Source organism: Bartonella sp. W8167, from assembly GCF_016100335.1.
GTDB classification, from domain to species: domain Bacteria; phylum Pseudomonadota; class Alphaproteobacteria; order Rhizobiales; family Rhizobiaceae; genus Bartonella; species Bartonella apis.
The window spans coordinates 346,030-460,657 of record NZ_JACFSQ010000002.1 but is presented as its reverse complement, the minus strand read 5'-3'; the positions used below and the strand labels follow the sequence as shown (position 1 = coordinate 460,657).

104 protein-coding genes and 2 pseudogenes (1 of these 106 cut by a window edge) are annotated in these 114,628 nt (G+C 45.7%); 51 read left to right on the top strand and 55 right to left on the bottom strand.

What is annotated here, in order from left to right; genetic code table 11:
* The 4 genes and pseudogenes from H3V12_RS08675 to repC all read right to left on the bottom strand — a co-directional run.
* Positions 1-209, bottom strand: a 209-nt coding sequence (locus H3V12_RS08675; protein WP_215541160.1) for an aminoglycoside phosphotransferase family protein, incomplete at its 3' end; no start/stop codon positions are given.
* The gene (aph(3'')-Ib, locus tag H3V12_RS08670) at positions 209-1,012 is read right to left on the bottom strand and encodes an aminoglycoside O-phosphotransferase APH(3'')-Ib (protein WP_001082319.1); all 804 of its coding nucleotides are present in this window, start codon (positions 1,010-1,012) and stop codon (positions 209-211) included. The genes aph(3'')-Ib and H3V12_RS08675, both read right to left, overlap by 1 nt.
* A 60-nt stretch (positions 1,013-1,072) precedes the next feature.
* A complete protein-coding gene (gene sul2, locus H3V12_RS08665; RefSeq protein ID WP_001043260.1) occupies positions 1,073-1,888 on the bottom strand; it encodes a sulfonamide-resistant dihydropteroate synthase Sul2 in 816 nt (271 codons plus the stop codon).
* Between the two features lie 306 nt (positions 1,889-2,194).
* Positions 2,195-2,368 (bottom strand): annotated as a pseudogene (gene repC, locus H3V12_RS08660) (replication protein C, IncQ-type); the annotation flags it as partial.
* Between repC and H3V12_RS08655 the strand changes: the two are divergent.
* Positions 2,360-2,920 (top strand): annotated as a pseudogene (locus H3V12_RS08655) (2-hydroxyacid dehydrogenase); the annotation flags it as partial. The pseudogenes repC and H3V12_RS08655 overlap by 9 nt on opposite strands.
* A 479-nt stretch (positions 2,921-3,399) precedes the next feature.
* Here the strand turns inward: H3V12_RS08655 and H3V12_RS08650 are convergent.
* Both H3V12_RS08650 and H3V12_RS08645 read right to left on the bottom strand, forming a co-directional pair.
* A complete protein-coding gene (locus H3V12_RS08650) occupies positions 3,400-4,272 on the bottom strand; it encodes a 3-hydroxybutyryl-CoA dehydrogenase (RefSeq protein ID WP_198214344.1) in 873 nt (290 codons plus the stop codon).
* Positions 4,273-4,287: 15 nt separating this feature from the next.
* Positions 4,288-4,848 carry a cob(I)yrinic acid a,c-diamide adenosyltransferase gene (locus H3V12_RS08645; protein WP_198214343.1) on the bottom strand — a complete coding sequence of 187 codons (561 nt, stop codon included), beginning with the start codon at positions 4,846-4,848 and terminating at the stop codon, positions 4,288-4,290.
* 222 nt (positions 4,849-5,070) lie between these two features.
* Here H3V12_RS08645 and H3V12_RS08640 point away from each other — a divergent pair, with 222 nt between their 5' ends.
* Together H3V12_RS08640 and H3V12_RS08635 are read left to right on the top strand one after the other, a co-directional pair.
* Positions 5,071-6,018, top strand: a complete 948-nt coding sequence (locus H3V12_RS08640; RefSeq protein ID WP_198214342.1) for a YihY/virulence factor BrkB family protein — start codon at positions 5,071-5,073, stop codon at positions 6,016-6,018.
* Positions 5,984-6,481 carry a YaiI/YqxD family protein gene (locus tag H3V12_RS08635; RefSeq protein WP_198214341.1) on the top strand — a complete coding sequence of 166 codons (498 nt, stop codon included), beginning with the start codon at positions 5,984-5,986 and terminating at the stop codon, positions 6,479-6,481. The genes H3V12_RS08640 and H3V12_RS08635 overlap by 35 nt, the downstream gene beginning before the upstream one ends.
* 70 nt (positions 6,482-6,551) lie before the next feature.
* Here H3V12_RS08635 and H3V12_RS08630 read toward each other — a convergent pair whose 3' ends face one another.
* A complete protein-coding gene (locus tag H3V12_RS08630) occupies positions 6,552-7,256 on the bottom strand; it encodes a TlpA disulfide reductase family protein (RefSeq protein WP_198214340.1) in 705 nt (234 codons plus the stop codon).
* A 31-nt stretch (positions 7,257-7,287) separates the two neighbouring features.
* On the opposite strand from H3V12_RS08630, the gene argH reads away from it, so the two are divergent.
* From argH to H3V12_RS08605, 5 genes are all read left to right on the top strand, one after another.
* On the top strand, positions 7,288-8,688 hold the full coding sequence (gene argH / locus H3V12_RS08625) for an argininosuccinate lyase (protein WP_075869512.1): 1,401 nt from the start codon (positions 7,288-7,290) through the stop codon (positions 8,686-8,688).
* Between the two features lie 114 nt (positions 8,689-8,802).
* Positions 8,803-8,991, top strand: a complete 189-nt coding sequence (locus H3V12_RS08620) for a lipoprotein (RefSeq protein WP_075869513.1) — start codon at positions 8,803-8,805, stop codon at positions 8,989-8,991.
* The gene (gene lysA / locus H3V12_RS08615; RefSeq protein WP_198214339.1) at positions 8,992-10,266 is read left to right on the top strand and encodes a diaminopimelate decarboxylase; all 1,275 of its coding nucleotides are present in this window, start codon (positions 8,992-8,994) and stop codon (positions 10,264-10,266) included.
* Between the two features lie 116 nt (positions 10,267-10,382).
* The gene (locus H3V12_RS08610) at positions 10,383-12,824 is read left to right on the top strand and encodes a TIGR02302 family protein (RefSeq protein ID WP_246787530.1); all 2,442 of its coding nucleotides are present in this window, start codon (positions 10,383-10,385) and stop codon (positions 12,822-12,824) included.
* Positions 12,825-13,402: 578 nt separating this feature from the next.
* Complete coding sequence (locus tag H3V12_RS08605; RefSeq protein WP_198214338.1) at positions 13,403-13,786, top strand: DUF305 domain-containing protein; 384 nt, start codon at positions 13,403-13,405, stop codon at positions 13,784-13,786.
* A 329-nt stretch (positions 13,787-14,115) separates the two neighbouring features.
* On the opposite strand, the gene cysK is transcribed toward H3V12_RS08605, so the two are convergent.
* Positions 14,116-15,087 (bottom strand): cysteine synthase A, encoded by a 972-nt coding sequence (cysK, locus tag H3V12_RS08600; RefSeq protein ID WP_198214337.1) that lies wholly within the window; start codon positions 15,085-15,087, stop codon positions 14,116-14,118.
* Positions 15,088-15,338: 251 nt separating this feature from the next.
* The gene (locus H3V12_RS08595; protein ID WP_198214336.1) at positions 15,339-16,295 is read right to left on the bottom strand and encodes an aldo/keto reductase; all 957 of its coding nucleotides are present in this window, start codon (positions 16,293-16,295) and stop codon (positions 15,339-15,341) included.
* Positions 16,296-16,537: 242 nt separating this feature from the next.
* Between H3V12_RS08595 and H3V12_RS08590 the strand changes: the two genes are divergently transcribed.
* Complete coding sequence (locus H3V12_RS08590; RefSeq protein WP_246713075.1) at positions 16,538-16,894, top strand: hypothetical protein; 357 nt, start codon at positions 16,538-16,540, stop codon at positions 16,892-16,894.
* 34 nt (positions 16,895-16,928) lie between these two features.
* Complete coding sequence (locus H3V12_RS08585; protein WP_198214335.1) at positions 16,929-17,693, top strand: methyltransferase domain-containing protein; 765 nt, start codon at positions 16,929-16,931, stop codon at positions 17,691-17,693.
* A 305-nt stretch (positions 17,694-17,998) separates the two neighbouring features.
* Here H3V12_RS08585 and H3V12_RS08580 read toward each other — a convergent pair whose 3' ends face one another.
* Entirely contained in the window at positions 17,999-18,451 is a 453-nt protein-coding gene (locus H3V12_RS08580; RefSeq protein WP_198214334.1) for a cyclic nucleotide-binding domain-containing protein, read from the bottom strand.
* 111 nt (positions 18,452-18,562) lie between these two features.
* Entirely contained in the window at positions 18,563-19,246 is a 684-nt protein-coding gene (locus H3V12_RS08575; RefSeq protein WP_075869521.1) for a response regulator transcription factor, read from the bottom strand.
* Positions 19,247-19,319: 73 nt separating this feature from the next.
* Between H3V12_RS08575 and H3V12_RS08570 the strand changes: the two genes are divergently transcribed.
* Positions 19,320-19,919 (top strand): L,D-transpeptidase family protein, encoded by a 600-nt coding sequence (locus H3V12_RS08570; RefSeq protein WP_198214333.1) that lies wholly within the window; start codon positions 19,320-19,322, stop codon positions 19,917-19,919.
* 644 nt (positions 19,920-20,563) lie between these two features.
* Here H3V12_RS08570 and H3V12_RS08565 read toward each other — a convergent pair.
* The 3 genes from H3V12_RS08565 to H3V12_RS08555 all read right to left on the bottom strand — a co-directional run bounded on the left by H3V12_RS08565 (position 20,564) and on the right by H3V12_RS08555 (position 22,986).
* The gene (locus H3V12_RS08565) at positions 20,564-21,526 is read right to left on the bottom strand and encodes an acetyl-CoA carboxylase carboxyltransferase subunit alpha (RefSeq protein ID WP_198214332.1); all 963 of its coding nucleotides are present in this window, start codon (positions 21,524-21,526) and stop codon (positions 20,564-20,566) included.
* 99 nt (positions 21,527-21,625) lie between these two features.
* Entirely contained in the window at positions 21,626-22,564 is a 939-nt protein-coding gene (locus tag H3V12_RS08560) for a site-specific tyrosine recombinase XerD (protein ID WP_198214331.1), read from the bottom strand.
* Positions 22,561-22,986, bottom strand: a complete 426-nt coding sequence (locus H3V12_RS08555; RefSeq protein ID WP_198214330.1) for a hypothetical protein — start codon at positions 22,984-22,986, stop codon at positions 22,561-22,563. The genes H3V12_RS08560 and H3V12_RS08555 overlap by 4 nt, the downstream gene beginning before the upstream one ends.
* A gap of 134 nt (positions 22,987-23,120) precedes the next feature.
* Here H3V12_RS08555 and H3V12_RS08550 point away from each other — a divergent pair, with 134 nt between their 5' ends.
* The 3 genes from H3V12_RS08550 to H3V12_RS08540 all read left to right on the top strand — a co-directional run bounded on the left by H3V12_RS08550 (position 23,121) and on the right by H3V12_RS08540 (position 27,370).
* Positions 23,121-23,690, top strand: coding sequence for a shikimate kinase (locus tag H3V12_RS08550; RefSeq protein WP_225868510.1), 570 nt, complete (start codon positions 23,121-23,123; stop codon positions 23,688-23,690).
* 14 nt (positions 23,691-23,704) lie between these two features.
* Positions 23,705-24,820 carry a 3-dehydroquinate synthase gene (gene aroB, locus H3V12_RS08545; RefSeq protein ID WP_198214329.1) on the top strand — a complete coding sequence of 372 codons (1,116 nt, stop codon included), beginning with the start codon at positions 23,705-23,707 and terminating at the stop codon, positions 24,818-24,820.
* Between the two features lie 1,182 nt (positions 24,821-26,002).
* Positions 26,003-27,370 carry a serine hydrolase gene (locus tag H3V12_RS08540; RefSeq protein WP_198214328.1) on the top strand — a complete coding sequence of 456 codons (1,368 nt, stop codon included), beginning with the start codon at positions 26,003-26,005 and terminating at the stop codon, positions 27,368-27,370.
* Between the two features lie 539 nt (positions 27,371-27,909).
* On the opposite strand, the gene grpE is transcribed toward H3V12_RS08540, so the two are convergent.
* The 6 genes from grpE to hrcA form a co-directional block, all read right to left on the bottom strand.
* The gene (grpE, locus tag H3V12_RS08535) at positions 27,910-28,605 is read right to left on the bottom strand and encodes a nucleotide exchange factor GrpE (protein ID WP_198214327.1); all 696 of its coding nucleotides are present in this window, start codon (positions 28,603-28,605) and stop codon (positions 27,910-27,912) included.
* A 152-nt stretch (positions 28,606-28,757) separates the two neighbouring features.
* Complete coding sequence (gene hemC, locus H3V12_RS08530) at positions 28,758-29,711, bottom strand: hydroxymethylbilane synthase (RefSeq protein WP_198214326.1); 954 nt, start codon at positions 29,709-29,711, stop codon at positions 28,758-28,760.
* A gap of 255 nt (positions 29,712-29,966) precedes the next feature.
* Positions 29,967-30,734, bottom strand: a complete 768-nt coding sequence (locus H3V12_RS08525; RefSeq protein ID WP_198214325.1) for an ABC transporter permease — start codon at positions 30,732-30,734, stop codon at positions 29,967-29,969.
* A 65-nt stretch (positions 30,735-30,799) separates the two neighbouring features.
* The gene (locus H3V12_RS08520; protein ID WP_210326718.1) at positions 30,800-31,585 is read right to left on the bottom strand and encodes an ABC transporter ATP-binding protein; all 786 of its coding nucleotides are present in this window, start codon (positions 31,583-31,585) and stop codon (positions 30,800-30,802) included.
* A 47-nt stretch (positions 31,586-31,632) separates the two neighbouring features.
* On the bottom strand, positions 31,633-32,703 hold the full coding sequence (locus H3V12_RS08515; RefSeq protein WP_198214324.1) for an ABC transporter substrate-binding protein: 1,071 nt from the start codon (positions 32,701-32,703) through the stop codon (positions 31,633-31,635).
* A gap of 171 nt (positions 32,704-32,874) precedes the next feature.
* The gene (gene hrcA, locus H3V12_RS08510) at positions 32,875-33,945 is read right to left on the bottom strand and encodes a heat-inducible transcriptional repressor HrcA (RefSeq protein WP_078040279.1); all 1,071 of its coding nucleotides are present in this window, start codon (positions 33,943-33,945) and stop codon (positions 32,875-32,877) included.
* Between the two features lie 107 nt (positions 33,946-34,052).
* Here hrcA and rph point away from each other — a divergent pair, with 107 nt between their 5' ends.
* From rph to hemW, 3 genes are read left to right on the top strand one after another with little or no spacing between them, the layout of a single operon-like run.
* Positions 34,053-34,772 carry a ribonuclease PH gene (rph, locus tag H3V12_RS08505; protein ID WP_198214323.1) on the top strand — a complete coding sequence of 240 codons (720 nt, stop codon included), beginning with the start codon at positions 34,053-34,055 and terminating at the stop codon, positions 34,770-34,772.
* Positions 34,773-34,785: 13 nt separating this feature from the next.
* Positions 34,786-35,430: an RdgB/HAM1 family non-canonical purine NTP pyrophosphatase gene (rdgB, locus tag H3V12_RS08500; RefSeq protein WP_198214322.1), complete on the top strand. Its 645-nt coding sequence runs from the start codon at positions 34,786-34,788 to the stop codon at positions 35,428-35,430.
* A complete protein-coding gene (gene hemW, locus H3V12_RS08495) occupies positions 35,430-36,587 on the top strand; it encodes a radical SAM family heme chaperone HemW (RefSeq protein WP_198214321.1) in 1,158 nt (385 codons plus the stop codon). Before rdgB ends, hemW begins: the two co-directional genes overlap by 1 nt.
* Before the next feature lie 604 nt (positions 36,588-37,191).
* On the opposite strand, the gene mce is transcribed toward hemW, so the two are convergent.
* Genes mce through H3V12_RS08475 form a run of 4 tightly spaced genes read right to left on the bottom strand, consistent with a single transcriptional unit; the run spans position 37,192 to position 43,331 of the window.
* Positions 37,192-37,599 (bottom strand): methylmalonyl-CoA epimerase, encoded by a 408-nt coding sequence (gene mce / locus H3V12_RS08490; RefSeq protein WP_198214320.1) that lies wholly within the window; start codon positions 37,597-37,599, stop codon positions 37,192-37,194.
* Positions 37,600-37,642: 43 nt separating this feature from the next.
* Positions 37,643-39,781, bottom strand: a complete 2,139-nt coding sequence (gene scpA, locus H3V12_RS08485; protein WP_198214319.1) for a methylmalonyl-CoA mutase — start codon at positions 39,779-39,781, stop codon at positions 37,643-37,645.
* A gap of 2 nt (positions 39,782-39,783) precedes the next feature.
* Positions 39,784-41,790: an acetyl/propionyl/methylcrotonyl-CoA carboxylase subunit alpha gene (locus H3V12_RS08480; protein WP_198214318.1), complete on the bottom strand. Its 2,007-nt coding sequence runs from the start codon at positions 41,788-41,790 to the stop codon at positions 39,784-39,786.
* A gap of 8 nt (positions 41,791-41,798) precedes the next feature.
* Complete coding sequence (locus tag H3V12_RS08475; RefSeq protein ID WP_198214317.1) at positions 41,799-43,331, bottom strand: acyl-CoA carboxylase subunit beta; 1,533 nt, start codon at positions 43,329-43,331, stop codon at positions 41,799-41,801.
* A 282-nt stretch (positions 43,332-43,613) separates the two neighbouring features.
* On the opposite strand from H3V12_RS08475, the gene H3V12_RS08470 reads away from it, so the two are divergent.
* The gene (locus H3V12_RS08470; RefSeq protein WP_198214316.1) at positions 43,614-45,032 is read left to right on the top strand and encodes a helix-turn-helix transcriptional regulator; all 1,419 of its coding nucleotides are present in this window, start codon (positions 43,614-43,616) and stop codon (positions 45,030-45,032) included.
* Between the two features lie 547 nt (positions 45,033-45,579).
* Here the strand turns inward: H3V12_RS08470 and H3V12_RS08465 are convergent.
* Positions 45,580-46,569, bottom strand: a complete 990-nt coding sequence (locus H3V12_RS08465; RefSeq protein WP_198214315.1) for an aldo/keto reductase — start codon at positions 46,567-46,569, stop codon at positions 45,580-45,582.
* Positions 46,570-46,699: 130 nt separating this feature from the next.
* Here H3V12_RS08465 and H3V12_RS08460 point away from each other — a divergent pair, with 130 nt between their 5' ends.
* A complete protein-coding gene (locus H3V12_RS08460; RefSeq protein ID WP_198214314.1) occupies positions 46,700-47,590 on the top strand; it encodes a LysR family transcriptional regulator in 891 nt (296 codons plus the stop codon).
* Positions 47,591-48,012: 422 nt separating this feature from the next.
* Here H3V12_RS08460 and H3V12_RS08455 read toward each other — a convergent pair whose 3' ends face one another.
* Positions 48,013-49,923, bottom strand: a complete 1,911-nt coding sequence (locus tag H3V12_RS08455) for an AMP-binding protein (RefSeq protein WP_198214313.1) — start codon at positions 49,921-49,923, stop codon at positions 48,013-48,015.
* 203 nt (positions 49,924-50,126) lie between these two features.
* On the opposite strand from H3V12_RS08455, the gene argB reads away from it, so the two are divergent.
* The 4 genes from argB to lepA all read left to right on the top strand — a co-directional run bounded on the left by argB (position 50,127) and on the right by lepA (position 54,719).
* Positions 50,127-51,032, top strand: a complete 906-nt coding sequence (gene argB / locus H3V12_RS08450) for an acetylglutamate kinase (RefSeq protein WP_075869546.1) — start codon at positions 50,127-50,129, stop codon at positions 51,030-51,032.
* Positions 51,029-51,715, top strand: coding sequence for a pyrimidine 5'-nucleotidase (locus tag H3V12_RS08445; RefSeq protein ID WP_198214312.1), 687 nt, complete (start codon positions 51,029-51,031; stop codon positions 51,713-51,715). Before argB ends, H3V12_RS08445 begins: the two co-directional genes overlap by 4 nt.
* A complete protein-coding gene (locus H3V12_RS08440) occupies positions 51,716-52,612 on the top strand; it encodes a DMT family transporter (protein ID WP_198214311.1) in 897 nt (298 codons plus the stop codon).
* 301 nt (positions 52,613-52,913) lie between these two features.
* Positions 52,914-54,719, top strand: a complete 1,806-nt coding sequence (gene lepA, locus H3V12_RS08435) for a translation elongation factor 4 (RefSeq protein ID WP_198214310.1) — start codon at positions 52,914-52,916, stop codon at positions 54,717-54,719.
* A 925-nt stretch (positions 54,720-55,644) separates the two neighbouring features.
* On the opposite strand, the gene dapD is transcribed toward lepA, so the two are convergent.
* Positions 55,645-56,493, bottom strand: coding sequence for a 2,3,4,5-tetrahydropyridine-2,6-dicarboxylate N-succinyltransferase (gene dapD, locus H3V12_RS08430; RefSeq protein ID WP_198214309.1), 849 nt, complete (start codon positions 56,491-56,493; stop codon positions 55,645-55,647).
* 98 nt (positions 56,494-56,591) lie between these two features.
* Here dapD and H3V12_RS08425 point away from each other — a divergent pair, with 98 nt between their 5' ends.
* The gene (locus tag H3V12_RS08425) at positions 56,592-57,440 is read left to right on the top strand and encodes an LOG family protein (protein ID WP_198214308.1); all 849 of its coding nucleotides are present in this window, start codon (positions 56,592-56,594) and stop codon (positions 57,438-57,440) included.
* Between the two features lie 486 nt (positions 57,441-57,926).
* Here the strand turns inward: H3V12_RS08425 and H3V12_RS08420 are convergent, their stop codons facing one another.
* Positions 57,927-58,232, bottom strand: coding sequence for a hypothetical protein (locus tag H3V12_RS08420; RefSeq protein WP_198214307.1), 306 nt, complete (start codon positions 58,230-58,232; stop codon positions 57,927-57,929).
* 548 nt (positions 58,233-58,780) lie between these two features.
* Between H3V12_RS08420 and dnaK the strand changes: the two genes are divergently transcribed.
* Both dnaK and dnaJ read left to right on the top strand, forming a co-directional pair.
* Positions 58,781-60,703, top strand: a complete 1,923-nt coding sequence (gene dnaK / locus H3V12_RS08415) for a molecular chaperone DnaK (protein ID WP_075869551.1) — start codon at positions 58,781-58,783, stop codon at positions 60,701-60,703.
* A 202-nt stretch (positions 60,704-60,905) separates the two neighbouring features.
* Positions 60,906-62,066, top strand: a complete 1,161-nt coding sequence (gene dnaJ / locus H3V12_RS08410; protein WP_198214306.1) for a molecular chaperone DnaJ — start codon at positions 60,906-60,908, stop codon at positions 62,064-62,066.
* A gap of 233 nt (positions 62,067-62,299) precedes the next feature.
* On the opposite strand, the gene dapE is transcribed toward dnaJ, so the two are convergent.
* Positions 62,300-63,475, bottom strand: coding sequence for a succinyl-diaminopimelate desuccinylase (gene dapE, locus H3V12_RS08405; RefSeq protein ID WP_198214305.1), 1,176 nt, complete (start codon positions 63,473-63,475; stop codon positions 62,300-62,302).
* A 172-nt stretch (positions 63,476-63,647) separates the two neighbouring features.
* Here dapE and H3V12_RS08400 point away from each other — a divergent pair, with 172 nt between their 5' ends.
* From H3V12_RS08400 to tenA, 7 genes are all read left to right on the top strand, one after another.
* Entirely contained in the window at positions 63,648-64,952 is a 1,305-nt protein-coding gene (locus tag H3V12_RS08400; RefSeq protein WP_198214304.1) for an MFS transporter, read from the top strand.
* 20 nt (positions 64,953-64,972) lie between these two features.
* Positions 64,973-66,157, top strand: a complete 1,185-nt coding sequence (locus H3V12_RS08395) for a M20 aminoacylase family protein (protein WP_198214303.1) — start codon at positions 64,973-64,975, stop codon at positions 66,155-66,157.
* Positions 66,158-66,226: 69 nt separating this feature from the next.
* Positions 66,227-67,390 carry a M20 aminoacylase family protein gene (locus tag H3V12_RS08390; protein ID WP_198214302.1) on the top strand — a complete coding sequence of 388 codons (1,164 nt, stop codon included), beginning with the start codon at positions 66,227-66,229 and terminating at the stop codon, positions 67,388-67,390.
* A 342-nt stretch (positions 67,391-67,732) separates the two neighbouring features.
* Positions 67,733-68,902: a M20 aminoacylase family protein gene (locus H3V12_RS08385; protein ID WP_198214301.1), complete on the top strand. Its 1,170-nt coding sequence runs from the start codon at positions 67,733-67,735 to the stop codon at positions 68,900-68,902.
* Between the two features lie 116 nt (positions 68,903-69,018).
* Complete coding sequence (locus H3V12_RS08380; RefSeq protein WP_198214300.1) at positions 69,019-69,729, top strand: L,D-transpeptidase; 711 nt, start codon at positions 69,019-69,021, stop codon at positions 69,727-69,729.
* A gap of 171 nt (positions 69,730-69,900) precedes the next feature.
* Complete coding sequence (locus H3V12_RS08375) at positions 69,901-70,296, top strand: MliC family protein (RefSeq protein WP_075913720.1); 396 nt, start codon at positions 69,901-69,903, stop codon at positions 70,294-70,296.
* Entirely contained in the window at positions 70,296-70,973 is a 678-nt protein-coding gene (gene tenA, locus H3V12_RS08370) for a thiaminase II (protein WP_198214299.1), read from the top strand. Before H3V12_RS08375 ends, tenA begins: the two co-directional genes overlap by 1 nt.
* A gap of 173 nt (positions 70,974-71,146) precedes the next feature.
* On the opposite strand, the gene H3V12_RS08365 is transcribed toward tenA, so the two are convergent.
* Both H3V12_RS08365 and H3V12_RS08360 read right to left on the bottom strand, forming a co-directional pair.
* Positions 71,147-71,833: a SprT family zinc-dependent metalloprotease gene (locus tag H3V12_RS08365; protein WP_246787529.1), complete on the bottom strand. Its 687-nt coding sequence runs from the start codon at positions 71,831-71,833 to the stop codon at positions 71,147-71,149.
* A 317-nt stretch (positions 71,834-72,150) separates the two neighbouring features.
* Positions 72,151-72,924 (bottom strand): alpha/beta hydrolase, encoded by a 774-nt coding sequence (locus tag H3V12_RS08360; RefSeq protein ID WP_198214297.1) that lies wholly within the window; start codon positions 72,922-72,924, stop codon positions 72,151-72,153.
* Between the two features lie 294 nt (positions 72,925-73,218).
* Between H3V12_RS08360 and infC the strand changes: the two genes are divergently transcribed.
* The 3 genes from infC to H3V12_RS08345 all read left to right on the top strand — a co-directional run bounded on the left by infC (position 73,219) and on the right by H3V12_RS08345 (position 76,502).
* A complete protein-coding gene (gene infC, locus H3V12_RS08355) occupies positions 73,219-73,755 on the top strand; it encodes a translation initiation factor IF-3 (RefSeq protein WP_075869563.1) in 537 nt (178 codons plus the stop codon).
* A 218-nt stretch (positions 73,756-73,973) separates the two neighbouring features.
* Positions 73,974-75,425 (top strand): amino acid permease, encoded by a 1,452-nt coding sequence (locus H3V12_RS08350; RefSeq protein ID WP_075915326.1) that lies wholly within the window; start codon positions 73,974-73,976, stop codon positions 75,423-75,425.
* A gap of 111 nt (positions 75,426-75,536) precedes the next feature.
* Positions 75,537-76,502: a hypothetical protein gene (locus tag H3V12_RS08345; RefSeq protein WP_198214296.1), complete on the top strand. Its 966-nt coding sequence runs from the start codon at positions 75,537-75,539 to the stop codon at positions 76,500-76,502.
* 105 nt (positions 76,503-76,607) lie between these two features.
* On the opposite strand, the gene H3V12_RS11280 is transcribed toward H3V12_RS08345, so the two are convergent.
* The gene (locus tag H3V12_RS11280) at positions 76,608-78,296 is read right to left on the bottom strand and encodes a rhamnan synthesis F family protein (RefSeq protein ID WP_198214295.1); all 1,689 of its coding nucleotides are present in this window, start codon (positions 78,294-78,296) and stop codon (positions 76,608-76,610) included.
* 308 nt (positions 78,297-78,604) lie between these two features.
* Between H3V12_RS11280 and H3V12_RS08335 the strand changes: the two genes are divergently transcribed.
* Complete coding sequence (locus H3V12_RS08335) at positions 78,605-80,428, top strand: ABC transporter ATP-binding protein (RefSeq protein ID WP_198214294.1); 1,824 nt, start codon at positions 78,605-78,607, stop codon at positions 80,426-80,428.
* Positions 80,429-80,624: 196 nt separating this feature from the next.
* Positions 80,625-81,638 (top strand): zinc-binding alcohol dehydrogenase family protein, encoded by a 1,014-nt coding sequence (locus H3V12_RS08330; protein ID WP_198214293.1) that lies wholly within the window; start codon positions 80,625-80,627, stop codon positions 81,636-81,638.
* 57 nt (positions 81,639-81,695) lie between these two features.
* On the opposite strand, the gene H3V12_RS08325 is transcribed toward H3V12_RS08330, so the two are convergent.
* The 12 genes from H3V12_RS08325 to H3V12_RS08270 form a co-directional block, all read right to left on the bottom strand.
* Positions 81,696-82,655, bottom strand: coding sequence for a succinylglutamate desuccinylase/aspartoacylase family protein (locus H3V12_RS08325; protein ID WP_198214292.1), 960 nt, complete (start codon positions 82,653-82,655; stop codon positions 81,696-81,698).
* A 3-nt stretch (positions 82,656-82,658) separates the two neighbouring features.
* Positions 82,659-84,110 (bottom strand): MFS transporter, encoded by a 1,452-nt coding sequence (locus H3V12_RS08320; RefSeq protein WP_198215821.1) that lies wholly within the window; start codon positions 84,108-84,110, stop codon positions 82,659-82,661.
* Between the two features lie 90 nt (positions 84,111-84,200).
* Positions 84,201-85,100 (bottom strand): LysR family transcriptional regulator, encoded by a 900-nt coding sequence (locus tag H3V12_RS08315; RefSeq protein WP_075869570.1) that lies wholly within the window; start codon positions 85,098-85,100, stop codon positions 84,201-84,203.
* Between the two features lie 14 nt (positions 85,101-85,114).
* Entirely contained in the window at positions 85,115-85,969 is an 855-nt protein-coding gene (locus H3V12_RS08310; RefSeq protein ID WP_198214291.1) for a C40 family peptidase, read from the bottom strand.
* On the bottom strand, positions 85,969-87,360 hold the full coding sequence (locus H3V12_RS08305; RefSeq protein ID WP_198214290.1) for a leucyl aminopeptidase family protein: 1,392 nt from the start codon (positions 87,358-87,360) through the stop codon (positions 85,969-85,971). Before H3V12_RS08305 ends, H3V12_RS08310 begins: the two co-directional genes overlap by 1 nt.
* Positions 87,361-87,367: 7 nt before the next feature.
* On the bottom strand, positions 87,368-88,363 hold the full coding sequence (gene coaA / locus H3V12_RS08300) for a type I pantothenate kinase (protein WP_075913707.1): 996 nt from the start codon (positions 88,361-88,363) through the stop codon (positions 87,368-87,370).
* On the bottom strand, positions 88,356-88,679 hold the full coding sequence (locus tag H3V12_RS08295) for a phosphoribosyl-ATP diphosphatase (protein WP_198214289.1): 324 nt from the start codon (positions 88,677-88,679) through the stop codon (positions 88,356-88,358). Before H3V12_RS08295 ends, coaA begins: the two co-directional genes overlap by 8 nt.
* Positions 88,676-89,470, bottom strand: coding sequence for an imidazole glycerol phosphate synthase subunit HisF (gene hisF / locus H3V12_RS08290; protein ID WP_198214288.1), 795 nt, complete (start codon positions 89,468-89,470; stop codon positions 88,676-88,678). Before hisF ends, H3V12_RS08295 begins: the two co-directional genes overlap by 4 nt.
* The gene (gene hisA, locus H3V12_RS08285; protein ID WP_198214287.1) at positions 89,467-90,225 is read right to left on the bottom strand and encodes a 1-(5-phosphoribosyl)-5-[(5-phosphoribosylamino)methylideneamino]imidazole-4-carboxamide isomerase; all 759 of its coding nucleotides are present in this window, start codon (positions 90,223-90,225) and stop codon (positions 89,467-89,469) included. Before hisA ends, hisF begins: the two co-directional genes overlap by 4 nt.
* Positions 90,222-90,872 carry an imidazole glycerol phosphate synthase subunit HisH gene (gene hisH, locus H3V12_RS08280; protein ID WP_198214286.1) on the bottom strand — a complete coding sequence of 217 codons (651 nt, stop codon included), beginning with the start codon at positions 90,870-90,872 and terminating at the stop codon, positions 90,222-90,224. Before hisH ends, hisA begins: the two co-directional genes overlap by 4 nt.
* A gap of 4 nt (positions 90,873-90,876) precedes the next feature.
* The gene (gene hisB / locus H3V12_RS08275; protein ID WP_198214285.1) at positions 90,877-91,473 is read right to left on the bottom strand and encodes an imidazoleglycerol-phosphate dehydratase HisB; all 597 of its coding nucleotides are present in this window, start codon (positions 91,471-91,473) and stop codon (positions 90,877-90,879) included.
* 199 nt (positions 91,474-91,672) lie between these two features.
* Positions 91,673-92,680, bottom strand: coding sequence for an asparaginase (locus H3V12_RS08270; protein ID WP_198214361.1), 1,008 nt, complete (start codon positions 92,678-92,680; stop codon positions 91,673-91,675).
* 286 nt (positions 92,681-92,966) lie between these two features.
* Here H3V12_RS08270 and hslV point away from each other — a divergent pair, with 286 nt between their 5' ends.
* Complete coding sequence (gene hslV, locus H3V12_RS08265) at positions 92,967-93,524, top strand: ATP-dependent protease subunit HslV (RefSeq protein ID WP_343211730.1); 558 nt, start codon at positions 92,967-92,969, stop codon at positions 93,522-93,524.
* A 79-nt stretch (positions 93,525-93,603) separates the two neighbouring features.
* Positions 93,604-94,914, top strand: a complete 1,311-nt coding sequence (gene hslU / locus H3V12_RS08260) for an ATP-dependent protease ATPase subunit HslU (protein WP_198214284.1) — start codon at positions 93,604-93,606, stop codon at positions 94,912-94,914.
* Between the two features lie 94 nt (positions 94,915-95,008).
* On the opposite strand, the gene H3V12_RS08255 is transcribed toward hslU, so the two are convergent.
* Positions 95,009-96,025, bottom strand: a complete 1,017-nt coding sequence (locus H3V12_RS08255) for a putative sulfate exporter family transporter (protein ID WP_198214283.1) — start codon at positions 96,023-96,025, stop codon at positions 95,009-95,011.
* 103 nt (positions 96,026-96,128) lie between these two features.
* On the opposite strand from H3V12_RS08255, the gene H3V12_RS08250 reads away from it, so the two are divergent.
* Positions 96,129-97,010 carry a LysR family transcriptional regulator gene (locus tag H3V12_RS08250; protein WP_198214282.1) on the top strand — a complete coding sequence of 294 codons (882 nt, stop codon included), beginning with the start codon at positions 96,129-96,131 and terminating at the stop codon, positions 97,008-97,010.
* A gap of 84 nt (positions 97,011-97,094) precedes the next feature.
* Positions 97,095-97,919, top strand: coding sequence for a transporter substrate-binding domain-containing protein (locus tag H3V12_RS08245; RefSeq protein WP_246787528.1), 825 nt, complete (start codon positions 97,095-97,097; stop codon positions 97,917-97,919).
* Positions 97,920-98,174: 255 nt separating this feature from the next.
* On the opposite strand, the gene H3V12_RS08240 is transcribed toward H3V12_RS08245, so the two are convergent.
* The 6 genes from H3V12_RS08240 to H3V12_RS08215 all read right to left on the bottom strand — a co-directional run bounded on the left by H3V12_RS08240 (position 98,175) and on the right by H3V12_RS08215 (position 103,138).
* Positions 98,175-98,918 (bottom strand): hypothetical protein, encoded by a 744-nt coding sequence (locus H3V12_RS08240; protein WP_198214281.1) that lies wholly within the window; start codon positions 98,916-98,918, stop codon positions 98,175-98,177.
* A gap of 679 nt (positions 98,919-99,597) precedes the next feature.
* Complete coding sequence (lspA, locus tag H3V12_RS08235; RefSeq protein WP_198214280.1) at positions 99,598-100,086, bottom strand: signal peptidase II; 489 nt, start codon at positions 100,084-100,086, stop codon at positions 99,598-99,600.
* A complete protein-coding gene (locus tag H3V12_RS08230; protein ID WP_198214279.1) occupies positions 100,083-100,934 on the bottom strand; it encodes an RNA methyltransferase in 852 nt (283 codons plus the stop codon). The genes lspA and H3V12_RS08230 overlap by 4 nt, the downstream gene beginning before the upstream one ends.
* Position 100,935: 1 nt before the next feature.
* Positions 100,936-101,865: an RsmD family RNA methyltransferase gene (locus H3V12_RS08225; protein ID WP_198214358.1), complete on the bottom strand. Its 930-nt coding sequence runs from the start codon at positions 101,863-101,865 to the stop codon at positions 100,936-100,938.
* Positions 101,866-102,516: 651 nt separating this feature from the next.
* Positions 102,517-102,828, bottom strand: a complete 312-nt coding sequence (locus H3V12_RS08220; protein ID WP_225867775.1) for a lipopolysaccharide assembly protein LapA domain-containing protein — start codon at positions 102,826-102,828, stop codon at positions 102,517-102,519.
* A 28-nt stretch (positions 102,829-102,856) separates the two neighbouring features.
* Complete coding sequence (locus H3V12_RS08215) at positions 102,857-103,138, bottom strand: integration host factor subunit beta (protein ID WP_075869929.1); 282 nt, start codon at positions 103,136-103,138, stop codon at positions 102,857-102,859.
* A gap of 426 nt (positions 103,139-103,564) precedes the next feature.
* Here H3V12_RS08215 and lptC point away from each other — a divergent pair, with 426 nt between their 5' ends.
* The 7 genes from lptC (at position 103,565) to H3V12_RS08180 (ending at position 110,130) form a co-directional block, all read left to right on the top strand.
* Entirely contained in the window at positions 103,565-104,212 is a 648-nt protein-coding gene (gene lptC, locus H3V12_RS08210) for an LPS export ABC transporter periplasmic protein LptC (protein WP_198214277.1), read from the top strand.
* 123 nt (positions 104,213-104,335) lie between these two features.
* On the top strand, positions 104,336-104,926 hold the full coding sequence (locus H3V12_RS08205) for an LptA/OstA family protein (protein WP_246787539.1): 591 nt from the start codon (positions 104,336-104,338) through the stop codon (positions 104,924-104,926).
* A gap of 28 nt (positions 104,927-104,954) precedes the next feature.
* The gene (lptB, locus tag H3V12_RS08200; protein ID WP_143238510.1) at positions 104,955-105,737 is read left to right on the top strand and encodes an LPS export ABC transporter ATP-binding protein; all 783 of its coding nucleotides are present in this window, start codon (positions 104,955-104,957) and stop codon (positions 105,735-105,737) included.
* Positions 105,738-106,563: 826 nt separating this feature from the next.
* Complete coding sequence (gene rpoN / locus H3V12_RS08195) at positions 106,564-108,126, top strand: RNA polymerase factor sigma-54 (protein ID WP_198214275.1); 1,563 nt, start codon at positions 106,564-106,566, stop codon at positions 108,124-108,126.
* A 153-nt stretch (positions 108,127-108,279) separates the two neighbouring features.
* Positions 108,280-108,864 (top strand): ribosome-associated translation inhibitor RaiA, encoded by a 585-nt coding sequence (gene raiA / locus H3V12_RS08190; RefSeq protein WP_075915310.1) that lies wholly within the window; start codon positions 108,280-108,282, stop codon positions 108,862-108,864.
* Between the two features lie 127 nt (positions 108,865-108,991).
* Positions 108,992-109,459: a PTS IIA-like nitrogen regulatory protein PtsN gene (gene ptsN / locus H3V12_RS08185; protein ID WP_198214274.1), complete on the top strand. Its 468-nt coding sequence runs from the start codon at positions 108,992-108,994 to the stop codon at positions 109,457-109,459.
* 170 nt (positions 109,460-109,629) lie between these two features.
* A complete protein-coding gene (locus H3V12_RS08180) occupies positions 109,630-110,130 on the top strand; it encodes a hypothetical protein (RefSeq protein ID WP_198214273.1) in 501 nt (166 codons plus the stop codon).
* 366 nt (positions 110,131-110,496) lie between these two features.
* Here H3V12_RS08180 and H3V12_RS08175 read toward each other — a convergent pair whose 3' ends face one another.
* The 4 genes from H3V12_RS08175 to H3V12_RS08160 form a co-directional block, all read right to left on the bottom strand.
* The gene (locus H3V12_RS08175; RefSeq protein ID WP_075869592.1) at positions 110,497-110,928 is read right to left on the bottom strand and encodes a hypothetical protein; all 432 of its coding nucleotides are present in this window, start codon (positions 110,926-110,928) and stop codon (positions 110,497-110,499) included.
* A gap of 26 nt (positions 110,929-110,954) precedes the next feature.
* Positions 110,955-112,184: a 23S rRNA (adenine(2503)-C(2))-methyltransferase RlmN gene (gene rlmN / locus H3V12_RS08170; protein WP_198214272.1), complete on the bottom strand. Its 1,230-nt coding sequence runs from the start codon at positions 112,182-112,184 to the stop codon at positions 110,955-110,957.
* Between the two features lie 151 nt (positions 112,185-112,335).
* On the bottom strand, positions 112,336-112,833 hold the full coding sequence (locus H3V12_RS08165; protein WP_198214271.1) for an invasion associated locus B family protein: 498 nt from the start codon (positions 112,831-112,833) through the stop codon (positions 112,336-112,338).
* A 182-nt stretch (positions 112,834-113,015) separates the two neighbouring features.
* Entirely contained in the window at positions 113,016-113,405 is a 390-nt protein-coding gene (locus H3V12_RS08160) for a YkvA family protein (RefSeq protein WP_198214270.1), read from the bottom strand.
* Positions 113,406-113,652: 247 nt separating this feature from the next.
* Between H3V12_RS08160 and H3V12_RS08155 the strand changes: the two genes are divergently transcribed.
* Both H3V12_RS08155 and H3V12_RS08150 read left to right on the top strand, forming a co-directional pair.
* Positions 113,653-114,474, top strand: a complete 822-nt coding sequence (locus H3V12_RS08155) for a hypothetical protein (RefSeq protein WP_075869596.1) — start codon at positions 113,653-113,655, stop codon at positions 114,472-114,474.
* On the top strand, positions 114,362-114,628 hold the 5' end (the start) of the coding sequence (locus H3V12_RS08150; protein WP_198214269.1) for a DNA polymerase Y family protein. The gene runs 1,332 nt beyond the window's last position; the window shows 267 of its 1,599 coding nt (coding positions 1-267); it begins with the start codon at positions 114,362-114,364; its stop codon lies beyond the right edge, outside the window. Before H3V12_RS08155 ends, H3V12_RS08150 begins: the two co-directional genes overlap by 113 nt.

Here is a 114,628-nt window from a genome sequence, read left to right as displayed (position 1 = left end):
AACCGGACTGCTCCCCTCCCATTGCGCCATACCAGATAGTCGGCCCCGCGCAGTTCATCAGCAATGTCTTCTATAGGTTTCAATCCCTTGACGATTGCAGGAGTCCCGTCTGGCAATGAAACTTTCCAAACGAGGCTGGAAAAGGTGTCCGCAATGAGAACAGGTTGCGAAACGTGCCAATGAGCAGGAAAAACAGGCGGCATGAACATCAACCCCAAGTCAGAGGGTCCAATCGCAGATAGAAGGCAAGGCGTTCGCGGTCGGGGGCTTCGATCCCCAATACATTGAATAGGACAGCGAAGGCGCGCTCTGCTTCATCTGGCGCTGCCCAGTTCTCTTCGGCGTTAGCAATCATGAGTGCCAAATCGGCATAGCGATCTGCTGTTCCGAGCCGCCCAAGGTCGATCAGACCCGTGCATTGAAGAGTTTTAGGGTCCACCATGAAGTTCGGCATGCAGGGATCACCATGGCAAACAACCATATCGGTGCGCTCTTGGTCGAGCCGCACCGGTAGCTCTCGTTCGACACGAGCCAAAAGATCGAGCTGCGGCGTACTCTTGTCCTCGTCCGGTAAGAAGTCGGGATTGACGGCATTGCGGGACACCACATCAACGGCGCGTCCGAACATTCGCGACAGCCTGCGCTCAAACGGACATTGATCAACCGATAGGCTGTGAACAGCGCCAAGTTGCTGCCCCATTGACGGCCACGCTTTGAGCAAATCCGCTCCAGACAGATCAGCCGCCGGTACTCCCGGAATTGCCGTTATCACCAAGCATGCACCCTCCTGTTCCTCCTGCCAGTTGATGACCTCGGGGCAAGCCACACCTCGACCTTTGAGCCAAATGAGGCGGTCACGCTCTCCAGCGAGCTCACCGCGGCGGGAAGCAGGTGCGATTTTCGCGAAGGCATGCCCGTCACCACGTCGAAAAACAAAATCACCAGATTCTCCGCCTCTGACAGGCAACCAGTCAGAATGCGATTCACCAAAAAAAATATTAGTTCGATTCAATGGAGGTTCCTTCAGTTTTCTGATGAAGCGCGAATATAGAGAAATATCCCTAATGTGCAGTTAACGAATTCTTGCGGTTTCTTTCAGCGCCGCCAATACCGCCAGCCCGTCGCGCAAGGGGCGCGGCTCGTGTGTGCGGATGAAGTCAGCTCCACCTGCGGCGGCGGCAAGCTCTGCAGCGAGTGTCGCGGCCCCGACATCCCCCGGACCACGGCCTGTGAGCGCGCGCAGAAAGGATTTGCGCGAAACAGACAGAAGCACCGGCAAATCGAAGCGCAGCCGCAATTCATCGAACCGCGCCAGCACCGAGAGCGAGGTTTCGGGAGCAGCCCCCAGAAAAAACCCCATGCCGGGATCAAGGACAAGGCGGTTGCGTTTGATACCGGCACCCGTCAGCGCCGCGATGCGCGCGTCAAAGAACGCCGCAATGTGATCCATGATGTCGCCAGCGGGTGCCTCGCGCCGATCTGCCTGCCCGTCTTGCACCGAATGCATAACGACGAGTTTGGCAGATGATTTCGCCAATTGCGGATAGAACGCAGCGTCTGGAAAACCGCGAATATCATTGAGATAGGCCACACCACGCGACAAGGCATAGGCTTGCGTCGCGGGTTGATAACTGTCGAGCGAGACGGGAATGCCATCTGCCTTGAGCGCGTCCAGCACCGGCGCGATACGCGCGATTTCTGTGTCGGACGAAACAGGCGCGGCGTCGGGATTGCTGGATGCCGGACCGAGGTCGATCACATCTGCCCCCTCGGCCATCAGCTTACGCGCCTGCGCAATGGCTGCGTCTGGCGCCAGATACCGGCCTCCATCGGAGAAACTGTCCGAGGTTATGTTGACGATGCCGAAAATGATGAGCGATTTATTCATGGGGGCTTCTATAATAATAATAATCGAGCATGAGTATCATACGGATGCTCGGGTCGAAAGGGAATCCCCAGGCGAGTAACCTGTTTGCGGTGATCCATTAGCTGCAGGAGCAGAAGAGCATACATCTGGAAGCAAAGCCAGGAAAGCGGCCTATGGAGCTGTGCGGCAGCGCTCAGTAGGCAATTTTTCAAAATATTGTTAAGCCTTTTCTGAGCATGGTATTTTTCATGGTATTACCAATTAGCAGGAAAATAAGCCATTGAATATAAAAGATAAAAATGTCTTGTTTACAATAGAGTGGGGGGGTCAGCCTGCCGCCTTGGGCCGGGTGATGTCGTACTTGCCCGCCGCGAACTCGGTTACCGTCCAGCCCAGCGCGACCAGCTCCGGCAACGCCTCGCGCACCCGCTGGCGGCGCTTGCGCATGGTCGAACCACTGGCCTCTGACGGCCAGACATAGCCGCACAAGGTATCTATGGAAGGAAACTCGGTATTATCGGTCTCGGTCGCATTGGAACAGCGGTTGCGCGCCGCGCCAAAGCATTTGGTCTTTCGATCCACTATCATAATCGCGCCCGCGTTAGCGAAAAAATTGAAGAACAGCTGGACGCGACCTATTGGGCCGATCTTGATGATATGTTGAAGACGATTGACATTCTTTCAATCAATTGCCCGCTCACCGAGAACACCTACCATCTCCTTTCAGCTGAACGTCTTGCTTTGATGCAGGAAACAGCCTACGTCGTTAACACGGCTCGGGGTGAAATTATTGAGGAAAATGCCCTCGCCCGACAGATAGAAAATGGCAAACTTGCCGGCGCAGGCCTTGATGTCTTCGAAAAAGAACCGAATTTCAGTCCGTCGCTCGCCAAATTGGCAAAGCAAGGCAAAGTAGTGCTTTTGCCGCATATGGCGTCTGCAACAGTCGAAAGCCGGATTAATATGGGGGAAAAAGTCATCATCAATATCAGAGCTTTTATCGACCACCATCGTCCACCCGATCGTATTATCCCTGAAAAATTGCGTAGCTGATTCGTTTTTTAGTGAAACTTTGACTTTTTTAAAAAGCGGTTTTGTTAAGAATTTACGGCACTCGATTTGACGCGTCTTATAAGCGGTATAGCTTGAAAACACTTGAGTTCAGTGACCTATGTTTTGTTGCTTACCGGTTTTAAAACTGATTATGTTTTGTTTTTTTCCGTTAAGCCAACTTCACAAAAGCCATCAGCTTTACATGTCATCAAATTCCCGAAGTGGACTATCTTCGATTTTCAAAAAAATGGAGGATTGAAAGACCCTTTGGAAAAGGCTTTTTCGACAAGTTTTGTTGTTTTTCACGAACGGGTCATTGAAGAATTTTGTCCGGAAGCCGGAAAAGAGTGGTTTTAACTCTTTTCCGAGGTGCAATGTTTTTTTCATTATGAGTCGTGAAATTTTTGAAGTTCAAAGCCGTTATTTTATCGTTTTTGTTTTTTGATAACGCTTTATACCTTCTCGCTTTTTAAGTAGCCTCAACGTGTGGGGACTGGTGTTTCACCGCTATAGTCGTAAAAACCGCGGCCACTTTTGCGCCCCAACCAGCCGGCTTCGACATATTTTATCAATAACGGGCAAGGACGATATTTCGAGTCTGATAAGCCTTGATGCAAAACATGCATAATAGCAAGGCAGACATCAAGCCCGATAAAATCGGCAAGTTCCAATGGACCCATCGGATGATTGGCCCCGAGTTTCAAAGCTGTATCAATTGCATTGACATCTCCCACACCCTCATAAAGAGCGTAGATCGCCTCGTTAATCATCGGCACCAAGACACGATTGACGATAAAGGCCGGAAAATCTTCTGTAACCGTAAAAGTTTTGCCGATTGAAGTGACAAAATCGCAGATTGTCGAATAGGTCTCTTCGCTGGTCGCGATGCCGCGCACCACTTCAACAAGCTTCATTTGTGGTACCGGATTCATAAAATGCGTGCCAATGAATTTTTCCGGCCGGTTTGTGGTTGCAGCAAGACGGGTAATCGAAATGGTCGAGGTGTTGGTGGCCAGAATGGTTGCAGGCGCAAGATTTTCGCATAGACTGATAAAAATATCCCTTTTGATATTTTCATCTTCGCTTGCAGCTTCAATGATAAGATCGGCATTTTTCAACTCGTCGATAGTCAATCGGGTTGAAAGCTTTTCAATTGTTTGAAGCCGGTGTTGTTCACTCATTTTTCCGGCTTTAACGAGATGGGCAAGATTTGATTTGATCGTCGAGATGGCATGTTCAACCTGTTCGGCCGAAATATCGTAAAGAAGAACCTTAAAACCGGCAGTCGCAACAGTTTGGGCAATTCCTCCACCCATTTGCCCTGCTCCGACGATAGCGACCGTCTTTATCATGCGCTGGTTCCTCCTCTAGCGATTCTTTCCCGGCACCCATAATACATCATTTTTACCACAATCATTAGCATAACGGGCAGCAACAAACAGAAAATCCGAAAGCCGGTTAATATAGCCCAGAACATCTTTGCTGACATTTTCCTGTTCGCTTAATGCAACAATAGCCCGTTCGGTACGTCTTGCGACGGTGCGGGCCAGATGTAGATAGGCGGATGCTTTGGACCCGCCTGGTAAAACGAAGGATTTCAAGGGCGAGAGTTTTTCATTCAGCCTGTCGATTTCATCCTCAAGCCGTTTCGTCTGGGTGGAAAGAACACGCAAATCTGTTTTATTTTCGCTTTCTTGCGGGGTTGCAAGATCGGCTCCGAGATCGAACAGATCATTTTGTATTTCTTCAAGCATTTTGTCGAGATCGCTTACGGTTTCGAGACGGGCAAGTCCGATTGTTGCATTGGTTTCATCAATCGAGCCATAAGCATCAACGCGCAAATCGGCTTTCGAGCGCCGCGGGCCATTAACAAGACCTGTTGTTCCATCATCACCAGTACGCGTGTAGATTTTATTGATTTTGACCATTTTGGACTCCTCGAGAAATCGTCTGTCTCATTTAAAAATATAGATAGATTGGCTTGTGGCAAAGTCCATTAAAGTTGAGTAACATTATCAAATGACGGGAAAACACTGAAATAGCTGTTGTAGCGCTTGTATAGATTGCGTTCTCAATTAAAATAATTTTATACAGATAATCTGTGCGATCAGCCTAATATATTGAGGTTGATTAACGGGAAAGACATTGATTTGAAGCCGAGACCCTTACGCTTTTGTTGGCGCATTTTATATAACGCTGTCAGCCACTATTTCCGTGATTCTGGCAGCGCTTTTGCCAGTCATATAGCTTTGTCCGGTTTGATGGCGCTGTTTCCTTTCCTGATTTTTGCAACATCACTTGCGAGTTTTATCGGGGCACGTGCCTATACCCAGCAAAGCGTCAATGCGCTTTTGAAAATGTTGCCTGATGCAATTGCCGGACCAATTGTCAAGGAAGTTGTCAATGTCATGACCATTCAGCGCGGTGGTTTGTTGACCATTTCGGTTATCGGAACTGCCTATTTTGCTTCAAACGGCGTGGAAGCATTGCGAACCGCGCTTAATCGTGCCTATCGCGTGGTCGATAGGCGCAGCCTGTTTTTTTGCCGGTTTCAAAGTTTGTTTTTTGTCATCGTCGGCACGATAGGATTGATGGTTATCAGTGTTCTTCTGGTGCTGGCACCACTTGTTATCAATATTCTTCAACATGATTATCCGGTTATCGGCCAATATGTCGGCACAATCCGCTTCTGGCGTTATGCCATTGCAGTTGTTGTCCTGTTAATCAGTCTGTTGATTGCCCATAAATGGCTTCCTGCGGGAAAGCGGAAATTGGCCGATATTTTGCCGGGAATTGGTGTAACTATGGTGGTTTGGGTCTTGGCCTCGATGTTATTTGCACAATATCTGGCAACATTTGCCAATTATGTTTCCACTTATGCAGGGCTCGCCTCGATTATGGTGGCAATCATTTTCCTCTATATGTTAAGTGCCATTTTTATTCTCGGTGGAGAAATCAACGCAGCCATTATGTTTTATCGTAACCGCCAGCAACAGCCTGGCCAATTGGTGCGCTCTATAGAACAGAACAAGGAAAAAGAAGAAGGGCTGAAACAGCAAAACGATGACAGACAAACCGATTATAAAGTTGTTTCTTGATGGCGATGCCTGTCCTGTCAAAGCTGAAGCCTATCGGGTAGCCGAACGCTATCATATCAAAACGTTTATTGTCTCGAACAGCTTCATGAGAATACCGAACGAGGATTTTCTTGAGGCTGTTATTGTCGATCAAGGGCTCAACAAGGCAGACGACTGGATTGCAGAAAAAGCCGATGAGGCCAGTATTGTTGTCACCAATGATGTGCCGCTTGCCGATCGTGTGGTCAAAAAGGGGGCAGTTGCTATTTCGCCTACCGGCCGGCTCTTTGATGCAGCCTCAATCGGTGCGGCATTGGCTACCCGCAATTTGTTTGAAAATTTGCGGGAAAGCGGTGTCGTAACAGGCGGTCCACGCCCGTTTTCCGGACGTGACCGTTCGGCATTTCTGGGGGCAATCGATCTCGCCGTGCAACGAAAAAAACGTCAAGGTTTTGAGCCTGATTTTAGCAAAAAACGGCTTTGACCGGTTTGCAACCGGTCAATTTCATATCGTGATTATTTTTTAAGTATTGTCGACAATAGAAAGCGGATGATTAGTCTTTTTTATCGACTTCTATTGCAGCTTTCATCAGTTTTTCCGAATCGGCATTGCTCCATGGTGCCGAACCGTTATAGGAAGCGAGCAAACATCCGTTTTTATCAATCAACATGGTGATCGGAAGTCCCATAGCGAGCCCCTGTTTGCGTACTTCGTTAAAAACATCCATGGATTGGTCGCGATAGAAAACAATATTGTCGGCTTTGATGGTTTTCAAAAAGTCTTTCACTTTTTCGTCGGTAGCTGTTTTATCAATGTTGATAGCCATGACATCGAATGCGTCATTGCCGAGGGAGCGTTTAAGATTGGCAAGTTCCGGCATTTCACTGCGGCAGGGTACACACCAGCTTGCCCACAGGTTGACAAGCAGGGTTTTGCCGGAAAATTCTGCCAATGTATGATCTTTGCCCGCTTCATCCTTGAAGTTGAGTTTGGCTGCATCATAAGGTTCGTCTGCAAAACGCATATTCTTGAAAAAACCATTTGCCGCTTGTTTGAGCTTGTCAATTTTTTCAGGTTTGACGGTGCAGGAAGATGCCGCGTCGGCATGGGCAACAGAAATCAGCGAAGGAAAAGAGTAAACTTGGTTGTCAGACCCCATCATTATCGCGTATATGCTCAGTGCACCAAGTGTAGTTGTGGCAATTATTTTCCGGATTTTACCGGAAAATTTTGCTTTTTCGAGAATTCTTGCAACCATTTTTTCGTCCTTTCGATGGGGGCTAACATATATGAAGAACAATGGATCAAGCAACCAGATGTGGGGCGGCCGTTTTGCCTCGGGTCCGGCAGCCATCATGGAAGAGATCAACGCTTCGATCGGCTTTGATAAAAAACTTTATAAAGAAGATATTAAAGGTTCGTCGGCACACGCCGCTATGTTGGCTGCGCAAGGCATTATATCGGCGGCCGATTATGACGAGATCGAAAAAGGCTTGAAAACCATTCTTGCCGAAATCGAGAGCGGCAAATTTGTCTTTTCGCGCAAGCTTGAAGATATTCATATGAATATTGAAGCCCGCCTTGCCGAACTGATTGGTCCGGCCGCAGGAAGACTCCACACTGCCCGCTCGAGAAACGACCAGGTCGCTTTGGATTTTCGGCTCTGGGTCAGGGAAGAAACCGACAAGACAATACAGTCAATCAGACATCTGATTGAAACATTGCTCGATCGCGCCGATCAGGAAGTTGAAACACTTATGCCGGGCTTTACGCATTTGCAGGTTGCCCAGCCGATTACTCTTGGTCACCATTTAATGGCCTATGTCGAAATGTTCGGTCGCGATTTGTCGCGTATGCATGATGCACGTGAAAGGATGAACGAATCGCCTTTGGGGGCAGCCGCCCTTGCCGGTACAAGCTTTCCTACTGATCGTTTCATGACAGCAAAGGCTTTGGGTTTCAGGGAGCCAACAAGAAATTCGATCGACAGTGTGTCCGATCGTGATTTCGCGCTGGAATTTTTAAGTGCAACAGCTATTTGCGCAATCCATCTTTCGCGCCTTGCCGAAGAGATTGTTATCTGGTCAACGGCACAATTCAACTTTATCCATTTGCCTGATTCTTTTTCGACCGGTTCATCCATTATGCCGCAAAAGAAAAATCCGGATGCGGCAGAACTTGTTCGTGCAAAGACCGGACGGATTAACGGATCACTGATTGCTTTATTGACCATTATGAAAGGTTTGCCGCTTGCCTATTCAAAAGATATGCAGGAAGACAAAGAGCAGGTTTTTGATGCTGCCCAGTCGCTCGAATTATCGCTCGCCGCAATGGCAGGTATGATTGGCGATCTTGAGGTCAATCGCGACGTTATGAAAAAAGCTGCCGGTTCCGGTTATTCGACTGCAACCGATCTTGCTGACTGGCTTGTTAGAAAATTGGGTCTGCCATTTCGTGAAGCCCACCATATCACCGGTCACGCAGTGGCTTTGGCTGAAAAGAAAAAATGTAATCTTTCCGATTTGACTTTGGAAGATTTGAAGACTGTTTATCCGGATATCACGGAAGACGTTTTTGATGTCCTAAGCGTTGAAAAGTCTGTTCAAAGTCGCAAAAGTTATGGTGGTACCGCTCCGCAAGAAGTGCGTCGCCAAATCGACTATTGGAAAAAACGCCTTGCCAAAGCCTGAATTTGAACGCTACACAAAGAATAGATTGAATGGGAATAGATTTAAAATAGTTCGGAAAGAGCGTAACGCTTGCTATTTTTAAATGGGACAAGCTTTTTGGAAAGAGACGCGATCATGAAAAAAACTCTGGCCGGTTTGATGATTGTCACAATCTGTGGCGTGGCCTTGGCCGGTTGCGGACGCAAAGGTCCGCTTGAACCGCCGCCATCCACAATGGTTGAAGATGCAAACGGTAACATGGTTCAAAAACCCAAGGTCGATAAGCCGTTTATCCTCGATCGCTTGATTAAACAGAGGCATTAATTGCAGCCATTCCAATATCGTAACGGCTTTCTACATGCAGAAGATGTAGCGATTGCCGATATAGCAAAAAAATTAGCAACGCCTTTTTATTGCTATTCGGCTACAGCCATTCAGCAACAGTTTGAACAGTATCACCATGCGTTTGCCGACACCAATGCGCTTGTTGCCTTTGCGCTGAAAGCCAATTCCAATCAGGCGGTTTTGAGCTTGCTTGCAAAAAAAGGAGCAGGTGGTGACGTCGTGTCGGGCGGGGAACTGCGTCGCGCACTCAAGGCGGGTATTCCTGCCGACAAGATAGTCTATTCCGGTGTCGGGAAAACCGTTGAAGAAATCGATTTTGCTCTTGGTCATGATATCCACTGTTTCAATGCCGAATCGGAACCCGAATTACAGCAGTTATCCGCACGCGCTGTTGCAATGGGGAAAAAAGCACGTGTTTCCTTGCGCATCAATCCCAATGTCGACGCCAAGACACATCAGAAAATTGCCACCGGAAAGTCGGAAAACAAGTTCGGTATTCCTATTGCGGTTGCACGTGAGGTTTATGAACGGGCAGCAAAACTCCCGGGTCTCGATGTCCATGGAGTTGACGTCCATATCGGTAGCCAGATTTGCGAGTTGCAGCCGTTTGACGATGCTTTTTCACTTGTTGCCGATTTTGTCCACGTTCTGCGGGATGAGGGGCATGATATCCGTCATGTCGATGTCGGTGGTGGACTTGGTATCGTCTATCGCAAGGATAATATGCCCCCGCCTTCGCCGGCCGAATATGCAGATATTGTCAAAAAACATTTTGCTTCACTCAATGTCCAGATCATTATGGAGCCAGGGCGTAATATCGTCGGCAATGCCGGTATTCTGGTAACCTCTGTCATCTATATAAAACATGGGGCAGGAAGAAATTTCGTTATTGTCGATGCGGCAATGAACGATCTGATCCGCCCGACTTTATACGATGCCTGGCACGACATTGTACCGGTAAAAGAGCCAAGGCAGAATGATGTGCCAATGAAGGCCGATATTGTTGGTCCGGTTTGCGAAACGGGCGATTACATGGGGTTGGGTCGCTTTCTTCCCTCGCCAAAAGCCGGTGATTTATTGGCTGTCTGCAGTGCAGGAGCTTATGGTGCAGTTATGGCAAGCACCTATAATACACGTCTTTTGGTTCCCGAAGTTTTGGTGTGTGACAAGCGTTTTGATATCGTTCGCCCGCGTATTTCGTATGAGGAAATGATCGGGCTTGATCGGGTGCCCGAATGGGTAGAAAATTCTTGATATCAGGCTCGCTGGTTTTCAGCTAAAATCGGCGAGACATTTTTGGCAAAGGGTTTTGTCTTTGCTGTTTTATTGCAATGATAAATCGAATCGATGCGAAGGGAAGAACTTAAACCTTGCTGAACGATGAGCGCACTTTCCGGTTTCGACTGGCGGCACTTGCCAAAGCAAGAGCTGTTGCTTGGTGTGTTCTGACATTTGAACGCGTGTGGCCACGTATCATTACATGCGTTCTTGTATTGTTGGTTTTGTTGTCGCTCACATGGTTTGGTGTTTTCAATTACCTTTCCTATTGGCCGCATGTGATTGTGCTTTGGGTACTGCTTTTTATAGCAATCGGTTCGCTGTTTTTTATTTCCGGTTTTCATTTTCCTTCCCGAAAGGACATCGACCACCGGATTGAACAGGCAAGTGGCCTGAAAAACCAGCCTCTCGAAACGCTTTATGATGCGCCGGTCAATGATGACAACAATGCTTTTGTCAAAGCTCTTTGGGCCGAACATCAGCGCCGTATGGCAAGTGCCCTTAAAAACCTGAAAACAGGCGCACCGGAAACAGGGATTACGCGATTTGATCCGCTGGCATTGCGGGCGCTGGTGGTGCTTTTTACGGTAACAGCGTTTGCCTATTCTTCAGGCACGTCAGGCGGAAGGATTGCTGATCTTTTTGATTTTTCCCAACCTGTCAATTTGTCGAAAATGCGAATGGATGCATGGGTAACACCGCCGCCTTATACCGGCGAAGCGCCTATCTATCTGACAGAAGGCAATCTTTCGAACGCCAAAGTTCCGGAAGGAAGCAAGGTAACTATCCGTTTGGTTGATGGCGGAGATGCAACACTGAAATTGCGCGATAATCAAACCCGAAAAATGGTAAATATCGGTGCTCTCGACGAAGGAACACACAGAAGCAATAGCAAGACGTTCGAGACCACTCTTTCTTCATCGGGAGATATGACATTAAGAACCCGCCACTATGAAAAGAACTGGCATTTTGATGTTGTTGCCGATCATGCGCCTACTATCAGGCTTACCAAGGAACCGGGACGTATTCTCAATGGTTCGCTGGAACTCGATTATGCGCTTGATGATGATTACGGGGTAGAGAAAGCTTACGTGGAAATATCGCCTACATCCGCTATCAAGGAAACCGGTCACCCGCTTTATGATGCACCGGAAATCAAATTGATGATTCCGCGCGGCGGCAAAGGTGATGCGCGCACCGTGCAGGATGTCAGCACCCATCCGTGGGCAGGTTCGGAAGTGCGGTTAACACTCGTTGCAGAAGACGGCGCTGGTCATCAGGGAAGAAGCGAAACGCGTACGATGACATTGCCGCAAAGAAATTTCGGCAATCCGCTTGCCCGTGCAGTGGTTGAACAACGCCGGATATTGGCACTTAATACGCTTTCTCGCGATCATGTACTTGATATGTTGTCGGCTCTCACTTTGCGGCCAGAAGATACGATTAACAATTTTTCCCATTATCTGGCATTGCGTAGCATCTGGACCCGACTTCATCTGGCAGAAACCGATGAAGATTTGAAGAATGTTGCCGATTTTATGTGGCAAACAGCAATCGGTATCGAGGGAGACAACGTCAATCAGGCAGAAAAGAACTTGAAGGCAGCCGCGGCAGCCTTGCGGGATGCTTTAAGAAATGGCGCTTCTCCTGAGGAAATCGAACGTCTGACTGACGCCTTGCGTCAGGCAATGAATGATTATATTGCCGCACTTGCCGAACAGCAACAAAACGATGGCCTTGGCCAAAAGCCTTCTCAACAGGCACAAAATCTCTCACCGGATGAACTTGCCCGAAAACTCGAACAGCTTGAGGATATGGCCAAGTTGGGAAACCACAGTGCAGCTGAACAGCTTTTAAACGAACTTGAACAGCTCATGGATAATCTTCAGGTCAATCGCGGGAACGGCGGTTCGGGAGAAGCCGGAAACCAGATGGAGGAGATGCAAAAGCAGCTTGATAAGCTTGGCGACTTGATGCGCAGGCAACAAGAGACTTTAAATGATACCCATAAACTTGAAGATGAGCGTGAGCGCGGGGAAAAAACACCCGAAGAATACCGCAAAGACCTTGATGGATTAAAAAAACGGCAAGATGATCTTGAGCAGGAATTGAAAAAATTCGGCAAAGACTTATCCGATAAAGGCTTGAAATCCGGTGACGGATTGAAAGATGCCGAAAATAAAATGAATAAATCGGGCCAGTCGCTTCAGCAGGGGGATGCGGGTGGCTCTGCCGATCAACAGTCGCAAGCTTTGGATGCGATGCGCAATGGGGCGGGGGAACTGATGCAGGAAATGCAGCAGGCCATGAAGAAAAATGGCGAAAAAGACGAAAATGGCGATGCAGCTGCAAAAGATCCTCTCGGGCGTAAACTGGGATCGGCAGGACATCAGTCGGAAAAGAACGGAATTCCTCAAGAAAGCGATATGCAGCGTGCCCGTCGCATTCTTGATGAAATCCGGAAAAAATTGGGGCAATCCGCATTGCCTGAAAATGAAAAAGATTATCTTGAACGCTTGTTGAAGTTTGATTGACGAACCTCTTGATGCCGGCTCCGCTGACAGATAGAGGCCATGCGATCAGGCGTTTTGCAATTGTTTCAATTATCGCTAATTCAGGCGGTTTCTTGGGGGCAGAATTTCTTTGAGAGCAAAGTATTTTCGCCTGTGATGCGGAACGCAGACGATCTAACGCTTTGCGTATATTCAAAATAATTTTTAAACCGGGAAACTATATATCGCAAAAACCGGAAAGTTGGCGAAAATGTTAGCCAACAAATTAAGCGGAAATATTTTATTTTTAAAACTCGAAAAACATTTTCGGGCATCGAATCCAATAAAAATTCAGCCTTATTCATAAACGTCGGAATTTTGTTCAAGACGTTATAAGACCGATCAATTCACTGAATTTTAAAAATCCTTGTTTCTTCATGATTAAAATGTTTATTCCGCAAAATTCAATGGTTCCATTACATTTCCAGTCTTTATCTGCTTTTTGTGATGAAGGTCGTTCAGAACGTTGTTTTATATTTTCATCGGCAATCCAGCTTGCCCATCTGTTAAACTAAACTATGTTTAAAGACAGAATTTAAATAACCAAGAGGATTTTTAATATGAAGAAATTGGTAGTGGCCTTATGTATTTCTTGTGCTTCAATTTGCTATGCAGCAGCTCAAAGTGAAAACAGTCGCGTGACAGATATGGCAAAAACCGCAGCCTCGACTGCCTCGCAAGCTTTATCAGCATCTTCATCAGCTTTGGATAAAGTCAATGAATCCATGATGAAAAACATGTCTATCAAAATGAGCGGCAATGCAGACGTCGATTTTATTAAAATGATGCTTGCCCATCATCAGGGTGCCGTCGATATGGCAGAAGTTGAATTGAAATACGGAAAAGATCCGGAGGCACGCAAGCTTGCTGAAACGATTATTGCGGCCCAACAGAAAGAAATAAGCCAAATGCAGGATTGGCTTAAGGTCAATGATAAGCAATAAATTACCCGAACGTGGTTATAGCTGGAGAAGAATATTGTTTGACGCATTTAATACGTCGCTTCTCCAGTAATAACCGGTTTCGGTAACGATTTCGGAAAAAGTTCGACTTGTTCAGGCTAACTGCGATTTGGATAGTCATTGTTCATTATTTTGTCGGCTCATTTACCGAACCGGTGGTGCACGTCGCCTTTGACGCGGGAAAAGAGCAGACTATTAATCCCAGCTTTTCATTCTGTTGTAACGTCCTGCCCGTTTCCTTTGTTATTCGAATGATTATTACCGATAAGCGTAAGGTTGAATGCTGCACTTGAGGCTTGATCGGGGCGAAATCAATCAAGGCCTTCAAAGAGCTGGGTAGACAAATATCTTTCAGCAAAATCCGGAATGATAATGACGATGTTTTTCCCTTTGTTTTCCGGACGCTTGCCAACCTCGACAGCGGCTGTCAATGCAGCGCCGGCAGAAATGCCAACCGGAATTCCTTCCAGATGGGCTAGATCCCGCGAATTCTTGAATGCATCGTCATTTGAAACAGTTACAATCTCGTCGATGATTTTTGTATTGAGTATCTTTGGTATGAAACCCGCTCCGATACCTTGAATTTTGTGTGGACCAGGTTGTCCACCCGATAAAACCGGCGAATCTTTCGGCTCTACCGCAACGATTTTAAAATCGGGTTTACGTCTTTTTATCACTTCACCAATTCCGGTAATAGTGCCGCCTGTACCAAAACCGGCAACCAGAAAGTCGACATTACCATCAGTATCATTCCAGATTTCTTCAGCTGTTGTCTGGCGGTGGATTTCCGGATTCGCCGGATTTTCAAACTGTTGGGGAATAATAGCGTCCGGATTTTCGGCGGCTAACTCTTCGGCTTTGGCAATAGCACCTTTCATTCCCTTAGCGCCTTCCGTCAATACCAGTTCGGCACCAAGAAACTTCAACAATTTGCGTCGCTCGATTGACATGGTTTCCGGCATTGTCAAAATCAGCTTGTAACCTTTAGCAGCTGCAACAAAAGCAAGTGCAATACCGGTATTGCCGGATGTCGGTTCGATTAGAACAGTTTTACCGGGATGGGCTTTTCCCTGTTTTTCAAGTGCCTCGATCATAGCAAGTCCGATGCGATCTTTGACACTTGCCAATGGATTGAAGAATTCAAGTTTTGCCAAAAGGTTGGCTTTTACACCTTTATTTTTGGCAAAATGGTCGATGCGGACAAGTGGCGTGTTTCCGATCGTCTCCAATACAGAATTATAAACGATGCCACGTCCTTTTTTCCCTGAATGTTTATCCGCCATGACCGGTCTCCCTGAATAATTGTCGTGAAATTTTTCAAGCAGAACGGTTTTTTCGCGCTCCCGCTTGCTTATTATCAGGATAGAGCCAAATCATAGAATGATATAGCTAAAATATGTCATTCATCCGTATGGATTAAAATAATATTCTAATAATAATAATGATTATGGAATAATTTATAAAACCGGAAAGAAGGGCGCTGTCCATTTTTTAATGAACATTCCTCTTCTCTCCAGCTGTTGAAGTGATAATTCTAATAACTGCTTGCCTGATCGAGCGTATCGATATCGTTCTTGCTCAGATTAATCATGGTCGCTTTGACGAGGCTATAAAGTTGGTCAATCTTTGTCGCACTGGCAATAGGGGCAGTAACAGCCGGTTTAGCTATAAGCCATGCAAGGGCAATTTCAGCCTGTGTTACGTTATGCTTTTCACTAATTGTATCAAGGGCTTCCAAAATCCGCATTCCGCGAGGGGTCAGATATTTTTCTACACGCGAACCACGCTTATGCCCCGCAAGGTCTTCTTTCGAGCGATATTTTCCTGAAAGAAAACCGGATGCCAGACTGTAATAGGTTATAACGCCCATACCGTATTTCTGCGCTGTATCGGCAAGTGGTCCTTCAAAGGATTGCCGGTCATAAAGGTTATATTCGGGTTGCAAAGTCTGATAGCTTGGAAGATTGTTATTCTTTGCCGCTGTCATTGCTTGTTCGAGCTGTTCTGCCGTTATATTGGAACAACCGATGGCGCGGATTTTTCCCGCTTTCAACAATTTGCTATAGGCTTCCAGTGTTTCTTCAAAAGGGGTTTCGGGGTCAAACCAGTGCGATTGATAAAGATCTATAAAATCGACGTGTAAACGGCGAAGAGAATCTTCAACCGCCTGTTCAATCCAGCGGGCAGAAAGACCTTTGTGCCCTGCTTCCCCCATATCCGAACCAACTTTGGTAAAAATATAGAATTTATCCCGCTTTGACGGATTTTGTTTCAACCAGTTGCCGATAATGGTTTCGGACTCACCCCCCTTATTTCCTTCAACCCATGTCGAATAGGCGTCGGCTGTATCAATGGCATTGAGTCCGCTTTCGGCAATTGCATCAAGCATGGTAAAAGACTGTTTCTCATTGAGTGTCCAACCGAAGACGTTGCCGCCAAAGACGAGTGGCACGATGTTGAAACCTGTATTTCCTAAAGCGCGATGTTTCATGAGACGTCCTTTCAATGGTTGTCTGTTATATCGAAACGTAGACGGTACGTTTGCGAAAACTCGTTTCTTAAGAGTAGTCACGTTTGTGAGTTGCTGAAAAGCGTTTCACGGGGTTTTGATGTTTTCATGCTTTTGTCAGATTTTAACCTTAAATTAACGATTTGTTTTTGTTATCGGGGCAGAGTTTGTTATTGTCATTTTCCGGAGAATGACGTGAACATCGAATGATCGGATGAAAATTCATGGGCAGTTTGAATCGTTTTATATCAGCCAAAACATTATTTCTGCCATGTTTCCTGATGCTTACGGGATGTGCAACCCAGGCGACAGCATGGACGGAAAAAATTACCACACAAAAAGTCGAGTTACCGACAGAATGTGCCGGTTGGCAAAAAATCAATGTGAAAACCAGAACGCGTTACTATATGATGAAAGACGACCAGCGTGCTCTCGTTGACATTGATGCGCATAATCTGCGTGGGAAAAATCTTGGTTGCTGGGACAGAAATGTGCAGCAGGCACAGCCGTCGCAGCCTCAAGTTCAAAACCAGCCTGTTCAGCAACAGTCATCTGTCGCAGCACCTGTCGCGTTACAATAGGTCGACCATACGATAAGCGGAGTAAGGACCTTATTTGGATATACTGACATTCAGATCCTTCTATCAAACACCACTTGGTGAAAAAGTTTTTTCAACCATTACAAACAAGCTCAACTTCAAGACTATCGATGTTGCGGGCGAACGTGTATTGGGGCTTGGCTATGTAACCCCCTATCTGGAATATTTACGCGGCCGCGCTGAACGATGCTTTGCTTTCATGCCGGCCCATCAGGGGGCCTGCGTATGGCCTTCGGCAGACGAAGTTGCCACAGCATTGGTATTTGAAGAGGATTTGCCATTACCGGATTCGGCAATCGACAGGATTATTCTTATCCATTCTCTGGAATTTGCTGAAAACGCGCGTGAAATGTTGAGTGAGATGTGGCGTGTTCTGGCACCAAATGGCCGGATTCTCATAGTCATACCCAATCGCCGCGGTCTTTGGGCGCGCAACGACCACACGCCTTTTGGCAGTGGCCAACCTTATAGTCGCCAACAATTATTACAATTATTGCATGAAACCAATTTCAGCGTGGTCAATATCGGTGAGGCACTCTATTTTTCACCATCCGGTGGTGCACTGGCACGCGGTTTTTCTGCAATCTATGAACCTTTGGCGCGCAACTTTTTCCCTTATTTTGGCGGCATTATTATTTGCGAAGCACAAAAACGCCTGTTCCAAGGGTTGCTGATACATCGTCGCCAATCCCGTCGTGTGTTTATACCGGCATTATCTCCACAAATCACCAATCGTAAATCGTTTCAACCTGCGGATATAGTCAGGAACAACCAGCATTGAAACGTCAATTGTTCAAGGAAAACGGTGCCAATCGGGTATCGAAACTTTAATGGCGCAAGTTCTGGCTTGGTAACAGCCAAGTTTTGAAGGTCGCGCTTTGCTATTTTCCCTGTAAACGGCCGGTATTTTATTAAAAATTTTGGTTATGAGGTTTGTTTACCAATCGGTATTTCGACCATGCCGAGGAATGTGCCAAGGAAGACGTGTTAAAACTTCACAGCACAATCAATCTCTTTGAGAAACGCTTTCAGCGGATTCGTAGTTTTATCGATTTCGAGGCGCCAAGGGGTGTTGAAAAAACCGCTTCAATCCTGCTGGACATCTTGCAAATGATTGATATTGCTTGCAAGTTCACGAATACGTTCGCTTACATAGTCATAAATATTCCGTGTTATTTCAGGAAACTCGTTTATCAAACGCAAAAAGACAGACCGATCAATTTTCAATGCTGTCGAATGGGTTTGCACAATGGCTGTAAATGGACGACTGACTTCGGTAATTAAAGCAAGCTCGTTGAGAAGTGCATTTTTATTGACGATATCAATCGGCTGGTCGGGATGATTTTGCCGGTAGAGATTGACTGTTCCCGATAGCACTACATAAGCGCTTTCAGCGGGATCTCCTTCTTTGAAGATTATTTCGCCCGCCGCAAATTCCTTGCGCTCGGCACCAAAAATCAACAAACGCAGCTGTTCTGTCGTCATCTTACTGAAAAAATCGAACTTCTTCAGTAAAGCAATGTCGTCGGTTATAGCCAACGAAAACTCCCTGTTTTATCGAACTGTCCCTATCCGGAAGGACAGTTCATTTTTTAAGGTTTCATCCGCATCTGTTTTTGCAAATCAGGTCGATCCGGATTCGCTTAAAACTCAAGGATTCAATCTATATCCGCCACTATCAGTTATCAATATCTGCGCATTGGCAGGATCTTTTTCGATTTTTTGGCGGAGGCGATAAACATGGGTTTCAAGCGTGTGCGTTGTTACACCCGAATTATAGCCCCACACTTCTTCCAGAAGCGTATCACGGCTGACAACACTATCACCTGCACGGTATAGGAATTTTATAATAGCTGCTTCCTTTTCGGTCAGGCGGATTTTGCTTCCTTTATCATCAATCAGCAATTTCTGCCCGGGTTTGAAGGTGTAAGGCCCTACCTGGAAGGTTGCATCTTCACTTTGCTCGTGTTGACGCAATTGGGCTCGAATACGGGCAAGAAGAACAGCAAATCGGAACGGCTTCGTTACGTAGTCGTTGGCGCCGGCTTCAAGACCGAGAATCGTATCCGAATCGGTATCATGGCCTGTGAGCATAATAATAGGTGCGCGAAACCCTTCCTGACGCAATTTCTTTACAGCTTCGCGCCCGTCAAGATCAGGCAGACCAATATCCATAATAATAAGGTCAACATTCCCGTTTCTTGCGGTTTCAAGACCTTTTGCAGCCGTACTTTCCTGAAGCACGTTGAATTCTTCGTGCATTTGTAGTTGCTCTACCAGAATAGAGCGCAGATCCTCGTCATCATCTACAATCAAAAGGGTGCGATCGGTCATTTTCTGTCCTTATAAAAAACGCTATCAAGCGTTATGTAATAATTGCAGTCACAATCACGAAAAACTGAACATCATGCAAGTGCCTTTAATCAGAAATCCGTTAAAAACACCAAAAATTGTTCCGTTTATTTTTGTGCGCAAGAAATGCGGTGTCACAACGCAAGGGATATTGGCAATTGGTCAATATCGTTTCCCCTGCGCGTTGGGTAGAAACGGTTTGACCACCCGAAAAAGGGAAGGAGACGGTTCAACACCCATTGCTGTCATGCCGATTCTCGGAGGGTTTAAAAAAAATAGCTTTCCTAACTTACCACATCATTTGCTGAAGCTCCACCATGTTAAACCATCTGATGGTTGGTGTGATCGGTCATGGGACACAAATTATAATCGTCCGGTGAGACTACCTTACAAAAATAGTGCTGAAAGGCTACGTCGCCGTGATGACCTTTACGACATCGTATTGATACCGGATTGGAATATCCGTCGCAGGATTCAAAACTGCGGCAGTGCCATTTTTTTTCATCTTGCACATCCGGATTTTTCGCCGACTGAAGGCTGTATTGCCGTTTCCAGACGTACAATGGAACGCATTTTACCCTTTATTTCACGCGGAACCAAATTGATAACCCTAGGGTCTATTACAAGATCTCAACCCGCACTTATCACTCGATAAAAAAACAATTCAATAAAAATGGGTCGGCGAGAAAATTGCGTGATTTATTAAGGAAAATCACCAAAGTCCAATCTCGAATCTGAATAGGAATAGCGAAAGGCTGTGACTTTCTTTCGTCTCTCGCCTCGTTAATTCCATGGGCCGAAAACGCACCTTTTGGCAAAAGTTACATCTTTCTTTAAAAACAACAAATATGATTTCCGTTTTGCCATTCTGTTTGTTGTCCTAATGAATTGGCGGGTGTCGAGAAATATTCTTGGGCTTATAAATTTGGCGTGGTTATCTAAAGATTGTGGAGAGTTGAGTAGGGCTATGACTTTTTCCCGTTTGAAGAGGTACCATCAGATTTTTATTTATCTATCGGACATGACCCGTAAAAATCGCAAGCGGTTCGGAGTTTGAGGCTTTTAAACGCGGACAGACGATGAAGATAGATAGCAGTGAATATTCATCGCCAAAATTTCAAAATTATCGGTCGGCTTTTCCGAGCTTATGAAAACAGGGTTTCGAATATTGGAAAATGAAAATATAAAAATCCATGTTTTCACGTGAAACATAGATTTTTACGTGAACATCATTGCAATGATCGCAATGTTTGTTTTTCTATCGCCATTAATAGAGCAAAGTTTACAAATTTCTGATCGCTATTTTTGCGAAAGTGAACGCCCGATTTCGAGATATTTATCCCAGCGTTCTCTTTTCAAGGTATCACCATCTTTTCCGGCCATACCTTTTAAGGCCGCTTCGATCACTTGGCCGGTTGCATCAATCGCTTCTTTTTTATTGCGATGGGCGCCACCGAGCGGTTCGGGAATAATACCGTCAATAATCTTCAGCTTATAAAGATCCTGTGCAGTAATATGCATAGCCGTTGCGGCATCTTTTGCGCGGGTAGCATCGCGCCACAAAATCGAGGCGGCTCCTTCGGGAGAAATAACCGAATAAATGGCGTGTTCAAGCATATAAACCTTATTGGCAGCAGCAATGGCTATAGCGCCACCCGAACCACCTTCGCCGATAATGACCGAGACAACCGGTACTTTCAGTCGCAAGGTTTCTGCCGTTGACTGGGCAATGGCTTCGGCTTGCCCACGTTCTTCAGCACTTACCCCGGGATAGGCACCGGCAGTATCGACAAGCGTGATAAGGGGAAGCGAAAAACGGTCGGCCAATTCCATAATACGTACGGCCTTGCGGTATCCCTCGGGACGGGCCGAACCGAAATTATAGCGCAAGCGCGATTGGGTGTCGTAACCCTTTTCCTGACCGAGGTAGGCAATTGCCTGACCGTTAAAACGGGCAAAGCCTGCCTGGATTGCTTCATCTTCGCCATATTTGCGGTCACCGGCTAGCGGTGTCACGTCGGTAAAAAGTTCGGCTGAATAATCAAGAAAATGTGGCCTGTCAGGATGGCGTGCAACCTGGGCTTTTTGCCAAGGTGTCAGTTTTTTATAAAGATCGCGCAAGGCTGTTTGTGCGCGCTCTTCCAGACGCGGGATTTCGTCGCCCATGTCAACACTGCCCTTTTCCTGGGCAATTTTTTTCAGTTCGAAGATTTGCCCTTCCAGATCGGCAACCGGCTTTTCGAAATCAAGGTAATTGTACATAGGCTCCAACTTTTGTCGTACTCTTCGGCTTTTTATCGTACCATTTTCAAGTTTATTGCAAGCTTTTACGGTTTCTTACAAAGCACATAACTTTTTTCTTTACTCTGCATGAGACCGCTCGGCAAGCGGATGATGCTCATTTACGAGACTTTGCAGCTTTTCTTCAAGAACATGGGTATAGATTTGTGTTGTTGATATATCGGAATGGCCGAGCAATTGTTGTACAACGCGTAAATCTGCACCATGTTGCAACAAGTGGCTGGCAAAAGCGTGTCTTATAACGTGCGGCGAAATGTTATGGGCGCTGATTCCGGCTTCAACAGCAAGAGCTTTCAATTCGCGCGCAACAAGCTGGCGGGCGATATAGCCCTGGCCGGCATGGGCAGGGAAAAGATAAGGGCTGTTACTGTCGGACGTTTTGTCACGCAGTTCCAACCATTCCTTGACTGCTTGTCCGGCTTTTTCGGAAAGCGGAACTATTCTTTCTTTTGCGCCTTTGCCACGCACCAGTAAAAATTCCGGTCCGCCACGAACAACACGGGCAGACAAACTTACAAGCTCGCTAATGCGTAAACCTGTGGCATAAAGCAGTTCAACAATGGTGTGAAGACGAATCGCTCTTTTATGTTCGGCCGGTGATACATCTGCACGTTTGGCATATGTTTCAGCAAGATCAAGCAGTTTATCGACCTGTTTCTCGCTGATAATCTTTGGCAAATTCGCCCGTTTTTTCGGGGTGTCGATATTACCCGAAGGGTCGTCATCACGGAGACCTTCTGCATAAAGGAATTGGAAAAACTGGCGTATAGTCGACAAACGCCTTGCTTGTGAAGTTGCTGCAAAGCCGTCATTTTGCATGGATGCCAAAATTTTAACAAGTTGATCTCTGCCTGTTTCAAGCAGGTTTGTTTTGAAAGCGGCGAGTTGTTCATTCGCCCAAAAGAGATCACGTCGATAGGCTTCAAGAGTATTTTTTGAAGCGCCACGTTCGGCACTCATCATTTCAAGGAAATTGTCAATTGTTGCCGCAAGATTCATTTGTCATCCTTCTTTGTTTTCGAAGGCGAGGTTTTTGAAGGCGAGTAAGTGGCAGAACTTTTTGTTTTGTTGTCTTCTTGTCTAACGGCTGACCGCTCATCTCCGGATTTATCGGATTCTTTTAAATCAGGGTTATTTTTTACTGGCATTGATGTGTTCAGCTGATCAACTTTCCGGTCATTCATGGCGGGTGAATGATCGGCAGGTGTTTTTGTTTCGCTTGATTCACCATTTGCCGGTTGTTGCGGGGTCGCATTTTCCAAAGTAGCAGACCGGTCACGCAGATGCAGATTTTCCGGCTGGATTTCAATCGTTATATCGGTTGTAACCGGTTTAACGAGATAGACGAGTGTGACCATTGCACTGTAAACCAGCACAACCAAAACGATCAAGGCAAGCAATAAACGGGTAAGAGTCGGCATAGCAGCAGAAAATTATCCAAAATTGAAAAAGTTTTAAACACTATCATGCCTTATAAAGATTAACAGGGATTGACTTATTCTGCGATAAATGTCGAAACGAAACCATGAAAAGCAGATTTTCAAAAAATGGCCCCATGGCAAAAACTGCGCATCGTCTGATCTCGCATCTGGACGGGCGTTCACTTGTTCTTGTCGGTCTTATGGGGGCAGGCAAATCGACAATCGGCAAACGCGTTGCCACAATGTTGGAACTTCCCTTTCATGATGCAGATTACGAGATCGAGCAGGCGGCTCGTATGACGATACCGGAATTATTCGAATCTTATGGTGAACCGGCTTTTCGTGACCTTGAGCGACGGGTTATTTTGCGCTTGTTGAAAGACGGCCCGATGGTGCTTGCCACGGGCGGTGGCGCCTATATGAACGAGGAAACGCGTAAAGCAATTGCCGAAAAGGGCATTTCTATCTGGCTTCACGCCGAGCTTGATGTATTGATGGAGCGGGTTTCCCATCGCCAGAATCGGCCGTTATTGCAAAGGCCTGATCCACGTGCCTTTATGGAAAAACTTATGGCCGAGCGTTATCCGGTCTATGCTTTGGCAGATATTCGGGTAAGCAGCCGGAAAACGCGTCGCGACGTGGTGGCACGCTCTGTTGTGCGTTCTGTCGACGGCTATCTTTCAAAACCCGGAAAACAACAATAAAGGACAGCTTAAAAATGCAAAATCAGACAGTCGAAGTCACACTGGGCAAACGCAGTTATGATATTCTGATAGGCTCCGGTCTGGTTGTTTCGGCAGGCAAAGAAATTGCACGACGTTTTCCGGGAAAACGTGTCGTTGTCGTAACTGATGAAAATGTTGCGGCATTGCACCTCGGTATGCTGACACAAAGTTTGCGCGATAACGGCATTGATGTGGTTCCAATTGTTGTCAAGGCTGGCGAAAAATCGAAGTGTTTTGAAACTTTGGAAGCTGTGACAAGTGACATTCTTGATAACAGAATGGAACGTGGCGATTTTGTCATTGCATTTGGCGGTGGTGTGGTTGGCGATCTCGCGGGATTTGCGGCCGGAATAGTTCGTCGAGGCATGAATCTTATCCAGATTCCTACGTCGCTCCTTGCACAGGTTGATTCGTCGGTCGGGGGAAAGACCGGCATTGATACCCGACAGGGGAAAAATCTGATTGGAGTGTTTTATCAACCGAAACTGGTGATTGCCGACACAGAAATTCTCGATACGCTTCCCGAACGTGAATTCAGTGCCGGCTATGCCGAGGTAGCCAAATACGGATTGATCAATCAGCCCGACTTTTTTGAGTGGTTAGAAAAAAACTGGAAGCAAATTTTCCTTGGCGGGCATGAACGGGTTGAGGCAATAGCCCGTTCCTGTCGTTCCAAAGCCGATGTGGTTGCTCATGATGAACGTGAGACAGGTGAGCGTGCTCTATTGAATTTGGGGCACACTTTCGGCCATGCACTCGAAACAGTCACAAATTATGATTCGAACCGGCTTGTGCATGGGGAGGGCGTGTCGATCGGCATGGTTCTCGCACACCAGTTTTCAAACTTTCTGGGACTTTGTCCGGCCGATGTTGCAACGCGTGTTGAAACCCATTTGAATAGTGTTGGTCTTCCTGTGGCTTTGCAGGATGTGCCAGGTGGCGTACCCGATGCCGAAACATTGATGAAAATTATCTCACAAGACAAGAAAGTCGAGCATGGCAGCCTGACTTTTATTCTCACACGCGGATTGGGCCAGTCATTCATTGCAAAAAATGTGCCGCCGGAAAAAGTGTTGACGTTTCTTAAACAGAAACTTGGCGAAAAATGATTGATCGTGGCGGCTATATTGTTTAATGCTTCAACTACGATGAAGTCTGCGTAGCTCAGCAGGATAGAGCACAGGATTCCTGAAATAAAATTGGGCGCCTCTCAAGGAAACTTTTGAAGCGGATCTGCTCAAAGTCGGGGAACGCTTTATGGCTCAGGCCATTGCCAATCCCGAGCCAAGCCCTCACAAAGGGAAGGTGTAGAGACTGGACGGGCAGCACCTTATGGTTTTTGCCGATGGTGAAGGGACAGTCCAGACCACAAACGGTCGAAAATTTTTTGACCGGCGATGAAAGTCGAAGTGGTATGAATCCTGGGGTCGTGGGTTCGAATCCCACCGCGGACACCATCGTATTTTTCCTCGAAAAGGGAACGTTTATTCCAGCCGTTAATAAACCTGTTCAACTGTGAATTGAGAGGCTTTTATATTCGGGAATTTTGTTTTCTATCCCGTAGCCGGTCAATCCGAAAGATGATCGGGAGTTTGTTTTACCCGCGACCGCTGTTGATGCTGATTTGGAAGAACGGTGTCGTCATTTTGCAGCAAGCTTGCAGTTTTTTGCATTTACAGGATTGAGGCATCGTTTTTCATATTTCTGCTAACCCGATTATTTTGGGGGAAGTATTTTTGGAAATGCAAAACTCTAAAAAAATATATCAACAAATGAAGTTCGGCAGGTCATTTACCCATGAGTAGGTTTTTCTTTTAAGCCTTGAACTATCGGCTGACAGGATTAGCAAAAAAACGAAAAATTATAAAGCTGTGGCAGCATTGTATTTGATAAAAAGGACAGCTTTTATCCTCCGTGTCTTCAAGTTTTGTTACAATGACGCATAGGAGTGATGAAGTAATTTAAAAATAATATGTAAATTTTTAATGGTTAAAAACCATAAATTAAAATATATATAGAAGAATTATATATTCAAAATTAATATAAAATATAGAGTAATGAATGCTGTTTATATGGAATCTCCTATGAGTGTCAAAATCAATAGGTTGATTATCATCTTGAATCCGGTATAACAAAATTTATGAAATACGACTCACAGGCGTTATTTACTAAAAATTAACGTTGTTACAGAACCGGGTCTTAACGTAAACGTTCTTATGCCGCATGATATAAAGAGCTAGGTTCTTTGCGCTTGTTGTTTCATATTGCTTAGGTTCAGGCAGGGTAGACTGATGCATCTTTTTAGAATTTTACGGTTTTCGATCGCGGTGTTTATTGCGGTTGCAAGCATCCTGTTTTTTGCTCTTGCACCAGTTCAGGCCAAATCGAATTCAGTGGAACTTCCGGCAATTGTGGTCGATGCCAACACCGGTAACGTGCTGTTTGCAAACAGAGCCGACGAGATTCGTCCCCCTGCATCTATCACCAAAGTGATGACTCTTTATCTCGTTTTTGATGCAATCCAGAGTGGCAGATTGAGTTGGAACACGGAAATGCCGGTATCCAAACATGCCGCAAGCCGGCCGCGTATGAAACTTGGTATGCCTGCCGGTTCCAGACTTTCTGTACGCGATGCAGTCAATGCGATGATCGTTCTTTCAGCCAATGATGCAGCTGTTGTTGTGGCCGAGTATCTTGGTGGCAGCGAAGAGAATTTTGCACGGGTTATGACACTCAAGGCAAGAAGCCTCGGTATGCGCAATACCACTTTCAGAAACCCGAATGGCTTGCCTGCGCAAGGCCATGTTTCGACAGCTCGCGATATTGCCTTGATGTCAATTGCCATGCGCGATCATTTTCCGCAATATTATCACCTTTTCAGTCAACGCGAATTCACTTACCGTGGTCAGGTCTATAAGGGCCATAACAGAGTACTTGATAGAATCGACGGCGCAGACGGGTTGAAGACCGGATTTACAGGGCTTGCGGGTTTTACGATTACCACGAGCATTGCCAAGGACGGGAAAAAACTGGTTATTGTCGTGCTTGGTGGCACATCCGGTCGTCAGCGTGATGATGTCGTTGTTTTGCTTGCCAATGCCTATATGAATAGCGCAAGTCGCACGACGAAAAAGCGTATTTTTGCACAATGGAATGTCGCCCAATCGGCTTGGCGCGGGCAACCGCAGCCGAAAATTGCGCAATCCGACACGAAAAATGCAGAGATTGTAACAGCCTCGGTTTCCCAGCGTGGCAACCGCACCGCGGAGACAGCGAAAACAGCAGTTGAAACGCGTTCGACAATCTCCATTCCGGTTAAAAAAACGGTCAAGATGGAAACTGCTCCGACAACAATGGCTTATGCCGATGATGGCAAAAAGACTGTGACCGAAATTTTAAAAAACGAAATTCAGGCAAATTACATTGTGCAGGTGGCTGCATTGCCCGATAAAAGTTCAGCTGAAGGCTTTTTGAAGACAATAAAAAAAGCTTTGACTGATTCGAAAGTGGCATCACTCGGTCATGTCGAGCCGGCAAATGTGGACGGTAAACAAGTTTATCGCGTCCGGTTTGGTTCGTTCAGAAGTGAAAGCGAAGCAAACGCAGCCTGTGGCAAAATAACCGCTCAAGCTTATTCCTGTTTCGTTGTTGCAAACTAAAACCGTGGCCAAGCTTTTTTGAGCAAAGCAAAAGCTTTGAAGAAGACGGGCGTTTATAGCCTGAACGTGCTCAATGTCGTTGCTGTGAGGTTTTATATTTTCGAACCTTGAAGCTTGTTTCGAAATTAAGAACGCATTCTGGCAGTGCTCAAAATGTGGATAAGAGCCCGAAAAGATCCGGAAAGAGAATGCTTTCTGCCGGATTTACAGTGCGCCAATCAATATCGGGATTTTAAGACGACCATTATCACTTGCTATCGATATCAATCACGTTGGTTTTTCGTTACCAATGTCGTCTACTTGCTGAGTGATTGTTATTCATCAAAATAATTACCGTTTGATCAGGTATTGCTCTGCTGGCCAGATTTTTTGAGCCCAATAATAGGAAACGACAGGAACATGTCATCCGGTTTCTGATCAAGAGTTCTTTGCAAAAATATCAAAATGAAAAGGCGGAGAAAATCCCCGCCTGTAAAGAATAGAACATTACGAATAAGATAGAAGACAATCCGATTTGTGGTTGGAATGAAAACCTTCTTTTAATCGGCTTTCTTTTCATCGTGAGTGTCGTTCGAATCGTTTTTAGCAGCTGTTTCTTTGGGGCCACCTTTGGAAACACCAACCATTGCCGGACGTAATACACGGTCACCAATGACGTAACCCGCCTGAACAACCTGTTGAACCGTATTGCTTGGAACATCGGTATTCGGAATTTCAAACATAGCCTGATGAAAATTCGGGTCGAATTTTTGCCCTTCCGGCTCTATTTTTTTGACGCCATTGCGCTCCAGAGCAGTCATCATGGCACGTTCTGTCATTTCGACGCCCTCTGCCAAAGCATTCAATCCGGCATCTTTCTCGCGTGCACCGTCGGGGATCGCCTGCAAGGCGCGGTTAAGATTATCAGAAACCTGAAGCATATCGCGTGCAAAATTGGCGACGGAATAAGCTCTCGCATCGGCAACATCACGAGCCGTGCGGCGGCGTAAATTTTCCATTTCGGCAGCAAGGCGTAAAACCTGATCTTTCAGCTCGTCATTTTCGGCTTGCATAGCTGCAACCGGATCAGCACCTTCATCGGCAACCTGATCATCTTCGACTTCCGCTTTTGCTTCGTCTTTCCGTTGTTTCAGAAAATCATCGGCTGCGCGCTTCAATGCATCTCTATCAGCCGGATTCTTTATGTCGCGGTTATTGATATCACTTTCAGCAGATTGCTTTTTTTCCTCAGACATAGGATTCCTACTTCTCGATAATAGTTGTTAAATTCGATATCGAAATTTTAGCGAGAAAAATCAAGAGGCAAACAGCAAAAGGAAGACCCAAATGCCCTTAAGCACCCTGCTTTTAACCGTTAATTGGCAATAGGGTGGAATTTTTTAGAGATTCAGGCTTTGAGAAGGCTTTCAACCTTTTTTTTGTCGCTATTTGCTGTGCAGGCACGAAGCAGCTCGCCGGCACCCTTATCAAGCAACCGTTCCGCCAGAACCTTGCCCATTTCTTCCACGCCGTAAGTACACGTCGTTGCGTAATCGACAACCTGTTTCAAACCGTCAACACCGGTTACCGTAGCTTTCATGTAAAGCATGGTATTTTTCCACGTTGAGCAAACGCCGACAGGCAAGTTACATCCGGCATCAAGATATTTCATCAATGACCGTTCGGCATCGGTTTCTGCACGCGATTTCTTGCATTCGATTGCTTTGAGAAGCCGCAAAATATCCCTGTCGCCTTGACGACATTCTATACCAAGAGCTCCTTGGGCAACGGCATAAGGGAATATTTGCGGATTGAGGCATTCCATGCTGTCTTCAAAAAGGCCAAGCCGCTTCAATCCAGCAGCAGCAAGAATTGTTGCATCAATACCGTTTTTATCGACAGCGCGGCGTAATCTTGGGGGTACATTGCCACGAACCGGCACAATTTCGATATCCGGGAAAAACGACCTGAGCTGGGCGGCACGACGAATGGAACCGGTGCCGATTTTGTGATGATTGCCGCGAATATCGTCAAATTTCAAACCGCAAAGAACATCACGCGGATCCTCGCGTTTTGGCACAGAGGCAAGAACAAGACCTTCCGGCTGAACGGTCGGCAAATCTTTCAATGAATGGACAACGACATCGACTTCACGGTTCAACAGAGCTTCTTCGCCACTCTTTGTGAAAACCCCTACATTGCCTATATCCTGAAAACTTGTGTGCTTATCTTTGTCTCCCACACAGCCAAGCAATACCGTTTCGACTGTTAATGTAGGGTCAAGCTCCCGCAAAAGCTTAGCCACACTTTCCGCTTGCACGCGCGCTAACGCACTTTTCCGTGTTCCAAGCCTTATCCGCATAACTCTAAGCCTATTCCGTCAATTCCAATAATCAAACTCGACGCTCTTTAGAGCGTTTCTAAGAGTATCTAACTCAACTTGCGCATAAAAGAAAGTTCTCTTCACTTAAATTGTGTTTCGGGGTGTCATTTTCAAATTTTAAGGCAATTTTTCCTTAAAATGTCAGGAAAAGGAACAAATAATTCTCTTTCTCGCGCGGCAATTATAACGTTTTTTTGAAGTGATATGTTGCAGGGCTAATGTGGAATTTCCGGATTATCTTTGTCCACCCCAGAAAATGATTCTGTGTTTTGCAAAACCGACTATCAAATGCAGGATAACGCCAATAAGTGCCAGAATGACAAGAATGGCAAATTGACCGGCAATGTTGAACTGCTCGTTGAATTGCATAAGCATTTTGCCCAAGCCCTTTTGGGCACCGACAAATTCGGCAACAATTGCGCCAATCAGGGCAAAGATAATGCCAAGGCCGAGACCTGCAAAAACAAATGGCAGGGAAGCCGGCAATTTTACTTTCAGCAAAATCTGTATTTCGTTGGCACCGAATGCCTTGAGCATCTGGATTTCTTCCCGTCCTGCCGATTGTAAACCGGCAATCACGTTGATAAGCATCGGGAAAAACGAAATAAGTGCGGCCATAACAATTTTTGATGTAATGCCGTAGCCGAACCATTGCAGAAAAATCGGTGCAAGGGCAACGGTCGGTATCGTCTGGAAAGCGATAATATAGGGCAAAAACGCAAGCTGGAAAACGCGAACTTGAGAAATAGCAACGCCAAGAATTGCCGCAAGCACTATGCCGCAAATATAGCCGAGCAAAACTTCAGCCATGGTAACACCGAGATTATCCCAGAAAAGAGTCGACTTTATCAGCCGGACAAGCTGGTAGAAGATGAGACTGGGCGGTGGCAAAAGATAGGCAGGAACCTGCCATAGCCGGACCGAAGTTTCCCAGAAGCCGACAACCAGAATAAAAACAACAACAACAAGCAATGCTTGAAGTGTTTTTTCATTTTTAAACATTGCCAGCCTTTCTGCGGTTTTGCCGATTTCTCAATCACAGGATTTGATGGATATGCAACAGCAGTTCAACAATTCATACTAAAATTTTCAAAATGCTGTCTTATTTGACCTAAAATTTTTCCGACCTTTTTATCAGTCAATTCCTGAAGTTCACGCGGGCGGGGCAATTTGACATCGACAATTTCTTCAATATGGCCGGGGCGCGGGCTCATCACCACCACTTTGTCGGCAAGAAATACCGCTTCGGGAATGGAATGGGTGACAAAAAGGACAGTTTTTTTGCTTTCAAGCCAGATATTTTGCAATTCGCCATTTAAAACTTCGCGGGTCATTGCATCAAGCGCCCCGAATGGCTCATCCATAAGCAGAACTTTCGGGTCACGAATAAGTGCACGGCAAATTCCCGCACGTTGTCGCATTCCGCCTGAAAGCTCGTTGGGCAATTTGTTTTCAAATCCTTTAAGCCCAACCGTTTCCATGAGCATCAAAGCGCGGTCATGGTACTCTCTTTTGTCAAGATGCATCAATTCGACTGGCAAGAGGATGTTTTGCAGGATTGTACGCCACGGAAGCAGTGTAGGGTCCTGAAAAACAAATCCCACTTCCGGCGAAGGACGGGTAACGGCAACGCCGTTAAGCATCACATCACCGACAAAATTGTCCACAAGACCGGCAAGGATTTTAAGTAACGTTGTTTTGCCGCAGCCGGATGGCCCAACAAGTGCAATAAAAGCGCCTTCGGCAATTTCCAGATTGACATTTTTCAATGCATCAATCGTGCCGTCTTTTTTGCTTATATAGCTTTTGTGCAATCCCTTGATGGTGATAAGGGGCTTTTTGATAGACGGCATAGACGTTTTCTCAATCCTTCAGAACGACAGCCTTCGCTTTAAACGGGTTAGTCCTTTTTAACAATTGTCTTGATATCGAAATTATAAATTTCCGGCATCAAGGAATTGCTCCAGACATCCTTTACATGAAGCAGGCGTTCAGTTGAACCTGTTTGATGCGCAAAAGACAAAACTGCTTGCCAGCGTTCATCAGGAATATCAAGCCATTTTCCCCAGCTTGCCGGATCCGGTTTGTCAGCCGGTGTCGAATCGGCAAGTGCTATGGCCATAGCTTCGGCCGTATTTTTGGCATCTTGTCCGGTCGGATTATCAGAACCTCCGAGTTCTGGGAATTCTTTAAAAGCAAGTTTCAAGGCGCTATCGGGATAAAGTTTGGTGTAGATCATGCCTTTATAGGCAGCGCGTGCAAAAGCCGAAAGTTCATGCGGCTTGTCATCGAATATTTTTTGGCTTGTGACCATAGTAACGCTGAAAAGGCGGTTCATTTCTTCCGGTCGTTGCAGAAGATCGAATTCAACACCGTTCTGCCGCATAACGGTAAAACTATCCGAATAGCTGTCGACTGCGTCGATATCCTTCGCATTGAGCGCGGCTGCCGCGCGCGCACCTGCACCAACGGGTACAATCGTAACGTCACTTTCTTTCAAGCCGGCAATTTTCAAATTCGCCCGTAAATCTGCATAAGAAGCCGAAGCGAGGCTAATTACGCCCACCCGTTTTCCTTTAAGATCGGCAATGGATTTGATAGTGGAGCCTTTCGGGACACCGATAAAATAAGGCCATCTGACCGTTATTCCGGCAAATGCTTTGAGTGGCACACCTTTATCAACGGCGGCTGCAATATTGGCAGACGATGCATAGGCAATATCGGCCGAACCGGATGCAACTGCCTGAAGAGCTGCTGTGGAGCCATCGGTAAAGAGCAATGTCGGATTGATATTTTCTTCCTGAAAATAGCCGAGTTGTTTGGGTATGGCATAGGTAAATGTCTCTTCCGCCGGCGTTGTTGTACTGCGGGCGAGCGCTAGAACAAAATGCACAGGTTCGGCAAATCCGGATAGAGTGAAAAATAAAAACGCATTGAGTAGTACAACGGCATGGATGAAAACGGCTTTCATGGGATGCTCTCCTTTGTACTTTCCGTAAAACACAAATGCAGCCCATAAAACAGATGTGGCTTGCGGAAAGAGCGGACAATAACAGGGCCTATCCGAAAAGTATCCCATCTCTAGCCGATAAGTGCAATAGAGGGTAAGGTTTTACGACATTTACCGGCGTTTTATTTACGTCTATTTGAGAAGTCGCGAGACCAGTTGGGCAGTATAGTCAACCATCGGAACAATACGGGCATAGTTCAAACGGGTCGGGCCGATAACGCCGAGAGCACCAAGAACATGCTGGTTTGAATCGCAATATGGTGCGACGATCAGGGACGAGCCTGATAACGAAAACAGTTTGTTTTCAGAACCGATAAAAATACGCACACCTGAGCCTTCCTCGGCAAGGTCAAGAAGCTGCATCATGCTTTCACGTGTTTCAAGATCGTCAAAAAGATGGCGCAAACGTTCAATATCTTCTGCGGCTTTCACATCTTCAAGAAGGTTGCCGCGCCCACGTACAATAAGCTGGGTTTTACGGCCCTGATCTTCGCCGCCCCAAACGGCAAGCCCTTGATCGACGAGATGTTGCGACAATTCATCAAGCGCTGCCTTGGTCTCTTCTCTCTGCCTCGAGATTTCGGCTTTGGCTTCGCTTAAGGTGCGCCCCTGAATATGGGCGTTCAGAAAATTGGTGGCTTCGCTCAATTGTGACAATGTTACCCCTTCGGGTAAATTGACAATACGATTTTCCACATCACCATTTTGGGTTACCAGAACTGCCATGGCGCGCGATGAATCAAGACGCACAAATTCGATATGTTTGAGTGTTCCTTCATTTTTTGTCGACAAAACCAGTCCGGCACCGCGTGACAAACCGGATAGAATTTGGCTTGCACCGGTCAAGAATTGTTCAACCGATTGGCTATGGCCTGCTTCTTCAACCTGTGTTTCTATAGCTTTGCGTTCATCTTCCGGAAGGTCTCCCACTTCGATAAAAGCATCTACAAAAAACCTCAAACCAGATTGCGTCGGCATACGACCAGCAGAAATATGGGGCGAGTAGATAAGCCCTAAATGCTCGAGATCGCTCATAATCGTGCGGATGGTTGCCGGCGAGAGGCTTTGTGGCAATTGTCGGGACAGATTGGCCGACCCGACGGGATCCCCCTCGTTCAGATAGGTTTCGACAATACGCCTGAATATATCGCGGGATCTTTCGTCGAGACTTTTCAATTCATCCGGAATGGCGGCGTGTTTCATCATATTCCTTCAATGATCGCATTTCTTTCCTTCTATATAAGTTTTGCCAAAGACGGGTCAAATGGTCTAAAGATGCTTGAAACAATACTTCACGGAAAGGAAAATTTATGCGTCCGTCCAATCGTGCCAGCAACGAGATGCGCGCCGTTTCATTTGAACGTCATGTGAACAAACATGCCGAAGGGTCATGTCTGGTCAAGTTCGGTGATACCCATGTTTTATGTACCGCAAGCCTTGAAGAACGTGTCCCCAACTGGATGCGCAATTCCGGTAAAGGTTGGGTTACAGCCGAATATGGTATGTTGCCCCGTTCAACCGGTGAAAGAATGCGGCGCGAGGCTGCTTCCGGCAAACAAGGTGGGCGCACCATGGAAATCCAGCGTTTGATCGGCCGTTCACTGCGCGCGGTTGTTGATTTGAAAGCGTTGGGCGAAATGCAGATTACCATTGACTGTGATGTCATTCAGGCAGATGGCGGAACCCGCACGGCATCGATTACCGGAGCATGGGTTGCCCTTTATGATTGTCTGGGCTTTATGGAAACGCGCCAGATGGTCTTGCGCAATAAAGTGCTGAAAGACCATGTTGCGGCAATTTCCTGCGGCATTTATCAGGGAACACCGGTGCTTGATCTTGATTATGCAGAAGATTCCAATGCCGAAACCGATGCCAATTTCGTGATGACCGGCAAAGGCGGAATTGTTGAAATACAGGGAACAGCAGAAGGTGATCCGTTCAGTGAAGAGCAATTTTCAACTTTGATGTCACTCGCTAAAGGCGGCATTCACGATTTGATTGAATTGCAGAAGAAAGTGATAGCTTCCTGAAAGGTGATTATCGATGAGAAAGCTTGAAGGGAAAAAACTGGTTGTTGCAACCCATAATTCCGGCAAACTCAGGGAAATAGCCGATCTTATTGGCCCGTTCGGGTTTGAAACCACATCGGCGGGCGAATTGGGATTGGAAGAACCGGAAGAAACCGGCACGAAATTTGAAGAAAACGCCTATATCAAGGCTTTTTTTGCTGCCAAGTCGACAGGGCTGCCGGCCTTGTCGGACGATTCAGGACTGGAGGCAGATGCTCTTGACAAGGCACCCGGCGTTTATACTGCCGATTGGGCTATTCAATCTGATGGCCACCGCGATTTCGACAAAGCAATGAAAAAAGTTGAAGATGCATTGGAAAAGAAGGGTGCAACAACGCCTGATAAACGGCATGGCCGTTTTGTCTCGGTGCTTTGCCTTGCCTGGCCTGATGGACATGCGGAATATTTTCGTGGCGAAATCGAAGGGACTTTGGTCTGGCCGCCGCGCGGCAAAAAGGGTTTCGGTTTCGATCCTATATTCCAGCCGGAAGGCTATGACAAAACATTCGGCGAAATGACGGCTGAAGAAAAACATGGTTGGAAGCCGGGTGACAAACATGCTTTGTCCCACCGCGCGCGGGCTTTCAAACAATTTGCCGAAGCGTTACTGGAAAACTGATGGACGAGCCTTTCGGTATTTACGTCCATTGGCCATTTTGTGCCGCCAAATGTCCTTATTGCGACTTCAATTCCTATGTCCGGTTAAAAGGTGTGGATGAAGACCGTTTTGCCAAAGCTTTTGCAAGAGAGATGGCAACAGTGCGTGAATGGACAGGAGCCCATAAGGCGACAACTGTTTTTATCGGCGGTGGTACGCCATCGCTGATGTCGCCGAAAACAGTCGAATCACTGTTGAAAAGTATTGATCGCTATTGGCCGATTGTGGACAATGCCGAAATTACAATGGAAGCCAATCCTTCAAGCGTCGAGGCCGAGCGTTTTCATGGTTACCGTTCAGCCGGCGTCAACCGGCTTTCTTTGGGTGTCCAATCGTTAAACGATGAAGAATTAAAGCGCTTGGGGCGCATTCATAATGTAGAACAGGCACGTTTTGCTATTGGTCTTGCACGCGAGATTTTCCCGCGGCTTTCCTTTGACCTCATTTATGCGCGTCCCAACCAGACATTGAAATCATGGAAACATGAGCTGGAAGAAGCAATTGATCTCGCAGCCGACCATCTTTCGCTTTATCAATTGACCATTGAGGAGGGCACGGGTTTTGACAGGCTCTATAAAGCCGGAAAACTTAAATTGCCGGAGGCGGAGTTGAGTGCCGATCTTTATGATCTCACTCAGGAAATAACCGAAAGTCACGGGCTTCCGGCTTATGAAATATCCAATCATGCGGCCGCCAATGCGCAGTCACAACATAATCTCATTTACTGGCGCTACCAGCAATATGTCGGCATTGGTCCGGGGGCGCATGGCAGGTTTCTTCCCGTTTCAAATGATTTTCCGGATAGGCGATTGGTAACGATTACCGAAAAAATTCCCGAGCGCTGGTTGGAGCTCGTTGAAAAACAAGGTCACGGTATTGTTGAAGAAGAACATTTGACAAAAAGTGAACAGGCAGAAGAAATGGTCTTGATGGGCCTGCGCCTCACCGAGGGGCTTGATCTCGCCCGTTATGAAAAACTGGCGAATCGCGGATTGAACCAGAGTAAAGTTGCCGATCTTCAACAACAAGGCCTTGTAGAAATGGTGGGAAACAGCCGCATCCGTGCGACCAGAAAAGGCCGCGTGGTTTTAAACTATATTATCAGCGAACTTGCGTGAGAAATTCCATCCCGTTTCTTGCTGTGATTGGTTTCTATCCAAAGTTAAAAAGAAAATATCACTTCTATAGAAATTGCTTTTGAATTCATAAAGAACAATTTTTATATTCAAAAACAGTCTGTGAAAGACGTAACCGCGCCAAGTTTGCCTTTATATTATTAGTCAAATATCCGCTTTATTGCGTTGCCAGTTTATGGAATTGAATGAGATAAAGTGAGGGAATGCTTGATCTCTCCGTTCAAGTCGTTTTCTCCGAGGGTTTAGCTATCCCGCCTTTTCGATAGTCAGCATCTTTCATGTGTTAGAAAGTTTCAAGACTTCATGTGTGCTGCTCTCTTCTCTTGAGAAATGAAAACGATGAACAGGACGTGGCTGCTGTTTTCACTTTTTAAGGATTTTCATGCAAAACTGAATTCGGCTGGTGCCACATTTATAATTTTTGAAAAGCTCGCTTCCCCTTTTTCACACTCACCCTTTTTCATGAAGGGGGCATGTGAAAAAAGTCATAGAGTTATAGAACAAGCTTTTTGATTTTCTTCAAATAATACTGAAAGATTTTTGCGGCAGAAAGCCTAACGCGATGGTTTTGCCAGCGTTTTTGGCCTTAAACTTCTTCCAGCTCTACCAATGTTCCATCAAAGTCTTTTGGATGGATGAATAGAACGGGTTTCCCATGTGCACCGGTTTTAGGATTTCCGTCACCAAGAATTCGAATGCCTTCTGCAACAAGCTGGTCGCGCATTTTTAGAATATCATCAACTTCAAAACAGATGTGGTGGAGGCCACCTTTCGGATTTTTTTCAAGAAATTTTGCGATTGGTGAATTATTTCCCAATGGGCTCATCAGTTCGAGTTTTGTATTGGGCAGTTCAACGAAAACAATTCTGACGCCATGTTCAGGCAGGTCCTGAATAGGAGAAACATCATTGTTCACAGAACGATAAAGTTCGGCAGCCTGTTCGATATCCGGTACGGCGATTGCGACATGGTTCAGTCGGCCAAAGTGGTACACTGGAAAAACTCCCTATTGAGCAAAGAAATATAAACTGGTCTCATCAGATATTACGTAATTTCCCTTGTAAAAGATCAAGGATTTTGCTGGCTGCTTCGACCACATTGGTTCCGGGGCCAAAAACAGCAGCAACACCGTTTTCTTTCAAAAATTCGTAATCCTGTCGGGGGACAACGCCGCCACACACCACGATAATATTGGAATTGTGGTTTTGCAATGCTTTGACAAGCTGCGGCAACAGGGTTTTATGGCCGGCTGCCAACGAAGAAACACCGATGAGTTGAACCTTGTTTTCAATAGCCATTTCGGCTGCTTCTTCCGGTGTCTGGAACAGTGGTCCGGCAATGATTTCGAATCCCATATCGCCGAATGCCGAAGCAATGACTTTTGCTCCGCGATCGTGACCGTCCTGTCCGAGTTTGGCAATCATGATGCGCGGGCGTTGGTCTGTTGTATTGGTTATATCGCTAAGCCGCTGTTTTAAGGTTTTATATTCAGGCTCGCTCGCAAATGCTGTTCCATAGATGTTTTTGACCACAACGGGCTTGGCCGAATGGTCGCCGAAAACTTTGCGCATTGTGTCCGATATTTCACCGACAGTTGCGCGCGCCCTTGCGGCTTCCACCGCGGCTTCAAGCAGGTTGCCGTTTCCGCTTCCGGCAATATTTTCTAAATTCCCCAATGTTTTGGCGACTTTCCGACTATTGCGGGTTTTTTTGATCTTTTCCAGTCGGGCAATTTGTTGGGCGCGGACCTTTGTATTGTCAATTTCAAGAATATCGATTTTCTTTTCTTCATCGGAGCGGAATTTATTAACCCCGACGATAATCTCTTCCCCCTTGTCAACCGCCGCCTGACGGGCAGTTGCCGCTTCTTCGATGAGGTGTTTCGGCAAGCCGTCAATCACTGCTTTAGTCATGCCGCCCATGGCTTCTATCTTGTCAATAAGAGCGGATGCTTTGTCGACGAGTTCTTTGGTGAGCGTTTCGACATAATAGGAGCCGGCGAGCGGGTCGACGACCTTGGTAAGGCCCATTTCATTTTGCAAAATCAGCTGCGTATTGCGGGCAATGCGTGCCGAAAATTCGGTGGGCAATGCAATCGCCTCGTCAAAAGAATTGGTATGAAGCGATTGTGTTCCACCCAACACAGCCGCCAATGCTTCGTAAGCGGTGCGCACAATATTGTTATACGGGTCCTGTTCCTGCAGGGAAACACCGGACGTTTGACAATGCGTGCGCAGCATCAGGGAAGATGCTTTTTTAGGTGAAAATTCGTGCATAATGCGCGACCATAAAAAACGTGCTGCACGTAATTTTGCCGCTTCCATGAAAAAATTCATGCCGATGGCAAAGAAAAATGAAAGTCGGCCGGCAAATTGGTCAACATCAAGCCCTTTTTTAAGGGCTGCACGCACATATTCCCGCCCGTCTGCAAGTGTGAAGGCCAGTTCCTGTACAAGTGTGGCTCCCGCTTCCTGCATATGATAGCCGGAAATGGAAATTGAATTGAAGCGGGGCATTTCATTGGCGGTATATTCGATAATATCGGCAATGATGCGCATAGATGCTTCGGGCGGATAGATATAGGTATTGCGTACCATAAATTCTTTGAGGATATCGTTCTGGATTGTTCCTGAAAGATCGCGTCTTGCAACGCCCTGTTCTTCGCCAGCAACAATAAAATTCGCAAGAATGGGTATGACAGCGCCATTCATCGTCATCGAAACAGACATTTTACCAAGCGGAATACCGTCAAAGAGAATTTTCATATCTTCGACTGAATCAATCGCAACACCGGCTTTTCCTACGTCTCCCACAACGCGCGGATGATCGGAGTCATATCCGCGGTGAGTGGCAAGATCAAAAGCGACCGAAAGGCCTTTTTGCCCGCTCGCAAGGGCTTTTTTATAAAAGATATTCGATTCTTCGGCAGTAGAGAAACCGGCATATTGGCGGATTGTCCACGGCCTTCCGGTGTACATTGTCGCTCTGGGGCCACGCAAAAACGGGTCTAGCCCCGGTAATGTGTCCAAAAGATCGTCGTGAGCGAGATCGTCTTTAGTATAAAGTGGTTTGACATCAATGCCCTCGTCTGTATGCCAGACAAGTGTGTCGGGAGAAGCCTTAAGCTCCTTTTCGGCAAGTTTTTTCCACTCGCTTATATCTCCTTTGTCGGCCATGTCTATTCGAACTCCATGATGGTTTCGTCAACACCGAGACTTTGTCCGACTTTCACCGAAATCTCGCCAATTTTGCTTTTCTTTTCCGACCTCAGCATATTTTCCATTTTCATCGCTTCAACGATCGCAAGAGGTTGGCCGATTTCGACTTCATCGCCTTTTTTGACAAAAACCGCGGTAATGACGCCGGGCATCGGGCATAACAACATTTTGGATGTATCGGGGGGCAATTTTTTTGGCATGAGTGCTGAAAGGGCAGCAATATTGGGTTCCCTGACATGGGCAATTGCGTCAATGCCACCATGGCGCAACCTTATGGCTGTTCCTTTGACATCGACCTTCACAACCATGTTCGACAGGTCCGAAACAGAAAATTGGCAAATGGTCATGCCGGGTAGCCAATGGCTTTCAAGGGAAATCTGTTCCCCATCGGCAAATTCCAAGTTGGCTCCGGCTTTATCAACGTCAATAACCAAAGGAAAAGACTGGTCGAAAATCGACACCACCCATTGATTTTTTACAATACGCCGGTGGTTGTCGAGCGTGCCGGAAATCATCGACGCCCGTTCTTGCAATTTCCAATTGATAAATGCGGCAATAGCGGCAAAGGAACGTGCTTCATCCGGAGTTGGCAAAACGCCATGAAAGCCATCCGGAAATTCTTCCGCAATATAGGCGGTGGTTAATTTGCCTTCCTGAAAGCGTTTTTGCCGCATGACAGCCGAAAGAAATGGCAAATTGTTTCCGATGCCTTCAAGTTCGAAACTGTCCAAAGCTTCTTGCATGGTTTGAATTGCCGTTTGGCGATTTTTCCCCCATGTAATGAGTTTCGAAATCATCGGGTCATAATAGATCGAGATTTCTCCCCCTTCATAAACGCCGCCATCGTTACGGATTCTCACTTCATCATTGTCACCGGTTGCAACAGGGGGATTATAACGGGTCAGTCTTCCGGTCGAGGGGAGGAAATTCCGATAAGGATCCTCGGCATAGAGCCGGCATTCCAACGCCCAGCCATTCCGTTTGACATCATTTTGAGAAAGCGGCAAAGCTTCACCGTCAGCAATACGGATCATCAGTTCGACAAGATCAAGTCCGGTAATCATTTCGGTAACCGGATGTTCAACCTGCAAGCGGGTGTTCATTTCCAGAAAATAGAAATTCCGTTTGCCATCAACAATAAATTCCACCGTACCGGCGGAGTGATAATTGACGGCACGGGCGAGCGCAACTGCTTGTTCTCCCATGGCTTTGCGGGTTTTTCCATCAAGGAAAGGTGAAGGAGCTTCTTCAATCACCTTCTGGTTGCGCCGCTGGATGGAACATTCTCTTTCATTGAGATAGATAATGTCACCATGCTTGTCGCCCATGATCTGGATTTCGATATGGCGCGGTTCACTCACAAATTTTTCGATAAAAATGCGGTCGTCTCCGAAGGATGATTTTGCTTCATTCTTCGACGCTTGAAATCCTTCTTTTGCTTCTTCGTCATTCCATGCGATGCGCATGCCTTTGCCACCGCCACCGGCAGAGGCTTTGATCATGACCGGATAGCCGATTTCACGCGCGATTTTTACAGCATGATCTGCGTTATCAATCAGCCCCATATGACCGGGAACAGTTGAAACGCCGGCTTCGGCGGCCAATTTTTTGGAAGTAATCTTGTCCCCCATAGCGCGCATGGCATTTGCCGGTGGCCCGATCAATATAATCCCTTCCTGTTCCAGACGATCGGCAAAAGCAGGATTTTCCGACAAAAAGCCGTAGCCCGGATGGACCGCATCGGCATTGCTCTGTTTGACTGCAGCAACGATTTTTTCGATGTCGAGATAGGATTGGGATGAAGGCGAGGCGCCAATATGGATAGCCTCATCGGCTTGGCGTACATGAAGAGCATTGGCATCGGCATCCGAATAGACAGCAACCGTTTTGATGCCCATTTGTTTTGCTGTACGAATAACGCGACAAGCGATTTCGCCACGATTGGCAATCAGAATTTTTTTAATCATTTGAAGCCTCAGAGCGGGATAGTGTCATGTTTGCGATCACGATTTTCGACTTTTTTATTGCGAAGGGCGGCAAATGCCCGCGCCACTCTTTTGCGAGTGGAATGAGGCATGATCACTTCGTCAATAAAACCACGCTCGGCAGCAATAAAAGGATTGGCAAAACGTTTTTCATATTCTTGCGTCAGGCGGGCAATCTCTTCTTTGTCATCAAGATGCGACCGGTGGAGAATTTCAGTGGCCCCTTTTGCTCCCATGACGGCAATTTCTGCCGTTGGCCATGCATAGTTGATATCGGCGCCAATGTGTTTTGATGCCATCACATCATAGGCGCCGCCATAGGCTTTCCGGGTAATGACCGTCACCATCGGAACCGTTGCCTCGCTATAGGCGAAGAGCAATTTCGAGCCGTGAATAATAACGCCGTTATATTCCTGCGAAGTACCGGGCAGGAATCCGGGAACATCGACGAGTGTCAGGATAGGAATATTGAAAGCGTCACAAAAGCGTACAAAGCGAGCGCCTTTGCGGGCAGTGTCAATATCAAGACACCCTGCAAGCACCATTGGCTGGTTTGCAACGACGCCGACGGTGCGTCCTTCAATGCGGATAAAGCCGGTTATCAGATTTTTTGCAAAATTCTCTTTGATCTCGAAAAACGAGCCCTCATCTGCAACACTCAAGATAAGCTCTTTCATGTCATATGGCTTTGTGGATGAATCCGGAATGAGCGTATCAAGCTTCATATCGAGCCGTTCGGTATCATCGTAAAAAGGCCGCACTGGCGGCTTTTCTTTACTGTTCAACGGCAGATAGTCGAAAAGCAGCCGGATATTTTCCAATGCTTCGATATCATTTTCAAAAGCGCCGTCAGCGACAGAAGACTTTTTGGTGTGTGTTGTTGCTCCACCCAATTCTTCGGCAGTCACAATTTCATTGGTGACAGTTTTTACAACATCGGGACCGGTGACAAACATATAGGATGAGTCACGCACCATAAAAATAAAATCGGTCATTGCCGGTGAATAGACGGCGCCACCGGCACAAGGTCCCATGATAACGGAAATTTGTGGTATCACGCCTGAAGCTTCGACATTGCGACGGAAAACTTCGGCATAACCGGCAAGCGAGGCAACCCCTTCCTGAATGCGGGCACCACCGGAATCATTAAGGCCGATAATCGGTGCACCATTGCGCGCGGCCATATCCATGATTTTGCAAATTTTTTGTGCATGCGTTTCAGAGAGCGAACCGCCAAGAACGGTAAAATCCTGAGAAAAAACGTAAACCTGTCGGCCGTTGATTGTTCCCCAGCCTGTGACCACGCCGTCGCCGGCGTATTTTTGTTCGTCCATGCCGAAGTCGGTACAACGGTGGTTGACGAACATGTCGTATTCTTCAAAGGAACCGGCATCGAGAAGAACTTCTATGCGTTCGCGCGCTGTGAGTTTGCCTTTTTTATGTTGAGCGTCTATGCGGCGCTCCCCACCGCCAAGACGGGCACTCTGGCGCCGTTCTTCCAATTGTTGCAAAGTTGCAAGCATTGTTCCTCCCTCGGTCTTCAAGAACCGCTAAAACGCATCCTCTTACATTTCTGGATGATGCTATTGTGCGAGGAACAGATATCGGTTCAAAAAAAAAGAAAAGGCGCGTTTTCTCCAACCGCAGCCTTTTCTTTTCCTCCCACATGTATCCGATCGATAAAGGCGAAGCCTTTTTCCTCCACGATTCGAAGCTATCACAGCCAAAAAAATAATAAAGCTTGATCGTGTGCGAATGCATAAGTTATAAAAATGCAAATTGTAAATTGCGAAATTGTGAAAAAAATGGCTATCGGAAAACTCTATATCGGGCGGAAAGTGCGCAAATTGCGTGAAGACCAGCAATTGACGCAAGCCCATTTTGCCGAGCGTATCGGCATTTCTACCTCTTATCTCAATCAGATTGAAAATAACCAGCGGCCCGTCTCGGCTGCTGTTCTCCTATCTTTGGCTGAAAAATTCCACATTGATATTTCCAGTCTTTCTTCCGGAGAGGATGACCGTCTGCTCTCTGCTTTGAGTGAAACTCTGAGCGATCCGTTATTTAAAAATAATCGGGCAGGCATGCAGGAATTACGGCTTATTACACAAAATGCGCCGGGTCTTGCGCGTGCACTTATTACTTGTCATCAGGCCTATCGACTGGCTTCTGAACAATTGGCAAGTACAGATGGCCGGTTGCAGGCAAGCGGCCTCACGGAAGTTTTACCATATGAAGAGGTGCGGGACTTTTTCCATTTTGTCGATAATTATATCGATGATCTCGACCGCAGTGCCGAACGACTCGCCGCCGAGATAGGTATCGGTGAGAGTGACAATCATTCCGCTATTATCCAGCGACTTGAAGAACGCCATCAGGTTCTTATACGCTGGGGCACAGACGATAATGGCATGGTTCGCCAATTTGATCCCAAGAGCCGCGTTTTGACGCTAAATCCCTATGTTGCGCCACAGCAACGCACGTTCCAGCTGGCAGTCCAGCTTGCACAGTTCGAAGCAGATCCACTTTGCGACGAAATTATCAAAAAAGCCTCTTTCAAATCGGAAGAAGCCAACGAGATTTGCCGCATCGGGCTTTACAACTATTTCGCCGGTGCACTGGTTTTGCCCTATAAACCTTTTCTGCGTACCGCCAATCTGTTGCGTCATGATATCGAACTGCTTGCGGCCCGTTTCAGCGTGTCATTGGAACAGGTTTGCCACCGGCTTTCGACTTTGCAGCGCCCGGGTGAAAAAGGGGTACCGATTTTCTTCGCCCGCATTGACCGCGCAGGCAATATAACCAAACGGCACAGCGCCGTGAAATTGCAATTTGGCCGCTATGGTGCGGCTTGTCCCGTCTGGAACGCCCATCAGGCCTTTGAAACCCCCGGAAATATTATAAGGCAACTTGCCGAAACGCCGGATGGCGTGCGTTATCTTTGTCTGGCCGTACAGGTGGTAAAACGGAACGGTGGCTACCACAGCCCCCATCCCCATTATGCTCTGGCTTTCGGTTGCGAAATATCGAATGCTTCGCAATTTGTTTATGCCGATGGTCTCAACCTCGAGAATAACGCCGCTTACGAGCCGATCGGTATTTCATGCCGGATTTGTTCGCGGACGGCTTGCCCAAGTCGGGCTGCTCCACCTCTCAAACATAAACTGTCGGTCAATTATAATGAGCGCGATGTGTTGCCTTATACATTGGAACAAATCGGCTAAACTCGAAGTCAATATATTGATGCTCCGGAAAGGTTCAGCTTAAAAAAGCGGAAACTGCTGAATCTTTTTTGATAGCGTTGGTCGTTCCAGAAAAATTGTTTTGAAAAGATTAAAAATCCGGACGGCTTAAATGAAGTTTTCGAGGTCGCCCATCATTAGAAATGCACGCTAAATAAGCCAGGCGTTCGTTCACTTTTTGATCAATATGGATGACGGTTGCGGCAATAACCTTGATCAATGAAAAGATTATAAGGAAGAGATATATCTCCTCTCATATTGTTAACCTATGTTATGCGCAAGACATTTCTTTTTTAGCACCACATTTTGCTTTTCCCGTTTTTAAAAAACGTGGAAACGGGTGCTGCTCATTTACATTTTTTATGAACAGCATAGTGGACCAATGAAACCGGTCTTCAAATTGATAAAGCGAGAGTGTGAATACCATAATTTGAATGGTCATTCACACCCTCGATCATTTTCTATTCAGTCGTCTACCGATGAAATTTTAAAAAGCCCGCTTAACCGGCTTTTAAAAACCGAAAATTGATTATTTATCAACCAGTTTCAACCGGCTGTCATCATAACGTTTTCCGGCAACTTTATCGGGGCTGACAATATTTTCGAGCCGGTTGCAATCATCTTTTGTAAGATGAATTTCTGTGGCAGCGACATTGTCTTCCAGATGGCGGATTTTTCTTGCCCCCGGTATCGGCACGATAAAATCACCACGGCTTAGAACCCATGCCAATGCAAGCTGGGCAACAGTGGCATTTTTCTTTTTTGCCATTTTTTCCATTTCGGTAATGATTTGCCGATTTTTTTCAAAAGCTTCGTCCTGAAAACGCGGTAGCAGGCGGCGAAAATCGTTGGCCCCCAAGCTTTTGGTTGTAAAACCGCTAGCAAAGAAACCGCGTCCTAAAGGACTATATGGAACAAAGCCGATTCCGAGCTCATGGCATGTTGCCAAAATTTCTTTTTCGGGATCACGCGTCCAGAGCGAGTATTCACTTTGCAGTGCACTGATCGGATGAACCTTGTAAGCGCGTCTTATTGTTTCGCTGTTTGCTTCCGAAAGGCCAAGCGCGCGCACTTTGCCTTCTTTAACAAGATCGGCCATAGCACCGACTGTTTCTTCAATCGGAACATTCGGATCAACCCGATGCTGATAGAGAAGATCAATTACATCAATGCCCAAACGTTTAAGAGAGGCTTCAGCAACTTCACGCACATGTTCCGGCCGTCCATCAACGCCGGTGGCATCAATGTGACCATCAGGTTGCTTTTCGAGTTTAAAACCGAATTTTGTGGCAATGACCACTTTATCGCGAAATGGTTTCAGTGCTTTGCCGACAAGAATTTCATTGTTGAAAGGGCCATACATTTCAGCCGTATCAAAAAGGGTAACACCTAGTTCGACTGCGCGATGCAATGTTTTGATCGCCGATTGTTCGTCATCGCCGCCATAAGCATGTGTAAAGCCCATGCATCCAAGTCCGATTTCCGAGACACTCAATACACCGAGTTTGCGTTTCTTCATCCTTCAATTCCTCTTTATTTTGTATGTTTGCCTTTTTTTAAAACTCTAGAGGAATATTTATTGTTTGTTTATACTATTTAATTCGCTAATTATGATCTAAAAATTAGAACAATAAAGGGGCGCGGAATTTATGGATAGGCAACAACTCTCCCATTTGCTCATATTTGAGACAGTGGTGGAAGAAGGCAGTTTCCGGACAGCGGCTAAAAGACTGAATATTGCGCCGTCAGCGGTATCTTACGCAGTTGGAAAACTGGAAGAAAGTCTGGGTGTCCAGCTTTTCAACCGTACAACGCGCAGTCTTGGTTTGAGCGAAGCAGGCAAAGTTCTTATGCACGAAACCGCTTCTGCTCTAAGAGTGATCGAGGATGGCTTTAATGCCGCAAAAGCAACCCATAACAAGATATCGGGTTTGTTGCGCATAAATACCGGCTATTCGGCAGCCAAGTTTGTCATCGCGCCTTATTTGGGGGCGTTCAGCGAAGCTTATCCGGATATTACACTTGATCTCGTCATCGACAATCGTTTCGTTGATATTGTCAAATCGGGTTATGATGCCGGCATCCGTATCCATGAACAAGTCGAAAAGGATATGATAGCGGCAAAAATAGGTGGAGATTTGCGAAGTGTTCTTGTGGCAACGCCAAAATATTTCGAAACGCAACCGGCTCCACGTCATCCTACCGAGTTAAAAAACCATAAAGCGATTTTATACCGGTTTAACGAAAAGCGGACTTATGTTTGGGAATTTGAAAAGGGGCGGAAAAAATATACAGTCACGCCACCGGAACAACTTATCCTCAACAACCACCAATTGGTGGTTGATGCGGTACTTCAGAATGCCGGACTTGCCTATGTTTTCGAAAATTACGTGAAGGACGCAATCAAGGAAGGTAAGCTTATCAAAGTGATGGAAGATTGGACGCCGTCTTTTCCAGGATTTTATATCTATTACCCGCAACAAAAAATGCGGGCGGCACTGCGTGCTTTTATCGATTTTTTTATCGCACATAATCGTTGAACCGGCATGTCATAAAAGTCTGAACGATTAAAAAATTTGCGTGTTTTAACCGTTCTTATGACAATCTTCAGTGGTGATTTAAAAATCATGGGCAACAGTTTTGATTGCAACATGACGTTCACCAGAACATCAGAAAATTTGCTCTATCAAAATTTTTTCGGTCAAATGTCGATATTTGCCGATCATTTATAATCGGAATTTGTCTTAACTCATGACGATAAGGGATTGAAATGGCAAACCGCCCATCGGTTTTGTTCAATCGAAGTGAGCGTATCTAAAAACTTTTTACACAAATTCCATTCCGGAATTCCTGATAAAATCTAACTCGTGTTTGCCGTTCAAAGACGTTAAAGAGAAGGTAACCGTTGGGACTACCTTCTCTTTTTTCATTTAATGAAGCCCGTATAATTGACGTTTTGTCGTCAAAAATGGCGGGTTTTTACCATCTCCTGAATCTCCACAAGCGTTGAAGGATCTTCAATTGTACTTGGCGTTGACCATTTTTCACCATCAACAATTTGTCGTATGACAGCGCGCAGGATTTTACCCGAACGGGTTTTTGGCAATTTGCGTACTGTCATAACGAGTTTGAATGCCGCAACCGGCCCGATAATCTCGCGGATGCGGGCAATGCATTCCTTTTCAATGATGGCGTCTTCCCGTTCGACATTATGTTTGAGGACAATAAAACCGCAGGGAACCTGCCCTTTCAGATTGTCTTTAATGCCGATAACCGCACATTCGGCAATATCCTGATGTCCTGCCAGTGCTTCTTCCATACCGCCGGTAGAAAGTCTGTGACCGGCGACATTGATAATATCATCGGTGCGGCTCATGACAAACACATAACCATCTTCATCGACATAGCCTGCATCCGAAGAATTGTAATAACCGGGGAAGCGTTCAAGATAGGTTTTTTTGAATTGTTCGTCGGAATTCCATAAAGTCGGCAAGCAACCGGGCGGGAGAGGAAGACGAAATGCCAAATTGCCGAATGTACCTGGCGCGACCTTGTTGCCGTCATCATCAAGAACGTCGATGATAAAGCCGGGCATCGGGAGAGTCGGGGAACCGGGTTTAATGGGCAAAAGACCCAATCCTAACGGATTGGCTGCAATCGGCCAGCCGGTTTCGGTTTGCCACCAATTGTCGATAACCGGTACATGAAAAAGGTTGGTTACCCATTGCAAAGTATCCGGATCCGCCCGTTCTCCGGCAACAAACATGGCTTGCAAATTGGATAATTTATAAGGTTTTGCATAATTGCCGTCGGGGTCTTCGCGTTTGATCGAACGAAATGCGGTCGGAGCAGAAAAAAACGAGCGTACATTATAGTCTTCACATATACGCCAAAATGTCCCCGGATCCGGCGTGCCGATCGGTTTTCCTTCAAAAAGTACGGTTGTTGCACCGACGATGAGCGGCGCATAAAGGATATAGGAATGCCCCACCACCCAGCCGACATCGGAGGCAGTAAACATAACCTCGCCGGCCTTGACGTTGAATACAGCCCCCATTGTCCACGCCAGTGCTACAATATAACCGCCAATGTCGCGCATAACCCCCTTTGGTTTTCCGGTCGTCCCTGAGGTATAAAGGATATAAAGCGGGTCGGTGGCGGAAAGCTCTGCACACGGGATTTTGCGCCCGATATTTTCCTTGAGTATTTTGGCGTAATCAAAATCACGCCCCTCTTTTAAAGTAAAAAGTCCCTCGGGGGCTTTTTGGGTAATCGGCCGTTCGTGAACAATGCAATGTTCCACCTCGTGCTTTGCAATTTTTATAGCCTGATTGACCATAGCCTGGTAAGGAACAATGCGGTTCGGCTCGATACCACAAGAGGCAGCAATGATAAGTTTCGGCTTGCAATCATCAATGCGGATGGCAAGTTCCTTTGCAGAAAATCCCCCAAAAACGATTGAATGCACGGCTCCGATGCGTGCACAGGCAAAAACCGAAGTAAATACCTGCGGAATCATTGGCATATAAATGAGAACGCGGTCACCTTTTTTTATGCCGATATCCTGCATAAAGGCGGCAAGAGCCTGCACTTCTTCATAAAGTTCCTGATAGGTAATCGCTCTTTTACCATTGCTTACCGGACTATCATAATAGATAGCCACTTGCGCACCACGTCCCGCTTTGACGTGGCGGTCAACAGCATTGTAGCAAGCGTTCGTCTTTCCGCCCGTAAACCAGCGCCCATAAACTCCGGCATTTTTATCAAACACCTTGTCATACGGTTCAAACCAGTCGATCAGACGGGCAGCTTCACCCCAGAATTCTTCAGGATGCTTTAAACACTTATCATAAATCTGTTTGTAAGACGACATTATGCAACCCTCCCAGTTTGCAAATTCCTCCGCCGCAAAATCTAGCGGGTAAAAAATTCTTGTCTAGTGCTAAATTGTATCAATAGAAAAATATCTCGGATCGCGATAACTTTATCTTGTGTATTAACAGTTTTAGGCAATAAGATTTCCTGTTATTAAAAGGCAGTATCGATCCTGCAGTACTTCCGAGGAGGGCAATTTTAATGGATGAACCGACAACCAATGCTGCCGAAGTTGCCGAAAGACAGGCTGCGCTGCTTTCTGCAGCTTTGCCCTATATGCAAAAATATGAAAACAAAACGGTTGTGGTGAAATATGGCGGCCATGCCATGGGAGATCCTGAACTCGGACATGCCTTTGCGCGTGATATTGCCCTTCTCAAACAATCCGGCATCAATCCGATTGTCGTTCATGGCGGTGGGCCGCAAATTGCAAAGCTTCTTTCGAAAATGGGGATTGAATCGAAGTTCGAAGGCGGACTTCGTGTAACAGATTCAAAAACTGTCGAAGTTGTCGAAATGGTTCTGGCCGGTTCGATCAACAAGGAAATTGTTGCAATGATCAATGCCGAAGGCGAATGGGCAATCGGTCTTTGCGGCAAGGATGGCAATATGGTTTTTGCCGAAAAAGCCCGAAAAAAAATTATCGATCCCGATTCCAATATCGAGCGCATTCTCGACTTGGGATATGTTGGCGAACCGGTCGAGGTTGACCGTACACTTCTTGATTTGCTTGCCCGGTCGGAAATGATACCGGTCATCGCGCCCGTTGCACCGGGAAGGGACGGCAATACTTATAACATCAATGCCGATGTTTTTGCCGGTGCTATTGCCGGTGCTCTTAAAGCTAAACGCTTACTATTTTTGACAGATGTGCCCGGTGTCCTTGATAACGCCGGCAAACTCTATAAAGAGCTGACAGTCAAGCAATGTGAAGACCTTATTCAAGACGGGACTATATCCGGTGGTATGATACCCAAGGTCGAAACTTGTATTCAGGCAATCAATCGCGGTGTCGAAGGCGTTGTCATTCTGAATGGTAAAACTGCCCATTCGGTGTTGCTTGAACTTTTCACTGAACACGGTGCAGGTACGTTGATTGTGCCATGATGAACGAAGAAATTTTGTCCAGGCTCGAAGCCGTCAATGTTTGGGTATTCGATCTTGATGATACACTTTATCCGAGAGAAAGCGGGCTTTGGGCGCAGATTGACAAACGTATCAGCGCCTATGTCAAAAAACAGCTCGAACTTGACGATGATGAAGAGGTCAAACGTTTTCGGCAATATTTCCGCAAAAATTACGGCGGCGCTTTACGTGGTTTGATCGAAGAATATTTCGTCGATGTTAAAGATTATCTGCAAGATGTTCATAATATTGATTATTCGCCATTAAAAAAAGATCCGCAGCTTGCCGAAGATATTAAAAGCTTGCCCGGCCGCAAATTCATTTTCACAAACGGCGACCGTGCTCACGCTGGCCGTGTCTTGGCACATCGTGGATTGGAAAACTGTTTTGATGGCATTTATGATGTCACATTCACCGATTTTTTGCCCAAGCCTTACCGGCAAGCCTATCACAGATTTTTAGGACATTTTTCAATCGATCCGGAAAAAACGGCAATGTTTGAAGATAATCTTGCCAATCTTTCAACCTGCAAGGAACTTGGCATGACCACGATATTGGTTGGTCACAAAGAGGATAAAGAAATTCCGACTTTCGTTGATATTGAAGCACCGGAACTTGAAAGTTTTCTCCATAATCTTGTAGGGCGCCTGAACGGGGCAGGCTGAATGGAAGAAGAGAAAGAAAAAGCGTTCTTTGTCTTGACGAGACAAGAATTCGCTTTGATCGGCATAACTTTTCTATGGGGTACAACCTTTCTTATCGTGCATCTGGCGATACGTTCATCCGGACCATTCTTCTTTGTCGGGTTCCGCTTCATTCTTGCCGGTATTTTTGCGGGCGTTATTTTTCGGAAAAGTCTCAAAAATCTTGGAATTCATGATATTTTCGCCGGTGCAGTCATCGGCATTCCGATATTTTTCGGCTATAGTTTACAAACTGCCGGATTGAAGACGATTGCAAGCAGCCAATCGGCTTTTATTACGGCTGTTTATGTCCCACTTGTACCGCTCTTGCAGTGGATAGTTTTACGTAAAAAACCACGTTTGACGAGTTTTATCGGTATAAGCTTTGCGTTTATCGGTTTACTTCTGGTTTCAGGGCAAGGAATTCATGCAATAGATTTTTCAAAGGGCGAAATTCTCACACTTTTATCGGCTTTTGCAATTGCCTCGGAAATTGTCTTTATCAGCTTTTTTGCCGGTCGGGTTGATAGCCGGCGTGTTACTGTTGTTCAGCTTTTTGTCGCCGGTTTCCTTTCCTTTGCTGCAATGCCGTTTAACGGCGAAACCGTTCCGGCATTTTCTTGGGGGTGGGCGTCGGCAGGATTCGGTTTGGCTGCAATGAGTGCTCTCATCCAGCTTACAATGAATTGGGCGCAACGATCGGTTTCACCAACGCGCGCAACAATCATCTATACCGGTGAACCGGTATGGGCAGGCCTCGTCGGCTGGATTGCCGGCGAACGCCTGCCACATCTTGCAATTCTCGGGGCATTTTGCATCATTGTCGGCATTCTCGTTTCAGAATTGAAGCCGAAAAGGCGGGCAATGGCGCAAGAATGATAAAAAGCTTGCTGGAAAAACAAAAAATTCCTTTTTAAGAAAATAGACGTAGACGATTTAAAGAAAGCGGCTCACTTGAAAAGTCATGACTTTTTATAAAAAACCGGAAACTGCACTATTTCCGGTTTGTGTCGTTGTTTAAAGAAGTTTTCTCAAAACGAAAAAAATAATCGGAATTTCAGGTAAAAATCGGGCAATGTTTATGCGCTCGTCTGTGGAATGAAGAAGATTTCTGCAAACTTGCTATCCAACATTCATTTCGGCTTTGCGTTTCTTTGCGTTCCTTGCTAAATCGCTTTTCATGGCAGTAGATCGCGACCATATTCGGAATTTCTCCATCGTGGCCCATATTGACCACGGAAAATCAACTCTGGCTGACCGGCTCATCCAGATGACGGGTGGTCTTGCCCAGCGGGAAATGAAAGAACAAGTGCTCGATTCAATGGATATCGAGCGCGAACGTGGCATCACCATCAAAGCACAAACGGTGCGGCTCCATTATAAGGCAAAAAATGGTGAAACCTACATTTTGAATCTGATCGACACACCGGGCCATGTCGACTTTGCCTATGAGGTTTCGCGTTCTCTTGCTGCCTGTGAAGGGTCACTTCTTGTTGTCGACGCTTCGCAAGGTGTGGAAGCGCAAACTCTGGCCAATGTCTATCAGGCAATCGACAACAATCACGAAATCGTTGTTGTTCTCAACAAGGTTGATCTGCCTGCGGCCGAGCCTGAACGTGTCAAAGAACAAATCGAGGAAGTGATCGGCATTGATGCAAGCGATGCAATAGAGATTTCCGCAAAAACCGGCATGGGCGTCGACAAGGTTCTTGAGGCTATTGTCCATAAACTGCCAGCCCCCCGTGAAGGTGATCTCAACAAGCCGCTCAAAGCAATGCTGGTCGATAGCTGGTATGATGCCTATCTCGGTGTGATTGTTCTTGTGCGTGTGATCGACGGGGTTTTGAAAAAAGGCCAGACAATCCGCATGATGGGCACCGGTGCAAAATATCCGGTCGAGCGGGTGGGTGTTTTCACTCCTAAAATGGCGATGATTGAAGACTTGGGGCCGGGTGAATTAGGCTTCATTACTGCTTCTATCAAGGAAGTGGCGGATACCCGCGTCGGCGATACAATTACGGAAGATCATCGTCCGTGCGACCATGCTTTGCCGGGGTTCAAGCCCGCGCAACCGGTGGTTTTCTGCGGGCTCTTTCCGGTTGATGCGGATGATTTTGCCGATCTTCGTGCTGCAATGGGCAAGCTTCGTTTGAATGATGCCAGTTTTTCTTATGAAATGGAAACTTCCGCTGCTCTTGGCTTCGGTTTCCGCTGCGGTTTTTTAGGGCTTTTGCACCTCGAAATTATTGAAGAACGGCTTGAACGCGAGTTTAACCTCGATCTTATTGCCACGGCTCCTTCTGTCGTCTATCGCATCAATATGACCGACGGGTCGGTGAAAGAGTTGCATAATCCGGCCGATATGCCTGATGTTGTTAAAATTGCTTCCATTGAAGAGCCGTGGATACGCGCCACAATTATGTCGCCGGATGAATATCTCGGTTCAATTTTAAAACTCTGTCAGGATCGTCGCGGGGTTCAGGTAGACCTGTCCTATGTCGGTACACGCGCGATGGTCACCTATGATCTGCCGCTCAACGAGGTCGTATTCGATTTCTATGATCGTTTGAAGTCGATTTCCAAAGGCTACGCCTCTTTCGATTATCACGTAACCGATTATCGGGAAGGTGATCTCGTCAAAATGAGTATTCTGGTCAATGGTGAACCTGTTGATGCACTTTCTATTCTCGTGCACCGGTCCGGAGCCGAGAAACGCGGCCGTTCAATGTGCGAAAAATTGAAAGAACTTATTCCTCAACATATGTTCCAGATTCCCATTCAGGCAGCTATTGGCGGCAAGATTATTGCGCGTGAAAATATCCGTGCATTGCGTAAAGATGTTACGGCCAAATGTTATGGTGGCGACGTGAGCCGTAAGCGTAAACTTCTTGAAAAACAAAAAGAAGGCAAGAAGCGCATGCGCCAATTCGGTAAGGTGGAAATACCTCAAGAAGCATTCATTCAGGCTTTGAAGATGACCGATTGATCACCCAGTATCACGAAGATCATATGTGGAAGTTGTATGTGAAAACAACAAGAATTCCATATGGTCTTTGTGAGACAAATAGAAAATGCGCGTAATCAAAGGTCACTGAAAACATCGAAAAGTAGCTTATAACTTCTTGTAATTGGCGTTTTTGTTGCTGCAATCAACAGGAATAAGATTCCTCGCTAAACCTTCATTTTCACGTCCATCTGCAAGTGATAAGATTAGCCGGAATGAGGGTTTTAAAGTTCCCGTTTTTGAAATTGCCATCAGTCGTGCGTTTGATGTATCTTATCTTTTAAACGCGGTGATAGAGGTGCGTTTACGATCTGACGATTCAATTCTACGTTGATTCGTATTTTGAAAAATCATTGATTTGATTATCAATTTTCTTGGTTTTCGGCTTTTCAATTTTGACCGGATGTCGAGCTATGCAATCTCTGTTTTGTGTCGCATCGACCGTTTCAATCATAAAGTGCCGGATTAAAAATATTTCACATAATTATCCACTTTTGGGAGTTGACGGCCGGTAATAAGCCGATTAATAGTTTGCCACATAAAATTTCACACAAGGTTTTGATTTTTCAGACCTTAAGGGGCTGATAACCAGTTGGGTTTTGGTCTTTCTTATGACCATGACCCGGCGCAGCAGAGTTACACCCCCGCATACTCTGCTGCACTCTTTCAATGTAAAAACGGGTGAGGACGCGAGCCGGCTCTTCACCTGTTTTTGCATTTAATTATTGTTTCGGACAATTATTGATTGAGATGGATTGTGCATTCGGGCAATAGAGGTGCCCGAATGGTCATGAATTTGTTGAATTTTGCCGGATATCGGTTCTCCCCGTCCTTTCTCGGTTTGGCATTATCAATGCATTTGAAAAGACGGGAGCTTTAGCTTGCTTGGCAGCACTTTTAGTCGCTTTCAGTCGCGCAAAAGTTCGTTGACCGATGTTTTTGAGCGCGTCCTTTCGTCAACCCGTTTGACAATGACTGCGCAATAAAGATTAGGACCGGGTTCGCCATTCGGAAACGGTTTTCCGGGCATGGTTCCTGCAACAACAACCGAATAAGGCGGTACTTCGCCATAGGAAATTTCGCCGGTTGCGCGGTCGACAATTTTTGTTGATTTGCCAATGAAAACACCCATGCCAAGCACAGCCCCTTCGCGGACAATGCATCCTTCCACGACTTCGGAACGTGCGCCGATAAAGCAATTATCCTCGATAATTGTCGGGCCGGCCTGTAATGGTTCAAGCACACCGCCGATGCCTGCGCCGCCGGAAAGGTGAACGTGTTTACCAACCTGTGCACATGAGCCGACTGTCGCCCATGTATCGACCATTGTGCCTTCATCCACATAAGCACCGATATTGACGAATGAGGGCATCAAAACAACACTTGGTGCAATATAGGCCGAACGGCGCACAATCGCATTCGGTACCGCACGAAAGCCAGCTTTTTCGAAGTTATCCGCGTTCCAACCGTCGAATTTGGATGGCACTTTGTCCCACCAGTTTGATTGATCGGGTCCGCCGGAAATAAGTCCCATAGCATTAAGCCGGAACGACAAAAGCACAGCCTTTTTCAACCATTGGTGAACTTTCCAATTGCCATTATTTTCACGTTCGGCAACGCGAAGTTCTCCTTTGTCGAGAAGGTCGAGCACATGGTCAACTCCCTCGCGTATTTCCCCTTTTGTCAAAATATTCACTTTTTCGCGTTCATCAAACGCCTTTTCAATGATGGATTCCAGTTGGGACAGATTGGTCATGGCATTAGGTCTCCGTTAAGTAAGTCGAAAGCATCAGCATTTATTCTCTCCGGCCTAATGCAAGAAACAATTGTGGTCAATGAAAAGGAAGATCCTGAATGGCTAATGGCGAAAAAAACGGTTGGACACCTTTTCCACACTCGAAAGAGGATGCCCGCAAAGTTCATGAAGTTCCCGATACCGCCCAAACGCGTTCACCTGCCTATCGCCTTGCTTATGTAGATGAAGATTTCATGATGCGGCGCGAGTTACGTGCTGTACGAATCGGTCTGGAACTGATGAAGCCCGAATTCAGTTTTGTCGAGCATGGCATCAAATCGACTGTCGTTCTATTTGGTGGCGCCCGTATTCCCGAACCGGGTAAAGAAGCACGTGCGGCAAAAAATTCGAAACAGAAGAAAAATCTTGAACAAGCCTCCCGTTATTATGACGAAGCACGCAAATTTGCTCGACTTTGTTCGCAATATTCTGCTTCTTCCAACCATCATGAATTTGTCATCATAACTGGTGGTGGTCCGGGCGTAATGGAAGCGGGTAACCGCGGTGCGGCCGATGTCGGTGCTCCCAGTATCGGGCTTAATATCGTATTGCCTCATGAACAGGCGCCTAATCCTTATGTGACGCCCAATCTTTGTTTTGATTTCCATTATTTTGCGATGCGCAAGATGCATTTTCTTATGCGCGCAAAGGTTATCGCAATATTTCCCGGCGGCTTTGGTACGTTGGATGAATTTTTCGAATCTCTGACACTCATCCAGACAGGTCGTATGAAACGTGTACCAATATTGATGTTCGGCCGTGAATTCTGGAGAAATGTTCTCAATCTTGATTATCTTGCCGAACAAGGGACGATTTCACCTGATGATGCGAAACTCGTCAATTATGTTGAAAGTGCCGAAGAAGGTTGGGCGATTATTCGCGAATTTTATAAGCTGGATAAACAGTAAGCTATAAAAATCCGAAAGTCCGATGCATCATCCTGAAAGCAATTTTTTCCTTGGGGCTTTTCGGTCGGTGTAGAAGAAAATTGTCGTCGGGATAGTTTAGCTTTTAAAATGCGCGAGTAGATTTTGTTACTTCTGTTTTCGGGAAAAGATGCGGGACATTTCTTTTGAAAATGAAGGGCGATCGGTTCCGAGTTTTCTTACTTCCTAGTTTGAAAGTTCGGGCATCAGCAGTTTGATTATTCTTCATAAGTCGCAAACCGGTCACGGCAATCACCGTTTTCCTCAAGCCTCTTGGTCAGGAAAAGATGTTTCGAATTTCATGTCTTTTAATTTTTAACCGAAAAAAGAAAATGAGAAGATTATTTTTTCGCGTTCAAGGACGTTTTTTCAGCCGGAAGAACGGTTTAAAAATTGAAAAGTCGCAACGCGTTTAAAAACTAAAAAAGGCGGGTCAAAGCCCGCCTCGCTTTATCGCATAAAACCGGATTATTTTCTCGGTGTGCCGTCGTCGGATTCACCTTTTTCATCGTCCTGAATGACAGTTTTGTCCATAGGTGTATCTTTCTTTTCACCCGGTACGTAGGTGTCTTCACGCGAACCGTCACCAAAATGACGGCCAGCTTTGCCACCATGATCATGATGAACGTCAGCTTCCGGCGCCTTTTCCTTTTGGCCTTCTACATAGCTATCTTCAACTGAACCGTCACCTGAAGCATTGCGGGCTTCAGCTGCCAATACCATCGATCCTGCTGCCAAAAGGCCAGCCAAAGAGACTGCAAGAATCTTTTTCATTTTCATTTCTCCTGTTTTGAAGCGTTGATGCTTCATGTCATCACACCGCTTTGGTTCTACTCTTATCGTTAAATTATCAATAAAGAAATGGCCCTGACAGTGCTTTATTCAAGTTACAAAGCTATACGAGCGCATTTACTTTGTAACACTCGTATAGAAACATAATCGGGTTTTATTTGCAAATGTCGTACTTCTTTTTTTACACACATATACGTTCGAATTTGTGTCGGAATTTTAGAGCCGGCTTTATACCAGACAAGTTTTGTCTGTTAAAAATGACCTTCAAGTGACATAAAAGACGGATAATCTCGCAGTTAGGCTGCCCAAAAAGCTCCGAAGCCATCAAAAAATATCAAAAAAACGCTTTATCATATGAATCTTGCCAACATCTCTTGCACGTCTATTGGGGTGCCCTTATATACGCGTCAACGAGGTTCGTTATGGTTGCCGATTTTTGAGTGGCCATTACGAGCTTTTCATATGATAAGGAGCTGTCTGGGGAATGCTCGGTAGAGGTCCCGACAGCTTGCTGGATGGAGAGTAGATATATGGCAAAAGTAATCGGTATTGATTTAGGTACGACAAACTCTTGCGTGGCTGTCATGGACGGCAAAAACGCAAAAGTTATTGAAAATTCGGAAGGTGCTCGCACAACACCTTCTATTGTAGCGTTTGCAGAGGGTGGCGAGCGTCTTGTTGGACAGCCGGCTAAACGTCAGGCTGTAACCAACCCTGAAGGCACTATTTTTGCGGTCAAGCGTTTGATTGGCCGTCGTTTCGACGACCCGATGGTTACCAAGGACAAAGAGCTTGTTCCTTATAAAATTGTAAAAGGGGAAAATGGTGACGCCTGGGTTGAAGTAGAAGGCAAGAAATATTCACCTTCCCAGGTTTCTGCAATGGTCTTGCAGAAAATGAAGGAAACGGCAGAATCCTATTTGGGCGAAAAAGTCGAGCAGGCAGTTATTACAGTTCCTGCCTATTTTAATGATGCCCAGCGTCAGGCAACCAAAGATGCCGGTAAAATTGCCGGTCTTGATGTTTTGCGTATCATTAACGAGCCTACGGCAGCTGCTTTGGCTTATGGCCTTGACAAGAAAGACGGTAAGACAATTGCCGTTTATGACTTGGGCGGTGGTACGTTCGATATTTCTGTTCTCGAAATCGGCGATGGCGTTTTTGAAGTTAAATCGACCAATGGTGATACATTCCTCGGCGGTGAAGACTTTGATATGCGTCTTGTCACTTATCTTGCCGAAGAATTTGAAAAAGAAAACGGCATTGATCTGAGAAAAGACAAACTTGCTTTGCAACGTTTGAAAGAAGCTTCTGAAAAAGCCAAGATCGAGCTTTCATCTTCGCAGCAAACGGAAATCAACTTGCCGTTCATCACTGCTGATGCAACTGGTCCTAAACACTTGACCATGAAGTTGACCCGCGCAAAATTCGAGTCATTGGTTGATGATCTGGTTCAACGGACGATTAATCCGTGTAAGGCTGCATTGAAGGATGCCGGTTTGAGCGCTGGCGATATTGACGAAGTCGTGCTCGTTGGCGGTATGACCCGTATGCCGAAGATTCAGGAAATTGTAAAAACTTTCTTTGGCAAGGATCCGCATAAAGGCGTTAACCCGGATGAAGTTGTTGCAATGGGTGCTGCCATTCAGGGCGGTGTTTTGCAGGGTGATGTCAAGGACGTTCTGTTGCTTGATGTTACACCGCTTTCTTTGGGTATCGAGACATTGGGCGGTGTCTTCACACGCTTGATCGAACGCAATACAACGATTCCGACCAAGAAATCGCAGACCTTCTCGACTGCGGAAGATAATCAGAATGCTGTGACGATTCGTGTCTTCCAGGGTGAACGCGAGATGGCAGCTGATAACAAGTTGCTTGCCCAGTTTGACCTTGTAGGCATTCCGCCGGCACCACGTGGCGTTCCGCAGATCGAAGTTACATTCGATATTGATGCCAACGGCATTGTCAGTGTTTCGGCAAAAGATAAAGGCACTGGTAAAGAACACCAGATCCGCATTCAGGCTTCTGGCGGCTTGAGTGATGCCGATATCGACAAGATGGTCAAGGATGCTGAAGCCCATGCTGCCGATGACAAGAAGCGGCGTGAAGGTGTCGAGGCGAAGAATCAGGCGGAAGCTTTGGTTCATACGACCGAGAAATCGCTTGCCGATTATGGTGATAAAGTCTCGGCTGAAGACAAGTCGGCAATTGAAGCTGCAATCGCGGATGTCAAGAAAGCTATCGAGTCGGATGATGTTGATAGTCTTCCTGAAAAAACCAAGAAATTGTCTGAAGTCAGCATGAAACTTGGTGAAGCGATGTATGCCGCTTCAAAGGCGCAAGCTGAAGCCGATGCAGCCCATGATGCTGCAAAAGAAGAGCATAAGGACGACGATGTTGTTGATGCCGATTTTGAAGAAGTCGACGACAACGATAAGAAGAACAAGAAATAATTGATCTTATGTCCTTGTAAAATTGAAAAAAGCCCGACCTTTTATCAAAAGGGCGGGCTTTGTTATAAAACAGCCAATATGCTCGCAATAAAAGCCAAAATGACAACGGTTTTTTAAAACCGGCGACAATCGTTCGAGCGAATTTTGAATATAGCAAATGTCGTCTCGTCAATAAATGGCAGAGGAACTGCAGGAATAAGCGATGAAAGTTGATTATTATGAAACATTGGGCGTTTCACGAGAATGCGATGAAAAAACGCTCAAATCTGCATTTCGGAAACTTGCCATGCGATATCATCCGGACAGAAACCCCGGTGATAAAGAGGCGGAACAAAAATTCAAAGAAATAGGCGAAGCCTATGAAGTTTTAAAGGATCCGCAAAAGCGTGCGGCTTATGATCGTTTCGGCCATGCTGCTTTTGAAAATGGCGGTGCCGGTGATGGAAATCCATTCGGACGCGGTGGTTTTGCTGCGGGCGGTTTTTCCGATATTTTCGAGGATTTCTTTGGAGAAATGATGGGTGGAGCACGGCGCAAGCGTGCCGATGGACGAGAGCGTGGTGCCGATTTGAGTTACAATATGGAAGTCACTCTGGAAGAGGCTTACCATGGTAAAACTGCGCAAATCAGGGTGCCGGGTTCGATCACCTGTGATCTTTGTTCGGGATCCGGCGCCAAGAAAGGCTCGAAACCGCAACCCTGTGCAACCTGTGGTGGAACAGGAAGAGTTCGCAGTGCCCAAGGATTCTTTTCGATTGAAAGAACCTGCCCGACATGTCAAGGGCGCGGCGAAACCATCAAGGATCCTTGTCCAAAATGTCATGGACAGGGGCGCATCGAAGAAGAGCGCACATTGACTGTCAATATTCCCGCCGGCATTGAAGATGGCACACGCATCCGTCTGGCAGGAGAAGGTGATGCCGGAAGTCATGGTGGACCGGCTGGCGATCTTTATATTTTTCTGTCTATCAAACCGCATGAATTCTTCCAGCGCGATGGTGCCGATCTTTATTGTCGTGTTCCTATTTCGATGACAACTGCTGCTCTTGGCGGAGATTTTGAAGTTTCAACTCTTGATGGATTGAAAACACGCGTCAAAGTGCCGGAAGGCACGCAAAATGGACGTCAGTTCCGGCTGAAGGGTAAAGGAATGCCTGTTTTGCGCCAACAGGCAACGGGCGATCTTTATATTCAGGTTGCAATCGAAACGCCACAAAAGCTGAGCAAAAGGCAACGTGAACTTCTCGAAGAATTCGAAAAACTTTCGGTTGATGAAAACTCGCCGCAGTCACATGGCTTTTTCGCCCGTATGAAAGAGTTCTTTGAAGGTATTGGCAACAATAATACCACACCGAAAAGCTAGATTGGTAAAGTCGGCTCGCCTTGTGTCGTCTTGAGAGCTGTTAAAGGGCATTATTGTTCGGTTGGAAGACCCTTCAAGCGATCAACCATTTTAAACGAGCCGCTAGGACATGTATGTAAAGCCAAGCTCGCTAATTTCAACGCAATTTTGAAAAGCAGGAAGCTACTTTGAAAAGCGGTTTTTTAACTGCTGTCTGTTTTGTCTGTCGTTTATCCGGAAATTTGGCTAATTTTTCAGGATTGGAAAAACGCTTTCAAGAAATTTTCGTAAATTTTTGTCAGTGCTTCAAGATCATCGGTTGCTACACATTCATCGACCATATGCATGGTTTTCCCTACGAGCCCGAATTCAACGACGGGACAATAATCTTTTATAAAACGGGCATCCGATGTGCCGCCGGAGGTTGATAATTCAGGCGTGCGTCCGGTAACCGATTTGATCGCTTTGCTCAAGCACCCGACGAGCTCATCATTCTTTGTTAAGAAAACGCCACCGGGGCTTATAACCCAATCGATTTTGAATGTCGGAACAAATTTTCCTGTTTTTTCAATTTTTACCGAGTTAAGCCGCTTTTTTATTTCCTGTTTCAAGGTTTCGGCGGTCCAATTATCGTTGTAACGCACATTGAAGCGGATAATAGTTTGTTGCGGAATGACGTTGGTCGCCGGATTTCCCGTGTCAATGGTTGTTATTTCGAGATTGCTCGGTTCGAAATTTTCGCTTCCCGTGTCTATAACCGGATTTTTAAGCGCTTCGCATAATTTTACAACAAGATCGAGTGGATTGGCTGCTCGTTCAGGGTAGGCAACATGGCCTTGATGCCCAACGACGGTAATGATACCGGAAAGTGAACCACGTCGCCCAATTTTTATCATATCGCCCAAACGGTCGGGATTCGTCGGTTCACCGACAATTGCCGCATCCCATTTTTCACCCTTTGTTTTTGCCCAGTTCAGAAGTTTGATTGTGCCGTTGATTCCGGGACCTTCCTCATCATTGGTGATAATAAGGCTGATACTGTCTTCAAGTTTATTGCTTTCGAGATAGCGTGCGAGTGCTGCAATAAAGCTTGCAACCCCGCCTTTCATATCCACAGCGCCCCGCCCGAAAACTTTACCCTCTTCAATGATGCCGGAAAATGGCGGATGACGCCATAATCGAGGTTCGCCTGTCGGTACAACATCTGTATGTCCGGCAAAAGCAAGGTTTTTCCCTCCTTTGCCGATTCTGGCATAAAGGTTTTCAACATCAGGTGTGTCTTTATCTGTGAAAACCGGTCTTTCCACAGAAAATCCCATAGCTTCGAGCCACAATTGGACGGTTTCAAGAACTCCGTTTTCTTGTGGTGTTACCGACGCACATCTGATGAGTGCCTGCGTTAAAGCGACCGGATCCTTGAGTGACAGCACAGCGATTGTCCTTTGTTTGAAAACTTATCGGCAATAGTTATTAACCGATATCATAATAATTAAGAAAATATATTGTTAATATTTTCAATAGGATGCTAAAGAAATTACATACCCGAATTTCTTTGGGCGAATAAAAAACATTCAGTAGGGGAAAAATCAAGGGATATCAGTTATGGCCGGATTAATCGATACGCCTGATAATGGCGGGGGTGATATTGCCCTAAATCCTGTTGGCAACAAAACAAAATTGATTGTTGCAGCAGGTATCGGAAACTTTCTCGAGATTTTCGATTTTACCGTTTACAGTTTCTTTGCTGCAATTATCGGCAATGTTTTCTTCAACTCGGGTGATCCACTTATCTCGCTGTTAATTTCAGTTTCGGTTTTTGGTGTCGGTTTTGTGATGCGTCCACTCGGTTCGATTGTGATCGGGTCTTATGCTGACCGGCATGGGCGCAAAGCAGCCATGTTGCTCACGATTATTCTCATGGCATGTGGCAGCGCTATCATCGGATTTGCTCCGCCTTATACATCAATCGGAGTTGTAGCACCGATCCTCATTGTTCTTGGTCGTTTGTTGCAAGGCTTTTCGGCAGGTGGAGAAATCGGTGCCGCTACAACATTGTTGATGGAATCAGCCGATCGTAACCAACGTGGATTTTTTGTGAGCTGGCAGTTTTTCGGCCAGGGTTTGAGCTCTTTAACCGGTTCGCTCTTTGCAGCAGGTTTGATGGGCTTTTTAACGCCCGAACAAATGCACAGCTGGGGCTGGCGTGTTCCATTCATCTTTGCATTGGTTATAATACCGGTCGGCCTTTATATCCGGGCGCATATTTGTGAAACATTCAAAGCACCGGTTGTCGAAAACAAAACAACACACCCGTTTAAAGAGCTGATAACGCAGCACGGAAAACAGACAATTTTAGGGATTTTCTTTATCCTTCCCGTCACCGCTTTGATGTATATTCTGGTTTTCTATATGCCGAATTATCTGAAAACGGTAACCGACATCAACAGTTCTACCGCGTTTCTGATATCAAGTTACGCAAGCGTTATTGTGCTCATAACCACTTTTGCTTCCGGTTTCTTGTGTGACAAGCTCGAACGACGCAAAGTTGGCGGCATTATCATTATCGCGGTCGCGTTCATTTCGTCATATTTTGCTTTCCGCTTTGTTTCGCATATCGGCATATTTCTTATTTTCCACACTATAGCGGTCGGGTGCCTCGGACTCATTTTAACATTTTCTGTTTTGATGGTTATGGAGGCGTTCGAGCAAAAAATCCGTGCAACAGCGACTGCGGTTATCTACGCTTTTTCGGTTTCGATCTTCGGTGGCACAGCGCAAATGATCGTGACACTTCTGTTGAAGTATTCGAATAGCAACAACATGGCGCCGTTCTGGTATCTCGGGACTTCTCTGGTTATCGGAGCTATCGCATTGGCCCTCTTCGACGAGAAGCGTTATAATATCTAGGCGCTATCAGGAGACTTATAATGAAGAGTGAAAAAGTTTCACCGGAAAGCGAAAAGCTTTTCGGTGCGATTTCCAAATATTTGCCGGAAATGGTGGCCTTGAGACACGACCTTCATTCCCATCCGGAGCTCGCTTACGAGGAACACCGCACGGCAGATATTGTTGCAAAGCTGCTAAGAAAATGGGGTTATGAAGTTCAAACCGGCATCGGAAAAACCGGTGTTGTCGGACGGTTGAAGGTAGGAAATGGTAAAAACTCGATTGGCTTGCGGGCTGATTTTGATGCTCTTCCCATCCATGAACTGACCAATCTTGAATATTCGAGCACAAACGAAGGAAAAATGCACGCTTGTGGCCATGACGGGCACACAACCATGTTGTTGACGGCTGCGAGATATCTCGCAGAGACTAAAAATTTCAACGGCACTGTCAATGTGATTTTTCAACCTGCGGAAGAAGGATTTGCCGGTGCGCAGGCCATGATCGACGATGGTCTGTTTGAAAAATTTCCATGTGATGCTGTTTATGCAATGCACAATTGGCCGGATCTTCCTGCAGGAAAAATTGCGGTTAATAGTGGCCCGTTTATGCCTGCAAGCGACAATGTATCAATCCGCGTTATTGGCAAGGGGGGGCATGGAGCTGTTCCACAAAAGGCTATTGACCCGATTGCAGCGGGAGCTGCCATTGTTACAGCATTGCAAACAATCGTTTCACGTAATGTGCCACCGCTTGAAGCTGCTATCATAACAGTGGGAAGTTTTCATGCCGGCTTTGCCAATAATGTCATTCCGGACACAGCCGAGATGGAGCTCACCGTACGCTGCTTCAGCGCGGATGTGCGCGATTTGCTGGAAAACCGCATAGAAAAACTGGTAAAATCCCAGGCAGAAAGCTTCGGCGCCACGGCAGAGGTAAATTATCATCGGCTTTACCCGATGCTTTTCAATCACAAGGAAGAAACCGATTTTGCCGTCGGCGTTGCGCGTAATACTTTCGGAAAAGAAAAGGTTGATGCGCAATTGACACCTCCATCTGTCAGCGAGGATTTCGCCTTTATGCTTCAGGCAAAGCGCGGATCCTATCTTTTGATCGGCAATGGTGAAAGTGCGTCCCTTCATAGTCCGAATTATAATTTTAACGACGATTTGATCCCATTGGGTGGTTGTTATTGGGTCAAGTTGGTGGAAACATATTTGCGTTAATTCCGACTTGAGCCGGACGAAAATTTGCACAAGGCTCATTCAGAAAACGCGTGCTAGAAAGAAAAGATAATGAATCATATTCGCGAACATATTAATAAAACGATCGATGAAATGATCGAATTACGCCATTCGATCCATCAGAATCCGGAGCTTGGCTATCACGAACATCAAACGGGTGATAAAGTTGCCGCGCTTTTGAAAAAGTGGGGTTTCGAAGTCACTCGCGGCATCGGAAAAACCGGTATTGTAGGAACATTGAAGGTCGGAAACGGCAAAAAAATCATCGGTATCCGTGCCGATATGGATGCGCTACCGATTTCGGAAGAAACAAATCTTGAATATTCCAGCAAGAACGAAGGTGTCATGCACGCCTGCGGACATGACGGACACACAACAACCCTGCTGACAGCTGCCCGTTATCTCGCCGAGACAAAGAATTTTGATGGCACAGTTCGCGTTATTTTTCAGCCGGCTGAAGAAAATTATGGTGGCGGTAAAGCCATGATTGAAGACGGTCTGTTTGAAAAATTCCCTTGTGACCGTATTTATGGGCTTCATAACTGGCCGGGCTTTCCTGCCGGAACATTGCGCTTTACCAAGGGGCCGATGATGGCTTCAGTCGATACTGCTTATATTACAGTGCACGGTAAAGGTGGTCATGGTGCACGGCCGGAAACCACAATTGATCCGATTGTTGCAGCCTCTTCTATCGTTATGGCCTTGCAGACAGTTGTTTCCCGTAACGTTCCCCCGCTTGAGGCTGCACTTGTTACGGTTGGCAAGATTCAGGGCGGCAGCGTTTCCAATATTATTCCTGATGAAGTGAAGATGGATCTGACGATCCGTTGTTTCTCGGCAAAAGTTCGTGACCTTCTACAGGAACGGATTTGTAAAATCGCCAAATCACAGGCTGAAAGCTATGGCGCAGAAGCCATTATCAATTACGAGCGTGGTTATCCCGTTACAGTAAATGATGCGGATGCAATCGACTTTGCTTTAGGCGTTGCAAGAGACGTTGTCGGTGACGAAAACGTTGTCGAGAATGCCGAGCCGTTGACCCCGAGCGAGGATTTTTCCTATATGCTGCAAAAAGTACCGGGCGCATACATTATTATGGGTAATGGTGATAGCTCGGGTCTACATACGCCACATTACAATTTCAATGATGAAGGCATTGCTGTCGGTGCAAGTCTCTGGGGTGCACTGGTTGAGAAATATCTTGCCAAAGCTTGAAGAATTTAGATCTTAAGTTGCTTTTTTCCGGCCCGGATATTCAATGATTATTCATTGCATCCAGCCGAAAAGACCAGCTTATCAACATTATTTACCCGTCTGTTTAAAAAAAGCCGATCGGCATATTTCCAAAACAGGCGGGTTTTTTATTCGAGAAAATTATTTTTGACGTGTTTTAACCGCAATCGCAATCGACCGGATTTTTTAAACAGCAACATAGCCGGAAACTTCGGTTAAGAAGAAAAAAATAGCGCGGCAAAAAGAAAACTTGGTTGGCCATTTCTTGATAATCACCTTTTGCAAAATCCATAATAGGCAAGATGATCAACGGGGACAGGAAAGATGGCTGACAAATCAATTGAAAATTTGATTCTCTCCTATTTGCCGGAAATGACAGCATTCCGGCATGCTATGCATAAAAATCCGGAATTGTCGGGAAAGGAAACGGTAACATCGGCTCGTGTAGGCGAACTTCTCGAACAATACGGTTATAAAGTCACACGTCACGTCGGTGGAAACGGTATTGTCGCATCATTGAAAAATGGCAATGGAGAAAAGTCTATCGGTATTCGTGCCGATATGGACGCTTTGCCGATAAAAGAAGAAACAGATCTGGAATATGCCAGTAAAAATCAAGGAGTGATGCATGCATGTGGCCATGACGGCCATACGACAACACTTCTTACAGCTGCACGTGCTTTGGCCGTTACAAGGAATTTCGACGGAACAGTGCATCTTATTTTTCAACCGGCTGAAGAAATCGGTGCCGGAGCAAAGGCTATGATTAAAGACGGATTGTTTGAAAGATTTCCTTGTGATGCTGTTTATGGACTGCATAATTGGCCGGGATTGGAACAAGGTAAAATACAATTTACCAAAAGTGCCATGATGGCCTCTGTCGATGCCGTAACAATTGTAATTTATGGAAAAGGTGGTCATGGAGCCCGCCCTGAAACTGCAATCGACCCTATTATTGTTGCGTCTTCGATCGTCATAGCATTACAAACCATCGTCGCGCGGAATGTTCCGCCACTTCATTCGGCGATTATATCAACCGGCTCGATACATGGCGGTGAAGCATTCAATATCATTCCGGATAGTGTGACAATTTCACTAACGGTGCGTAGTTTTTCAGCAGATATTCAAAATCTTGTTGAAGACCGGATCAAAAAAATCGTTGAAGCGCAGGCGCAAAGTTTCGGAGCGCGCGCTTCTGTGCAATATGACCGGTTGGTTCCGGCGTTAGTCAATCATGCTGAATATAGCGATTTTGCTCTTGATATTGCAAAACAGAGATTGGGAGCTGATAAAATCGTCCAAAACGAGATGCCAACCACTGTAAGCGAGGATTTCGCCTTTATGCTGCAAGCCTGTCCGGGAGCATTTTTCTTTCTCGGTAATGGCGACAGTGCAAGTCTACATAGTCCACACTATAATTTCGACGATCGCAATCTTATAGACGGAGCAATTTTCTGGTGTGCACTTGTGGAAGCAGTTTTAAAACAGCATTAACCAATCGGAAACCATCCTTATGCATTATCGAAAAAGTTGAATATCGGTCGAACGGAATTATCGGAAATTGAATCCGTTCGGAATTGCAACTTTTTGAAGATGAGTTCACGCACTTTATGAAAAAATCTTGCCCCTCTTTGTCTCGTCGCACTTTCCTTGTTGGAAGCGGAACAGCATTTATCGGGGTTTTGAGTGGCTGCACCAGCAGCGGAATTTTGGGGAGTGGTTATAATAATATGACCACCGGTTCAATTCCTCGCCCGCCGATCGGAATTGATAAAGGCTTTACCTCACCTGATGTTATGTATGCGGCCGTTCACGAAGGTCCTTATACGCTTAGCGCCATACCTTATGACAAGGTTCCGAAACAATTTTTACGGCAGATTGTACCAAATCCGACTGGTGAACCACCTGGAACCATTGTTGTTAGCCTGAAAGATCATTTCCTCTATTTTATCCAGCCGGATGGCGATGCTCTGCGTTATGGCGTAGGCATTGGTGCTGCCGGTTTCCAATGGTCGGGGCGTGCCAATGTCCAATTCAAGCGTGAATGGCCACGCTGGACACCACCTGCCGAAATGATCGGAAGAAAACCCGAACTTGTCGAATATCGTAACGGCATGGAACCGGGGCCGACAAATCCGCTTGGTGCGCGTGCTCTTTATATCTATCAGAATGGTCGTGATACCGGCTATAGAATCCACGGCTCGCCGGAATGGTGGTCCATCGGACTATCAATGTCTTCAGGTTGTATCAGATTAATGAACCAGGATATCATAGACCTCTACAACCGGGTTCCTGTCGGAACACCGATTGTAGTAGGTTAGTGCTCATTATATGGGAGGAGGCGTATAATGAGAAGAACGGGTGCCCGACCTAGACAAGCGGGGGCAACTCTATCGGGCACCCAGGGGTACCAGGTTTGTTCCCGGTGCCTTCATAACGGATGGTCTCACATAAAGTTCCAAAAAATTATCCTGTTTAAAAGGTCCTGAAAAATGTTGAAGACGATTTTCGTGACGGTTGCTTTGTTTTTGGCATTCCCTTTTATTGCGGCCAATGCACAAGACCCGTCCGTACATAATGAGACCTATATTTGCGAGCGCGGTGTGTCGTTACAGGTTGTCTTTATCAAAGACAAAGAACGCGATTATGCAGTTGTTGCCATTGATGGAAAATTGGTCGCAATGCGTGAGGAGCCTAAAAATCCGGATAAGCTTTTTCCAGGAAAACTTTTTGTTGCCGTTGATGAACAAGATAATTATCGCCTTCATATAAAGGGTAATGAGGCAGTCCTTACCTATAAAGACAACGGGACCTATAAAGACAACGAGCAGTCAAAAACAGATAAAGTCGTATTACAGTCCTGTCAGGCAGATATAGAGGAGGATTAATGAAAAAACCCGATTTCGAACAAGGTTCTTTTGGACAATTGAGAAAAAACGCGGGCGCATTATGGCAGGCTTATACTTGTCATCCTTTTGTCAACCAATTGGCTGCAGGAACGCTGCATGAAAAATGTTTCAGGAAGTTTTTAACGCAAGACTATCTGTTTCTTGTTCATTTTTCCCGAGGCTATGCGCTTCTTGCAGCAAAATCTACAAATATTTCCGATATCACAGAGGCGCTTGACGGGCTCAAAGCCATTGCAGAGGAAATGCCGCTTCATGTTGCCTATGCAAAAAAGTGGGGAATATCGGAACAGGAGATGAGCCGGGCAGAAGAAGCAATTCAAACCATTGCCTATACCCGTTTTGTTCTGGATGTCGGATATTCGGGCGATAGACTTGATTTAATGACGGCCTTGATACCTTGTGTTGCAGGCTATGCCGAAATTGGTCTTAATCTCGTCAACTCTGATAAAACAGTGTTCAAAGGCAATCCCTATTCGGAATGGATCAATAATTATAAGAGCGAAGACTATCTGAATGGTGTCCGGTCTTTTCTTGAAAGTTTCAATAAACTTGCCGGGGCAGATAACAGCAAAGAACGTTTTGACCGCTTGAGCAAAATTTTCAACACGGCAACCCGCCTTGAAACCGAATTCTGGCAAATGGGGCTTGATGCCTAACCTTTATGCATTCCCCAAGGTGCTGGCGTTTTAATGAATCCGCGGCTTTTCAACGTTATTTTGCAGGTGACATCAACAACGTATTTCGTCAATTTCAATCTATTCGGACTCGTCTTTCCGCGAAGACGGTGATTTTTTTAAGGCCGCAACAATGATCGCGTTTTTTCAATCAATTATTTGAAGTCGATCGCATGAAGTGCCTGTCCATTGCGCTTGAGCCATGCCTTATATTCTTTTGCGCGAGGGCACAGTTTCTCGCACAGCGCCCAGAATTTCGGGCCATGGTTCATCTCTATAAGATGGGAAGTCTCGTGAGCAACGAGATAATCAATGACACCCAAGGGTGCCATGACAATGCGCCATGAAAACGACAAATGACCGTCGGCCGAGCAAGACCCCCAGCGGCTTCTGGTATCTTTATAGCGAATGGAAACCGGTTTGCGGCCGACCGTTTGACTATGTTTTTCGACAAGCGGGCCGATAATGCGGGCAGCCTGTTTCTTAAGTGCTTCGCTGATGTGTCGCGGCAAATGCCGGCTATCACCATAAACAATGATTTTTCCGCCCTTGCCATTATCATTCTGAATAATAGTGACATTGCCGCGCCCTTCCTGATGAATAATTTCATAAGGATAACCAAGGATAGGTATGGCCGCACCAGCTCTCAACATCGGTGCCTCCTGTGGAGGAGGCAAACGGGAAATGCGGTTTTCTATCCAACCTTTATAACGCTCGACGAAGTTTAAGACCTCTTCTTCAGATGTTCTTGGCGGGATAGTTGCACGCACGCCTTTTCCACCGGCTTCTATCCGCAATGTCAGCCTTTTTGCTCGAGCGCTTGTTACAATCGTAAGCGGCAAGGCACGATCCGACAATTGCAGCGTCAGCTGTAATTTTTCTGGTTCAAAATAGTGAGTGCGAGGCTTGGGAAAAAACATGGCCTTTATTTAATAACAAAAAGCATTTTTTGAAGAGATAGGTAAAAATATCATGGAAAGATTTGCTATAAATTCACTCCAAAAACATTCGGCGAATTTTTGTTTTGCATTCAATTTGTTAATTTTGAAGACAAACAATTTTCACGGCAATTCTCGCCAATTTGCTTTTCCGTTGTTAACGGGATTTTGCCGATTAGAAAACCGGCCGGATTTTCCGTTTGATCATCAAAACATTGTTTTCAGTGGTCGTGATTTTCTATCAACATCTTCAAACCATCCAGAATTATAGCAATATCTTCGGGTCTTGAAAGATGATGTTCGCCGTCTTTAACCAACGTCAGCGTGACATTATTGAACGGAAGATGTTCGACAAGTTCGAGCGTGTGTTGAAAAGGAACTTCATTATCGGCCATTCCCTGTATGATGTGAACGGGACAGTTGATATCAATGAGCCCTTCCATAACCAGATTTTTATCCCCGTCATCAAGGAAAATTTTTGTAAAAGGTACGGGATCCATATCCTTTTCGTAAGGAACTTCAAAAAAGCCCTGTTTATCAAGTTCCTTTTTCTGTTCATCTGTCATTTGAGGGCGAACAAGATCGCGCGTAAAATCCGGAGCAGGTGCCAAAAGTAACAAACCGGCAAGCGGGATGTTTTTTTTTGCGAGAATTTGTGCCATGCGAAGCGCGATCCAACCACCCATTGACGAGCCGGCAATAATTTGCGGTCCTTGGCAAAATTTTTCAAAAAGTATCAGGCTTTCTTCCAACCATTTGGAAATACTGCCCTGATGGAAATCACCTTCTGATTCGCCAGTTCCCGAATAATCAAAACGTAAAAAAGGATAATCGTTGCTTTTTGCAAATTCGTTCAATGCAAGAGCTTTGCCGCCCATCATATGTGAACGGTAACCGGGCAACCACATCAAGCCGGGATGTTTACTCCCCTTCAACGCGCGAATAGCGAGTTTTTGATGGCCTACAGTCAGAAATTCAAGATCACCATTTTCCATAAAAAACTCCTTGCAAAGTTTGAAAGCCCGGATTTATTTCGAACAGTTTTATTCTAACCGGAAATTTGCGAACTTAAACCCTTAATAGCTCTTTCACGGCAAATTCGTTAAAAGCCTAGCATTTCGGTTGTTTTCAAACGTCAATTTGTATATGACAGAGAAGATATAAGTTTATCCGGATATAAAACATATATCCGGCGAGGAAACTTTGTTCTATCAAGTCACCCCGCCTATTTTTAACGGATAGCTTATGTCAAGGCTGAAGAATTGAAACTATTATAGGGAGAACCGACCATTCGCCGACCGTTTAAATCAACGCCAACCCCAAAAGATGGGCCGCGTTCCAATCAGGATATTCGCATTCCTCGTATACAGCTTATTGATCATGAAGGGCATAATCACGGGATTATTTCAACGCACGATGCTTTGGCAATGGCTGAAGAGGCTGGTCTTGATCTTGTAGAGATTGTTCCCAATGCAGAACCTCCGGTTTGTAAAATCATCGATCTTGGCAAACTGAAATATCAGAACCAGAAAAAAGCATCTGAAGCTCGTAAAAAGCAGAAGACCGTGGAAATTAAAGAAATTAAGATGCGGCCGAACATCGATACTCACGATTACGGGGTAAAGATGAAGGCGATCGCAAAATTTCTTGAAGGTGGCGACAAGGTCAAGATTACCCTTCGGTTCCGTGGCCGTGAAATGGCCCACCAGGAATTGGGTATGCAACTTCTTGAACGTTTAAAAGTAGATACGTCCGGTATTTCGAAAGTGGAAGCCGAGCCTAAGCTTGAAGGGCGACAGATGATGATGGTCATCGCACCCAAATAAAGCGATGGAATTTGAAAAGCACCGTTTATAACGGTGCTTTTTTATTACCTTTTTTTGTTGCAATTGTTAGCCAATAAATGAAATAGTAAAAACATCGCATTTTATTTTTATATTTATAGAACAAAAAAGTTGGAGTTTCGCGTTTTATACCGTGAAGGGATACATGCTTCCAATCTGTTGAGAGCATTGTAAGGCGGTAGGAGTAGGGAGTAGATAGAGTGTCAGAATGGCTTAGACGTAAACCGGTTGTTCAACAAACTTCGGATAACGAGCGTAAGCTCATTCCGACATTAAGTTGGCATCATCTTGTTGCCTTGGGAGTTGGAGGGATCGTCGGTACCGGCATTTATACTTTGATCGGCATTGGCGCCGATAGAGCAGGGCCGGCAGTGCTGTTATCCTTTGTGATTGCAGGTGTTATTTGTGCATGTGCCGCATTTGCCTATGCCGAACTTGCTACCCTTATTCCGCTTGCCGGAGGAGCCTATACTTATTCCTATGCTGCATTAGGAGAGCTGATTGCCTGGATTGTCGGATGGAGTCTTATTCTCGAATATTCACTGGTTGTAAGTACTGTTGCTGTCGGCTGGTCGGCCTATGCAACAGGTTTTTTGCACGGCATCGGCATTCATCTGCCGTTCTGGCTGACAGCCGGTTATAATTCTGTTGATCCCGCAACCCAACTTCATGGGCTTGTCAATCTTCCTGCAGTTTTTATTGTTTTCGTTATTGCCGGCATGTTGATTATTGGCACCAAAGCAAGTGCAACGTTGAATTTGTTCCTTGTTCTTATCAAGATAGCAGCTCTTGTGCTTTTCATTATTGTTACGCTGCCGCATTTCAATATTGAAAATCTTCATCCTTTCATGCCGAATGGCTTTTCCAAAGTCATGTCACCTGATGGCGTCGAACGCGGTGTTATGGCTGCGGCCGCTATTATATTTTTCGCCTTCTATGGTTTTGATACAATTGCAACGGCTGCTGAAGAAACCAAGCAACCACGTCGTGATCTGTCTATCGGCATTGTCGGTTCGCTGATCGTCTGTATCATTATTTATGTTCTCGTCGGTCTCGGCGCAGTGGGAGCACTTCATTACACGGCATTTTCCCATAGCGAGGAGCCACTTGCACATATTTTGCGTAGTCTCAATTCCAATAGTATTGCCGGTATCATCGGTATTGCTGCTGTCGTGGCCTTGCCAACTGTTTTATTAGCATTCTTTTACGGTCAGACGCGCATATTTTTTGTTATGGGACGTGATGGAACCCTTCCTGGTTTCCTTTCTCGCGTCAGTGCAAAAACCGGTACGCCGGTTACGACAACAATTTTCACAGCGATAATCATTGCTGCCATTGCCGGGCTTTTCCGTCTTGATGAAATCGCGGCATTGGCCAATGCCGGAACGTTGGTCGCCTTTACCTCTGTCGGTATTTGTCTTGTTGTCTTGCGTAAAACTGCGGCAGATATTCCCAGAAAATTCAAAACACCTTTCGTATGGATTGTCGGGCCGGTGAGTGCAATCGGGTGTATTTATCTGTTTTTCAGCCTGCCTTCGAAAACCCAGTTCTATTTTCTCTTGTGGAACCTCATTGGAATCGTGTTCTATTTTTGTTACGGATACAGAAAGAGTAACATAGCCCGTCACATTTCCGTGACTGATCCATCATGAGGGTGTTTTTTGTTGAACATTTCTATCTTATAATCGTTCTAGGTATTATATTAGATATGCGGTTCAACTCGTTGATGCATTGGGTGGTTTAGAATACTGGAGGTCCGAACAGTGTATAAATCAATACGACTCATCTCTGCTGTTATTGCTTTATGCGTGGCACCGATGGCTACTCAAGCTGCGGTATACCAGAAAGTTCCCGGAACTGCGGTATATATCAGCGTTCCTGACAGCTTTACTCTGACAACCGATTTTAGCGGCTTTGTCGATAAAAATACCGGGGCCTCCATTCTTGTTGCGACCATGCCTCCGGCAAGTAACAGGATGAAAGAGCTGTTCAACGATCAGAGCAAATTTACAGCTGCAATGGGTGCTCAGCACTATGACATAGCAACGCAGCTCAAAACAAAATCGCGCGATGGCTATGATTTAATTGTCTATAAGGGCAAGCAGGCGGCTGCAAATGATGTTTTTGATAAATGGTCATCAATGCTTTTTGCGTCGAATGCATCTTATGTCATAACGGTGCAAGCACCGGAAACTGAAGAATTTTCGGCTGATGATGCCATGAAGATTTTCAATTCTGTTTCACTTGCCAGCCATAATGACGAAACGGATCAATTAAGTGCTTTGCCCTTTACCTTTGGCGCTCAACCGCCATTTGAATTTGTCGGATCGATCATGAACAGTTCGGCAATGCTCACAATTCCGGCTTATACAAAAGAGGATGTCGAACGGCCCGATATTATCGTCACAAAAGGTCTCGAGACTGCCCCGAATGCACCCCTTGATAAGGTTGTTGATACTTATCTCCAGTCTATTCAGAACACCGTCAAAAATGTCGAGGATCGCAAAACCTCGACAACAAGATTTGCCGGCCATTCGGGACTTCGTTTACAGGCAACCGCCCTTATGAAGGGTGATCCTGTTGATCTCGTTATTTATGCGGCGGTCGGGAATGATGGACATCCGATCTTTATGCATGTAACCGGTGAAAAAGGTACATTGGCTGCCTATAGCGACGAGATTGAAAAGACTGCCGAGAGCATAAAACTGAGAAATGACGAAAAAAAGTAAGGCTTTCAAAAGTCGTTAAATTCCGTCGTTTGTCGTAACAAAAATATGGTTCCGGTTCATCCTTTGAAAAAGGATTGTCTGGAACCACTCTTTTCTTAAATAGGCTCATCGCATTGTGTCTGGTAGATAGGTTGTAGCTATATCAAGGCCTTGTTGATAGCAGCTTAACGTCAACATCCGTTCAATTGCATGTAAATGCGTACCATCGGTTGGCAGGGGCTCATCAGGATAGTCTTCCCATGTGAGGTTGAGATCGACAAATGGCTTTAGCACAGCTGCTTTAGCCCAAAACATTGAACCTGTTGGAAATACAACATATTTTGGTAGTTTCACTAACCCTATGCGGTGAGCTATATCAATCGCGGCTTGATAATTGTGGGCCCAACCAACGGCATATTTGTCATCAGGAAAAATAAGAGCGGTTTTTTCATTTGATTGCATATAGTTCACGATGGCATCGGCCATCCGTATCTTTTTCCCATCGCCTAAAAGATTTGTTAAGAGGAAATTATTCCACGCAGCGACCATCTCGCGGTTGGTTTTGTGCACACTCTTTTTTGTGTGGATATGACCGATGATATCATAGTCTTCTACAAACTTGTGTCCGAATTCGGTTAACAGTGGGCCGATATCTCTTCCGCGGTTAGGAACAAGCTTGATCTCGATTTGGTCACCATATCCTTTAAGCATCGGTTCAATAACCGATTTATCACTGTCACTTTTGACACTGATAAATATATCCGGACGTATTGTATTATTCTTCAATCTTTGAAAGATTTCGCCCAGCATATCCGGGTAAAATGCATGTATGTGCAATGCAATTTTCTGTCTGCCGATGAAAGAATGAACAATGTCTGGCGATGTAAGTACTTGCCAATTCCATTGCCCTTGAGGCTTGCCCGACTTTAGATAATCTACGAATGGATCAATTCGAGTTATACCAAGATCGTGATTTTCCGCGTAAATTCCCGGATGAAAGCCGGGTTTGGGACGAGCTGCATTGGCGCCGCTTTTATAATCGCGGATATAACGCCGAGCATAACGAAAGCGGTTTAAGACATGTTTGTTTTTTCCGGTCCAATACGGAATATCAAACTCCGACGATTTACTTAAAAAATGCGCATCTTCGTCTTCCTGAGCGAGTTGCTTGTTGGCCCTCTTGCAGATATCAATGATCTCCCGAACATAAGCCTCGGCTTCTCGTGGGCGCTCATCTTTTTCGAAAGGAAGATAGTCTGTACTGTCAGGAAATGCCCACAGCTCGTTAGTGAGAGTTTTCATAAAAGTATTATAAGAATCGTAAATAACTCTCGTTGCGTAAGCGAGTACTCTATTTAAAGGCTTTCCTTTGAGAGGATAATTTTTGTTAACAAGCAATATACTGGCTATTTTTTTACGCCACAGATAACGCATCAGAAAGCGGCCGATACAGGCGTCGACCAAGACAAAATGTATGTCAGGGACAGATCGAAAAAACCACGCAAATTTCTGTTTTACACGCTTAAGCAAATCTTTTGGATTATAGTAGTAAATCCGCCAACATTTTTTCCGTTCTTCAACTGGTAAGCCCGTATATCCTTCGGGTAAGAAAAGGACGAGGTTATAACAGCCTGCTAATTCGTTTACATAATCAATCAGGTTAACAATGGTAGAATTTGAAGAACCATATATGAAGGTAACTGTAGGAAGCTGTTTATCAAAACGCCGGTAACTAGCCGGTCTATTCATTAGGTCGACGATTTTTCTGACAGTTTTTGACAAAAAAACGTTTATTGTTTTTTGATAAAAAGACACTTCAAAATTTCCTAACCTGCCAGAAATATGTACAAAAATTTTGCGTTGTTGAATAGTCTTACTCTTCGGTAAAGACAGTTTTCATTTGCCTGTTTGTTTTTGGGATAACCTGTTTATCTCGGTGACATAAAATTACACTTATATATAAGCACTGTCGGCTAATCGGCTACATAATATATTTGAAAATGGACGGACTTCTTGCATCTGGCTATTTAACAGGATAGGAACGTGGATAGTGATAGTGGCTGTTGGTGAAGGAACGATTTATCCTTCACGAAAGGTAGCCATTTAAAAAGGTTCAGCTGTTTATGGCAAAAAAAAAGCAGATATCATCATTTGATAAAAAACTCATTATGCGTTTGCTTCATGATAATTTCCGCAAACATGCATTCTGGTATGTCTGTGCGATTATCGCAATGCTTGTGATTTCTGCTACGACCGGAGCAAGCGCGTGGATTATGCGTGATGTGGTTAATCACATCATAGAAGCCAAGGACTTTAAAATTATTGCAATGGTTTCCGCGGCGGTTGCGGGAATTTTTATTCTGAAGGGTTTTTCCACTTTTGCCCAGACCTATTTTTTAAGCAAAGCAGGCAATAGTATTGTAGCTGAACAACAGCGCCGTATTTATTCGCGACTGATGCAGCAAGGTGTTGCATTCTATCAGAATAATTCTTCCTCCGATTTGCTTGTGCGTGTTACACAAAACGCAAATGCCGCTCGCAGCATTATTGATACGATTGTAACCACATTTGTGCGTGACCTTTTTTCGGTTGTCAGTCTTCTTGCGGTTATGCTTTATCAGAACTTTCTGCTGAGTATTGTTGCCTTGGCTGTCGGACCGCTTGCTTTTATCGGTGTTCGCCAGGTTCTGAAACGCGTTCGTGGCCTGATGGAAAAAGAACTTTCCTCTATTTCCGAAATCATTAAAGTTATGCAGGAAACCACAATCGGCATTCGCGTTATTAAAGCTTTTTCTCTTGAAGAGCTGATGAAGCGGCGCATGGACAAGGCTATTACCGATGTGGAAATTCGCTCGAATGGTATTGCGATGCTCGAATCGGCAACTAATCCGATTATGGAAACGCTTGCCGGTATTGCTATAGCCGTGGTTATTTGTTTTTCCGGCTATATGGCAACGCAAAAGGTTGGCGTTCAAGGCGAGCTGATGTCATTTATTGTTGCGCTCCTTCTGGCTTATGAACCAGCAAAACGGGTTGCCAATGTGCGTGTCAAAATCGAATCAGGCATGATCGGTGTGCGTATGATGTTCGAAATTCTTGATCATCCGCTCACTCTTATGGAAAAAGAAAATCCTGTTGATCTTGACCGCTCGAAGGGTGATGTCCGGCTTGAACATGTCGGCTTTTCCTATGTGAAGGATCACATGGTTCTGCATGATATCAATCTTGATATTCCGGCGGGAAAAATGACTGCCTTGGTCGGGCCTTCCGGATCGGGTAAATCGACAATGATCAATTTGATCATGCGCCTTTATGATCCGCAGGAAGGCCGTATTCTGATTGATGGTCAAGATATCCGTGATGTGAGCTTCAAATCGTTGCGCGAATTGATGTCTTATGTCGGGCAAGATACGTTTCTCTTTCAAGGGTCTGTCCGCTATAATATCGGGCTCGGGCGTGAAGGGGCAACCGAAGAAGAAATCGAAGAAGTTGCCAAGCTTGCCAATGCGCATGATTTTATTATGGAACTGCCGAATGGCTACGACACCGATGTTGGTGATAATGGTGGCAATCTTTCAGGCGGTCAAAAACAGCGCATTGCTATTGCACGCGCCATGTTGCGCAATAGTGAAATTCTGATCTTGGATGAAGCAACCAGTGCTCTTGATTCAGAATCCGAATCCTTGATCAAAGAAGCTTTGGCACGGTTGACAACCAACCGCACGACGATCGTCATTGCACACAGGCTTTCGACAATTTCGCGCGCTGATAAAATTGTTGTTATGAAAAATGGCAAGATTGTCGAACAAGGAACCCAACATCAATTGTTGCAGATTGAAGGTGGCCTTTATAAGCATCTCCACGATTTACAATTCAAGGACCCCGATTTTGACGATGTTGATCATATTGAAGCATCGTCGAAAGATCAGAAAAAAATTGCCAAATAATTCGGGTTCTTTGTAATTCCGGTTACATTTTGCATGGGCTATCTATGGCAGATGCAAAATAATGCATTAACCGATTTGTCCGGTTCAATTGGCTTTCTTTCAAAAATACTCTAAATTGGTGGTTTAGGAGGTAATTGCCTCCTATCCATGTCATTTTATAGATGTTTTAAATGTTTCTCACCAAAGGAAAGCCATTATGAAAGCCGTCGGATATTACGAGAATTTGCCGATTAGTGACGATCGGTCATTGCAGGATTTTAATCTTGATATGCCGGAAATCGGCGACAATGACCTGTTGGTTGCGGTGAAAGCTGTTTCGGTCAATCCGATTGATGTGAAAACACGGCAAAGCGGAAAACCTTTTGGGGATAGCCCACGAATTCTGGGGTTTGATGCCGCGGGCATTGTGCAAAAACTAGGTAAAAATGTTACCGGCTTCCACGAGGGGGATGAAGTTTACTATGCCGGTGCCATTAACCGGCAAGGTTCAAACAGTGAGTTTCAAGCGATAGATAGCCGTCTGGTTGCGATTAAGCCGAAGAGTCTTGATTTCAAAACAGCCGCCGCCATGCCGCTTACATCGCTTACTGCTTACGAGATGTTGTTTGACCGGATTGATATTTTAAAGCCGGTTCATAAGGGCAAAAATGCGCTATTGATGATTGCCGGTGCCGGTGGTGTCGGCTCTATAGCCATTCAATTGGCACGCCACCTTTCCGATGTCGAAATTGTTGCAACCGCTTCCCGTCCACAGTCACAGGAATGGGCACTGAAAATGGGAGCGCATCACGTTATCGACCACACAAAAGATTTTGCACCACAGCTTGAAAAAATCGGTTTTCCTCATCCGGCGTTTATCTTCTCGACAGCAAATTCTGACGGTTATTTGCCGCAATATGTCGACATTCTTGCACCCGAAGGGCGGCTGGGATTAATTGACGGCCCAAAGACGTTCAACATCAATCCATTGAAGATGAAAAGCATTTCGGTTCATTGGGAATCGATGTTTACACGTTCTATGTTCACGACAGATGATATTGCCCGACAGGGAGAGATTTTGCGTCATGTTGCGCAATTGATCGACGAGAAAAAGCTGGTACCAACATTGTCCAAAGTGTTGTCGCCCATCAATGCTGCCAATTTACGTGAAGCGCACCGTCTGATCGAAACCCAACGTTCGGTCGGTAAACTTGTTGTTGAAGGTTTCTAAATCAAATGGCGGCAAAATTGCCGCCATTCATTTTATGTATTCGGATTTTTATTCGGACTAAAGCAGATGTCCTAAGCGCACTGCTGTATTGCCTTTGCGGGCATGGCGCATTGATGGTTGAACAAGAATACAATTGTCATAAGGTGTCTTTATCTCTTCATCACCATCATAGGCGATAATTGTACCGGCCTTCTTTATCAGCTGCATACCTTTGAAATCATCGGCAAAACGGAATTTGTCTGTTTTGATTGTAACAGCCTCGGTAATATCGAGCACTTTCTGTTTTTGAACGGTTGTGGGCAGGAGGTAATCTTCAACTGTTTTCCGGTCGACAACGCCGGCAACGATCAAAAAGCGGGCAGCAACATCAAGCGCAGCCGGATAGGCATGTTTTTCAAAATGCTGGCCTGACTCGAACAAAATAGCTGCTTTCGGGCTTTCCGGATTGCCAAAATCGCCATAATCGCGCAACCGCTTTCCGGCTTTATGGCCTTTATCCATGACAATATACTCGGGTACACCAATTTTGCGGGCGAGATCTTCACCTTTTTTAAGATAGCCACCCATCATAATTGCCGGATCGGATTCATGCATGGAATGGAGATCAAGAAGAAGATCAACCTGATCAACAATAGGGCGTAAAGCACGTGCGCGGCGCAATTCCTGACTGTCGCGGGGACCGTCAAGGGCTTTCTCGTCCCAAACACGGTTCATATCTTCTTCGAGAAAGCGGGTTGCATCAGGTGCATCGGGTGAGAACGCTTCATAGGCTGCAACATTGGCAAACCCCAAAGTGAGAGTTCCGCGTTCGGGCTTTAACTTGTCTCGCAAAAGCCTGTCGACAACCAAAGCACCGCTAATTTCATTGCCATGAATAAGCGACATAATCATAACGTGTTTGCCGGGATTGTCCGACTTGAACTGATAAACGTAATCGACGCCACAATTACCCTGCTTCCATTTTGATAAGTCCGGAAAGGACAATTCGATCGGATATTGTTTGAGGTTATTCATCATAGTCTATTCTTGAATTCCTTGTTTCAAAGCTTTGGATTGAGAATTTTCTTTTGGCTCGGCAATCTGATGACGATGTGCAAGAAAAGATATCGATATCAGGCTTAGAAGAACCGTAAACATGACATAAAAACTTGGAGACATGTTGTTGTGTGTCGTTTGAATGAGCCATGTTGCAATGAGGGGGGCAAAACCGCCAAAGATCGTAACAGCCAGATTATAACTGATGGCAAGACCTGTACTGCGTACATTGGTAGGGAATATTTCGGCAATAAGCGCAGGCATTGCTGCCAGACTACAGGCCAGGAGAAAACCTACAAAAGCTTGTACGGCAAACAACACGGCAGGCACCGGCATAGCATTGAGGATATAGAATAACGGCCATGATGTGATGCCGAGAAATATAAGTGATATGCCAACAATCCGGATACGTCCGAACCGGTCGGAAATGGCACCCACCATTGGCGAGACAATCAACAACATAACGCCGGTAATCATTGCACCGATGAAGGAAAATGTTTCCGGTAAATGGAGTTGCTTGATCGCATAGGTCGGCATGTAGATTTTATGAACATAATTGAATGCCGTTGCCGCTGCGACAAGTCCGATACACAACAGGATATCGCGCCAATTATATTTAAATAGGTCGTGCAGCGGTGTATTTTTCGGGCGAGAGGTTTTTACACTCTCGAAATCGGCCGTTTCTGCCACACTACGGCGTATGTATAAGCCGATCGGGCCGATAAACAATCCGAATGCAAAGGCGAGCCGCCAACCCCATGCGTTAAGTTGTTCAGGCGTAAGAAGAGCAAAGAGCAGCGCACTGAATCCGGCTGCAAAAACGGTTGCCAATCCTTGTGTCGACATCTGGAAGCTTGCAAAAAAGCCGCGTTTGTCGATGCCTGCGTGTTCAACGAGAAAAGCAACAGAAGAGCCGAATTCCCCTCCGGTCGAAAAGCCTTGTAACATGCGTGCTATAATGATGATGAGCGGCGCCCAGATCCCGATGGTTTCATAGGTCGGACAAAAAGTGATCATGGCCGTGCCGACAACCATCAACGAGATAGAAAGTGTCATTGATGCTTTACGGCCGGCTTTGTCGGCATAGCTTCCCAAGACGACGGAACCTAAAGGTCTGGTAATGAATGATATGCCGAAAGTGCCAACAGCAATCAGTAACGAAACAGCGCTATCTTTGTTCGGAAAAAACAAATGACCGATGGTAATCGCGAAATAACCGTAAATCAGGATGTCATAAAATTCTAACGCATTACCGGCACTTGCAGCAGCAAATTCACGCCAATGTTCTTTTATGCTTTGCCGGATTGACCGTTTTCCTTTGCTTTTGGCTTGGCCCATTTTTCCCTCTGTCATTTTCGGGTTTTTGAAATTCAACTTGTCCGAATTTTTTGAAACCACTTTTATACGATTGATCGAATTGTTATTGTAGTGATCCATTCATGTGATCAATGTCAATCAATCGATTTAGGTAAATTCTAAACTAGAGCGGGGTCAAAATACCCGTGCTTATTTTGCACAAGTATGTGCTTATTTTAAACTTTTGCCGACGTAATAAGCCCATATCTTGTCAACGATCGGATGGCTCGAAAATTTTTTGCGATAAAGAGCGATGTCAACCGGCATAAGCCATTTGGGATTATCAATTTCCACAATTCGCCCGCTTTCTATTGCGGGCTTACAGAGTTGATACGGTAGCCAGGCCATTCCCAATCCGGCTGCAACCAGTTCTACAATCGAGCTGAAAGAGTCGGTTTCATGAACAACATGTAAATTCGGCTTGTCGTCGAGGCTTGCGAGATGACGGGTGATAATTGTTTTCAATGCGGTTGTCGGTAAAAACGCTAAAAACGGATCGGACTGTTCAGTCATTCCGGTAAAAACAGGTTTTCCTTCTTTGTCAGGGGCACTAATGGGAACAAGTGTTTCATGAGCAATTGTCAGCCAGTTGAATTTTGCCGGATTGATGCGTAGCCTCGTATGATAGCTGGAATAAGCCAATAGAAGGTCTGCTTCATTATTTGCGAGCGACTGGATGGCACTTTCGTTACTTCCCGCGATGACACGTGTTCTGAAAGTACCGACTTTTTCGTTCATCTCCTTGTACCATTGGGGAAAGAACGTTACCGATAATGCGACACCGGTTGCTATTCTCAAATCCGGTTGTGCATCATCCTTGCGGGCATCAAGCCTGCCATGGAGCAACCGGATTGTCTCCAATATATCGGTTGCGGCTTCAAGCACTATGACGCCGTCAGGTGTCAGCTCGACCGGCTTTTTCCGCTCGACGAGCGGAACTCCGGCCCATTCTTCCAGAAGTTTTATGCGTCTTCCGAAAGCCGGATGGGTAACATGGCGATTTTCGGCGGCTTTGGTGAAACTACGGGTGCGGGCGAGTTCCAGAAAATCTTTGAGCCACACCACTAACATGATAATTTCTTCCTTTAATCCGGACGGCGATAGCAGGTCGGTTGCGCGTGATTTCGTGCAATGCGTGCAATCGCTTCATCAAGTGGTTCTGTTTTCACACTCATTGATGCGCCATTGGCATGAATAAGCGTGCGAAAATCAACCATAATGGCAACATGTCCTTTCCAGAAAACGAGATCACCACGTTGCAGTCCTTCTTCTGGTGCAATCATTTTTCCGATTGTCGCTTGCTGCATATCGGTATCGCGCAAGACCGTTCGTCCCGTCATCATCATAGCAAGTTGTACGAGGCCTGAACAATCAATTCCCAAACCACTTTTTCCGCCCCACAGATATGGGGTGTTCATAAAGGACTCTGCTATCGTCACATAATCATCTGCCACAGTGGTGACAGGCATAATATGATTGGCAACAACGAAGCTTCCATTATCAAGCTTGGCATAACGGGTACCGCGTGTTTCAGTTTCTTGAACTACAGTGATGCGGCTTCCCATGGATAAAGGACTTATCATGGGGCTGCGCAAATCTGCATCCCGATATTGGAAGGTGCGTGGCACGTTCACCCGATGGGTGGGGTGATTTGCGGCAGATCCGATTTTTGATTGCTCGATGTAGCCGACATAGCCATCCTGTTGAGCTTGAACCCAGCAAAACCCGTTTTTTTCGTCAAATACTTTTACATCCTCGCCGAAAAGACATTCGCTTTGCCGCTCTGACAGCGCGTCCGGAACTTTGTAAAGAGCAGCAACAGGCGCAACAATGCGCTTCAAAGAGCCGGCCACAAATTGTCGCGCTTCGACTTTGCCACGCAAACATTCGTCGGCAAGGTCAGGGCGATAAGCATGAAGACGCGGATCAAGTTTATCCATCAAAGGCCTTTCAGAAATGTGTAAAGCGTACGAATTCCTTGAGCTTCGCCACCAATCGGAAATGCCGGTTTTTCGGCAGGTGTCCAGCCATAAATATCAAAATGCGCCCAGTTTACCGCCTGATCGACGAATTTTTGCAAAAATAAAGCAGCCGTAATAGAGCCGGCAAATCCGTCGGTTGTTACATTATTGAGATCGGCAATGCGTGAGGAAAGTTTTTTCTGATAGGGTTTCCAGAGCGGCAATTGCCACAACGGATCCTGAATATTGAGCGAAAGTGTCGAAATTTCCCGGCCGAGATCCCCGTTATTGCAATAAAATGGCGGAACGTCCGGTCCTAATGCAACACGTGCTGCACCTGTCAAGGTTGCCATGTCGAAAAGATAATCAGGCTTGTCTTCGTCGCCAAAGGCAAGTGCATCAGCCAGAATAAGCCGCCCTTCTGCATCGGTATTGCCGATTTCGACGGTCAAGCCTTTTCTGCTTTTTAAAACATCACCAGGGCGAAAGGCATTTCCCGAAATCGAATTTTCAACAGCGGGAACGATAAGTCGTAACTGGACAGGGAGTTTTGCATCCATGATGAGTCTGGCAAGCCCCATAACATTGGCAGCTCCCCCCATATCTTTTTTCATCAATAACATGCCGTTTGCGGATTTTATATCAAGGCCGCCACTATCGAAAGCAACCCCTTTTCCCACCAATGTCACTTTCGGGCGGTTCACTTCTCCCCAGCGAAGATCGATAATGCGCGGGGCTACCGAGCCGGCACGGCCGACAGCATGAACCATCGGGAAATTCTGTTTGAGAAGATCATCCCCCCAGATACTTGTAACATTCGCACCGTAAGTTCTTCCCAATTGGCGTATTGCCTCCTCGATCGTGTCGGGCTGCATGTCATTGGTAGGTGTATTGATGAGATCGCGTACAAAAAATGTTGTTTCAACAAGGCGTTTGAGTTCACTGCGGTCAATATTTTCCGGAAGGGTGAATTTTAGTTTTTTGTCGCCTTCGGTTTGAAGATATCTGCTGAATTTATAGCTTCCTAACCCAAGTCCCAGAAAAAGATTAAGCGGGTTTTCCGGCAAATTGGCAAAATACCATTCACCTTCCGGCAATTGTTTAAACAAATTTCCGGTTATAAAGGCATCGCTGCCGTCGCCCGCTCCAAGGTAGGCTCTGGAAGCCGTCCCGTCATTATCAGGAACCACCAATATGTCACCGCTTTTTCCGGTGAAGTGGTTGGCTTTTGCCCACGAGGCTGCAACGGGGTCTTCGGAAGCAAAGGATTCATCATTTTCGGCAACCAGAATGATCGGGTGGCTGTGTTCGGATTGTTCTGTTGTAAATTCAATCGGACAAGACGTTATCGGAGCCAATATTCGCGACATAATTCACCTATAATTTTCTAAGCGCAACATATTCCACCAGATGATCGCTGCCCTTGCGCAAAATAAGATCGGCGCGTGGTCTTGTTGGCAGAATATTTTCTTCAAGATTTTTCAAATTGATTGTGTTCCAAAGCGTTTCGGCAACGGCCATGGCTTCATTTTCCGTCATTTTTGCATAACGATGGAAATATGAATCGGGCTTCTGGAATGCTGTGAGTCTGAAACGGCGAAACCGCTCCATATACCAATGACGGATGATTTCGGTTTTTGCATCGATATAGATAGAAAAATCGAAAAAATCGGAAACAAAAGGCACAGCTTTTCCGTCACGCGGTAAATCTCTGACCTGAAGCACGTTAATACCTTCGACAATGAGAATATCCGGCCGGTCGACAACAATTTGCTCGTTTGGCAAAACATCATAGGCTGCGTGGGAATAAAGTGGCGCTACAACATCGCCCATACCTGCCTTGATAGCAGAAAGAAAGCGCAAAAGTTTGCCGACATCATAAGAATCGGGAAACCCCTTTCTGTCCATCCTGTTTTCAGCCTTCAGGACTGCATTGGGATAGAGAAAACCGTCGGTTGTTATCAGATCTACCTTGGGGCTTGATGGCCAGCGTTTAAGGAGCTCTTGCAGGATGCGCGCGGTGGTAGATTTACCAACTGCAACCGAACCGGCAATCCCGATAATAAAAGGTGTTTTTGCAGTGTTTTGTGTGCGCAAAAACCGCTTTCTTTTCTGGAATAAAGTCTGGATTGCCTCGACATGGGTCGAAAGCAAACGGGATAGAGAAAGATAAATACGTTGAACTTCCTGAAGGTCGATTGGATCGCCGATGGAGCGTAACCGTTTGACCTCGTCAAATGTCAGGGTCAATGGAGTATCGGCGCGAAAGACAGACCATTCGTATGCAGTGAAAACACTGTAGGGTGAATATCTTCCGAAAACGAAGTCACCAAGGTCGCCGGACTGACTGGCAGGCTTCAACGCGTTACCCATTCTTTCTGGACGCCTTTTCCTCAAGTCCCGATTGTGCGGTGCGCCTTTCAAGCTCTTTGATGACGTCATCAAGCTTTATTCCGCGGATATGCCACATAACCAGCAAATGATAGATAAGGTCGGCACTCTCGCTGATGAAATGTTCATCGTCTTCATCAAGCGAGGCGATAACAGTTTCAACAGCTTCCTCCCCCATTTTTTTTGCAGCACGCCCCATCCCCTTTTTTACGAGGCTTGCCGTATAGGAACTGCCATCGTCAACCACTGCCCTTTTGGCAATGGTATTTTCAAGGCTATGCAAGCTAAAATCAGTCATTCACCTTCTCCAAACTCATCCATGCGTACAGGAATGCCGGCTTTCGCCATATAGTGTTTTGCTTCGCCGATGCTATAGGTTCCGAAATGGAAAATCGATGCGGCAAGCACGGCCGTTGCGTGTCCGTCACGAATACCGGCCACAAGATGGTCGAGTGTTCCGACCCCACCCGACGCGATAACGGGAACGTCCACTGCATCGGCAAGGGTGCGGGTCAAAGCAATGTCATAGCCTTCTTTTGTCCCGTCACGATCCATAGAGGTAAGCAGAATTTCACCGGCACCTTTTTTTTCAACCAGACGGGCAAATTCGATTGCATCAATGCCGGTCGGGCGCCTCCCGCCATGGGTAAAGATTTCCCAATGCCGGTTCTTGCCATCGCTTGCGACTTCTTTGGCGTCGATGGCAACCACAATACATTGGTTGCCGAACTTATCGGCCGCTTCGGCAATAAAATCGGGGTTTTTAACAGCGGCGGTGTTTATCGACACCTTGTCGGCACCGGCAAGCAGAAGTTTGCGAATGTCGTTTACAGTGCGAACGCCTCCGCCAACAGTGACCGGCATGAAACATTGGTCGGCCGTGCGGGCAACAACACCGAACAATGTTTCGCGATTGTCGCTACTTGCCGTGATATCGAGAAAACACAATTCATCGGCGCCGGCGCTGTCATAGGCTTTTGCGACTTCAACCGGATCACCGGCATCAACGAGATCAACAAAGTTGACCCCTTTGACCACGCGGCCGTCTTTGACATCAAGACAAGGAATAATACGCGCTTTGAGTGTCATGATTGCCCACTCTTTCCGGCTTTTTTATTTGCCTCGTCAATCAATGCCAATGCTTCCCTCGCATCAATATGCCCATCATAAAGAGCACGTCCGGAAATGGCACCGTTCAATATGGCAGCATCGGGTGAACAAAGCCGTTTGATATCCTCCATTGAGGCAAGGCCGCCGGAAGCAATAACCGGAATTGAAACAGAACGGGCAAGATCAAGGGTCGAATTCCAGTTGATACCGGTGAGGATACCATCGCGATCAATATCGGTATAGATAATGGCGGCAACGCCCGCACCTTCAAAACGCTTTGCCAGTTCAAGGGCGGAAAGTTCGGACTCTTCAGCCCACCCTTCCACGGCGACTTTGCCACCGCGGGCATCAATGCCGACAGCAATTTTTCCCGGAAAAAGTTTGCAAGCCTCGCGAACCAGTTGCGGATTTCTGACGGCAACAGTGCCGAGAATTACGCGGGCGAGACCCTTTTTCAGCCAGTTTTCGATATGGGTAAGGGTTCTGATACCACCACCAAGCTGGACAGGGTTTGTCGTTGCGCGCAATATCGCATCGACAGCCGAACCGTTGACTGTGACACCTTCAAATGCACCGTTGAGATCAACAACGTGAAGCCATTTGAAACCTTCCGACTGGAAGTGGTGGGCTTGTGCGGCAGGATCGGCACTATAAACAGTTGCCTTATTCATATCGCCGAGTTTTAAACGAACGCAAAACCCGTCTTTGAGATCTATTGCAGGGTAAAGAATCATGGTTTCCATTCCAGAAAATTGGCAATGAGTTGAAGGCCGAGACGCTGGCTTTTCTCCGGATGAAATTGTGTCCCGAACATATTGTCGCGGATAACTGCTGCTGTGACCGGCCCACCATAATCGGTTACCGCCAATAATTCATCAGGATTTTGACAATCAAGTTGATAGGAATGGACAAAATAGGCGTGAAGCCCGTGTTCACCCGTGCGGATGCCGGAAAATAGCGGATGGCTCCGTTTCAATTCGAGAGTGTTCCAGCCGATCTGGGGCACTTTCAAAGCGTCGTCTTGAGGCTTTATCAAAGTAACGTCACCTTTAATCCAGTTAAGCCCGTTGGTGATTGCTTTTTCCATTCCGCGGGAAGCCATGAGTTGCATACCAACGCAAATCCCCATGAAGGGATGGCCACCGTTCAGCACCCGTTCATTCAAAGCTTCAACCATTCCCTGAACAGCATCAAGTCCCGCCCGACAATCCGCATAGGCACCGACGCCTGGCAAAACCACGCGGTCGGCTTTTATAACATCTTCTGCCCGATTGGTGAGGATAATATCCGCGTTTATGCCATGGTCATGGCTTGCGCGCTCGAAAGCTTTTGTGGCCGAGCGTAAATTGCCGGAACCATAGTCGATAATTGCGACCTGCATTTTATCAACCTTTCAAAGTGCCTTTGGTCGAGGGCACAGCGTTTTTCTGGCGCGGGTCTTCCTCGATCGCAGCCCGTAAAACGCGGGCTACCGATTTGAACGCGGTTTCGGCGATATGGTGGCTATTCAAACCATAATGATTGACAATGTGAAGCGTAATTCCAGCGTGCTGGGAAAAAGCCTGAAAAAACTCCCTCACCAATTCGGTATCGAACGAACCGATTTTTTGTGTCGGAAATTCAATCTTGAAAATGAGATACGGGCGTCCGGATACATCAATGGCCGCTCTCGTGCAGGTTTCATCCATTGCGAGATCAAGCGAAGCATAACGGCGAATGCCGCGCCGTTCACCCAAAGCCTGTTTGATAGCTTCACCCAACGCAATTCCGCAATCTTCAACCGTGTGATGATCGTCAATATAGGTGTCACCGACAGCCTTGATTTTCATATCAATCAATGAATGGCGGGAAAGTTGTTCCAACATATGATTGAAAAATCCTACTCCGGTATCAATCTCGAATGTTCCTGTTCCGTCAAGATTGACCGAAACCGAAATATCTGTCTCGTTGGTTTTGCGTTTTATCGTTGCTGAGCGCGTCATTTTGTTCCCGTTCCAAGAAGCTTGAAAGATGCTCCACTTGTTTTCATTTTCAAAACCTGACGATGAGTACAAGACTTAACGAAGCAGTGTTATTTATAAGCTTTGCCAGCGTCACTTTTGAAGTAGCAATGTTAAATCATTAGCGCAAAATATCCAATTGCTTTCACGTCTTTTTCATCAATCAATCGGTTTTGTGACTTTAAGCAGTTTTTACTGTCTCACCGATTTGCCAGTGTTTCCATTCTTTTTCAATTTCCTCTTGATCATGACCGGCTGAAAGAAGAGCCCATAATAAAAGCCGCGCTTTTAAGGGCGAAAGCCACCCGCTCATCAGCACGCCGCCTCTCGTCAAATCGATTTCAGATCCTTTATAGCCATAGGTTTTTTCACTCGTTGGACCGCTATAGGCCCGTGTTGCCACAATAACCGGAAGTTTATGGGCATAATTTTTGATAATATCGGCTTCCTCGAAACTGACATGGCCTGATCCGAAACCGGCAATCACAACGCCCTGATAAATGCCGCTTGAAAATACGAGTTCGAGATGGTCACTTCCCGAAGAAAGGCAGGCTTCGACGAGGGCAACTTTTTTATCAAGCGTTTTCGGGCGGCTTAACGGTTTTGGTCGTCTATCCATAGAGCGGAAGAAAACCGGTTTTGCCTCGACAACCGTACCAAGCAGGCCGATTAAACCTGATTTGAAAGTTTCAACTTTGAGAGAATGACTTTTTCTTACAAAATACGGGGAGTGGATTTCGTCATTCATCACCACCATGACACCGCGACCGATGCTTTGTTCATCTATTGCCACGAGTAAAGAAGATAAAAGATTGGCTGGTCCGTCGGCACCGGCTGCCATAGGTGCGCGCATAGCACCGGTTATAATGAGCGGCTGCGGCTTTTGCCAATAAAGTGAAAGAAGAAACGCTGATTCTTCAAGCGTATCGGTTCCTTGTGTCAGAATAACAGCTTTTGCACCTTCATCAATCTGGTTATTTGCCCAATCAAGAGCTTCAAACAACACTTTGAAGGAGAGGGAACCGCTTGGCAGTTTTGCCAATGTTTTGGCTTGTATTGTAGAAAGTTCGGAAATGCCGGGAACTGATTTTGCAAGCTGGTCAGCCGAAAGTTCCGGCTCCACGCCGCCAGATGTTCCGGCGACCATGGCAATTGTGCCACCCAATGCACCAATAGCTACTGTCGGCAATGGCATTTTACGTCTTCCTTTGAATGTTCTTATCGGCCAACCCTTAGCAGGATTTGTTCACACCAACAACGAGCATTCACTGCAAGTCATCATTGAAAATCGCAAGTCATCATTGAATGGTATTTCCGGAATGATTGAGGCGTTGTTTAAAAAGTAAGAAGGTTTTTAAAATGTCTTCGTCAATATGGTTGAGTTTTAATGTGCGAGTTCCTAAATATGCACTCTATATAGCCGCTTTTCATTGCTTTTAACGAGGATGGAGCGTGTGGATAAAAGGAGTTTACTTGTGACAGAACATAAGCCCGATACAATGTATGGCACGACCATCATTACAGTTCGTAAAGGCAATAAGGTTGTCATTGCCGGCGATGGACAGGTGACATTAGGGCAGACAATCATGAAGGGTAATGCAAGAAAAGTCCGCCGTATTGGCAAGAATGGATCGGTTATTGCCGGTTTTGCCGGCGCAACAGCCGATGCATTTACTCTGCTTGAACGGCTTGAAACCAAGCTTGAACAATATCCTGACCAATTGATGCGTGCCTGTGTTGAACTTGCCAAGGATTGGCGCACCGATCGTTATTTGCGTAAATTGGAAGCAATGATGTTGGTGGCCGATAAAAATGTGACGCTGGCTTTGACAGGCCTTGGTGATGTGCTTGAACCTGAAGATGGCATTATGGCAATCGGTTCGGGTGGTAATTTTGCACTTTCGGCAGCGCGTGCACTTATTGACACCGATATGGATGCCGAAACAATTGCCCGCAAAGCCATGAAGATTGCTTCCGATATTTGCGTTTACACCAATAGCAACTTTATTGTCGAAACGCTTAATGCCGAATAATGATTGAATGTTTCCATGTCGCTTCTTGTCGAAGGAGCTTTAAGCCTGACAGGAAGTGCGAAAGAGAGAGCACTTTTAGATGAGTTCTGTATTTTCCCCCCGCGAAATAGTTTCCGAGCTTGATCGCTTTATTATCGGACAAAAAGATGCCAAGCGTGCCGTTGCTATAGCATTGCGCAACCGTTGGCGCCGCCAACAGCTTAAAGGCGAAATGCGCGAAGAAGTGATGCCGAAAAATATTCTGATGATCGGGCCGACCGGTGTTGGCAAGACCGAAATTGCACGGCGTCTCGCAAAACTTGCAGGTTCACCTTTTGTCAAGGTTGAAGCCACCAAATTTACAGAGGTCGGCTATGTCGGCCGTGATGTCGAACAGATTATTCGTGATCTGGTTGAAGTGGCAATCAATCTTGTACGTGAAAAAAAACGCGAAGCTGTGAAAGCCAAAGCCCATATCAACGCAGAAGAACGTGTTCTGGATGCGCTGGTTGGTAAAACTGCAAGTCCCGCAACCCGCGACAGTTTCCGCAAAAAATTGCGTGAGGGCGAGCTTGATGACAACGAAATTGAAATTGAAGTTGCCGATACCAGCCCGAATAATGCGCCTACATTCGATATTCCAGGCATGCCGGGCGCACAAATGGGCATTATGAATTTGTCCGATATTTTCGGTAAAATGGGTGGACGCACCAAGACGCGGAAAACAACAGTCAAAAATGCATTCAAACCATTGATCGAAGATGAATCCGACAAACTTCTCGATCAGGATCAGATTGTTCAGGAAGCGCTTCGTTCCACTGAAAATGACGGTATTGTCTTTATTGACGAGATCGACAAGATTGCAGCGCGTGAAGGTGGCCTTGGTGCCGGTGTTTCGCGTGAAGGTGTGCAGCGTGATCTGTTACCTTTGATTGAAGGAACAACGGTTGCTACCAAATATGGTCAAATCAAAACCGATCATATTCTGTTTATTGCTTCCGGTGCGTTTCACGTATCAAAACCTTCGGATCTCTTGCCCGAACTTCAGGGGCGTTTGCCAATCAGGGTCGAACTTAATGCGCTCACCCGGGAAGATTTCCGCCGCATTCTTACGGAAACTGAAGCCAGTCTTATCAAGCAATATATTGCTTTGATGGCAACCGAAAATGTGACGCTCGAAATTACCGATGATGCCATTGATGCTCTGGCCGATATAGCAGTGGATTTGAACTCTACTGTAGAAAATATCGGTGCCCGCCGTCTGCAAACAGTGATGGAACGCGTTCTTGACGAAATTTCCTTCACAGCACCGGATAAATCGGGCACAACCTTCAAGGTTGATGCTGCTTATGTCAAAAAAGCAGTCGGCGACCTTGCCGCCAATGCCGATTTGTCGCGGTTTATTCTGTAATTTCAAAACAAGGAGATTGCATTCAATCTATTAAAACAGCCCTTCGGGGCTGTTTTATTTTGAATATATCGTCGTTTAGTGCACTTCCGGCTATTTATGACAATTGAAGGAGCGAGATCATTGTCAGGCTTGCGGTCGCCAGAATGATGATGGATATGAAAGCTGTCAGGACAACCCGTGGTCCGGATTTTTTCAAAGCCTTTATATCAACGCCCAGTCCTAATGCTGCCATTGAAATGACTGTCAAAATTTTTGCCACAAAAGCCATGGCGTCAGTCGCAAAATGGGGAATGATAGCGCAGGAATTGGCAAGTAAAAGAATGACGAAGCCGATAATGAACCACGGCACCATTTTGCTGAATTTGAGTTTGGTGTTGGCACCGAGGCCGTAAATGAGGCCGATCACAAATATTACCGGCCCAAGCATCAACACACGAACAAGTTTGACAAGTGTGGCTGTCTGCACACTGATAAGTGATACAGGTGCTGCGGCAGCCAAAACTTGCGGCACAGCATAAACAGTCATACCCGCAAGAACCCCGTATTGTGTAAAGCTTAAGCCCGCTAAGGGGACTGCAAGTGGCAAGACCAGAATAACAACAATACCGAGCGCGGCTGTAAAAGCGATTGACGAAGCAACGTCCGAGCCTTCTGCCTTGATGACAGGTGCAACAGCCGCAATGGCCGAATTTCCGCAAATCGAATTGCCACAGGCAACGAGCAAGGCGAGACGGGGGCCAAGGCCCAAAAGTCTGCCGATTGCGTAAGTTATGGCAATCACACAGGCCACAATGACGATAATACCGACAAGTAATCCGAAACCGGCAGCAACGACCGCGCTCACGCTGATACTTGCACCCAATAGTACAACCGCGCATTCAAGAAGGATTTTTGCAGAAAATCCGACTCCTTCCGCATATTGGGATGGAATGCCTTTGACTGTCCGGATGATTGCGCCAATCAGGATGGCAAGAACTAGACTTTCAAGCCAGGCCTCGCCGAAGACGAGTTTTTCAAGCTTTTCCAGAACAATGGCAACAGCCGAAATAACCGCGCATAATATGATGCCCGGCGCAAAACGAAACAAAATTGCCTGAATTCGGCTAGCCATATTGAAATATCCTTTTTTTAAAATCTGCTAGCGCTGTTTAATCATGTAATCAATTTTCAAATATGTTATGAATTGTTCGATTTGATCGAACAATGGCGCGGCAATGATTACATTTGAACAGATGCGGATATTTCTGGCTGTCGCCGAACGCGAGCATTTGACCGAAGCGGCGAAAGCTCTTTTATTGACACCTTCAGCCGTTTCCAGTGCCATCCATATGATTGAAGAACATTATCAGGTGCGTCTTTTCAATCGCATCGGACGACGTATCCAGTTAAGTGATGCGGGTTCTGTCTTTGTGGAAGATTGCCGCCACACATTGGCGCAGGTCAAACTTGCCGAAACAACTTTGCGTGAATTTAGCGGGCTTAAACGCGGAGCGCTCGGTCTTTATGCGAGCCAGACAATCGCAAATTATTTTTTGCCACCGGTCATTGCAAAATTTCGCAATTTATATCCGGCGATAACGGTTAAAATGTCGATCGGTAATACCGAACAGGTTGAAAATGCTGTTCTATCAGGCATAACAGATATTGGTTTTGCCGAAGGGACCATAAAAAATGAAAGTCTTCATCGTCAAAAAGTGGCTGATGACGAATTGTTCATTATTGCCGCAAAAAACCATCCTCTTACGAATAAACCGTCGGTGAAGTTTAAAGATATTTCAGCTTTTCCGTGGATTTTGCGTGAAAAGGGCTCGGGAACACGAGCCATTTTCGAGCAGGCACTTGCAAACCATGGTTATGACCTGGCAGATCTTGAAGTGATGCAGACTTTCCCCTCGAATGAAGCGGTGCTCTCGGCGGTTGCGGCATCAAATGCTTTGACGGCCATTTCAAAACGTGCAGTTTCGGCTTCGCTTGCCGCAGGACTTGTTGAAAGGTTGAATTTTTTATCCGTAAAGCGTGATTTTTTATTGTTACTCAACCCGCAACGCTTCAAAACCAAAGCAGTTGGTGCTTTTATTGATTTGCTGGATGGCTGATTTTATAAAACCGACAAGGAATAAAATTAAAACAATGTGGGAAAGAAAAGAGTCAGACCAACAATGAACTGCCGGATGGGATCGATGATGAAGAAAATTCTTATGATGCTTGTTTGGGGGTGTTCGGCTTTAACGCTGACACACGCCGATGCGTCGAAACTCAATGATGTCCTTGACATTAAAACATTACGTGTTTGCACCACCGGCGATTATAAACCTTATAGCTTTTTGAAAACGGATGGTACTTACGAAGGCATCGACATTTCCATGGCGTATTCTTTGGCCAAATCGCTTGGTGCCGAGGTAGAATTTGTGCAAACAAGCTGGAAAACGCTGATGGCAGATTTTCTTGACGATAAATGTGATATTGCAATGGGCGGAATTTCCATTTCGCTTGCCCGCCAACAACAGGTTTATATGTCGGAACCACTTGATGTGGATGGCAAAATTCCGTTTGTACGTTGTGAAGACGCTAAAAAATATAATACATTGGATGCCCTTAACCGCAAGAATGTTCGTGCGATCGAACCCGCCGGCGGAACCAATGAGGCGTTTGTCAGAAAATATATGCCGAATGCCAAACTCGAGCTTTTTCATGACAATACAACGATTTTTAAAAATCTCGTCGATAAAAAAGCCGATGTCATGATTACCGATGCATCCGAAGCTCTTTATCAAAAACGTCACTATCCGACATTATGCGCCGTCAATCCGGAAAAACCTTTGGAGTTTTTCGAGAAGGGCTACATGCTTCCGAAGGGCGATATCAGTTGGAAACTTTATGTCGATCAATGGCTGCATTTGATGCAGAAAAATGGCGAATATAATGCAATTTCCGCCCATTGGCTGAAAGCGGATGATGTAAAACATCATGATAAAAAACATGCTCTAACTAAACATAGCCACTAATTTTAACGCACTGGAATGGAATTAGTGAAACCGCCAAAAAACGATACTCCGTTGTTTTGCCAAACAGGTTCATATCATTTGGCGCGTTTTAAAAAATCTGTCAATAAATCAAGTAAGTTAACCGGTTTCAGATGCTACAAACGAGTGGGTTTTAAATAGCTTTAAAATTTCAGAAAACGGAAGCATTTCATGGCTTCCGTTTCTTGAACTTTAGTTTATGGGCAAAATACATTTCTGCCTTTTATAGGTATTGTTTCAGCCCACAATTTTTTTGGCTGGGAATAATAAAAATACGCGTGTTTCATTGCTCGCACGGTCAACCACAGCATTATCGGCAACTTTCGCTCCAACACGCAAGCAATAGCGCAGCATGGGCGGAAGCGAAGAAAATGCTTCATCGGGCTTGATTGCCTCTTCAGGCATAATATCCATGGTCACACCATGGGCAGCACGCAAATGAAGCCCGGATTGTGAGCGGCAAAAATGATAGAGATAGGAAAGTTCCAAAGCATGCGCTGCCGGATAGCGGCTGTTGAATGCCAGACTTCCAATGACATAATCGACATTCTGGAGCTGGCAGAAGTGCGAAATCGCCTGCCATAAAAGGCCTTGGGCACGATGTGCCTTCGATTTGTCAAAGCATTCAAAAGGAGCGATTGTCAAAATCACCGGCGCAGTCTGGTCGCCTTCGACTTCGAAACTGTCACCGAGACTCGTCCCGTCAAGATTTTGATTGGCACCTAGAACATTTGTAAGTGTCATGTGGCAACTTGCAACAGGATTTTGCGGGTGCGCTTTATCACTGACAGTCATCACCCATTCGTCACGATCATTCGTCACATTTTTTTGGGCTGATGCCGGAACCGTTTGTTCAAGGTCACCAGAGACTTTCCGCAGACGGGCTTCCAAAGAACCGAATGTCGCAAGTAAGAGGGAATCGCTCATATCGCAACTTTCATTATCCGGTGTTTTCAGAACTGTCCTTGCACAAGCTGTCATTTCAATGCTCCTTATTGAAGCGCTGTTGATTTAAAATCAATCAACATCATGTTCTGTTGTCGATTTAGAACTTTCTTGGTGCATGACAATGACGGGAAAGTGATTTTTTCAAGGCAATTCACAATCCGCCCGAAATAGGATTAATAATTGGTAAATATAGACTTTTTTCTATGTTTATAAGAGCTTGAAACGGGTTAGCCGGTTAAGAACAGCAATTTTATTTCTGTCAAAAAAATGGCAAATGCAGATGTTGGAGAGCGGATGTATCAAAAATGGATATGATTTTTATCCTTTTTAACCGTTAATGGGTAAAGGCTGATGATAACCGAAACAGCTTCGTCGTAAATTTTTTTGGAAAGACGGGGCTGATTAATTTGAAAAAAGACAGGTTTATCGAAAAGGACATTTTTCAACAAGCTTTAGGAAAAAGTAGCGCATCCGTTTCGAATTATTTTTGTTTTGGCGGAAGTGTCGGCAGATTAAAGACGCTGATAATATCGTTTTGGTAGAGAATTGCTATTTGAAGTGTAAACGAGAGAGCGGATGATTTTGGTAAAACGCGCGAGCCAAAGTGTTTTTTGGCTTTAAGAAAATGCAAATGAAAAGCGGCTGACGGGGGTTATGGATTTTTGAGCCTATAAACGGGCAAGCAGCGAGCCTGATTGCGAAGTTGAAAATTCTAGTCTGCTTTTCGCTTTTCCCTTTTCCAGTGCAGCAATTCATCCAGTACGATCAGGACAGCGCCGACTGTTATAAAACTATCAGCAAGGTTAAAAATGGCAAACGAGAAAACATCGTCGATATGGAAAGAAATGTAATCGATGACATAGTGAAACCGTATGCGGTCAATGAGATTGCCGATGGCACCACCGATCACCAGCAGGAAGCCAAATCGCGACAGTGATTTTTCAGGACCGGCGTTTTTCCATAACCAGATAACGAAGCAGATGATGCAAAATGTCAATGCAATCAGCCCCCAATCGGAGACTGATGACAACATGGAAAAAGCAATTCCGGGGTTGCGGGCGTGATAAAGTGAAAGAAACGGCAAAAGGTCTATTTCTTCCCCGACTTCCAATGTATTGACCACCCAATATTTGATCAATTGGTCAAGACCAACTGTGATAACAAGTCCCGCTAAAAGTGTGACGAGGGATTTTGCCTTCATGAACGAGCCTCGCGCGGATCAAGTGTCAAGTTATGACGGCGGATTTCATAAAGCATGACACCGGTTGCCACAGCAAGATTGAGTGAATCAGCGCGTCCCGCTTGCGGGATACGGGCAAGTTGATCGCAACTATCGGCAAGATTATCCGGAAGGCCTTGTTGCTCGTTGCCCATAAAAAGAATGATAGGTCCCTTTTTATAGTCGATTGTGCGGTAATCAACGGAACCTTTTAAGTGTGTACCGATGATTTGACCATGAAACCTCAAGCGCCATTTTAAAAACTCGTCAGCACTCATTTTAAAAAGCGGAAGGGCAAAAATCGATCCCATGGTTGCGCGTACCGTTTCAAGTGAATAGGGGTCGGTTGTATCGCCAACGAGGATAAGTCCTTTTGCCCCGACTGCATCGGCTGTACGAATAATGGTCCCGAGATTGCCGGGGTCACGAATGCGGTCGAGTGCAACATAGACATCCTCTCCCTTGGCGTTGAAGGTCGCCATGTCACGCCAGCGTTGTTCGAAAACACCAACCACCATTTGCGGATTGTCGCGCCGTGTTACCGATTCCATAACTTTCTGGTTTGCTTCGATGATGAGGCCACCAGCGGCTTTTGTACGGGCTGCGGTTTTCTCAATGAGCGGGTTACCTAGCCCCGCCTTGGAAAACAAAAGTGTGCGTATTGTCCAGCCGAGATCAAGAGCATCAATAATAAGCTTCAACCCTTCGGCCATGAAAACGCCTTCACGATCACGATTTTTTTTAAGCGACAAGGATTTCATATCCTTGATAATCGGATTGGCAAGCGAGGTAATTTCTTTAACCTGACCGTGTTGTCTTTGTGTTGTCATATTAAAAAATCCAGCGGCTAAAAAGAGAGGTTGAAAGCGCCCTTTTTGCCTTTTCTTCACGCAAAATAAGTTCACCCGATTCGATAAGACCGCCAAGACCGGTAAATTCGTCACGCATCAATTCATGGATTGCAAAAAATGAGGCACGAATAGAATAGGCAGTCAATATCACGGCAATCGGATTGTCAGATAATATGGCACGGCATCCTTTGACCATTTCGGGCAATTGATCAAAAAGTTGCCACACCTCGCCATGGGGCCCGCGCCCGTAAGCCGGCGGATCAAGTAAAATAATATCATAATGTTTGCCGCGTCGCCCTTCGCGTTCGACAAATTTCATCGCATCATCACAGATCCAGCGAATGGGGCGATCTGTCAAATGTGCAACTTCCTGATTTTCTTTGGCCCATAAAATAGCTTTTTTGGATGCGTCGACATGGGTGACCTCGGCTCCTGCTCTTGCCGCAATAAGCGAGGCAAGACCGGTATAGCCGAAAAGGTTCAACACCCTGACCGGACGGTTTGCTTTTTTAATAAGTTCTTCCATAAAACGCCAATGGGCATCCTGCTCGGGAAAGACCCCGACATGACGAAATGAGGTAAAGCGGCCGAGAAATGACATTCCATCCCATGTCAATGGCCATGTTTCGCCAAGTGGCTGTTTTGGAAAATTCCAGCGCCCCATGCCTTCTTCATCGGTATTTCCGGTAAAAATCGCATCAACATCCTGCCAATCTTTTTCACTTAATGCCGGCTGCCATAAAGCTTGTCCTTCAGGGCGAATAATGCGCAAATTTCCGTAACGCTCGAGTTTCAGGCCATTACCGCTGTCAATCAATGCGTAATTCTCGCTTGCTGCAGTCTCAAGAATGACCGGCAGTTTTTCTTCTGGTCTTTTTCCTGACGGGCGCGGTAAAAAGCGGCTTTTCACTCCCGCTGTGTTTCCACTCTTGTTGTCGTGTGCGACCTCTTTGGCTGATTGCACCGCAATGTCCGGTGTGTGCGCTTTATAAAATTTTCCTGAATTATTGGCGCGCACAGTTTTCCGTCTTTCAGGCTTATCTCCTGTTTCGAGGGCCTTTTTCGGACTATAGGGAGCGCCTTTGCGCGATGTTTTTAATCCGCGTTTTTTTTCTTTTGGGTGTTGTGCTTTCACAATCGGGCGTTTTCCAATAAATTTCAGGATGTTTTTTGCTTATAAAACATCTTTTTCAAAAAGGTATATTTTTCTTGCACGTTCTAAAACCGGTTTCGGCTAATGAACAACGCATTCCACTATCAAAACGAATAAAGATTCCGGCAAAATAATCGTTTTTCATTTTGCTTATGCGGTTTAGTGGGAATTGGACGGTAAGCTGATAGTCCCGTTTTTATTGTCGCAAATATTCGAAAACAATCGATAACGATCACCCAAAAAAGCGAGCAAAAAACAATAAAATATTTGCATAAAATTATTGATAAGCCAAACGCTTATAATCCTGGTCATTCTGTTCAAGGGCGCTGGTTACAATTTTAAAAAAATTGTTGAATACAAAAAGCAGATGAATGAAAAAATTCTACTTTGCCCGACTGGGCTTAAGATTCAGGAATGGTCAACGACTGTAAGATCTGTTTTAGTCAAATCCGGTTTTTTAGACATATCCATTTTAAGCCCTTGCAGTTCGGTTTGCGTGTCTTTCAGGGCTTTGCGGAAGCGATGTTGGGTAAACCAGACTGTTATTCCGCCGATAATAATACCGATTGCAAGTGCAAGAAAAAGCCAGACAAACAACGGAGCGTGATAAACAAGACTGGTGTCCGTTGTGTCAAAAGGATTGAGGCTTAAAGCAACGCTCGCCCGATTGGCGATGATAAAAGCAATCAGGATGATGCCAACCGGGATCAGTATTATCAAACTAGCAATCTGTTTCAGATTCATGATTTCACTCGTTGTTCAAGCGGTCACGCAATTCTTTACCTGTTTTAAAAAACGGAACCCATTTTTCTTCAACCGAAACCGTTTCTCCTGTACGAGGATTGCGACCGGAGCGCGCTGGCCGGTTTTTAACCGAAAAAGCCCCGAATCCGCGCAATTCTACGCGATTTCCCTCAGCCAGAGCTGTGGATATTTCATCAAATACAGCGCTGACAATATTTTCAATATCCCTTTGGAAAAGATGAGGGTTACGGTTAGCGATAATTTGCACAAGTTCCGATTTAATCAAAACAACCTCCAATTTTGATCGGCTTGGTGACAATGACCCGTTACAAAATCAAGGCTCATAACGATTCGTTGATTTTATAATCCCATGTCTGACAGGCATTTCGAATTCCGTTTCAAAAATTCTGCCAGTTGTCCTTTGCCATTCACTATAATATTCAATTGCTGTGATAGTTTATTGTCTGTCTATTGCATTTCGTCAACGCTGTTTGATCAAAAAATTATTCAAGACCGTTAAAAACCGTTGAAAAAAAAGCGTTTTTGCCTGTTTTGTTCAGATTTACACGTTTTGTTGTCGTTCTATTTAATAACAAGGTCGTTTAATGAAAAGTTGAATGGCTGGTACAATTGCTCTAAATATTGAACTGGTATATGGGAACTTCGTCTAGGCGATTGTTTTTTTCAAACTCAAAAGATTGTTAGGGGCAGAATGGACGACAGTTCAGAAATATTTTCACCGAGCTATAAATCTGATGCTGTTTTTGATGCTGCACGTCGTCATTCAGTGCGCGTCCATATATTGAAGTTTCTGCTGCCGGTGGCAGCCATTGTTATCGCACTGATTTTTTCCTGGTTTACGTTTTTTGCTACACCAAGCACGAGTGATCTTGTCGTTCTGAATGGCGATCAGGGCAGTGGCGGACAATTGACAATGACTGACCCGAAGCTTGAAGGTTATACATCGGCCAATAAGCCCTATTCTTTGAAAGCCAATAAAGCCATTCAGGACCCGCATCACCCCGGTATGATCGAATTACAACAGATTGCCGCAACTCTTCCCTTGGGGCTGCGCGGGGAAGCGGCGGTCAATGCGGTGGGCGCATTTTATGATAATGTCAACGGGCGACTGCAATTCGACAAACCCTTTGAGGTTAAAACAAATGATGGAATGGTGGCAAAACTCGAAACTGCCGATGTCAACTTGTCAACCAGCCAGTTGAGCACAGATCAACCGGTTGATATTCGTCGTGGCGGGCAACATTTGAAGGCAAACGGTTTACAAATACGTGATAATGGACAAGTGTTGTTTTTTAATCGTGGTGTCAGTCTTGTCATTGACAACGCAAATGCGCAATAAGGAACGAAAGACCCTTGCCTTTTGAAATGAGCAGTGTCGCGTTTATTTGAGGATTGTAAAATGAAGCCTTTAAAGCAGTATTTTTCTAACCTTGGTGCAGTGATGGCAACAGGATTGGCTTTCATGAGCCTCGGGCAAACGCCTTCATTGGCTCAACAGACGAATTTCGGTGTCAATCTTTCCGGCGGAAAAGAGCCGGTGGAGCTCAACGCTGATAATCTCGAAATGCGTGACAAAGACGGCGTTGCAATTTTTACCGGTAACGTTTCGGTTGTTCAGGGCGACCGGATTTTGCGGACATCGAAATTGATAGTCCATTACGCCAAGGCACCTGAAGACGCCAATAAAGACAAGTCCGATGCATCAAGCAACACTTCGTCCGATCAGGCAAAAGGGGATGCTGCCACCAAAACAGCAGGTGCCGGTGGTCTCGGTTCGACGGGTGTTGAAAAAATGGAAGCATCCGGCAAAGTCTATATCAAAACGGCAACACAGGTTGCGACCGGTGATGAAGGTGTTTTTGACGGCAAATCGAAGCTGATGGTTCTGACAGGAAAACGCGTCATTTTGGCAGATGGTGATAATGTGGCGACCGGTTGTAAATTGACTGCCCACATGGATACAGGCAAAGCTTTTCTCGAAAGCTGTAAATCGGCGGGTCAAAATGGTCGGGTATCGATCATTATGAATCGCAACGAACAAAACGGAAAATGAGCGTTTTATGTCACAAAGTGATTCGCAAATGGCTTTTGAAGAAATAGCCTATGAAGATGGTTCGGGTAAAAGCCTCAAAGAACGCCTCAAAGGGACACTCGTTGCTCGCGATCTGACAAAAACCTATCGGGGGCGCAAAGTTGTCAAAGGTGTTTCTTTTGGCGTGCGCGCCGGAGAAATTGTCGGCATTCTTGGCCCCAATGGAGCGGGTAAGACAACATGTTTCTATATGGTCACAGGACTTGTCGAAGTTGATGGCGGCAGCATTGAAATTGATGGTTTTGATGTGACCGACATGCCGATGTACCGGCGTTCACGTTTGGGCATTGGCTATCTGCCTCAGGAAGCTTCCATTTTCCGCGGGCTTTCGGTGGAAGACAATATCAAGGCGGTTTTGGAAGTCGTCGAAAAAGACCGCAAAAAGCGTGCCGAAGAACTTGATGCGCTTCTTGATGAGTTCAAGATTGCGCATTTGCGCAAGAGTCCTTCTCTCGCTCTTTCCGGTGGTGAAAGACGGCGTCTGGAAATTGCCCGTGCACTCGCTTCTCGCCCGAACTTCATGCTGCTTGATGAACCTTTTGCCGGTATTGACCCGATTGCGATTGCCGACATCCAACAATTGGTGCGGCACCTTAAAAGTCGCGGCATTGGTGTTCTTGTGACCGACCACAATGTGCGTGAAACATTGGGGCTTGTTGACCGTGCCTATATCATCCACGATGGTCAGGTTTTAACCCACGGCCAACCGGACGATATTGTTACCAATGCGGATGTCCGCAGACTTTATCTCGGCGATCAGTTTTCTCTCTGATTTTTCAATATTTATGTGAAATAGGCAAGATGTTGGCGCCGGACGTATCAAGGCGTCTACTGTTGCTTGATCTTCGTGTTTTCTAGACAACGTCGGATAATTAACAGCCTTAGTGGACTCGGCTTGTCCATGTTTTTATTCATCATGAATGGGGTTTTGATAACTTACTTCCGATGTTGGTAGTATCGAATAGCCGTGCTTCATAGTTAGCACGCTTGAAAGATACAGGTGCGAGTGTCGAATATAAATTGCATAAAAATATATAGAATATATTTATAGTTTTGAAATTTTAATTAAAATTATAACAAAAATATAATATAAATAATTTTTATTCTATAAAATAAAAATAATAAAGGTTATTAAACAAAATTTGTATTAATTTACTTATATATAAAATTCTTAAAATATTTTCTTGTATAAGTATAATTTTTGTTCTTTTTGGCGTTTTTCCCTGCGTGTCGCAACAAGTGAGAAAGGGGACAATGAGGGTTGAAAGGGTGATTTACTGCGCTCAAGCGTTTTTATTACAATCCATGTATCAAGCAGCTTTTAACAAAAACGTGTTCATACGGAATAATGTCGAGGCATTTATTGCAGACGACAACTAAATTCGATAACCGGTAAGATACAAAAATTGTTGAAAATGAAAGCAAGGATTGAAGCTTTCGACTTTTTATCATTTTTTTATTGACAAGCAAGGATCATACCAGTTTCGGTAGGGAATAGATTTTTTTAAAATATCACGTCGAAGTTTCAAACTTCGGTTGGTTGTGTGTGATGTTCATTGGCCGTTTCGCGAGGGGTCCATCGGGGAGGAATTAAGGTTATGGCGCTATCACCGTCATTCAAGCTACGTCAATCACAATCTCTGGTGATGACGCCCCAGCTGATGCAATCAATCAAACTTCTCCAGATGACTGCAAGTGAACTTGAGCAATTTATTGAAGAGGCGCTGGAAAAAAATCCGTTACTTGAACGATCGGATGCAGACGATTGTGAGGGAGACACGGATCTCCATGCCGAAAGCGGACAAGAGACTGGAAAATTCGATTTAAGTGAACAAATTCCGGAAGAAAAAGCCGCCAACGATCAGGATACATTTGAAACATTTGATTCCGAAACGCTTTCCAACATGTTTGACGGCGCCGATGAGGCTGTTTCTTTGCATAACCAAACGACTGATAGAAGTTCGGGAAGAGACTATTCATCCGACTTTATAGGCATGGACAATTGGGACAAACCGGCGACAAAAGCTTTGGCAATTGGAGATGTCAACTTTTTTGAAACGATTGCAGATAAAACAAATCTACAGGATTTCGTTAGCGAGCAGATTGCCTTTGCCTTCAAACATAAAAATGAACACGATATTGCCTGTTATCTCGCTTGTGATCTTGATGAAGCGGGATATTTTACCGGTTCTGTCCAAAAAGTGGCGGAAGAATTTTCAGTGCCTGAAGCACTGGTTTTAAAAGTTCTGAAACACCTTCAACAATTCGATCCCCCGGGAATATTTGCGACCTCGCTTTGTGAATGCCTTTTATTGCAGCTTGAACGAAAAAACCGCCTTGATCCGGCAATCAGCGTTATTCTTGAAAATCTTCCGCTTTTGGCAAAACGTGATTTTACAATGCTTTCAAGGCTTTCCGGTCTTGATGAAAGTGAGGTTGTTGATATCTTGAAAGAAATTCGCAGTCTCGATCCCAAACCGGGAACGGCCTATAGCACATCAATGGCGGTTCCTGTTGCGCCCGATGTGATTGTTTCTGTGGATCAGAATGGCGAATTTGTTGTCGAGCTTAACCGCGCTTTAATGCCGAAGCTTGTGATTGATCGGGATTATGCAGTCAAAATAGGTAAAGGCGATATCGGTCGCAGTTTTATTAGCGATTGTGTTCAAAATGCAAATTGGCTGATCAAGGCGCTTGATCAGCGGGAACGCACGCTTATCACGGTAAGCGCAGAAATTGTTCGCCACCAGCAAGAATTTTTGCGTCGTGGCATTGCAGCTCTCAAACCCCTGACACTAGCGATGGTTGCCGAAGCGGTTCACATGCATGAATCAACCATAAGTCGCGTAACCGCAAATAAATATATCGCAACGCCTCGTGGTATTTTTGAAATGCGCAGTTTCTTTTCGGCGGCATTGCAATCAACAAATGGCGGCGAGCAATATGCGGCAGATGCGGTCAAGCAACGTATCCGTGACCTGATTGATGGCGAAAATGCAGATGACATTCTCTCCGATGATACACTTGTTCAGTTGCTCAAAAAAGAAAATATAGATATCGCACGTCGTACAGTGGCAAAATATAGAGAAGTAATGAATATTTCCTCATCAGTGACACGACGCAGAGAAAAGAAAGCAAAACTTGCAACAACTATAGATTGATTTAAGTCAATTGACTTATTGTTGATAACTGAATAGAAGCCCCTTTGAAAACGTGGTTTTTCCGTCATTTCGAGAAAAGGGCGTGCTTTGAGTTGCTTCCTCTTGAAGATGTCGTTAAACTGCAAAAATCACGAATTATGAACGAGGTTTATAATGAGCTTGCGCATTTCGGGAAAGCACATGGATATCGGTGACGCTTTCCGTACGCGGATTGAGGACCGGATCAACGATGCGATTTCAAAATATTTTGCCGGTGGTGTGACCGGACATGTTACCGTTGTAAAATCCGGTTCGCGTTTTTCGGCGGAATGCGTATTGCATCTAAGCTCTGGTGCAGTGTTGCAGACAACCGGTCAGGCACAGGATCCGCAAGGTGCTTTCGATGCCGCAGCAGAACGATTGGAAACGCGCCTTCGTCGTTATAAACGGCGTTTGAAATCACGCAGCAACAAGCAAAATGACAATGCGACTTTTGCCGAATATGCTTATCATATTATGGAACCGGTGCCGGATGAAGATGAAGGCTTGCCGGAAGACTACGCACCGACGATCGTTGCCGAAACGTCGATGGCTTTGCGCGATATGTCTGTCGCCAATGCAGTTGTAGAACTTGATTTGATGGATAATCCGGTTCTGGTATTCCGCAATGCTGCTGATGGTAAAATCAATATTGTTTACCGGCGGGCTGACGGAAATATCGGTTGGATTGACCCGTCATCCATTACCAATAAAGCTTGAATGAGGAATTCCCTTTTCTTCGACTTTCATAAAGTTTGATGTTAAGGGGAATGCTCCACGCCCTTTAATGCTCCGGACTTGGCCCTCAGGCTCGGGAAAGAATTGGGGATGGAAAAAAGGAAACCACATGGATCTCAGTGATTTGATAGCACCGGACGCAGTTATTCCCGCCCTCAAAGCAAACTCGAAAAAGCAGGTTTTGCAAATCATGGCGGATAAGGTCGCGTCTTTGACCGGTCTTGACGAGCGCACAGTACTAGATACGATTCTTCAGCGAGAAAAACTTGGTTCGACCGGTGTGGGAAACGGTATAGCTATCCCTCACGGCAAACTAGCCAATGTTGATCATATTATCGGGGTTTTTGCCCGTCTTGAAACGCCGGTTGATTTTGAAGCGCTTGATGACGAACCGGTCGATCTGGTTTTTTTGCTGCTGGCACCTGAAAGCGCCGGTGCCGACCATTTGAAAGCTCTATCCCGAATTGCCCGCGTTTTGCGCGACAATGATATGGTTCAAAAATTGCGCAACACCCATGATGCGGCAGCCATCCATACTTTTCTTACGCAGCATCCGGCGGCTTCGAACGCTGCATAATCTATCTTACTTGTGCCCGCATGAGGTTGAAATGCGGGTATTCTATTCCTGTCACTTCAACCGGTTTTCGCCGGTTATCTTGAGTTGACCGGCGGGGATACGGCTGATAGGCTTTCTGTCGTCGGATTTTCATTCAGTTGTTCGGCGTTTTTCAATAGCAGGATAAAATAATGACCTCTTTGGCTCATCAGAATGATGATCGGTTTCGCGAGCCGGGTATAGCCGCACCACTTACCTTCCTCATTATGTTTGTTATTTTCATCTATGGTGCATTGCTGGTTGGTCTGCTCGGGATCTCGAACTGGATTATTCATGCATGGAATTTGACATTTTTTATTGATCTCGGAAAATTTGGTGTATTTCTTCTGGCCATTATTATACCGGTTTTGTGGGCAGTTATTGTGGGCATCTGTGCCAGCATTCCCTATTATATTTTGCGCGCGCGCGGGCACTATCTTATGGCGTCGAAAGTCGCAACGATTATTGTTCTTGCAATGTTTCATATCTTTGCTTTGCCTTGGATTCTTTGGCCAATGGTGCGTCGCGGTTCGCCAAAATTACGTCGTAAGCGCATTGAAAAACTGCGCCAGATGGTGAGAGATGGAAAGATGAAAGACCGGCTGGCCGAACGCCATCAGCGTCTGGTGGCTCGCGGATACCAATTTTCATGAACCGGTTTTAAGGCTTTTGGCAGGTCTTACGGTTTTTGGCTAGCTCCAAATAACAGGGCTCAAAAGAGACGATAGAAAACGGCATTCTGAAACGGCGACACGATCAGATATGCTTCAATTCTATAAGAATGGGAAATAGCTTTTATCAGCTTTGTAGACTGGAACATAGGGGCATGACAAAGCATCATGTCGAGTGATCTTTAGGCTAAAATAGTTCAAGCTTGGAAAAGTATATCGGGTGCGCTTTAAAAAAAGATTTGCTAATCGATAAAATAAAAACCGGCGATATAAACGAGTAAAATTCAGCCTAAAAAAACCGGGTTTGCATGTTTTGCAAAGCCCGGTCGAACGGCGTAGTCGCGAAGCCTAGTTGTTTTTGAGGCTTGCCAATGAGCGGCGATTATAGCGACGCGGTGTGATACACCAGTAAACACCGCCAGAAACCAGAGAAGCTATAAGATTGATGACAGTTTCACCAAATGAAAGAGCCATTCCGCTCAGCCATAGAGAGATGAAATAAAGAATGGCGGCTACGAGGGCTGACAATAAATAATAGTGCATTTTGTAGAAATGGCGGTGTTCGCCATAGATAATTGCCAAAATGAAGACAACACCCACAATGAGGAAATGGGGCGGAACTGCGTAGAGAGGATTGTTTGGCGATAACAGATCGTGCAACGTTATATCATGCTCGAGTAAAAGAACCGTCAAGCCGATTTGTACAATCATGAATGCAGCTTCGGCAAAGATACAGCCGACTAAAATCCATGTAATGTGAAATGCTGTAATACTTTTCATGTCACTTCCTATTCGAGCCACCATTTTCAGTCGCCATGTCCGGCAATCATCATGGCTTCAAGTTTTAACCGTTCCGATTTTCTTAAACGTTCCGATTGTGATTTAAGTTGCCCGCAAGCGGCAAGAATATCGCGCCCGCGCGGTGTCCTTATCGGTGAAGCATAACCGGCCTGATTAATCAAATCGGCAAACCGTTCGATTTGTTCCCAATCGGAGCACTGGTAATTGCTTCCCGGCCAGGGATTGAAAGGGATAAGGTTGATTTTTGCCGGTATGCCTTTCAGAAGTTTGATCAGACCTCTGGCATCATCAAGGCTGTCATTGACATCCTTGAGCATGACATATTCGAAGGTTATCCGTTTTGCATTTGATAGTCCCGGATAAGCACGACAGGCATCAAGCAATTCGGCCAACGGATATTTTTTATTGATAGGAACCAGTATATCGCGCAATTCGTCGCGAACTGCATGAAGCGATATAGCAAGCATCACGCCGATTTCTTCACCGGTTTTGAAAATTCCCGGTACGACACCGGATGTCGACAATGTGATGCGACGTTTTGAAAGCGATAGCCCTTCACCATCCGAAGCAATAAGCAGTGCCTTTTTCACGGCCTCGAAATTATAAAGCGGTTCTCCCATTCCCATCATGACGATGTTGGTAATTTTGCGCCCCTCTGCCGGTACAATGGCACCGTCCGGTGTGTCCTTATCCGGAAAATCTCCGAGCCGGTCGCGGGCTATCAGCAATTGGCCAAGAATTTCTTCGGCTGTGAGGTTACGAACCAGTTTTTGAGTGCCCGTATGACAGAATGAACATGTGAGAGTGCATCCCACTTGCGAGGACATGCACAAAGTACCGCGGCCCTCTTCGGGAATGTAAACCATTTCGACTTCAACAGGTTTTCCGGCACCACGGGCGGGAAAGCGCAACAGCCATTTACGCGTGCCGTCGCGGGAAATCTGTTCTTCGACAATTTCCGGACGGGCAATGGAAAAATGCTTTTTCATTTTTTCACGCATGTCTTTGGAAATATTGAACATGTCATCAAAATTGGAAACACCGCGTACATATAGCCAATGCCAAAGCTGGCTCACGCGCATGCGTGTCTGACGTTCCGGTACGCCTATCTCCTGTAACGCGCTTGCCATTTCAGCGCGCGACAAGCCAATAAGGGATGCTTTTGTTTCATCCATTCTGGCAGGGCGCAAAAGCGAAGTCGCGCCAATAGGTCTAAGATCGTAGGATACGCTCATAGTTTCCAAAGCTCTGAATAAAGTTCTGTCTTGGCGGATTTAGCATAAAAGCAAGCCAACGTCACCACACTTATGCGCCATAAAACAAGCACTGCGCCATGACAATATCATGATGCAGTGCCTGAAACTGGTGAAAACTATAAAATTTATGTTATTTGCATTTCTGTGCAGCGTTGAGAGCTGCGGTAATTCCCTTCAGGGAATAGGTGTAACTTGTATTTGTTCCACGCTGGGAAACAGCTTTGACAGAAAGGTTGGAACCGTTTTTCATGGCTGCAACGAGCTGGCTTTCTGTGGCCGGTGAAGCCGCCCAGGCAGATGAATCCTTGGTGAAAAATTCAAAATTCTTGCCGTCGACGGAAACCGTGACTTTGTCCTTCAGGGCATAGCCTGCCATGAATTGCGGCTCATAAGTAACAGGATTGCCTGCGCGTTTGCTGACGAGGAAATAGTTGTCGCCATGGTTGACCGATTTGGGTTCCGCAGTGATTGGCGCGGAAAGCACGTAACATACTGTGTTGTTTCCGGATTTATAGGAATAGGCGCCCCATGCATCAAATTGGTTGATGCGTGTCGGAGTTTGTGCCGAAGCAGTTCCGGCAACAGCCATAATCATGACAGACGCAGCAACAAAAGTTTTTCCAAACATCGTATACTCAGCTCACTTTTTATTTTCGATTGGCAAAGCCATGTGGCTTCAAACCGGCGATTTTTTAAAAACCGGCATATCATTCTCACAATATACCGAAAGTTGTTACATGCAATTTTGACTAGTTTATGGTTACCAAAAGGTGAAGTTTTGTTCAAAAATTACAATTTCGCCCAAAAAAACTATTTTTCGGGTGTTTCAATCGGGGTTTTTTCCAATGCTTTGCGGGCTGCCTGATAATGCGCGTCGGTGATGTGGGAACGCACTGCCGAAATCGCGATTGTTAAAACAGCGATATCATCCGAGAAGCCGATAACGGCCAACATATCGGGAATGAGATCGAAAGGCATCACGAAATAAGCGAGTGCTGCAAGAAGAATGCCGCGTACACGTGTTGGTGTTTTAGGGTCGAATGCGCAATAATAACTGGCAACGATATCTTCCATAAAAGGAATGTGGCCAGCTGCTTTGCGAACTGTTTTCCAGAAAGCCGCACGTACTTTTGCCGCACGACTCTTTTGTGTCTTTTCTGATTCGGGCTTCAAAATTTTGTCGATTGTCGTTTTATCCATCTTAAAATCCCATCAGGAAAAATGTTCTTAAAGCACGCTTCATTAACAATGATAGAAGTAGGAAGTGCGTATAATTTTACAAGTTTCCGGTTTCAGGAATCCTTTGCATGAGGCATCTCGAAATAGACTTTTCAAAGGATATTCCAAAATTGAAGCGGGCAGTTTCTTTTGCAAAATCTCCCACTTGACTCTGATTTATGTTCGATTCCATAATAGAACAAAACAAGAACATTGTTGCGAGTCTTTTATGCCGGATATAACCCAGTTACGTCGCCTTGTTGCCCGCATGGAAGGAAAACCTGTCGCTTTTTCTATGGATGACAATAGAAAGGGCAAGGGAAAACACGCTCTTCCTGAAGGCTATTTTTATCTCGGGCATGAAATTGCCGATTTCGAGGCTGGTCCATTTCCTTCTTATGCTTTGCATGAAGTTATTTCCGGGCCTGCTGCCATGAATAGTGCAACCGGTTTTTCTCTCGGCCTTCTCAAACGCAATGAAAAGGCAAACTGCCCTTTTATCTGGCTGGAAGAAGAAAGCACAGAAATAGAATATGGCATTCCTTATCCTGTCGGTATTTCTGCTTTCGGGCTTGATCCGGCGCGATTTATTCTGGTGCGTTGTCCAAAGGCTGAAGATGTTTTGAAAGCGGCTGATGATGCATTGGCAACGTCTCGTGTCGGCGGTTTGTTGTTGAGCCTTTCGGGGGCCTGTCGGGCACTTGATTTTACAGCCACCCGACGTTTGCATCTGGCAGCAGAAAAAGCACATTCGCCGGTTGTTCTGGTGCTTGGCAAAGAAGCTTTGAAAAACAGCAACGCTGCCACACGTTGGCAAATCAAAGCAGCACCTTCTGAAAGTTCGGGTGCAAAAGCACCGGGATTAACAAATTATGATGTCACACTTTTGCGAAATAGAACCGGATATACCGGACATTGGCTGATGCAATGGAACATCCATGACCAGATTTTTACAAAACCCCAAGAAATACGGCATACACGACCGGCTCTATCTGGCACTCGCTTTTCTTCGCCTGCCGATAGACCGTCTGAAGACGGTTTTGCCGCCTGAAAAAACGCCGGATTTCACAAAACCTTTTGCTGTGGTCGGCCGTTCTGTACACGGACTTAGGCTCGTTCATATTAATGAGGCGGCTACACATGCCGGCCTTTATCCGGGGCTTTCTCTGGTTCATGCACGCAGCCTTTGTGAACGAATAGAAACG

What these genes read in the sequence shown, in the direction of transcription:
- lptB (WP_143238510.1), top strand. Translation starts at nt 104,955, where the DNA reads ATGGCTTTTGAAGAAATAGCCTATGAAGATGGTTCGGGTAAAAGCCTC.
- raiA (WP_075915310.1), top strand. Translation starts at nt 108,280, where the DNA reads ATGAGCTTGCGCATTTCGGGAAAGCACATGGATATCGGTGACGCTTTC.
- H3V12_RS08455 (WP_198214313.1), bottom strand. Translation starts at nt 49,923, where the DNA reads ATGTCGTCTTACAAACAGATTTATGATAAGTGTTTAAAGCATCCTGAA.
- hrcA (WP_078040279.1), bottom strand. Translation starts at nt 33,945, where the DNA reads ATGAAACACGCCGCCATTCCGGATGAATTGAAAAGTCTCGACGAAAGA.
- H3V12_RS08595 (WP_198214336.1), bottom strand. Translation starts at nt 16,295, where the DNA reads ATGAAACATCGCGCTTTAGGAAATACAGGTTTCAACATCGTGCCACTC.
- H3V12_RS08330 (WP_198214293.1), top strand. Translation starts at nt 80,625, where the DNA reads ATGAAAGCCGTCGGATATTACGAGAATTTGCCGATTAGTGACGATCGG.
- dnaK (WP_075869551.1), top strand. Translation starts at nt 58,781, where the DNA reads ATGGCAAAAGTAATCGGTATTGATTTAGGTACGACAAACTCTTGCGTG.
- H3V12_RS08575 (WP_075869521.1), bottom strand. Translation starts at nt 19,246, where the DNA reads ATGACCGATCGCACCCTTTTGATTGTAGATGATGACGAGGATCTGCGC.
- lepA (WP_198214310.1), top strand. Translation starts at nt 52,914, where the DNA reads ATGGCAGTAGATCGCGACCATATTCGGAATTTCTCCATCGTGGCCCAT.
- aroB (WP_198214329.1), top strand. Translation starts at nt 23,705, where the DNA reads ATGCAAAATCAGACAGTCGAAGTCACACTGGGCAAACGCAGTTATGAT.
- H3V12_RS08540 (WP_198214328.1), top strand. Translation starts at nt 26,003, where the DNA reads ATGCATCTTTTTAGAATTTTACGGTTTTCGATCGCGGTGTTTATTGCG.
- hemW (WP_198214321.1), top strand. Translation starts at nt 35,430, where the DNA reads ATGGACGAGCCTTTCGGTATTTACGTCCATTGGCCATTTTGTGCCGCC.
- rph (WP_198214323.1), top strand. Translation starts at nt 34,053, where the DNA reads ATGCGTCCGTCCAATCGTGCCAGCAACGAGATGCGCGCCGTTTCATTT.
- H3V12_RS08175 (WP_075869592.1), bottom strand. Translation starts at nt 110,928, where the DNA reads ATGAAAAGTATTACAGCATTTCACATTACATGGATTTTAGTCGGCTGT.
- H3V12_RS08205 (WP_246787539.1), top strand. Translation starts at nt 104,336, where the DNA reads ATGAGCCTCGGGCAAACGCCTTCATTGGCTCAACAGACGAATTTCGGT.
- H3V12_RS08325 (WP_198214292.1), bottom strand. Translation starts at nt 82,655, where the DNA reads ATGATGAATAACCTCAAACAATATCCGATCGAATTGTCCTTTCCGGAC.
- H3V12_RS08385 (WP_198214301.1), top strand. Translation starts at nt 67,733, where the DNA reads ATGGCTGACAAATCAATTGAAAATTTGATTCTCTCCTATTTGCCGGAA.
- grpE (WP_198214327.1), bottom strand. Translation starts at nt 28,605, where the DNA reads ATGTCTGAGGAAAAAAAGCAATCTGCTGAAAGTGATATCAATAACCGC.
- H3V12_RS08240 (WP_198214281.1), bottom strand. Translation starts at nt 98,918, where the DNA reads ATGACAGCTTGTGCAAGGACAGTTCTGAAAACACCGGATAATGAAAGT.
- lspA (WP_198214280.1), bottom strand. Translation starts at nt 100,086, where the DNA reads ATGAAGGCAAAATCCCTCGTCACACTTTTAGCGGGACTTGTTATCACA.
- rlmN (WP_198214272.1), bottom strand. Translation starts at nt 112,184, where the DNA reads ATGAGCGTATCCTACGATCTTAGACCTATTGGCGCGACTTCGCTTTTG.
- H3V12_RS08470 (WP_198214316.1), top strand. Translation starts at nt 43,614, where the DNA reads ATGGCTATCGGAAAACTCTATATCGGGCGGAAAGTGCGCAAATTGCGT.
- H3V12_RS08465 (WP_198214315.1), bottom strand. Translation starts at nt 46,569, where the DNA reads ATGAAGAAACGCAAACTCGGTGTATTGAGTGTCTCGGAAATCGGACTT.
- H3V12_RS08515 (WP_198214324.1), bottom strand. Translation starts at nt 32,703, where the DNA reads ATGAAAGCCGTTTTCATCCATGCCGTTGTACTACTCAATGCGTTTTTA.
- H3V12_RS08630 (WP_198214340.1), bottom strand. Translation starts at nt 7,256, where the DNA reads ATGGTTGCAAGAATTCTCGAAAAAGCAAAATTTTCCGGTAAAATCCGG.
- cysK (WP_198214337.1), bottom strand. Translation starts at nt 15,087, where the DNA reads ATGGCGGATAAACATTCAGGGAAAAAAGGACGTGGCATCGTTTATAAT.
- H3V12_RS08155 (WP_075869596.1), top strand. Translation starts at nt 113,653, where the DNA reads ATGCCGGATATAACCCAGTTACGTCGCCTTGTTGCCCGCATGGAAGGA.
- H3V12_RS08315 (WP_075869570.1), bottom strand. Translation starts at nt 85,100, where the DNA reads ATGTTAGTGGTGTGGCTCAAAGATTTTCTGGAACTCGCCCGCACCCGT.
- H3V12_RS08440 (WP_198214311.1), top strand. Translation starts at nt 51,716, where the DNA reads ATGGAAGAAGAGAAAGAAAAAGCGTTCTTTGTCTTGACGAGACAAGAA.
- coaA (WP_075913707.1), bottom strand. Translation starts at nt 88,363, where the DNA reads ATGGGTAACGCGTTGAAGCCTGCCAGTCAGTCCGGCGACCTTGGTGAC.
- hisA (WP_198214287.1), bottom strand. Translation starts at nt 90,225, where the DNA reads ATGATTCTTTACCCTGCAATAGATCTCAAAGACGGGTTTTGCGTTCGT.
- H3V12_RS08295 (WP_198214289.1), bottom strand. Translation starts at nt 88,679, where the DNA reads ATGACTGATTTTAGCTTGCATAGCCTTGAAAATACCATTGCCAAAAGG.
- sul2 (WP_001043260.1), bottom strand. Translation starts at nt 1,888, where the DNA reads ATGAATAAATCGCTCATCATTTTCGGCATCGTCAACATAACCTCGGAC.
- H3V12_RS08605 (WP_198214338.1), top strand. Translation starts at nt 13,403, where the DNA reads ATGAAGAAATTGGTAGTGGCCTTATGTATTTCTTGTGCTTCAATTTGC.
- H3V12_RS08550 (WP_225868510.1), top strand. Translation starts at nt 23,121, where the DNA reads ATGGCAAAAACTGCGCATCGTCTGATCTCGCATCTGGACGGGCGTTCA.
- lptC (WP_198214277.1), top strand. Translation starts at nt 103,565, where the DNA reads ATGGACGACAGTTCAGAAATATTTTCACCGAGCTATAAATCTGATGCT.
- argB (WP_075869546.1), top strand. Translation starts at nt 50,127, where the DNA reads ATGGATGAACCGACAACCAATGCTGCCGAAGTTGCCGAAAGACAGGCT.
- H3V12_RS08165 (WP_198214271.1), bottom strand. Translation starts at nt 112,833, where the DNA reads ATGTTTGGAAAAACTTTTGTTGCTGCGTCTGTCATGATTATGGCTGTT.
- H3V12_RS08475 (WP_198214317.1), bottom strand. Translation starts at nt 43,331, where the DNA reads ATGCTTGCAACTTTGCAACAATTGGAAGAACGGCGCCAGAGTGCCCGT.
- H3V12_RS08395 (WP_198214303.1), top strand. Translation starts at nt 64,973, where the DNA reads ATGAAGAGTGAAAAAGTTTCACCGGAAAGCGAAAAGCTTTTCGGTGCG.
- H3V12_RS08525 (WP_198214325.1), bottom strand. Translation starts at nt 30,734, where the DNA reads ATGTTTAAAAATGAAAAAACACTTCAAGCATTGCTTGTTGTTGTTGTT.
- H3V12_RS08445 (WP_198214312.1), top strand. Translation starts at nt 51,029, where the DNA reads ATGATGAACGAAGAAATTTTGTCCAGGCTCGAAGCCGTCAATGTTTGG.
- H3V12_RS08420 (WP_198214307.1), bottom strand. Translation starts at nt 58,232, where the DNA reads ATGAAAAAGATTCTTGCAGTCTCTTTGGCTGGCCTTTTGGCAGCAGGA.
- hemC (WP_198214326.1), bottom strand. Translation starts at nt 29,711, where the DNA reads ATGCGGATAAGGCTTGGAACACGGAAAAGTGCGTTAGCGCGCGTGCAA.
- dnaJ (WP_198214306.1), top strand. Translation starts at nt 60,906, where the DNA reads ATGAAAGTTGATTATTATGAAACATTGGGCGTTTCACGAGAATGCGAT.
- H3V12_RS08375 (WP_075913720.1), top strand. Translation starts at nt 69,901, where the DNA reads ATGTTGAAGACGATTTTCGTGACGGTTGCTTTGTTTTTGGCATTCCCT.
- H3V12_RS08460 (WP_198214314.1), top strand. Translation starts at nt 46,700, where the DNA reads ATGGATAGGCAACAACTCTCCCATTTGCTCATATTTGAGACAGTGGTG.
- H3V12_RS08590 (WP_246713075.1), top strand. Translation starts at nt 16,538, where the DNA reads ATGGGCAGTTTGAATCGTTTTATATCAGCCAAAACATTATTTCTGCCA.
- H3V12_RS08400 (WP_198214304.1), top strand. Translation starts at nt 63,648, where the DNA reads ATGGCCGGATTAATCGATACGCCTGATAATGGCGGGGGTGATATTGCC.
- H3V12_RS08360 (WP_198214297.1), bottom strand. Translation starts at nt 72,924, where the DNA reads ATGGAAAATGGTGATCTTGAATTTCTGACTGTAGGCCATCAAAAACTC.
- H3V12_RS08635 (WP_198214341.1), top strand. Translation starts at nt 5,984, where the DNA reads ATGACAGACAAACCGATTATAAAGTTGTTTCTTGATGGCGATGCCTGT.
- rdgB (WP_198214322.1), top strand. Translation starts at nt 34,786, where the DNA reads ATGAGAAAGCTTGAAGGGAAAAAACTGGTTGTTGCAACCCATAATTCC.
- hisH (WP_198214286.1), bottom strand. Translation starts at nt 90,872, where the DNA reads ATGCAGGTCGCAATTATCGACTATGGTTCCGGCAATTTACGCTCGGCC.
- hisB (WP_198214285.1), bottom strand. Translation starts at nt 91,473, where the DNA reads ATGACGCGCTCAGCAACGATAAAACGCAAAACCAACGAGACAGATATT.
- H3V12_RS08255 (WP_198214283.1), bottom strand. Translation starts at nt 96,025, where the DNA reads ATGGCTAGCCGAATTCAGGCAATTTTGTTTCGTTTTGCGCCGGGCATC.
- H3V12_RS08520 (WP_210326718.1), bottom strand. Translation starts at nt 31,585, where the DNA reads ATGCCGTCTATCAAAAAGCCCCTTATCACCATCAAGGGATTGCACAAA.
- H3V12_RS08180 (WP_198214273.1), top strand. Translation starts at nt 109,630, where the DNA reads ATGACCTCTTTGGCTCATCAGAATGATGATCGGTTTCGCGAGCCGGGT.
- H3V12_RS08650 (WP_198214344.1), bottom strand. Translation starts at nt 4,272, where the DNA reads ATGATAAAGACGGTCGCTATCGTCGGAGCAGGGCAAATGGGTGGAGGA.
- H3V12_RS08390 (WP_198214302.1), top strand. Translation starts at nt 66,227, where the DNA reads ATGAATCATATTCGCGAACATATTAATAAAACGATCGATGAAATGATC.
- H3V12_RS08425 (WP_198214308.1), top strand. Translation starts at nt 56,592, where the DNA reads ATGGCTAATGGCGAAAAAAACGGTTGGACACCTTTTCCACACTCGAAA.
- H3V12_RS08555 (WP_198214330.1), bottom strand. Translation starts at nt 22,986, where the DNA reads ATGCCGACTCTTACCCGTTTATTGCTTGCCTTGATCGTTTTGGTTGTG.
- H3V12_RS08310 (WP_198214291.1), bottom strand. Translation starts at nt 85,969, where the DNA reads ATGGATAAACTTGATCCGCGTCTTCATGCTTATCGCCCTGACCTTGCC.
- hslU (WP_198214284.1), top strand. Translation starts at nt 93,604, where the DNA reads ATGAGTTCTGTATTTTCCCCCCGCGAAATAGTTTCCGAGCTTGATCGC.
- ptsN (WP_198214274.1), top strand. Translation starts at nt 108,992, where the DNA reads ATGGATCTCAGTGATTTGATAGCACCGGACGCAGTTATTCCCGCCCTC.
- H3V12_RS08645 (WP_198214343.1), bottom strand. Translation starts at nt 4,848, where the DNA reads ATGGTCAAAATCAATAAAATCTACACGCGTACTGGTGATGATGGAACA.
- rpoN (WP_198214275.1), top strand. Translation starts at nt 106,564, where the DNA reads ATGGCGCTATCACCGTCATTCAAGCTACGTCAATCACAATCTCTGGTG.
- dapD (WP_198214309.1), bottom strand. Translation starts at nt 56,493, where the DNA reads ATGACCAATCTGTCCCAACTGGAATCCATCATTGAAAAGGCGTTTGAT.
- H3V12_RS08305 (WP_198214290.1), bottom strand. Translation starts at nt 87,360, where the DNA reads ATGTCGCGAATATTGGCTCCGATAACGTCTTGTCCGATTGAATTTACA.
- tenA (WP_198214299.1), top strand. Translation starts at nt 70,296, where the DNA reads ATGAAAAAACCCGATTTCGAACAAGGTTCTTTTGGACAATTGAGAAAA.
- H3V12_RS08480 (WP_198214318.1), bottom strand. Translation starts at nt 41,790, where the DNA reads ATGATTAAAAAAATTCTGATTGCCAATCGTGGCGAAATCGCTTGTCGC.
- H3V12_RS08620 (WP_075869513.1), top strand. Translation starts at nt 8,803, where the DNA reads ATGAAAAAAACTCTGGCCGGTTTGATGATTGTCACAATCTGTGGCGTG.
- hisF (WP_198214288.1), bottom strand. Translation starts at nt 89,470, where the DNA reads ATGACACTCAAAGCGCGTATTATTCCTTGTCTTGATGTCAAAGACGGC.
- H3V12_RS08160 (WP_198214270.1), bottom strand. Translation starts at nt 113,405, where the DNA reads ATGGATAAAACGACAATCGACAAAATTTTGAAGCCCGAATCAGAAAAG.
- H3V12_RS08380 (WP_198214300.1), top strand. Translation starts at nt 69,019, where the DNA reads ATGAAAAAATCTTGCCCCTCTTTGTCTCGTCGCACTTTCCTTGTTGGA.
- H3V12_RS08560 (WP_198214331.1), bottom strand. Translation starts at nt 22,564, where the DNA reads ATGAATCTTGCGGCAACAATTGACAATTTCCTTGAAATGATGAGTGCC.
- H3V12_RS08565 (WP_198214332.1), bottom strand. Translation starts at nt 21,526, where the DNA reads ATGTACAATTACCTTGATTTCGAAAAGCCGGTTGCCGATCTGGAAGGG.
- H3V12_RS08245 (WP_246787528.1), top strand. Translation starts at nt 97,095, where the DNA reads ATGATGAAGAAAATTCTTATGATGCTTGTTTGGGGGTGTTCGGCTTTA.
- H3V12_RS08335 (WP_198214294.1), top strand. Translation starts at nt 78,605, where the DNA reads ATGGCAAAAAAAAAGCAGATATCATCATTTGATAAAAAACTCATTATG.
- H3V12_RS08320 (WP_198215821.1), bottom strand. Translation starts at nt 84,110, where the DNA reads ATGGATCACTACAATAACAATTCGATCAATCGTATAAAAGTGGTTTCA.
- argH (WP_075869512.1), top strand. Translation starts at nt 7,288, where the DNA reads ATGAAGAACAATGGATCAAGCAACCAGATGTGGGGCGGCCGTTTTGCC.
- scpA (WP_198214319.1), bottom strand. Translation starts at nt 39,781, where the DNA reads ATGGCCGACAAAGGAGATATAAGCGAGTGGAAAAAACTTGCCGAAAAG.
- H3V12_RS08250 (WP_198214282.1), top strand. Translation starts at nt 96,129, where the DNA reads ATGATTACATTTGAACAGATGCGGATATTTCTGGCTGTCGCCGAACGC.
- H3V12_RS08230 (WP_198214279.1), bottom strand. Translation starts at nt 100,934, where the DNA reads ATGACAACACAAAGACAACACGGTCAGGTTAAAGAAATTACCTCGCTT.
- H3V12_RS08570 (WP_198214333.1), top strand. Translation starts at nt 19,320, where the DNA reads ATGCAAGTGCCTTTAATCAGAAATCCGTTAAAAACACCAAAAATTGTT.